The organism is uncultured Maribacter sp. (assembly GCF_947500985.1).
GTDB lineage: Bacteria > Bacteroidota > Bacteroidia > Flavobacteriales > Flavobacteriaceae > Maribacter.
Genome location: NZ_CANMTX010000007.1, coordinates 57672 through 143986 on the forward strand (window position 1 = coordinate 57672; position 86315 = coordinate 143986).

An 86315-nucleotide genomic window follows, 5' to 3' on the forward strand; every position below is an offset into this window, starting at 1 on the left:
CTACTTAATTTTTCTTTTCCGCCATCTATTTCTCTAACAGCAGTAACATTGGTTCCGTCAATTTCAAGACTAATACAAGAATTGATGAAATTCATATTTGTTAAAGAAGCCAGAATACCTGGTACCATACCACCATTATAATCAATAGATTCTCTACCGCCGATTACTAAGTCATAACCTCCATTCTTAACAACTTCTGCAAGTTGTTGAGCAACAGAAAATCCGTCAGTAGGTTCTGTGTTAATTCTAAAAGCTTCATCTGCGCCAATGGCAAGTGCCTTACGCATTGTAGGTTCAACTGTAGGACCGCCAACAGTAGCAATATGCACTGTAGCACCTTGTTTTTCTTTGAACCACATAGCTCTTGTTAAACCGAATTCGTCATTCGGATTAATTACAAACTGTACACCGTTGGTGTCAAATTTGGTATCGCCATCTGTGAAATTTATCTTAGACGTAGTGTCTGGAACATTACTTATGCAAACTAGTATCTTCATGTTTAAAAAACTTTATATCAATGAAGACGAAGATAGCTATTTAAATCCTATTTTACTATGCATGCATAGTAAATTTTATAACTTTTTTTAAATCTGGCATTCTATTTTTTGATATTATATTTCATATTTTTGCTTGCTTTCTAGCATATAACAAAGAATAATATTTACCATACATGAAAACACTACAATTTAGGCAAGCAATAGCCGAGGCCATGTCCGAAGAAATGAGGAAGGATGAATCTATCTATTTGATGGGTGAAGAGGTAGCGGAATATAATGGCGCTTATAAAGCTTCCAAGGGTATGTTGGATGAGTTTGGCCCAAAGAGGGTTATTGATACTCCAATATCAGAACTTGGTTTTGCGGGTATAGGCGTTGGTTCTACTATGACCGGTAATAGACCTATTATAGAGTTCATGACCTTCAACTTTGCGTTGGTAGGTATTGATCAAATTATAAATAACGCTGCTAAGATCAGACAAATGTCTGGCGGACAATTTCCTTGTCCTATAGTATTTAGAGGTCCTACAGGTTCTGCAGGTCAATTGGCGGCGACGCACTCACAGGCTTTTGAGAGTTGGTATGCCAACTGTCCGGGTTTAAAAGTAGTTGTACCATCTAACCCGGCAGATGCAAAAGGATTGTTGAAAGCTGCAATTCGCGATAATGACCCTGTAATATTTATGGAGTCTGAGCAGATGTATGGTGATAAAGGTGAAGTGCCAGAAGGTGATTACACTATTCCATTAGGTGTTGCGGATATTCGTAGAGAAGGTAAAGATGTAACTATCGTTTCTTTTGGTAAGATTATTAAGGAAGCTGATAAAGCTGCCGATGAATTAGAAAAAGAAGGTATTAGTTGTGAGATTATAGATTTACGTACTGTAAAGCCTTTAGATTACGAAGCTATTTTGAAATCTGTTAAAAAGACAAACCGTTTGGTGATTTTAGAAGAAGCTTGGCCATTTGGTAATGTAGCAACAGAAATTACATATCATATACAAGCACATGCATTTGATTATTTAGATGCACCAGTTGTTAAAATTAACACCGCAGATACGCCAGCACCATATTCTCCAGTATTATTGGCAGAGTGGTTACCTAATCATAAAGATGTAGTTGAAGCTGTTAAAAGAGTTTTATACAAATAAAAGATTTACTTTTGTAAAGTACTTTAGCTTCTCCGACCAAGTCTGGAGAAGCTTTTTTTATTAGTATGTTATTTGCAACAAAATTTTTTATTGAACGACGAATTTTAATGAGAGGGATAATTTTCACATTCTTAAGTCTATGCGTTTTCATAGCTCAAGGTCAGACCAAAATTGGTGGTATTGTCATTGATGAGCAGGGTGAGCCTGTATCCTTCGCTAATGTATTCTTTAAAAATTCGACTGAAGGTACCATTACAAACGATGATGGTAGGTTTTATTTAGAGTCTGAAAATGAATATCCTACAGTAATTATATCTTTTATCGGTTATACAGATTACGAACTTCAGTTAGATTCTAAAGTTGCCTATGATTTAAAAATAACCATGATAGAAGCTGCAGAGCAGTTGAACGAAGTGGTGTTGATAGCGGGCAAGCAATCTAAAAAGAATAATCCTGCGGTAGATATTCTTCGAAAAATCTGGTCGAAAAAGCGTCAGAACGGTGTTAGGCAGTTTGATCAATATGCTTTTGATAAGTATGAAAAGGTAGAGTTCGATTTAAATACAATAGATAGTGCACTTATAAAAAGTAAGGTTTTTAAGGGGCTCGAGTTTGTTTTTCAAGATTTAGATACTTCTCGTATAACAGGTAAAACATACTTACCGATTTTTTTAAACGAGACTTTTTCTAAAGTTTACGGTGATAATAAAATCAAAGAGGAAAAAGAGGAAGTTTTAGGTAATAAGAATTCCGGATTCGAAAATAATCAAGCAATCATAGCTTTCGTACAAGACTTATATCAAGAGTACGATGTCTATAATAATTACCTGAAATTTTTCGATAAAAGTTTCACTAGCCCGCTATCAAAAACCGGGGTAGATGTGTATAATTATGCGCTTAGAGATAGTGCTTTTATTGATAATAAGTGGTGTTATAATATTGTATACTATCCACGCCGTAAAAATGAATTGACCTTTAAAGGAGATTTTTGGGTAAATGATTCTACTTGGGCGGTGAAAAATATTAATCTTCAAGTAACCAAAAGTGCCAATATTAACTGGGTAAAAGAAATCTACATAGAGCAAGATTTTGAAGTAATGAATGATTCAGTGTTTCTTTTGAAACGCGATTATATGTTGAGTGATTTCAGTTTCAACAAAAAAGAAGAATCAAAAGGATTGTATGGTAAGCGAACAAGTGTTTATGATAATTACGAGTTCAATAAGGTTAAACCAAAAGAGGTTTATAAAAAAGATAGAAACCCTTTAGATGTTACGCAGATTATTAAAGACGATGCCTTTTGGGAACAGAACAGATTAGAAAGTCTAAATAAAGATGAGCAGGGTATTTATAAGTTGCTAGACACCCTTAAAACCGTTCCCAAATTTAAGACCTATTATAATTTTGTAAGTATTTTAGGATCTGGTTATGTCGAGGTCGATAAATGGAATTTAGATTTAGGCTCTGTTTATGATTTCTTTGGATACAATACTGCAGAAGGCGCGAGAGTGCGACTTGGAGCAAGAACATACTATGGTCAAAATGATCTTTGGCGAGTAGAAGGATACACGGCATACGGATTCAAAGATCATAAATTTAAACACGGCTTGGCGGGTAAAATGCTATTAGATAAAAATATCAGATTAATCGTTTCTGGTGGTAACCGTAGAGACATAGAGCAACTTGGTGTTAGTCTAACGGCAACTAATGACGTTTTGGGTCGAAGTATTGCATCTTCCTCATTATTAACGGTAGGTGCCAATAATAGATTAACGAATATTAATTTAAGTGCGCTTAATTTTGAAATTGAACCGCTAACCAATTTAAAATTATCTGTAGGTGGTACGTTTAGAACCTTGAGTTCTGCTTTACCCGGTGATTTTAGTTTAGATTATGTAAATCCAGAATCTCCAACAGGGGTTTCATCAGAAATACGTCAATTCGATTTTAATGCATTGGTACTGTATACTCCGGGTAAGAAAACGATAGGTTTCGGTGTTGAACGCAGAGATGTCAATGATACTTATAGTACTATATTATTGAATTATACAAAGGGAACAAAAGGAGTAATGAATAGTGATTTTGATTATAGCAAGCTTCAATTTTCATATAGTCAACCATGGCAATTAGGTGGTTTTGGTAGATTATTGAGTACGGTAGAGCTTGGAAAAACATTTGGTGAGGTTCCTTTAGGATTGTTGAGCGTAGTGCCTGGTAACCAAACCTTTTTCTCTAATTATGGTACGTTTCCAAATTTAGATTTTTACGAATTTGTTACAGATACTTATGCCGCTGTTCATTTACAACATAACTTTAATGGTCGGTTTTTCTCTAGAATTCCGTTCTTAAGAAAATATAATTTAAGAGAAATAGTAGCTCTGCGTGGAGTATGGGGAGATTTGTCTGATGAAAATATAGCCCTAAGTGCACCCGCAACAGTAAATACGCCGTTACGTGCGCCATCAGAAAAAATTTATTATGAGTATTCTTTCGGAATTGGTAATATCTTTAAGGTATTTAGATTAGATTTCAATTTTAGAGGAAATTATTTAGAAAATCCCGATGCAAGAAAGTTCGGTGTAACCGGTACGTTTGGATTTGTCTTTTAATTCGATTAATTTTTACAATTATAACAACTTAGTAACGTTTCATAAGAAACTATAAATTAAACAATTTTTAATATGGCAGCAGCAAAAGGCTTAACCTTTGATGTTTTAATAGAGATTCCGAAAGGAAGCAGAAACAAATACGAATACGATTTTGATTTACATAAAATTCGTTTTGACCGTATGTTGTTTTCTTCAATGATGTATCCTGGTGATTATGGATTCATACCTGAAACTTTAGCGTTAGATAAAGATCCATTAGACGTTTTAGTAATGGGAACAGAACCTACATATCCAATGACGGTGATGGAAGTAAAACCTATAGGTGTATTTCACATGACAGATGAGAAAGGTCCAGATGAGAAAATTATCTGTGTACCAGTTTCAGATCCAATCTGGAGCAATAACAATGATATTAGTGATTTGAATCCGCATAGATTAAAAGAAATCGAACATTTCTTTCAAGTATATAAAGATTTAGAAGAGAAAAAAGTTGATACAGGCGGGTGGAGCGATGCTGCTAAAGCAATCGAAATATACCACGAATGTGTTAAGAGATATGATGATAGTGAGCACAAAGCAAAGCGCACTTTTGTGATATAAATAATATTTTACATCATTTGAGCCACTTTTTTTAATAAAAAGTGGCTTTTTTTATTCTATTCTAATTTACTACATTAGTCGAACTAACAACTAACAAATAGATTAAATGGAGTCAATGATGATTTACATGCCAATTCTTATGGCAGTATTAGGCCTAATTTACATGGGCATTAAAAGATCTTGGGTGATGAAACAACACGCCGGAGATGGAAAAATGAAAGAAATATCAGATCACATTTATGAAGGCGCCCTAGCCTTTTTAAGTGCGGAATATAGACTTCTGGCTATATTCGTGGTCGTTGTAAGTATTCTGCTTGCAATCGTTTCTTTCGTAGTGCCAACAACACATTGGCTAATTGTAATAGCATTTATTTTTGGTGCTGTATTTTCTGCCTACGCAGGTAATATAGGTATGAAAATAGCAACTAAGACCAATGTAAGAACTACACAGGCAGCACGTACAAGTTTGCCTAATGCATTAAAAATATCTTTTGGTGGTGGTACTGTTATGGGACTTGGTGTTGCTGGTTTAGCAGTATTAGGACTTACGATATTCTTTATAGTATTCTTTCAGTTTTTTATGGGCGGTGTTTGGACATCGACTATGGATATGACAATAGTTTTAGAAACCCTTGCAGGTTTCTCTTTAGGTGCAGAGTCTATTGCGTTATTTGCTCGTGTAGGTGGCGGTATTTATACCAAAGCAGCCGATGTAGGTGCAGATTTAGTAGGTAAGGTAGAAGCTGGTATACCAGAAGATGATCCTCGAAACCCAGCTACAATTGCCGATAATGTTGGTGATAACGTAGGTGACGTTGCTGGTATGGGTGCAGATTTATTTGGGTCATATGTAGCAACTGTTTTGGCAGCTATGGTTTTGGGTAACTATGTAATTAAAGATATGGGTGGTAATATTACCGATGCCTTTGGTGGTATCGGACCGATATTATTGCCAATGGCAATTGCAGGTGCAGGTATTATTATATCTATCATCGGTACCATGTTGGTAAAAATAAAAAGCAACGATGCCAAAGAAGCTGAGGTAATGGGTGCTTTGAATATTGGTAACTGGACATCAATTGTTCTGGTTGCAATCTCATGTTTTGGTTTGGTTACTTGGATGTTGCCTGAAACCATGAAAATGGAATTCTTTGGTGAAGGACTTTTAGAAATATCTTCAATGCGTGTATTCTATGCCACTTTGGTAGGTTTAGTAGTAGGTGCAGTGATTTCTTCAGTAACAGAATATTATACAGGATTAGGGAAGTCTCCTATCCTAAAAATTGTACAGCAATCTTCAACAGGTGCGGGTACGAATATTATCGCAGGTTTGGCAACGGGTATGATTTCTACATTCCCATCAGTTTTATTGTTTGCAGGTGCTATTTGGGCATCTTATGCATTTGCAGGTTTTTACGGTGTTGCTTTGGCCGCCTCTGCAATGATGGCAACTACAGCTATGCAATTGGCGATTGATGCCTTCGGGCCAATTTCTGATAACGCAGGTGGTATTGCCGAAATGAGTGAGCAAGAACCTATCGTAAGAGAAAGAACGGATATATTAGATTCTGTAGGTAATACAACTGCGGCTACAGGTAAAGGTTTCGCTATTGCTTCTGCAGCATTAACATCTTTGGCATTATTTGCAGCCTATGTGACTTTCACGGGTATTGATGGTATCAACATATTTAAAGCTCCGGTGTTGGCAATGTTATTTGTTGGTGGTATGGTGCCGGTAGTATTCTCTGCATTGGCAATGAATGCTGTTGGTAAAGCGGCGATGGAAATGGTACAAGAAGTTAGACGTCAGTTTAAAGATATACCTGGTATTATGGAAGGTACAGGTAAGCCTGAATATGATAAATGTGTGGCTATCTCTACAAAAGCTTCTTTGAAAGAAATGATGTTACCTGGTTTATTAACTATCGGTTTTCCGTTGGTCATTGCATTCGTTCCTATGTTATTCGGAATGAACAAATTGGCGATTGCAGAAATGTTAGGTGGTTATATGGCTGGTGTTACCGTATCTGGTGTATTATGGGCAATCTTTCAAAACAATGCCGGTGGTGCTTGGGATAATGCCAAGAAATCATTTGAAGCAGGGGTTGAGATCAATGGTGAAATGACGTATAAAGGTTCAGAAGCGCATAAAGCAGCTGTAACTGGTGATACTGTTGGTGATCCTTTTAAAGATACTTCAGGTCCTTCAATGAACATATTAATTAAATTGACTTGCTTAATAGGGTTGGTAATTGCACCAATATTAGGTGGTCATGCAGAAGAAGGTGTTGCATCGCTAAGTGATACAAAAGAGGTTGCTATAGAAATGAATGTAGAAAGTGCAGATTTGGCAGAAGCTATTGTTACCTATTCTACTACGGTAAATGGTGAGTCAATTACTGAAGAGGTAGTTTATAACGGTACCAAAGCTGAGGTTGAGGCACAATTGCAAGCATTTGAAAATGCAACAATTAAAAAGAAAGGAACCGCTACAGAAATTACTATAGAAAAAGTGGAGATTAATAAACAGTAATTTCATATTTAGAATATAAAAAACCATCAGCATTGCTGATGGTTTTTTGTTTTTCTAGTTCTGTAGTTTGAATGTGATTGGAATAGCAAAAGAAACTTTTACAGCAGAACCTCTTTGTTTACCCGGAGTCATTTTTGGTAATTTAGATAAAATTCTTACGGCTTCTTTTTCTAGTATATCATGCGGACCTCTTTTTCGAATAGCTCCAATAGTACCATCATTGTTAATCATAAATGTAGTATTTACTCTACCTTGAATGTTCATTTCTTGAGCCATTTCTGGGTAACGAAAGTTTTTACGAATATGCTTTTGCATCATGTCATTAAAGCAAGCTCTTTTGTCTTTTTCATTTTCACAACCTGGGAAAACAGGAACTTCTTCAATGGTAATCCAATTTACTTTTACTTCTTCCTCTTCTTCTATAACCTCGAAATCTGATGCGTCTACAACCTCGGTTTCAGTGTTTACTTCAATAGAAATAACTTTAGTTTCTTCAATAGGGTCATCATCCTCGACGATTTCTATTTCAGTTGGTAAAGCTGGTGGTTTAGGTGGTGGGGTAGCTTCTAGTTCGAAAACCGGAATTTCTTCATCTATCGATTCGTCAGTTATGTTAAAAGCTACTTCGTATTCTTTAAGTGGGTCAAATGATTTCCATTCTAAGGCGGTGTATACCATACCTAATACTAATAGTAGTCCGATTACAAAGAACATTCCGCTCTTTTTGTTCAGGTCTTTCTGTGGATTCTTTTTTGGTCTCATAATGTTTGAATTTTAGACTTGCATAAACAAGTAGAGTTATTATTTATTTACTTACTTGTCTAAAACTATAGTAAACCTAAAGGCTGTGAAACGAGTAATGAGTTAACGCTGCTTTTGGGTGAGTGAAAGAGACATTCATTTGAAACAGACGCACAGAATAATTGCTTGTAGGTGGTAAAATCAATAATTCTTGAAATAAAAATTTTAAAGGTTGTTGAAAGACCGTAATTTTAACGTCATGGGTATTTTTAAAAAAGATAAACTTCAAATCATTAATTTTCAGTCCTACGGTAGTGCTAATCGTTTGTATGTAAGGGGTAGGGCAATTGAAGATGAAAATATCGATTTAGATCAAAAAGGTTTTTTCAATTTGATTAAAAATACATGGAAGCGTTTTGAAACCGATGAAATTAAAAATGCTCCTTTAAAAATTACATTTTCTAACGGTGAAACAGTAGAAGGTACTACTGATGGTGATGGTTATTATCTAATTGATGAGAATATAGAGGGGCTTCAAGATTTGGCAAATGATGAAGGTTGGGTAAAATTTGAGCTATCGTTTGGCAATACAAATTTAAAAAGGGAGATACTTCTGCAAAATCGTTTTCCCGGTGAAATGCTAATACCATGTAAGCAAGCCAAATTTGGGGTTATCAGTGATATTGATGATACAATTTTACATACGGGAGTAGTGTCTTCTTTAAAATGGAAGGTCATTATAAACACAATGTTTAAAAGAGCTACTAAGCGGGCTCAGTTAGAAGGAGCATCGGATTTTTATACAAAACTACATCAGGGTAAAACAGGAAACGACGCAAATCCTATTTTTTATGTGAGTCATAGTCCTTGGAATTTGTATAGATATCTTGAACTTTTCTTGAAGACTAATAATTTTCCTAAAGGTCCGGTTTTGTTGCGTAGTATGGCAAGTTTCAAAAGAAGAAAAAAGAGTGATGAAAAGCCGCAGAAGCAAAAAGAAATCAGTAATTTATTAAAATCCTATCCAGAATTACCTTTTATATTAATTGGTGATAGCGGTGAAAAAGATGGTGATATTTATCAAGAGATATCTATGCTTTTTCCGGGTAGAATAAAAGCTATTTATTTACGTAGTGTCAACCACAGCAAACGTATGGCACGTATTGAAAATCTATTTGCAGACTTTAAAGACATACCCTTTCTAATGGTCAATAAAACAGCTGAAGCTATTGATCACGCAAAGAAAAACGGTTTTATATGATTTTATCCCTTACTAATATTTGTAATAGGTACCCATCTGGTTTTATCAAAATCATTTAGGGCATTGATCAATTGAAAGCTTTCAAAATTTTGTAGGTCATCTACAGAAATTCTTTTTTCCGTAATCTTATTTTCATTCAATAATCTGGCTCTACACGTGCCTTCAAGTAGTGGAGTTGATGGAGTTACAATCTGTTTACTATCCTTAAGTAGAATGTTGGCATAAGAAGTGTCTGTAACAAGTCCGTTTTTAATAATTAAAACATCATCAAAGTCTCCTTTTTGCTTATAGAGGTTGTTCAATTTTTTACGGTTGTTCCTTTTTACGTTGTAAGATATGGTGTCATCGCTTACTAGTTTGAGCGAGGAAGGTATGCTGTTTTCATATTTAGAAAAGGAAAATCGCGTACCATGTTGTTTGTAGCCAATTCGCAATTTGTATTTTAAAGTAGGGTCTAAATTGGTCAAATGTATGCCATCGAACAAAGAATAGGTAGGGTGGGTTTTATACTGCTGCATATAAGACCTATTGAATCTAGCCTCATGGTATGCTGCATTCTTGATTTGGCTATTCTCAATACAAACAGATTCAAATAATGGGTACATATATTTTTTCTAAAAGTTCTTGGTATTCCTCTTCCATCTCGCTCAAGTGAGTAATGCCACCGCCACTTTTGTAAAAAAGCTTTTTATTAATTTTTTCAATAAATCGAATGCTAACTGCACTGTCAATTTGGTGTCCGTCAAATACGCCAAAGATTCCGGTATAGAAACCACGTGGTTCAATTTCCGCTTTAGAAATAATTTCTAAAGTTTTCTTTTTTGGCGCTCCGCTTATCGATCCTGCCGGTAATGTTTTTAATAATAAAGAGGCGAAGTTATCTTTCCAGTTCTCAGGTAATTCTCCTTGAATTTCGGTACTGGTCTGTAATAGTTCTTGATCTCCTTTTTTAATTTTATCTACGAATCTAAATTTATTGACCCTTACTTTTTTGGCAATCATAGAAAGATCGTTTCGTATAAGGTCAACGATAGTATTATGCTCGTAAAGTTCTTTTTTATTCGACAATAATAGTTCTTCAGCATTTGGCACATCACTGTTGATAGTACCTTTCATTGGGTACGAGAAAATACTTCCGTTCTTTATTTTGAGATAGCATTCTGGTGAGAAAACAACGAATTTCTCTTTGTAAAGAAGCCTATATGGGGCATGGGCTTTTTGATAAATCTCATTTAAATCTACCGCTGTATTGAGGGCAGTAGGGAACGTAAGATTTAGCAAAAAGCTATTGCCATTATTCAATTCTTGTTTGACGGTGTTGAAAGCTCTTTCGTAAATTTCTTTAGAAACCAATTTTGGTTTTAAATCAAAATCTACACCATCAAGATTAGTTTTAGCAAGATTTTTATCATTACCATTGCCTTTGATGTTGAAGAAGATATTTTCTTTTGCAGCTTCTTCAAAAGTAAAAACCTGTTTTATTGAATTTTCAAAATCAATAATGAATAAAAACGGAATTCTATCTTGAAGAAAGCGAGTAGCTTTTTTTTCAAAATTTTCCATTGGTTTCGAGCTTTGCGAAAGTGAACTTAAAATAGACCGTTAATTTGAGCGTCAATTTTGTTAAGTATGCTACCTAAATCTTCAGGGTTGTCAACAAAATCTAAATCGTCTACATCGATAATCAATAAGTTTCCTTTTTCATATCCATGAATCCAAGCTTCGTAACGTTCGTTCAATCGACTTAAATAGTCAATTGAAATTGTGTTTTCATATTCTCTACCTCTCTTATGAATTTGCTTCACCAAGTTAGGGATTGAACTACGCAGGTAAATTAAAAGATCTGGCGGGTCCACTAAGGTCTCCATCAAATCAAATAAACTAGAATAGTTCTGAAAATCTCTATTAGTCATTAGACCCATAGCATGTAGGTTGGGTGCAAAAATATGTGCATCCTCATAAATAGTTCTATCCTGAATTATTTCTTTACCACTTTCTTTAATTTGAAGAATTTGGCGGTACCTACTGTTTAAAAAGTATATCTGAAGATTAAAACTCCAGCGTTCCATCTGATTGTAAAAATCATCTAAATACGGGTTCTCAACAACATCTTCATAATGAGCTTCCCATTTATAATGTTTTGAAAGTAATCTAGTTAGGGTTGTTTTTCCGGCACCGATATTTCCGGCAACTGCTATGTGCATAGAATTAAATTAATTAATGGTTGTGTTCTTATTTTCAAACAATGTTCGATGGTACAAGATACAAGATAACTACAGGAAGTAAAAACATATTTGTTGTATGGCATAAAAATAATTACCTCAATTCATTTATTAACAGAAAATGATTAAACCAAAACCAAAAAATGGTGTCATACTACGGAATTTAATTTTGGAACATGATAAAATATAAGTGGTTAATAGGTTTTATAATGGTTTTTATGGGCGTTACCATTCAAGCGCAAGATTTTCAAGGTAAAGCGGTATATCAGAGTAAAACACAGGTAAATTTCGATTTTGGGAACAGAAATATTCCTGAGGATAGAAAAAAAGAAATGATGGAGCGTATTAAAAAGGCAAATGAAAAAACCTTTGTACTCAATTTCAATCAAACAGCATCAATTTACGAAGAAGAAGAAAAATTAGAACAACCAGGTGAAAGAGGTGGAGGTCGAGGTCCAAGATTTGGTGCAATGGCAGGTACTGATGGAGATTTATATAAAAATATAAAAGATCAGCGGTACTTGATAAAGAATGAGCTTCTAGGTAAAATTTTCTTGATTGATGATGAATTAGAGGCGCTAGAGTGGAAAATGGGTACCGAATCTAAGAAGATAGGTAATTATACTGCGTCTAAAGCTACTGCTACAAAAACGATAAAGCGACCGAATATGAGTGCGATTTTCAGAAGACCAGGTAGGGAAGACGAAAATAAGGATGAGGCGAAAAAAGAAGATGAATTTACTATAAAAGAGGTAGAGATTGTAGCGTGGTATACGCCTGAAGTTCCAATAAATCAAGGTCCGGGATTATACTGGGGATTACCTGGTTTAATATTAGCGGTAAACGATGATATCACAACGATTGTATGTTCTGAGATTACCATGAATCCTTCTGAGAAAATTGAAATAAAAGCACCAAGTAAAGGTAAAAAGGTAACTCAATCTGAGTATGATGAAATCTCTCAAGAAAAGATGAAAGAGATGCGTGAGAATTTTAGAAACCGTGGCGGTCGTGGTGGCGGTAGACCAAACTAAATAAGTACTTCATAATTCATTCTTTTTTATAGCTTTCACATGAAAAATAAAGTGCTTTTTATACTATTACTACTAGTGGCAACAATTGGTTCATCTCAAGAAATATCGTTGTCAGGTTCCGTAAAAGATAGCTTGGGAGTTGGTGTAGATATGGCAAATGTAATTGCTATAAATACAGCGACACAAGGATTGGAATCTTACGGAATTACCAACCATGCGGGACTCTTTAAATTGAAATTGAAAACAGGGGAACAGTATACGGTAAAAGTGACTTACTTAGGCTTTAAACCAGAATCGTTCACATTTACTGCTGGTGAGCAAGATGCTGTCAAAGATATTGTAATGCAAGAGCAAGCGGCACAATTAGATGAGGTAGATGTTACTTATGAGATGCCGGTTTCGGTTAAGGGGGATACCATTGTGTATGATACAGATGCCTTTGTTTCCGGTACAGAAAAGAAGTTGAAAGATGTTTTAGAAAACCTTCCGGGAATTGAAATAAACGATGATGGCCAAATAGAGGTAGAAGGTAAGACCGTGAGTAAGATCATGGTAGAAGGTAAAGATTTTTTCGATGGTGATACGAAGTTGGCGGTAGAGAATATTCCGGCGAATGCTTTAAGTAAAGTAGAGGTATTGCGAAATTTTAATGAAGTTTCCCAAATGAAAGGGCTTACCAATGATGACGATAATGTGGCTTTAAATATAAAGTTGAAAGAGGGGAAAAAGAATTTTTGGTTCGGAGAAATAACGGCAGGCTATGGACCTGATGATCGATATTTAGCATATCCTAAGTTATTCTACTACAGTCCTAAATACAGCATAAATATCATAACAGATTTAAACAATATAGGTGAAGTGCCATTTACCCGTAACGATTATCGAAATTTTACAGGCGGATTCAGAAATTTGAATTCAAGAGGAGGAAGTTCCATTTCTACCGGTGCGGATGCATTAGGACTTTCTTCAGCACAGAACAATAGAGCTAATGATATTGATACCAAATTTGCAGCAGCTAATTTTAGTTATGCGCCAATGGATGGTTTGGATTTAAGCGGATTTGGAATATACTCGTACACTGGTACACTCATGAAATCTGAAGGAACTACTTCTTATATTGCCAGTAACGATATTGAAAGTACAACTACGAATACAGACCAGACCATACATTTAGGTTTGGCAAAGTTGAGCGCTAAATACAAACCTAATGAAGATTTTCAGTTAGATTATGATGCATTGCTAAAACAGTCAGACGATACAGAGGAAGTCAATGTACTTTCCATTTCCTCTATTACCGATGAAATTGACGAAGTAAAAAAGCAAAAACCCTTATCTGTAAATCAGAATTTAAATATCTACTACACTTTAAACGAAAAAAATATATTTGCGATAGAGGCGCAATATTTATATGCCGATGAAGATCCTTTTTATGAAGCAATACGAAACGAATTTGCCTTTGTTGATATTTTTCCGGTAGATGAAACGCAAGACTTATATAATATCAATCAAGCAAAAACCGTAGTAACCAATAAGGTCGATGCCAAGGTAGATTATTATAGGGTTCTAGGTACAAAGAGTAACATCAATCTAACATTAGGTACTACACAAAGCAATCAGAACTTTAATTCTAACATTTTTCAGATATTAGATAATGAAGATGTGTTAAATATGAGCGGAGATGAATTTGTTAATAAAGTAGCGTTTCATGTTTCTGATATTTATGCGGGTCTACATTATAAAGTTATTTCGGGCATATTTACTTTTAATCCCGGTATAACCTTGCATCAGTTCAATGTTAAGAATGAACAATTAGGTACTGTGGTAGAAGATAATTTAACGTCTTTGTTGCCTGATTTGTATATTAATGCGCAACTGAAGAAATCAGAAAACCTTCGCTTTAATTATCGTGTAACCCGTTCGTTTACAGATGTCAGTAATTTTGCACAAGGTTATGTGCTCAACAATTACAATTCGTTGTATAGCGGTAATCGAGATTTAGAAAGTGCGTTGAACCATAATGTATCGCTTAATTTTTTTAGCTTTAATATGTTCAATTTCACTAATATTTTTGCTAACGTAGCATATACCAAAAGAATAGATGCCTTAAAAAGTGGAGTGAATATTATAGGTATTAATAGGGTGAGTAGTACTATTAATTCAAATTTTGACGATGAGTCTTTAACCGCAAGCGGAAAGTATGAACGTATCTTTGGTAAAATAAAAGCATCTGTTCAAGGTAATTTGGGTTGGTCAACTACTAATAATCTGGTTGATGATACGCAACGTACCTCAAACTCATTGACGCAGAATTATAATGCAGCTCTTTCTACTAATTTTAAAGACGCTCCTAATTTAGAATTAGGCTATAGGTACACTGTAAATAATTATGAGAATGGAGATTTAGAAACCACATTTTATACGAGCAGACCCTATGCTCGTTTTGATGCCAGTTTTTTAAAGAACTTCATATTTACGGTAGATTATGATTATTATAATTATACCGATGACGCAGATACTATTTCTAATACCTATAGTTTTTTAGAATCTGACTTAACATACCAGAAAAAAGATAGCCGCTGGGAATACGGAATAAAAGGCACTAATTTATTAAACACTACTACATTAAATAGAGATAGTACCAACGAATTATTCTTTAGTACACAAGCCTATTTTGTACAACCTAGATATCTATTAATGTCTGTGAAGTATGATCTTTAATTCTAGCAGATTTATACTTAGAATTATCAATTCATTTAATTGAGTCAATAAATAACATCATATTAAGAATTGAACAGAACATTTTTTCTATTTTTGCATCTGAATTAAAAAAGTGAGGAGGGATTTGACTGATTGCAACCTCTGTTTTAGCCTTAGGGTATAAAGCGAAAAAAATGCTAAAGCAGTTGATGTTGATATCACTTCACATCATACTTCTTTTCGGCATTCATTCAAATCCTTTGAAAAAAAAAGATTGTTATGCCATATTTATTTACATCAGAATCTGTTAGTGAAGGACATCCGGACAAAGTTGCGGATCAAATTAGTGACGCGTTATTAGATAATTTTCTTGCCTTTGATCCAGAAAGTAAAGTTGCTTGCGAGACATTAGTAACAACTGGTCAAGTAGTATTAGCGGGAGAAGTGAAAAGTGATACCTATTTAGATGTACAGAACATTGCCCGTGAAGTCATCAATAAAATAGGATATACAAAAGGAGAATACCAATTTAGCGGCGATTCTTGCGGAGTGATATCGTTGATACATGAGCAGTCTCAAGACATTAACCAAGGTGTAGACCGTGGTTCAAAAGAAGAGCAAGGTGCCGGTGATCAAGGTATGATGTTTGGTTATGCAACTAGCGAGACCGAGAACTACATGCCATTAGCTTTGGATATTTCGCACAAAATTCTACATACTTTGGCAGAAATGCGTCGCGAGAATAAAGAGATTTCTTATCTAAGGCCAGATGCAAAAGCACAGGTTACTATAGAATATTCAGATGCCAATGAGCCAATACGTATAGATACTATTGTAGTTTCTACCCAGCACGATGCTTTTGATGCAGATGATGAAAAAATGTTAGCGAAAATTAAGTCTGACATTATTTCAATTTTAATACCTAGAGTAAAAGCACAATTACCTGTAGATACTCAGAAATTGTTTGATGATCAGATCAAATATCATATAAACCCAACAGGTAAGTTCGTTATTGGTGGTCCACATGGCGATACCGGTTTAACAGGTCGTAAGATCATTGTTGATACATACGGTGGTAAAGGAGCTCACGGTGGTGGTGCTTTTAGTGGCAAAGACCCAAGTAAAGTAGACCGTAGTGCAGCTTATGCAGCACGTCATGCAGCGAAGAATTTGGTAGCTGCAGGTGTAGCAACTGAGATTTTGGTACAAGTTAGTTATGCTATTGGTGTTGTAGAACCTACATCTATTTATGTGGATACCTACGGGACATCTAAAGTTGGGTTGAGTGATGGAGACATTGCCAAGAAAGTAGCGCAGTTGTTTGACATGAGACCCTTTGCTATTGAAGATCGATTAAAACTTAGAAACCCAATTTACCTAGAAACCGCAGCATACGGGCACATGGGTAAACAGCCAACAACTGTTACAAAGGTTTTTGAATCGCCATATAATGGTCGTATCGAAAAAGAAGTGGAATTATTCACTTGGGAAAAATTAGATAAAGTAGCAGAGATAAAGTCGGCATTTAATTTATAGATTTTACTGCGAGTGCAGCGAATCTATTTATTTGTAATGGAGATGAATACTTTGTTGTTGTTTACATTTTGATTTTCAAATTATTAAAGGGTGAAGTCAAGTTAATATGTTTTCTCAAATAAAATTAAGTATTTAAAAATGCCTCGTGTTTCACGGGGCATTTTTTTGTCTCAAAATTACCTCACAAGCCAATTAACACCCATTCACAACAAGTTGGCATACTTTGACCACATAATCTATTTTGTAAGAAAAGGATTACATATATTTGAAATGTAATAATTAGAGAATCCCAAATCTCGCCACCTACAAAGATGAAATATATACTAGTTGTACAAACAAAAAACGGACAGAAACAAGTTTAGTTGAAGCCCCAAAAGTCAGCTTAATTTTAAATCTGTTTAAGGTATTGAATCTTTGAAAACCTATTAAAGTAATAACTTAACCTACGAATGCCATGTCATTACCCCACAGAATCTCTCTTGCAATTTTAGCTTGCATCATATTACAATCTTGCTCAAAAGAAACCGACCTAATTTCTGAGTATGTTGTTTTAGATGCAGACAAAACCGAATATCGTTCGGTGAAAATTTATTCGGATTTTGAAATTCAAAAATCTGAAAAAACAGTTGCATTAATTCCTTTTTCTGATTAAATTCCAACACACTAAACATTAACCAAATGAAAAAACAACTACTCCAAGAAACTACTGTTCAAGAATATAAAAGCGATTTTTTTACGGGCATACTTATGCTTGTTAGAAAGTTGTTCATGGTATAATCTTGTTTACAATTGTTTCATAAATGCTATCGTCTGATAGTATTTATGAAACAATTTTTCCTTCTAAATAACACTGCTTGTTTTTTAAATTATATTGAGTCTGCCTAGTAATCGGTATTATGTAGTTGATAGACTATGACGTAATTTGGTATACTTCAACTTAGGTATTCAGATAAGTCAAAATTTTCCTGCGTCTACCTGTCCATAAATCTTCAAAAATCGAGTAAACTTTCTTAGCTTTAAGAATTCAAATTCTTAAGACATGCCGAAGATTACCATCAAACACTTTTTTACCTTTATTTTACTAGCTACAGTGCTTGTTTCCTGTAGAAAAACAGCACCTAAAGTAGCAGACACAGAAGTATCTGATACCTACGTTGCAGACAATTACACTAAAAAGGAAGTCGATATCACCATGCGTGACGGCATTAAACTGCACACTACGGTGTATTCGCCAAAAGATACTTCAAAAGAATACCCGATTATCATGCAACGAACTCCCTATAGTTCACAACCATACGGAGAAGGTGAATTCAAGACAAAAATTGCTCCGAATATTCACATGATGCAAGATGGCTATATTGTCGTTTACCAAGATGTTCGTGGGCGATGGTTAAGCGAAGGTCATTATGAAAACATGCGTGCTTTTAATCCGAATAAAAAATCAGAAAAAGATATTGATGAAAGCTCTGATACCTATGATACGATAGACTGGCTGGTAAACAATGTAGAAAATAATAATGGTAATGTGGGTATATGGGGAATTTCATATCCTGGTTACTATTCTACGTATGCCGTTGTAGATGCACACCCGGCATTAAAAGCAGCGTCTCCACAGGCAAGTATTGCAGATTTCTTTTTCGATGATTTTCACCATAACGGAGCATATTTGTTGAGTTATTTTAGGGCAACATCATTATTCGGTACTCCTAGACCAGATGGCGATAAGCCTATTGATACGGCATGGTATACACTACCAGATTTACCGACCGAAGATCAGTACCAATTCTTTTTAGATGAAGGTCCGTTGAAAAATTTAGATCGCTTTTTTGAATATGAAACTACAGATACGCCACGTATGGCAAAAGAAGGTGTAACCGACGATTATTTCTGGAACGAGCTAAAGCAACATCCTAATTATGATGATATGTGGCAGAGTAAGGGCTTAATTCAGCATTTAAAGAATGTAAAACCAACGGTAGCGACTATGGTTGTTGCGGGGGAGTTTGATGCCGAAGATTTATACGGACCGTTAGAGACCTACAAGAATATTGAAAAGTACAATGTCGATAATTACAACACTTTAGTTTTCGGACCATGGGATCATGGGGCTTGGGCACGAAGAAAAGGGCAGAATATTGTAGGTAATTATTACTTCGGTGATGGTATTTCAGAGTTTTTTCAAGAGAATATAGAAGCCAAATTCTTTGACCATTTTTTAAAAGGAAGCGGAGATAAAAATAGCGGATTACCGGAAGCCTACGTTTTCGATACAGGAAGAAAAGATTGGAAAACTTACGATACCTGGCCACCAGCAGATGTAGTCAAAAAAGATATGTATTTATCTCCAAATCAAGAACTGGCCTTTGAGCCAAAAGCAGTTGAAGAAGTGAAGTTTATAAGTGATATTAAAAAACCAGTGCCTTATTCAGAAGATATTAAAACGGTATTTACCCCAAGAAAATACATGACAGACGATCAGCGTTTTGCGGCTCGCCGTGGCGATGTATTGGTTTTTGAAACGGAAGTGATGGAAAATGATTTGACTTTGGCAGGCGATATTCTTGCGAAGCTAAAAGTGGCCACCACAGGTACTGCAGCAGATTGGATTGTAAAAATCATTGACGTACACCCAGCCGATGAGCCAGCGTATGAAGGAATGCAAGACCACTTAAAAATGAGTAACTATCATTTAATGGTTCGTAGCGAAGTATTGCGTGGGCGTTTTAGAAATAGCTTTGCGGACCCAGAGCCATTTGTAGCCAACCAAAAGACAGATGTTACTATTAAGTTGCAAGATGTATTCCATACCATCAAAAAAGGGCATAAGCTACAAGTGCAAGTACAAAGCACCTGGTTTCCGTTGATAGATTTAAATCCGCAGACCTATGTAGATAATATTTTCAACGCAGATGAGTCAGATTTTAAAACTCAAACACATACGGTTTTTACAGATTCTAGTATTGAGTTTTCTGTGTTGGAGTAGGGTGTAATATATAATAAAAGCATATCGATTTTAATAGTTTAGATTATTTGCTCAAATGGCGTATCTAAATATTCTTCTAAATCGGGATTGTCATCTATTATAAGTTTGCATTCTTTTGATAACTTTCTAGAGAATGATCTAATTGCAGTATTAGGGGACTCGTCTCCTTTTACAGCTGGATTTTTATAAATTAAATCGGAATGTGATGGGTTCCCTTTTGAGTCTACGTTGACCTCGATGTAAGGGGCAAGATATAAGTTGTTTTCGTCAAGAGGAGTTGAGAATAATTTAGCTTCGAATTCACTCCTGTCATTTAATACATAATTTTTTTTTACTTTTTCGAAAGTAGATTTTCTGAAAATGACAAAACCAATATAAGCTCTATTTATAGCTACTTTTTTAGCAAATGATTTACATGTTTTTTCATTGCAATATAAACTTCGCTGAAGTGAAACGCCACCTTGGTTTGGTAAGAATATATCCTTCGAAATCAATTTATGTTCATTAGCTATTTTATTTTTAAAATTACGGTCAAAAATAAAATGGACTAAGATTTCATCGTCATCAATGTTTTTTGGTATTAATATTGGCATTTAAGCAGATAAAAAACTTGATAAATCTTTCAATAATTCATTTTTTGATTCTTGGAAATTTAAGGAATCAACTTGCTTGTTATCAGTTCCATTTACTTCAATAAAGTAACCCAATTCTTTAGCGCCAATTTCTAATGAAAATGCATTGTCAACATCTTTTTCCCAATCAAAAACAACCGTGCCATATGGAGTGCTATAGACGTTGTCAAAATCTAATTGTTCTATAACGCTTGGGTAAAGATTATCAATGAATAAATAGCATTGAGAAAGAACATCAGAAGATATTCTTGTTGTTTTGTCAGGGGAATTGAATAAATGAAATATTTGAATCTTTAATAAATCTGATTTATCATTTTTTTCTATTCCTGTAAAATGATAAGTACTTTTTAAATCTATTAATTCTTCTTCGTAAAGCAAGGTTTCAACTTTAATACTGTTTTTATTTAGAGAACTGTATTTTTCTATTTCTGGATTTAAAGCAAGTAGACTAGTTAATAATGCCATAATTATTTTAATTTAATTAAATCCTGACAATCTTTGGTCAAAATATCTCTAAGGATTTTTTTGTTTTCTTGATGTGCCAAATCAAATAAGCTACTGAATTTATTATTTAATTTTAAATCACTAAACAATTTAATATCTCCAAATAAACTAGCATATTGATGATCTACAATAATTCTTTTAATATCATTATTAAAAGATATTTCAGTTTTTTCTTCGTAAGGTATACCATTTAGGTCGTTACCTTGTGAAATTAAAACTAACGTTCCATTTTTTGAAGCTAAAAATTTTTTATTTAAAAGTTCGGAATCAATATTGAAAATAACATCAACAGGAATTTTTTCATTTCGGTTAGTCCAAATAAACTCGTCTCTATAGTTAAGACTTATAGCTTCAACATAAAAGTCATTTGTAGTTGAGAATGCATCTAAATCCGAATCTAATGTATTTTTAAACGACTCCCAATTGATATATTTTCTATTCTCTAAAGAAATTATGGATTGGTTTTCTTTATTGTTTTCTAGTTTAAAAATATTATTAATTGAACCTATATCATCATAATTTTCAAAAACAAATCCTTTAATTTGTTCATTTGTAATGCCAAGACTATTATTATTTATATTAATAGTTGTAGCTTTCATTAACCCTTTTTTTGGATAATTTTCAAAACCTTTATTAATTTTTGTTTTTTCAAAAATATCTTGAGGTTTCAAAAATGCTTGAGGGATAAAAACAGATGCTACAGCTTTACTGATTGCATGGTTTTCAGAAATAGGTTTTAAAAACTCTATCATTAATTTGGAATAAAATTGAGTGCGAATTTAACTATTTATTTAAAATTAAATAAAATTGATTAATTTTTTAAGATGAGAATAAAATTTTAAGGTATTTAACATGTTTTGATAACTTGTTTTTTTAAAGATAAGTAATAATCAAATTCCATTAATAACAATAACGAAAGTTTAGTGATTTAATTTTTTTAATTAGAGATTTTGGGAATTTCCCAGTAATTTTTTATTAGAATACTATTTGACTTCTGTGTTGATGAAATTTATAGATACAAACAATTTAAGCATTTTTAATACCATTCAATCTCACCAAACAACAACCAAAATGAATAAACTAATCTTAATCATAGCAGGTGTACTTTTCCTGTTGCCAATTAGTAGCGAAGCTCAAAAAAACAAAAAGAAAAAGCCCAATATCATTTTCATTATGTCGGATGATCATGCGTATCAGGCAATTAGCGCGTATGATGATAAACTGTTGAACACACCCAATATTGATCGTTTAGCAAAAGAAGGTATGTTGTTTACGAATGCGAGTGTTACCAACTCCATTTGTGCACCATCACGAGCAACAATATTAACAGGTAAGCATACGCATATTAATGGAAAAGTAGATAATTACTTTCCGTTCGATACCACGCAAGTCACCTTTCCGCAAATATTTAAAGAGAATGGGTACAAGACAGCTATGTTCGGCAAACTTCACTTTGGGAACAATCCGAAAGGGGTAGATGAATTCATGATCCTGCCAGGGCAGGGACATTATATTAATCCCGATTTTATTGTAACCAATGGCGATACCATTACCAAGCAAGGGTATGTAACCGATATTATTACAGATGTATCTTTAGATTGGTTAAAGAAAGAAGCGTCTAACGACGAACCGTTTATGATGATGTATTTGCATAAAGCACCGCATCGCCCTTGGTGGCCAAGACCAGATAAGTTTAAGGAATTCACTAAGAAAACATTCCCCGAGCCAGAAACACTTTTTGATGATTATAGCAATAGAGGTTCTGCTGCAAAAACAGCAGAAATGAATTTGTTGACTCACATGATGTATAGTCATGATAGTAAAATAAGACCGGAGACTTTAGCTAAAATGGAAGGCAAGGTTTTTCCTGTGGTAGAAGAATATCCGAATAGTTTTTATGGTCCGTATGACCGTGCTACGGCTGAGCAAAAAGCATTGTATGATCCAATCTTAGATTCTATCAATGACTTTTTCTATGAGAATTGGCCGAAAATGAACGATACCGAGAAAATGAAATGGAAGTACCAGAGATATATGCAAGATTACCTAGGTAGCATTTCTTCGGTAGATGATAACGTAGGTCGATTGTTAGATTATTTAGATGAAACTGGATTGGCAGAAAATACTATTGTTATCTACACATCTGACCAAGGTTTTTACTTAGGCGAGCATGGTTGGTTCGATAAGCGATTTATTTATGACGAATCTTTTAAGACTCCGTTATTGGTGCGTTGGCCAAATGTGGTGAAGCCAGGATCTGTAGAAAATGAAATGGTACAGAATTTAGACTTTGCACAAACCATGTTAGAAGCAGTGGGTATTAAACCTCCAAGTGATATGCAGGGGGAAAGTTTAATTCCGTTATTAAAAGGTAAGAAAGACAAGTGGACACGTGATGCTGTGTATTATCAGTATTATGAATATCCGTCTGTACATATGGTAAAACGTCATTACGGATTGGTTAACAAAGAATTTAAGCTTGTGCATTTCTACTATGATGTTGACGAATGGGAATTGTACGATAGGTTAAATGATCCCAATGAAATGAACAATGTCTACCATGATCCTGCATACGCAGCTACCGTTAAAAAGTTGACAGCAGATTTAATAGAAATGAGAAAGTACTATAAAGATTCTCCTGAGCAAGATCAGAAATACATAGATATGTACAAGAGTGCTGGGATGATTGAATAGTTGTTGGTTGTTAGTTGTCGGTTGTTGGAAAAAATGTCAGTTCGAGTGCTTTTGACCTAATTTTTCATTAGGACAAAAGTGTATCGAGAACCAGGTAGTTGATAAGTTTGCTAGTTGCCTTGAAGCCCACAGAAAACTAACAACAAAACCTCAAATTATATATTTTTCATAAAATACTAGGTTTTTAAAATCTTCTGCCCTTATATTTGCTAATTCAAAGTTCAAACACTTATTGAATAGTTATCAAGAAAGGTGGAGGGATTAGACCCTTTGAAACCTTAGCAACCCTTTGTTCGCACAAAGAAGGTGCTACATTCTACCCTTAGGGGATGGATAACAGTAATCGAATTTTCTTCGATATTACTTTCTTATAACTTTTTGATTTTACCTACCCGCAATTTTTGCAGGTCGAGGTTGAGCTTTTTAATTATTTAAACAATTTTTAAAAACAACAAAATCATGAGTAATTACAAATTAGCAACAAACGCATTACACGCAGGTCACGACACAACTACCAATGGTGGTACAAGAGCGGTGCCTATTTATCAGACATCATCGTATGTATTTAATAATACAGACCATGCATCAAACTTATTTTCTTTAAAAGAACTTGGTTTCATATACACACGTTTAAACAACCCAACCAATCAAATTTTACAAGATAGATTAGCTGCTGTAGAAGGTGGTATTGGTGCGGTAGTATTTGCATCGGGTACAGCTGCAATTTCTACAGGATTATTAACTTTATTGAAAGCTGGTGATCACATTGTAGCATCTAGCAGTTTATATGGTGGTACGTTTAACTTATTGAACGTAACCTTACCAAGATTCGGAATCACAACAACATTCGTTGATGCATCAGATTCTGAAAATTTTGGAAAAGCTGTACAGGACAATACAAGAGCATTCTTTGTGGAGTCTTTAGGGAATCCGAAGTTAGATGTGTTGGATCTGAAAGGAATTTCAAAAGAATCAAAAGCAGCAGGTGTTCCATTTATAGTAGATAATACTGTGGCTACTCCGTCATTATTGAATCCTATTGAACACGGAGCTAACCTAGTAATACATTCACTGACAAAATATATCGGCGGACAAGGAACTTCGTTAGGTGGAGCAATTATTGATGCTGGTACTTTTGACTGGACCAACGGAAAATTCCCAGAGTTTACTGAGCCATCTGCCGGGTATCATGGTTTGGTATATAGCAAAGCATTAGGTGCAGCAGCATTTACCTTTAAATTAATATTAGAAGGCTTACGCGATTTTGGTGGAGCATTGAGTCCGTTTAACGCATTCCAAATTATTCAAGGTTTAGAAACATTACCGGTACGTATCAAGCAGCATAGTGCAAATGCATTAGAACTTGCTACATGGTTAGAAGGTAGGTCAGAAGTGGAATGGGTGAATTACCCAGGACTTAAAAGCAATGAATACAACGAGTTGGCAAAAGAATACTTGCCAAAAGGACAGAGTGGATTAGTTACCTTTGGCGTTAAAGGCGGATTTGAAGCTGCTAAAAAAGTGACCGATGCGACTAAGATATTTTCGTTGTTAGCGAATATTGGTGATACCAAATCATTAATAATTCACCCAGCAAGTACCACACACCAACAATTAACTGCAGAGCAGCAAGAAAGCGCTGGTGTAGGTCAAGATTTAATTCGTTTGTCTGTTGGTCTAGAAGATATTGAAGATTTAAAAGCCGATTTAGAACAGGCATTTGCAAGTCTTTAATCTCGGTTGCCGATATAAAGCAAAATTGAAATAATTGGTCATTGAGCTAAAACTAAGTGACCGGTTATTTAAAATAGGAAAATAGTACTGGCTGAGTGAAGTTGAAGCCATAAATTGATTTTGAAATAGATGCTACATCAATTACAGATTAAAAAATACAAGACCTTAAGTGGTGCCTCTCAAGATATTCAATTGTCTTATCAGGTGTTTGGTAAAGAGCTACATACAGCGCCTATTATTTTGGTGAACCATGCTTTGACCGGAAACTCTAATGTTACTGGAGAAGATGGCTGGTGGTCGGCACTTATCGGTGATGAAAAATGTATCGATACCCAAAAGTATACCATTCTGGCATTCAATATTCCGGGTAACGGACATGATAAATTCGTGATTGAAAACTATAAGGATTTTGTAGCTGGCGATGTAGCTAGAATGTTTTTATTGGGTTTGCAGCAGTTGAAAGTAAACCGTTTATTTGCTTTGATCGGCGGTTCTTTAGGTGGTGGTATTGCTTGGGAAATGGCAGCATTGCAACCAGATTTAACCGAGCATTTAATACCTGTAGCATCCGACTGGAAATCGACCGACTGGTTAATTGCCAATTGTCAAATTCAAGAGCAGTTTTTGGTGAATTCTAAGCAACCTGTTCACGATGCACGTATGCATGCAATGTTGTGTTATAGAACTCCGGCTTCCTTTAAAGAGCGCTTCAAAAGAAGTACAAATGAAGAGCTAAAGGTTTTTAATGTAGAAAGTTGGTTAATGCATCATGGCGATAAGTTGCAAGAGCGTTTTCAATTATCTGCCTATAAATTGATGAATCAGTTATTGAAAACGATTGATGTCACTAGAGGTGGAGATGAGAATTTCATCAGACTGCAAAATAGTGATACCAATATTCATATTATAGGTGTAGATTCTGATATGTTCTTTACCGCTCAAGAAAATAAAGATACGTTTAAGCAGTTGGCGCAAGCGAAGAGTAATGTTACTTATGGTGAAGTACAGTCGCTACATGGGCATGATGCCTTTTTGATCGAGTTTGATCAAATGGAGAAATTGCTTGATGGTATTTTTAATACCAACGGTAATATCAAGAAAATAAAGATTCTGAAGTTTGGTGGTAAGTCCCTGAGCAATGGAGAAGGACTAGAGCGTGTTTTAGATATCGTTGCTAATAAGGTAAAGAACGATGAGAACATTGCTATTGTTTTATCCGCTAGGGAAAGAGCTACGGATCAGCTAGATGAGATGCTGGAGAAAGCCGCAAAAGGTAAAGACTATAAATCTCAGTTTGAGGCTTTAGAAAAATATCAAAAGCATACCTATAAGAATATCAATTTATCCGCGGAGTTTAAAGGCTTGGCAAAGTTGTACGAAGGTGTTTCTTTGTTGGGAGATTATAGTGCTAAAATTAAAGATGAGGTACTGGCTTATGGTGAATTAATTTCTGCCAAGTTGGTTACCAAATTATTGATAGGTAAAGGCATCAATGCAGCGCTAGTGGATACGCGAAAGGTGATAAAGACCGATAATACATTTGGTGATGCCAAAGTATTAGAGGCAGTGTCAAAAGAGCAGGTATTACTAAAGTTTGCAGATATACCCAAAGATACTGTCGCTGTAGTTACCGGTTTTATTTCATCGACTCTAGATGGAGAAACAACAACATTGGGTAGAAACGGCAGTAATTATTCCGCAGCGCTTTTAGCCAACTTTTTAGATGCTGAAGAATTGCAGAATTATACACATGTGGACGGAATATATACTGCAAACCCTGATTATGTACCGGAAGCTAAAAAGCTAGAGAATCTCTCGTATGAAGAGGCAAATGAGTTGGCTAATTTCGGAGCAACAATTTTACATGCGAAAACGATAATACCATTAATTGAAAAGAACATTCCGCTGCGTATTTTAAATACGTATAATGATGATAGTGAAGGAACATTGATCAGTGCAAAATCAAGTGAAGAAGGAATAAAATCACTTTCTGTTATTGAAGATGTAGCGATGATTAATATTGAAGGTCGCGGTTTGTTAGGTAAAGTAGGTGTAGATGCACGAATATTTAAGGCTTTAGAAGCAAGTAATATTAGTGTTAGTATAATATCTCAAGGTTCTTCAGAGAGAGGTATTGGTCTTGTAGTGAAGAAAGACAAGGCTAAAAGAGCAAAATTGGCTTTAGAGAATGAATTTAGTAATGATTTTGAATCTAAAGATGTGAATATGATTACAGTGATAGATGATGTTTCGATCATATCTATTGTAGGTCAAGATTTAAGCACATTCCATAATCCCTTTAACGCACTGATCAAAAACCAGATTGTACCACTATTATTCAATAATACGGTGTCGGGTAAGAATGTGAGTTTGGTGGTGAAGAAAGCAGATTTACACAAGGCGGTAAACGTCATGCACGGACAAGTATTTGGTATCAGTAAAAGAATAAATATTTTTGTCTTCGGACACGGGAATGTAGGAGGAACGCTGATCGATCAAATTCTAAAATCTGCCAAAACAATTAAGGATCGTAAGAAATTAGATTTGCGAGTATTTGGTATCGCGAATTCTAAGAAGATTTTGTTGAATGAAAAGGGAATTACTAAAAGCTGGAAAACGAATTTAAAACAAAAAGGCAAGGCGTATAAAGTAGAAGATGTTTTTGATTTTGCAAAACGTCATCATTTAGAGAACCTAATTGTTATTGATAATACGGCAAGTAAAGACTTTGTAGCAAACTATTTTGAATTCGTAGAACATGGTTTCGATATTGTGTCTTCAAATAAAATAGCCAATACATTACGTTACGATTTTTATCAGTTGCTACGAGAAGAGCTACAAAAGAATCAAAAGCAATATTTGTATGAAACCAATGTAGGTGCGGGATTACCATTAATAGATACAATTAAGTTATTGCATTTATCCGGTGAGAATATAACCAGAATTAAAGGAGTGTTCTCTGGTTCATTAAGTTATATTTTCAATACTTTTTCAGAAAGCGATGTACCATTCTCATCTATTTTAAAAGATGCGATGCAACAAGGGTTTACAGAACCAGATCCTCGTGAAGATTTATCAGGAAATGATGTAGGTAGAAAGTTGTTGATTTTAGCACGTGAACTAGATTTGCATAATGAGTTTGCAGATATAAATATTGATAACCTTATCCCGAAGAAATTACAAGACGGAGAAGTGGCTTTCTTTTTAGAGAATTTAGATGTATTGGATGCTAAATTCAGTGAAATTAAAAAGAATCAGAAGCCAAATCATGTATTGCGATATGTTGGTGATTTACATGGAAACCTTCAAAAGGAAAAAGGAGTATTAGATGTGAAGTTGATATCCGTTCCAAAAGAAAGTGCCTTGGGACAGGTAAAGGGGTCAGATTCTATCATAGAAATATACACAGAATCTTACGGGGAAAATCCGTTAGTAATTCAAGGTGCAGGTGCTGGCGCAGCAGTTACGGCAAGAGGTGTTTTTGGAGATATATTGAGGATTGCGGAGAAAGGATAATGCTAGGTACAAGGGTAAAAGTACAAGGTAATAGAAAAGTGAATTTAGAATTGATTTAAAAAATGAACGAGAACAACAATAAATTTGAAACGAACGCGATTCGTACGCAACTAAAAAGAAGTGAAAACTTGGAGCATTCGGTACCGTTGTACTTGACTTCAAGTTTTGTGTTTGAAGATGCAGAAGATATGCGTGCATCGTTTGCGGAGGAGAAAGAGCGGAATATATATTCTAGATATTCGAACCCAAATTCATCTGAGTTTATAGATAAAGTATGCCAGATGGAAGGCGCAGAGAGTGGCTTTGCATTTGCATCGGGTATGGCGGCAGTCTTTTCTACTTTAGCGGCATTATTAGATAGTGGTGATCATGTACTTTCGGCAAGAAGCATATTTGGTTCAACGCATTCGTTGTTTACGAACTTCTTCCCGAAGTGGAATATTGACCATACCTATTTCAAGATAGATGCATTAGAAGAAATAGAAAGTTTGATCACTCCGAAAACAAAAATTATTTATGCAGAGACTCCGACGAATCCTGGTGTTGATGTATTAGATTTAGAGGAGTTGGGTAAGATTGCGAAAAAGAATAATTTGATCCTTGTAATCGATAATTGTTTTGCATCGCCTTATTTACAGCAACCAATAAAGTTTGGTGCAGATTTGGTAATTCATTCAGGTACGAAACTGATGGATGGTCAAGGTAGAGTATTAGCAGGTATTACAGTGGGTAGTGCGGAGTTGATGGATAAGGTATATCGTTTTTCAAGAATTACAGGTCCCGCTTTATCACCATTTAATGCATGGGTGTTGTCTAAAAGTTTAGAGACATTGGCAATACGAGTAGATAGGCATTGTGAAAACGCATTGAAATTAGCGGAGTATCTAGAGGGGAACGATAAAGTGAATTGGGTGAAGTATCCGTTCTTAAAATCGCATCCAAAATATGAGATAGCCATTAAGCAAATGAAAGCGGGTGGCTGTGTAGTAGCTTTTGAAGTTAAAGGAGGATTAGATGCAGGTAGAGAGTTTTTCGATTCCATTAAGCTGTTGTCTCTTTCTGCCAATTTAGGAGATTCAAGAACTATAGTTACGCACCCAGCATCTACAACGCATAGTAAGTTGAGTGTAGAAGAACGTGCTGCAGTAGGTATCTCTGATGGCACAGTTCGTATTTCTGTAGGGTTAGAACATATAGATGATATTATCGCAGATATTGCTCAGGCATTAGGATAGTCGAATAATAGTAGAAACAAAAAAAGCCCGGTATGTACCGGGCTTTTTTTTTATACGATAAATTAAAGTGTTTATTTACTTAAAGTCATATTGTAGGTCGCGCTAACACTAGTTTCAAACCCTAAAAAATCTACAGTTTCATCTAACTCATATCGTAATGACATTTGAGAATCTGTTAATTCTGTAATCGTAAAACCAATTTCTTCTTCGCCAGAGCCAAAATAAAGGATGCTTCCATCCAATCTCCATTCATTACTTTCGAAAAAGTCTTCGCCGGTTTCTTCTTCTGTTGAGGTTTCACCCATAACTGTAGTGGTTACCACGGTTGTATATGATCCTTCACTCGTTACTATTTGTGGGTCTTCAGAAAAAATAACAATAGTATCAAAATCTTCACCAACAGCCGTAAACGTAGTGGGTATTGATGTTCCGTCAAAATTAGTGTCAGACTTTCCATCTCTTGTTTCAAGAGCGGTAAGGTTCCATGTACCGATAATTTGTGATTCACTTGCGTTGGAAACGCCGACGCTGTCGTCATCTGAACAAGAGATAAAAACTAGCGTAAATACGCTAATAAGCGAAAATAAAAATACTTTTTTCATAAATAGGTAGAATTGATTTGGAACCCTATAACGTAAAAAAGGTCTATTCAAGTATTTTGCTTATATTTTTATTATTTGGCTATCTTAGCAACATGCTCTCGAAAAAGACAAAATACGGTTTAAAAGCGCTAGCCTACTTGGCGGCACAACCCGATAAAAAACCTGTTCAAATATCAGAAATAGCTGAAAAGGAGAACATCTCCCAAAAATTCTTGGAGAGTATACTTCTTAGTTTAAGAAAAACAGGATTCTTAGGTTCTAAAAAAGGTAAAGGTGGCGGTTACTATTTGTTAAGAACACCTGAAGAGATTTCGATGACCGATGTTATGAGAGTTTTAGAAGGTCCAATTGCCATGGTGCCTTGTGTAAGTCTAAATTTTTATGAAACCTGTGATGATTGTCCCGATGAAAACACCTGTTCTGTTCATAAGCTAATGCTGCAAGTGCGTGATAGTGCGTTAGATGTATACCGTAATAATACACTGAAGGATATCATTTCGTAAATCCCTTTATTTTAACAAATCTTCATTTTGCAGTAATCCACTACATTGCGAAATATTAATTTTTCACGCCCTTTTGTTAATAATCTACTAAATCTATAGGGTAAATGAAATTTATCTGAAATTAGGGCGACTACTTTGGAAAATAATACTATTTTTGAAAACTCTATTAAATTAGTAGGGTAATAAAAATTGAGTAAAAGATGATTGCAGATCAACTTATTTTAAATAAAAAAGAGTCTAAAACGACCTATAAAGAAGATAAAACTTCTGAAAAGCCAATGCGTAGTATTGCAAAAGCTTTTAGCTGGAGGGTAATAGGTACGTTAGATACTTTAATTATTTCATACTTACTTACAGGCAAAATATCACTTGCTGCCTCAATTGCATCTATAGATTTTGTAACGAAGATGGTGTTGTACTTTTTTCACGAAAGAATCTGGAATTTAGTAAAGTGGGGTAAATAATAAAGAATAGGATTATGGCATTGACAGAAGCACAAGTTCAGAAGTTAAACATACAATTTAAAGGTATACCGCCAGAAGAAATTATTTCTTGGGCTGTAAAGCATGCAGTAACTCCAGTAGTAACTACAAACTTCAGACCATATGAAGTAGCTATTTTACATGCGGTATCTGGGGTAAGAAAAGATATTCCTGTGGTTTGGTGCGATACGGGTTATAACACCCCGAAAACATACAAACATGCAGATGAAATAATCAGCAAGTTGAATTTGAACGTAAAGTTATTTGTGCCAAAGCAGACTACTGCGCATAGAGATGCTGTAATGGGTATTCCACAAATCGATGATCCAAGACATGCATTATTTACCGAGCAAGTAAAGTTGGAGCCTTTTAAAAGGGCAATGGCAGAATTTAAACCAGATGTTTGGTTTACGAACCTAAGAAAAGGGCAGACTGCACACCGCGATAGTCTAGATATTTTAAGTCTAAGCAAAGACGGTGTTTTAAAGGTGAGTCCGTTTTACCACTGGAACGACACACAGCTAGACACGTATTTAAAGAAATATAATCTGCCTAATGAGCATAACTATTTCGACCCAACTAAGGTATTAGAAAATAGAGAATGCGGGTTACATAGTTAATCTAAGAGCGTAGAAAAGAATAAGATAATTTATCTAAGAAAATATAGAATGAGTAATAGCAGTACGGAATTGGAAGTAACCCCATCCATAGAACTTTTAAAAGATACCTCTCACATAAATGCACTTGAAAATGAGGCAATTTATATCATTAGAGAAGTAGCAGCTCAGTTCGAGAAGCCAGTTCTTTTATTCTCAGGAGGAAAAGATTCGATTACATTGGTTCGTTTGGCTCAAAAAGCATTTTGGCCATCGAAAATTCCTTTCCCTTTAATGCATATTGATACAGGGCATAACTTCCCAGAGACTATCGAATTTAGAGATAGGTTGGTAGAAGAATTAGGTTTAGAGTTGATTGTGCGTAATGTGCAAGATTCAATCGATCAAGGTAAAGTAAAAGAAGAGTCAGGTAGATATTCTAGTAGAAATAGCTTGCAGACAACAACATTGTTAGATGCAATCGAAGAATTTAAGTTTGATGCCTGTATAGGTGGAGCGCGAAGAGATGAAGAAAAGGCTCGTGCTAAAGAACGTATTTTCTCAGTTCGTGATGATTTTGGACAGTGGGATGAGCGTAACCAACGCCCAGAGTTGTTTGATATGTTAAACGGACAAATAGAATTGGGTCAGAATGTAAGAGTTTTTCCTATTTCTAACTGGACAGAATTAGATGTGTGGTCTTATATCAAAGAAGAGCAAATTGAAATTCCGTCAATATACTTCGCACACAAACGTAAGACATTCTTAAGAGATGGTATGATATGGTCTGCAGAAGACGGTATCGTGTTTAGAGAAGAAGATGAGGTGGTAGAAGAAAGATTAGTTCGTTTTCGTACAGTAGGCGATATGTCTTGTACGGCAGCAGTACTTTCAGATGCAGAGTCAATTGATAAAGTAGTAGAAGAAATTAGAGATTCATCTATTTCAGAGCGTGGTGCGCGTATAGATGATAAGCGTTCAGAAGCAGCGATGGAGAAAAGAAAACAACAAGGATATTTTTAGAATTTTCTTTTGAAAATTCTGCCTTTAGCTTTTGGCTATCGGCAACAAGCAATAACAATAATATTAAAAGCCAATAGCGAATAGCGAAGGGCTAATAGCTTTAAAATGGAAGTACTAAAAATAGCAACGGCAGGTAGTGTAGATGATGGTAAAAGTACCTTGATAGGGAGAATGCTTTACGATACAAAATCTTTGACCAGCGATAAGTTAGAAGCGATTGAAAAGACCAGTAAGCAAAAGGGATACGATTATTTAGATTTCTCTTTGGCAACAGATGGTTTGGTAGCAGAACGCGAGCAGGGTATAACTATAGATGTTGCCCATATCTATTTCTCTACGGCAAAGAAAAGTTACATTATTGCAGATACTCCCGGTCACGTAGAATATACCCGTAACATGGTTACCGGAGCATCTACTTCACAAGCAGCGATTATATTGATCGATGCACGTAAGGGTGTAATCGAACAAACGAACAGACATTTTTTTATTAATAATTTACTACGCATTAAAGATGTTGTAGTAGCCATTAATAAAATGGATTTGGTAGATTATTCTGAGGAAACTTACAATGCTATCAAAGCAGACTTTGAAGAGTTGATGGCGAAAAGAGACTACCAAGATCAGAAAATAACTTTTATTCCTGTTAGCGCTTTGAAAGGAGATAACGTGGTAAATAAAACAGATAAGACACCTTGGTATACCGGTCCTACTTTGTTAGAACATTTTGAAGCCTTAGATAGAAAAGATATTTTCAATGCAGGTACACCACGTTTCCCGGTACAGTATGTTATTCGTCCAAAAACAGATGAACACCATGATTTTAGAGGATTTGCTGGTAAGGTTTACGGTGGTGAGCTAAGTGTTGGTGATGAGGTTGTAGCGCTTCCATCGCAAACACGTTCAAAAATAAAAGAAATTTATTTCCACGATAAAAAGTACAAAACAGCATCAAGACGTTCTTCGGTAACGATTACGTTAGACGATGAAATAAACTTGAGTCGTGGCGACATGTTAGTTAGAGCTAATGATTTACCAACAGTTGATAAGCAATTTACTGCTACAATCTCTTGGATGGATTCATTACCGTTGGCTGCAGGAAACAAATATATAGTACAACACGGTGTCAATAAAGTATTGGCAAAAGTGGAGCAGGTACATCATAAAATTGCTCCTGATTATTCGGGTATCGATACAGAAACAGATTCGTTGGGTATGAATGATATTGCCCAGGTAAGTTTACGTTTAAATAAACCAATTTTCTACGATCAATTTAAAGATCATAGAACTAACGGTTCATTTATCTTAATAGACACCAAATCTAATAGTACCGTAGGAGCGGGATTCATTAGTTAAATAGAAAAAGTCAATTTTAATATTGGCTGTTTTAATTAAGTCTATAAAATCTATAGGCAAAATAGAGTAAAAGTTAATTTTAGTACTGAATATTTAATACCGAACGATGCAGAGTTTTAGAACAGAAATAGAGAATCAAGTAGTTGCGAATGATATTTTAGAATTGGAACGCAAGATTCATGAGTTCCATGGCGGCAATTTAGATGAAGAGAAATTTAGAAGCCTTCGTTTGGCTCGTGGCGTATACGGTCAGCGTCAAGAAGGCGTTCAAATGATCCGTATAAAATTGCCGTATGGTAAGGTGACTTCTCAGCAATTGCTGCGTATTTGCGATGTGTCTGACGAGTATTCTACTGGTAGATTGCACATAACTACACGTCAAGATATTCAGATTCACTATGTAGATTTGAACAGGACTCCTGAGTTATGGTCAGAACTTGAGAAAGACGATATCACATTAAGAGAAGCTTGTGGTAACACGGTACGTAATGTTACCGCTAGTGAAACAGCGGGTGTTGATATAGATGAACCTTTTGATGTTTCGCCTTATGCACATGCATTATTTCAGTATTTCCTTAGAAATCCTGTGAGTCAAGAAATGGGGCGTAAATTCAAAGTTTCTTTCTCGGCAAGTGATGCAGATACTGGTTTATCATACATGCACGATTTAGGTTTTATCGCCAAAATAGAAAATGGAGAAGTAGGTTTTAAAGTGATGTTGGGTGGTGGTTTAGGTTCTCAACCAAGACATGCAGATGAGTTATATAGCTTTTTGCCAGCGGACCAGATTATTCCTTTAATGGAAACAGTTATACGTGTTTTTGACCGTTACGGTGAGCGTAAAAGTAGAGCTAAAGCTAGAATGAAATTCTTGTTGAAAGATTTAGGTCTTGATGGATTCAAAGAGTTATTGGCTGCTGAGAAAACGGCTGTGCCTTTTGATACTTTTCCTATTGATCCAGAAGACTATCCGAAAACCAAAGTATCAGATTTAAAAGTTCCTGCAGTTGAAATAGCAGATTCAAAGGAATTTGAAAAGTGGAAAGTAACGAACGTTGTTCCTCAGAAACAACCTGGTTATGTTGCTTTGGGTATTAAAGTATTGTTAGGCGATTTCTATACCGACAAGGCACGTTTATTAGCCAACTTGGTGCAGAAGTATGCAGCAGGTGAGCTTCGTTTATCACTTCGTCAAAACATTTTGATTCCGTTTGTAAAAGAAGAAAGCATTGAATTTTTCTATACGGAATTGAAAAAATTAGGATTTGCCGAAGCAGGATATAATAAAGCATTAGATATTACAGCTTGCCCAGGTACAGATACTTGTAATTTAGGTATTGCAAGTAGTACAGGTATTGCAGAAGAATTAGAAAGAGTTATAAAAACAGAATATCCTGATTATATCAATAACGAAGATGTTGTAATAAAAATCAGTGGTTGTATGAACGCATGTGGTCAACACAATATGGCAAATATTGGTTTCCAGGGCATGTCTGTTCGTACAAAAGATAAATTGGTAGCACCTGCATTACAAGTATTATTAGGTGGTAGCACAGATGGTAACGGTCAAGGTCGTTTTGCAGATAAAGTGGTAAAAGTTCCAAGTAAAAGAGGTCCTGAAGCATTACGCTTAATCTTAAATGATTACGATGCTAATGGTGGGGATTTATCATTTCCGGATTACTATGCTGAAAAAGGGCAAATGTATTTCTATGATTTTCTAACGCCATTATCATCTGTAGATGATTTAACGCCAGAAGATTTCATTGACTGGGGAAATACAGAACGTTATGAAAAAGCAATTGGTGTAGGTGAGTGTGCAGGTGTGGTTATCGACTTAATTGCTACGCTTCTTTTCGAGAGTGAAGAGAAGATACAGAATGCACAAAATATGTTCGATGCAGAGAAATGGTCTGCAAGTATCTATCACGCATATTCTTCAATGGTGAATTCAGCGAAAGCGATGTTAACCTCAGAGAATACGAAAGTAAATACACATGTAAGTATCATTAAAGATTTTGATGAGAAGTTTGTTGCCGATGGAAGAATTGCTGTTGCAGGCGGATTCGAAAAATTGGTACTTCAATTGAATCAGAATGAACCAACAAAAGAATTTGCCGAGTCTTATATAAAGGATGCTAAAGTATTCTTAGAGACGGTTGCAAAGTTTAGAGAACAAGAATTAGCAGAAGCATAACATGCATACTAATAATCTATCCAATCAAAAAACAATCAATTCAATAGTTGATACTCCCTCGCAGAGTCAAGGGAGGTTGACTGTTGTTGGTGCAGGCCCTGGCGATATAGGGCTCATCACTTTAAAAGCAATTAAAACTCTTGAAAATGCCGATGTGGTTTTGTATGATGCTTTGGTTAACGAAGAGTTGCTGAAGTATGCCAATAATGCAGAGTTGATTTTTGTGGGTAAGCGCAAAGGATGCTATGCATATCAGCAGGAACAAATAAATGAGTTGATTGTTAGCAGGGCAAAATCTGACGGACACGTGGTAAGATTAAAAGGCGGAGATCCTTTTGTATTTGGTCGTGGTTCAGAAGAGATGGAATATGCAGCGTCACATGGTTTAGAAGTGGCCATGGTGCCAGGTATTTCTTCAAGTTTAAGTGTGCCGGCTTATCAGAATATTCCAGTAACAAAAAGAGGGGCATCAGAAAGTTTTTGGGTAATAACAGGCACTACCAAAGAACATAGGCTATCAACAGATATTGCTTTAGCGGCAAAGAGTAGTGCAACAGTGGTGATATTAATGGGAATGTCCAAATTACCCCAAATAGTAGAGCTGTTTAAAGGTGAGGGCAAAGCAGAAATGCCAATAGCTATTATTCAAAACGGAACTCGTAAAAATGAAAAAGTAGGTATAGCGACTATTGAAACTATAGCTGAGGTTGTAGAAAAAGAAGAATTATCGAACCCTGCAATCATTATTATAGGTGAAGTGATAAAACATCGCGAAGCATTAGTAGCAGCGAAAAATCAGTATTCAAAAGAGAATGTTAGTTTGAGCGAAGTCAAAACCTCATAATAATAAGTATATAGTACATAAACTAAGTGAAATAAAAGAAGCTAAAAAGTAGTGTGTAGTATGATGTCAACTTTGTACTAATTACTTTTTACTAAAAAGAAGATTATGATTAAAACAGATATGCTCATTATAGGAGCGGGACCAACCGGTTTATTTACGGTGTTTGAAGCAGGATTATTAAAGTTAAAAACGCATTTAATAGATGCATTGCCACAACCAGGTGGTCAGTGTTCAGAGATATATCCTAAGAAGCCTATCTACGATATTCCTGCATTTCCAGAAATTTTGGCGGGTACTTTGGTAGATAATTTAATGGAGCAGATCAAACCTTTTGAACCCGGGTTTACATTGGGTGAAAGAGCTGAAACCTTAGATAAGTTAGAAGATGGTTCTTTTGTAGTAACTACAAATAAAGGAACTCAGCACAATGCGCCAGTTGTTGTTATAGCAGGCGGGTTAGGTTCTTTTGAACCAAGAAAACCACCTATCTCAAATATTGTAAATTTTGAAGATACCGGTGTTTCTTATATGATTAAGGATCCAGAAGTATATCGAAATAAAAAAGTGGTGATTGCCGGTGGTGGAGATTCAGCTTTAGACTGGGCTATATTTTTAACCGATGTAGCTTCAGAAGTAACTTTGGTGCATAGAAGAGATGAATTTAGAGGAGCTTTAGATTCTGTTGAAAAAGCTGCTGAGTTAGCCAAGTTGGGTAAAATCAAATTGATTACGAAAGCTGAGGTTAAAGAATTGCATGGCAAAGATCATCTTGAGGCTGTTGTTATCAAACATACAGATAAAGAGAAAGATGATACCTATTTAGAAGTTGATAATTTTATTCCGTTGTTTGGTTTATCACCTAAATTAGGTCCGATAGGTGATTGGGGCTTAGATATTCATAAAAATGCGATTAAGGTAAACAATGCAAAAGATTATCAAACAAACATACCTGGTGTATATGCAATTGGCGATGTAAATACATACGAAGGTAAATTGAAATTGATATTATCAGGTTTTCATGAAGCTGCGGTAATGTGTCAGTTTGCATACCAACAAATTAATCCAGGTAAGCGATATGTAATGAAGTATACTACTGTTGGTGGTGTCGAAGGATTTGATGGTTCTAAGAAAGAAGCTAAGAAAGAAGTAGTACAGAGTATAGCATAAAATACTTAAGTAATATGGCAGAAACCTCTGGTTCTTTAATGATTCAGAGGTTTTTTTATGACAATTCCCCAGAATTTCGTTAACTAAATAACCTATTGAAGTTTTGGATAAGAGCATACTGTGCCGTTACTTTGCAATTAGTTCATAAATATATTGAAACGTTATCAAGAAAGGTGGAGGGACTAGACCCATTGAAACCTTGGCAACCCTTTCCAATATGGAAAAGAAGGTGCTACATTCTATCTTTATTCTGCCTACTTCTGCAGAATGTGTTATTCTAAATAACATTTCCAAAGACAGATAACTTAAGAAAAGGCATCTAGCCTAACTTTCCTTACTTGATTTCGAATTAATTTTTTATTGGACGTAGAATCTTTTTACAACGTAAAATGAAGGATATAAAAGAAATTTTAAAAGAGCGAATTCTCATATTAGATGGTGCCATGGGTACGATGCTACAACGCTATAAATTTACTGAGGAAGATTTTAGGGGAGAACGTTTTAAAGAATGGGAACACCCTTTACAAGGCAATAATGATTTATTGTCTCTAACTCAGCCTGAAGCAATTGCTGAGGTTCATCGTAAATATTTCGCTGCAGGTGCCGATATCGTAGAGACCAATACATTTTCAGGTACTACTATTGCTATGGCAGATTATTACATGGAAGACCTGGTGTACGAGCTAAATTATGAGTCTGCACGTATCGCTAAAATGGTAGCAGATGAATTCACAGCTAAAGAACCGCATAAGCCAAGATTCGTAGCCGGTAGTATAGGACCTACGAACAAAACGGCAAGTATGTCTCCTGATGTAAACGATCCGGGATATAGAGCAGTTTCTTTTGATGAGTTACGTGTAGCATATAAACAACAAGTGGAAGCCTTGTTAGATGGTGGTTCAGATTTACTTTTGGTAGAAACTATTTTTGACACGTTAAATGCAAAAGCGGCATTGTTCGCTATTGAAGAGGTCAAGGAAGAAAGAAATATAGATGTGCCAATCATGGTGAGTGGCACCATTACCGATGCGTCAGGTAGAACGTTATCTGGTCAAACGGCAGAAGCATTTCTAATATCGATATCTCATATTCCGATTTTATCAGTCGGGTTTAATTGTGCTTTAGGTGCGAATCAATTGGTTCCGCATCTAGAGGTACTGTCAACCAAAAGTGAGCATGCGGTTTCGGCACACCCCAATGCAGGACTACCAAATGCATTCGGAGAGTACGATGAGACTCCTGATCAAATGGCAGAACAAATTAAAGAATACGCAGAAAAAGGATTAGTTAATATAGTAGGTGGTTGTTGTGGAACAACCCCTGAGCATATTACGGCGATAGCGAAGATTGTGGAAAATTTTGCTCCGCGTCAATTTTAGTTGTTGGTTGTCGGTTGTTAGTTGTTGGATAAAAAAATAGTAATACTATGAAAGTCTATACAGAATTGGATGTTTGGAAGGAGTCAAGAATTCTTGTGAAGGATATTTATACTTTGACCAAGTCGTTTCCAAAAGAAGAGACTTATGGACTTACTAATCAACTTAGACGATGTGCTGTATCTATTCCTTCTAACATAGCAGAAGGATGCGGAAGAAGGACAGCTGCTGACACGATACAGTTTTTACATATTTCAAGAGGTTCATTGTATGAGTTGGAAACTCAAATTTATATAGCCCTTGATTTGAATTATATTGAGAATGATGATTTTGAAGCTATTAATAAGAGAATTATTAGCTGTAAGAAATTGGTAAATGGATTTATCAATTATTTTAAAAAGTGATATAGATTAAATGAGCAATAGGTCTGAAATACTAACAACCAACAATCAACAACCAACAACCAGATATCTACGGTTGAGCGGATTAGAACCCCTGATAGTCACTCCCGAAACTAACTTTATCAACGTTGGTGAACGGACAAACGTTGCTGGTTCAAAAAAGTTTCTACGTCTTGTAAAAGAAGAGAAGTTTGAAGAGGCATTAGCTGTTGCTAGAGAGCAGGTAGAGAATGGAGCCCAAGTTATTGATATTAATATGGATGATGGTTTGATCGATGGTAAGGAAGCCATGGTCAAATTTTTGAATCTTGTTATTGCCGAGCCAGATATTTCTCGTGTTCCCATTATGATTGATAGCTCTAAATGGGAAATTATTGAGGCGGGTTTACAAGTAGTTCAGGGTAAGTGTGTGGTAAACTCTATCAGTTTAAAAGAAGGAGAAGAACAGTTTTTACACCATGCCAAATTGATAAAGCGATATGGTGCGGCGGTTATTGTCATGGCGTTCGATGAGGTAGGTCAAGCAGATAATTATGACCGACGTATTGAGATAGCCAAGCGTTCGTATGATGTTTTAGTGAACAAAGTAAATTTTGCGCCAGAAGATATTATTTTCGATTTAAATATTTTCCCTGTTGCTACAGGTATGGATGAGCATAAACTGAATGCCATCGATTTTATTGAAGCAACAAGATGGGTGCGTGAAAACTTGCCACATGCCAGTGTTAGTGGTGGTGTAAGTAATGTTTCTTTCTCTTTTAGGGGTAACAACCCGGTTCGTGAGGCAATGCACTCGGTATTTTTATATCATGCTATAAAAGCAGGTATGAACATGGGTATCGTAAATCCTAGTATGCTTGAGGTTTATGATGATATTCCTAAAGATTTATTAGAACGTGTTGAAGATGTTATTCTGAATAGAAGAGACGATGCAACAGAGCGTTTGCTTGATTTTGCAGAATCTGTAGTTGGGAAAACTAAGGAAAGTAAGGTAGACTTATCATGGAGAGAAGAACCATTACAAAATAGAATAACACGAGCCTTGGTAAAAGGTATAGATCAATATATAATTGAAGATATAGAAGAAGCTAGGCTTGCCGCAAGTAAGCCAATTGAGGTTATTGAAGGTAATTTAATGACCGGTATGAATGTAGTGGGTGATTTATTCGGTAGCGGAAAAATGTTCTTGCCACAGGTGGTAAAATCTGCCCGTGTAATGAAAAAAGCGGTAGCCTATTTATTACCATATATTGAAGAAGAGAAATTGCTTAATCCACAGGAAGGTGATGATAAGGGTGCAGGTAAAATTTTAATGGCAACCGTAAAGGGCGACGTTCATGATATTGGTAAAAATATTGTAAGTGTAGTGCTTGCGTGTAATAATTATGAGATTGTTGATTTAGGGGTAATGGTACCGCCTGAAAAAATAATTGCAGCTGCTATTGAGCATAATGTAGATATAATAGGACTTAGCGGATTGATTACGCCATCTCTAGATGAAATGGTTCATTTAGCAAAAGAAATGGAGCGTAAGAAATTTAAATTTCCACTGTTAATTGGTGGTGCTACAACAAGTAAAGCGCATACAGCCGTAAAGATAGATACCCAGTACAGTGAAGCGGTAGTTCATGTAAACGATGCCTCTAGGGCGGTAACCGTTGTGGGAGATTTACTTAAAGAAGAAACATCACAAGGTTACAAAAAGAGTATTAAAGATGATTATGATGTATTTAGGGAGAAGTTCTTAAATCGTTCATCAAGCAAAACATATAAGCCTATTTCTGCGGCACGTAGAAACAAGTTTAAAATAGATTGGAAAACGTCTGAGATAGTTAAACCGAATACCTTAGGTATTCAAGTAATTGATGATTTAGATTTAAATCTTTTGCTGCCTTTTATAGATTGGACTCCATTTTTTAGAAGTTGGGAATTACATGGTAAATACCCCGCAATATTAACTGATGATGTTGTAGGTGTTCAAGCAACTGAGTTATTTGCAGATGCTCAAGAAATGCTAAATACCATTATTTCTGAGAAGAAATTAAAGGCAAAAGGTATTTTTGGACTCTTTCCTGCAAACTCCGTCAACGATGACGATATTGATGTCACCTTGAACGCAGTCCAAGGGCGAGATAAAGAGCAGTATACTTTTAGAACCTTACGCCAACAATTAGAGCGTAGAGAAGGTGTAGCAGATTATGCTCTAGCAGATTTTATAGCACCGAAAGAATCAGGGAAACAAGATTATATGGGTTGCTTCTGTGTGTCTACAGGTTTTGGTACTGCAGAATTAGCGGCGAAATATGAAGCGGATTTAGACGATTATAATTCCATTATGGTAAAAGCTCTTGCAGATAGGTTGGCAGAAGCTTTTGCAGAATATTTACATAAGGAAGTCCGGCTGAAACACTGGGGCTATGCTTCAAATGAGGAGTTGAGTAATGAAGATTTAATTAAGGAATCTTACAAGGGAATTCGTCCTGCACCAGGATATCCTGCTTGTCCTGATCACTTAGAGAAATTGACTATTTGGGATATTTTAAATGTGAAAGAGACTATTGGTGTTGAACTGACGGATAGTTTGGCTATGTGGCCAGCAGCATCTGTAAGTGGGTATTATTTTGGAAATCCGCAGGCACGTTATTTCGGATTAGGAAAAATAAAAGATGATCAGGTTAAAGATTTTGCCGAACGTAAGGGAATACCTTTAGAGAAAGCCGAAAGATGGTTGGCACCGAATATAGTTGACTAGTGCGTTAGGGATTGAAGCGGCATCTTTTTCTATTTAAACTGATGTTCACCAAGATGAATGAAATATAAATAGAAAAAATAGAGCTGAAAGCTCGCTCGAACGCCAAAATAATTAAATTATAACTAATAATGCCTCATTGAGGTCTGCTCACAAAAAGAGTAATAGTATAGCATATGAAAGTAACAGACCATATCATTAATGCAAACGGAAAGACACTTTTTTCATTTGAAATAGTGCCTCCGGTAAAGGGTAAAAATATTCAAGAATTGTATAATAATATTGACCCATTAATGGAATTTAAACCTCCGTTTATTGATGTGACCACATCTCGTGAAGAAACTATTTATATTAAAAAAGAAGGGCTTTTAGATAAGAAGACTACACGTATGAGGCCAGGTACGGTGGGTATTTGTGCCTCTATACAGCATAAATATGACGTTGATACGGTACCTCACGTAATTTGTGGTGGTTTTACAAAAGAAGAGACCGAGTACATGTTGGTAGATTGTCATTATTTAGGTATACAAAATGTAATGGCTTTACGTGGTGATGCCCGTAGCGAGCAAAAATATTTTGAACCTACCGATGGCGGACACCCTTTTGCGATTGACTTGGTAAAACAAATTCAAGAATTAAATTGTGGTAAGTATCTGCATGAAACCATAGAAAGCGAACACTGTAGCGATTTTTGTATAGGTGTAGCGGGCTACCCAGAAAAGCACTTAGAATCACCTTCATTACAATCAGATTTGAAACGATTGAAAGAGAAAGTAGATGCAGGTGCCGATTATGTGGTAACACAAATGTTCTTCGATAATAAAAAGTATTTTGAGTTTGTAGAAGCTGCAAAAAGTATGGGAATTACCGTACCAATTATTCCGGGTATAAAACCAATTGCAGTTAAAAGACATATGCAATTATTACCACAGGTATTTAGAATTGATATGCCACAAGATTTAATAGAAGCGGTAGATGGTTGTGCAACCAATAGAGATGTGCGTAAAGTAGGTATTGAATGGGCAATTCAGCAATCTAAAGAGCTGAAAGCTGCTGGTGTGCCTGTGTTGCATTACTACTCTATGGGAAAATCTGATAATATTAAGTCGATAGCGGAGGCACTGTTTTAGTTTCCGTGAAGCTAGTTTGTAAGTTCTAGTGTTTTAATATCGTAGAGTAACGGAGATGTAAAAATGTTTCGAGAACCTTTGGAACATGACAGCTTCTCGATAAAAATTTATTCGTACCTCATAAATTCACTCGAAGTGACATTGTTGCTTTTGAAATTACATAATTTGTAAGAAAGAACTTTGTATTTTGTACATGGTACTTCGTACTTAGTACTTATTTTTGCCTTCAATGAATTTTAAGTTTCTATCCATTTTACTGATTTCAGTAAGTTGTTGTTTCGCACAAGAATCTGGTGAGCAAAAAAAGTATACCCTTGATGCTAGTCAGTTTTACGGGTCTATAATTTTACATAATCCAGATATTTCACATTTAATCACATCTCACCCTGCGGGCGTAATTTTGAGTTACAATAGAAAAACCTATGGCTTAAATGCATGGGAGGAGTTATATAACTATCCTGATTTTGGATATTCTTTCATATATCAGAATTCTAATAATAGTACATTAGGTGATAATTACGGACTTTACGCTCATTACAATTTTTATCTTTTTAAGCGTAACGTGCAGCTTCGCGTTGGGCAAGGGGTCTCTTATGCTACTAACCCGTATGATAAAGTAACAAATTTTAGAAATAACGCATACGGATCAGATGTATTAAGTTCTACGTATTTAATGTTCAATTATCATAAGGAGAATATTATTAAAGGACTAGGATTCAAAGCTGGTATCTCTTTAATACATTATTCAAATGCTAATTTTAGGGCTCCAAATACCTCGACCAATACCTTGGCTTTTAATGCTGGTGTTGTCTATGATTTAGATGGTGGCAAAGAAATAGAATATATACATAGAGATAAGGAAAAGGTAACAGAGCCGTTGCGTTACAATTTTGCTTTAAGAACAGGCATAAATGAAAGTGATGTTATTGATTCTGGTCAGTATGGTTTTGTTGTACTTTCTGCCTATGCTGATAAAAGGATAGGAAGAAAAAGCGCATTACAATTTGGGGTAGACGCTTATTTTTCGAATTTTTTAAAGGAGTTGATTCGCTATCAAAGTATTGCTTTTCCAGAAAATGGAGTCGCTGCAGATGACGATTATAAAAGAGTAGGTGTGTTTGCTGGGCATGAGTTGTTTATCAATAAAGTATCGATGATTTCTCAATTCGGTTATTACGTATATTATCCGTTTGATTTTGAAGGGCGTACATATCTGCGTGTAGGACTAAAACGTTATTTTGGCGATAAGATATATGGTGCAGTTACCTTAAAATCTCACGGTGCAAAAGCAGAAGCGGTAGAATTCGGAATAGGAATAAGATTGTAGAAATATGATGTTAGAAAATAGAAATCAGAAAATAGACTTTAAAGGAAGAGGTGTTAGTAGAAACCTTTTTGCCGTGTCGGCTATTCTAGTTTTGATACTATCCTTTATTTCTTGCGATTCGGAAAATGCATCTGATTGTTTTCAAAGTGCTGGTGAGATTACGAGACAAGAAGTTTCGGTTGCCGAGTTCTCTTCAATAACAGTTTTTGAGAATGTAGCTCTAGTTATTAAACAAGGAGATACACAAAAGGTAGAAATTGAAACCGGTGAAAATTTGCGTAATGAAGTAGCTGCAGTTGTGGAAGATGGGCGATTGCTGCTTACAGATACAAATGACTGTAATTATGTACGTGATTATGGTACCACGGTAGTTTATGTGACCACTCCAAATTTAACCAGTATTCGTAGTAGTACCGGTTTTCCTATTCAAAGTGACGGAGTTCTGGCTTTTGAAAGTTTAAGCTTGCTATCAGAAAGTTTTACAGATCCAGAAGCAGAAACTACAGATGGGGAATTTAATTTAGAATTAGAGGTTTCTAGTTTAAGTATGACAAGCAACGGAATATCATATTTCAAGTTAAAGGGCAGAGCAGAAAGCTTCAATATTAGCATTGCAGCAGGCGATTCTAGGGTAGAGGCAGAAGAATTGATAACCCAGCGGGTAAATTTTAACCATAGGGGTTCAAATGATATTTTAGTAAATCCGCAAGAAAGTTTAACCGGAGTTTTAAGAGGTACGGGAGACTTGCAGAGTTATAACCGACCGGCAACAGTGGATGTTGAAGAATTGTATAACGGACGCTTGATCTTTGTGGAATGAACCCTATACTCAAATATCTAAAAAAAGTATTTGCTGCTAAACGTATTTTGGTGGATGATACAGAATTAACAGGATTGGTAAAAGCAGATTACCTACTTCAGCAATTTATAAAACAAGATAAAGTACCCGGAATTGCAATTACCGTATTAAAAGACGGGAAAACCATCTTTCAAAAAGGATATGGTTATGCTAATGTTGAGCGTAAACAGTTTGTACATCCTAAAAAATCTATTTTTAGAATAGCCAGTGTCTCAAAGCCTATTGCAGCAACAGCGTTAGCACATATGGTACAAGATGGGATGATTGATTTAGAGGAGTCTTTCTATACTTATCTTCCAGATTACCCTAAGAAAGAATGGGATTTCACTATTAGACAATTAGCGAGCCATACCGCAGGTATACGAGTTTATAAAGGCAAGGAATATGGATTGAATAAACCTTTGTCCATCAAAGAAGGATTAGAGGTATTCAAGAATGATTCTTTAGTTTATGAACCAGGTACCGAATATTTGTACAATAGTTTTGATTGGGCAATGATTTCTGCTGCAATGCAAGAAGCAAGCGGAATTCCGTTTGAAGAATATGTACAAGAGAAGGTGCTGAATACGCTAGGGATGAATTCTACTTTTTGTCCCGAATGTCATTATGAGTCAGACTCACAGAGCAGTAGTAAAAATCCTGATGCTCTTGAGGTAAATGATATTTCTACATCCAAAGAACAAAACAACGTTGCTACATTTTACACAAAGAGTATGTCAGGATTTAGAAAAGCAATTCCTGTAGATAATTTTTACAAATTAGCAGGTGGAGGTTATTTATCTACGTCAGAGAATATCGCAAAATTCGGACAAGCATTCTTAGACAAGAAAGTTAAAGTCAAAGAGGCTATTCTAGATCAATTTTTAACAGCTCAGCAAGTAGATGGTAATTCAACGTACTACGGTTTAGGTTGGCAGGTAAGCGAAGATGCAAAAGGTAGAAAGTTCTTTGGACATGTTGGTAACGGAGTAGGAGGGTATGCTAATTTCTTTGTCTACCCCAAAGAGCAGCTTGTTTTTTCAATTCTTATTAATTGTACCGACCCTAAAATACAGGAAGATTTGGATGCAATCATTGATTGTTTTTTTTTTTTTTAAGGATGGTAACGCTTAATGGTCTAAACATTTTTTAAGTTTTAAAGAAAGGGTATATTAGACTCGACAACCATTGAGATTATAATAAACAATGAGCTTACCACCAGAAACAACTCCCGTTTTAGAAAATAAAAAGAATATAAAATGGCTTCAACGACTAAAAGAAGAAAGTTGGGAAGCAGAATTGCTAGTTTCTGCAATTGCTATTTTTGGTACATTTCAACTTTTCGGGTTGATTGAATGGGTCACCAATAAATACATAGATTTATTACCTATTGAGCAATATTTTTACGGATATATGATTGTTTTTTTAGGCTTGCTGGCTATTAGTATTCTGGTATCGATGTTTGTCATCCACTTTATTTTACGAGCTTATTGGATTGGTTTGGTAGGCTTGAACTCGGTCTTTCCTGATTATAGTGTTGAAGATAAGGTATACTCTAAAATTTATACAGAAAAGATTTTATCGATACTGCCAAAGCAAGAAAATACTATTCATAAGGTAGATGAATTATGTAGTGTAATTTTTTCTTCGGCATTTACTATACTATTGATTTACTCCTACATGTCTTTGTTTTAAGTATTTATATGCTGATTTATAATTTGTTATTAGATTATGTCCCGAGTTACATACTGTTAATACCTTTATTTATAATTTCAGGTCTTCTTGTGTTACAAATGATTTTTAGTGTCATTGGAAATTTAAAAAAGTATAAGGCGAATGTATGGGTACAAACTTGGATGTTTAAATTAGTTAAATTAACATCAATGGTCACCTATGGCCCTTTATACCGTAATTTACTTCAAGTGTCCATGGTTTTTGGATCAAACTTTAAAAAGAAAAAATCTTTAGTATATCTCGTGCTATCGTTTTTTGCATCAGGAATATTTTTGTCCTTGATGAAAATTCAAGACACAAATATTCCTCATTTGGTTTTTCCAAAAGATTATGATGTTAATCTGATGTACTTAAGTTATTACGGTGACCAAAACCCTGATGAATCATTTTTACTGACTCCACAAATACAGTCCGATATTATTGAGGGTGAAACAGTCAAATTATTTATTCCCGTATTTCATCATGAACGTAATTACCAAGATGCTATATGTGGAGATTATCAGGAAGATGATAGTTGGTCAAATCAAGAAGAAAGAACTAAATCAAGGAAGTTTTATCTCGATTGCTATAATAAATATCATAAGGTTACTTTAAACGGTCAATTACTGAATGTTGGTTTTCTAAAGAAGGACCATGCAGTGTCTGAGCAATTTGGTATTGTCGGTTTTATAGATAGAGAGTTCTTAAAGAAAGGAGAGAATACTTTAGTGGTAACAAAAACGCTAGGCGATGTAAAAGAGTTTAAGTGGACTATTCCCTTTTATTATCAGCCCAATACACAATTAAAATAACTTTTAAACGCTATTAAGATTATCAAATTTAAAGTAATTGTTATGAGGGTAAAATGTTGTTTAATTATACTGTTGATAATGGCTGTAAATGTTTCAGCACAAGAGATTACTACTTTTACGGGCATATGGGGTATGGAGTATTATCAAGACGATAAGGAAATTACCAAGAAGGAAGTAAAAGATCTATTTTCTAAAAATGATCACATTTATAGCGACTGGAAGAAAGCTGATGCAAAAAAGACTATTGCGACTATTGCTGTGGTCGGAGAAATTGTTGGAGTAGCTTGGGGGTCGGCAGAATTATTTAATAATGACCCTTTTGTAAGTGATCGAGATAAAGGTAGAAAGGCAATTGGTCCTTTGTTAGGTGGTATTGGCTCTGGTATAATTGCAATTATATTTTTAAATGGCTCTTATAAGGCAAGAAAACAAGCTATACTTGCTTACAACAAGCAATTTGATGAAAAAACGGTTTTTAAACTAAAGCCGGTAGCTAATGAGAATGGACTAGGTATAGCACTTAGATGGTAAGAAGTTTAAAAATTTAACACAAAACCTTCGCTTTTTGAGATAGAAATTGAATTTTTTAAAAAAATAAAACGGAAAACGACCATTTTTAAATTTAATTACTATTTTAGCCAAAGTTTACAAACACAATGACAAAACAATATTTCTGGAACGGTTTTTATTTTTACTTCTTTTTTAAGAGAGGTACGGGACTGTTGTAGTATATTTTAAATATAAAATAGAATCTAAGTTCCGATATATATCGGAACTTTTTTTTTGTTCAAAAATTGAAATCACCTAAACGTAGTAGAAGGATTTTGCAGTAAGTTGAAATGTGAATTATGAGTTTAAAAATAGCCATACAGGGAATTAAAGGAAGCAACCATCATCAGGTAGCAAAAGATTGTTTTGGTGATGATATCGAGTTGGTAGAATGCCTTTCTTTCGATGCTTTGGTAGACAAGTTAATATCTAATGAAGCGGATCAAGGTGTTATGGCTATAGAGAATAGCATCGCAGGTTCAATAATACCGAATTATGCATTGGTCAATCATAATGACTTGCACATTATAGGTGAGTATTACTTAAATATTCATCATAATTTAATGATGTTGAAGGGGCAGAAAATTGAAGATATAACTGAGGTCAGTTCTCACCCGATGGCTTTGTTGCAGTGTAAAGAATATTTTAGACAATATCCACATATAAAACTGGTAGAAGATGTTGATACAGCAGAGACGGCTAAACGTATTCAAGAGAAGAAATTAAAGCATGTAGCCGCTATTGCACCTCAAGTCGCGGCAGAATTATATGGGTTGGACATCGTAGCGAACGACATACAGACCATTAAAAATAATGCCACTCGTTTTATCATTGTAAAAACAAAAAATAATGTGTTGCCAGAAGCTGAAATTACAAAGGCTTCATTACGGTTCATAACCGACCATAAACGGGGAAGTTTAGCTGCTGTGCTTAATGTCATGAGTGATTGTAGATTGAATTTGACAAAGATTCAGTCATTACCGGTAATAGAAACTCCGTGGAAATATGCCTTTTTTGTTGATGTTACTTTTACTGAATATAAAGACTTTGTGAAAGCAAAAAGTCTATTGGACATCATGGCAGAAGACTTTAAAGTTTTAGGTGAATATAAAAATGTAAGACAATGATACGTACCGCTGAAAGGTTAAATACCATACAGGAATATTACTTCTCGAAAAAGTTGAGAGAGGTGCGTGGCTTAATGGCGCAAGGTAAACCAATCATAAATATGGGTATTGGTAGTCCGGATCTGACTCCGTCTCAAGAAGTATTGAATGCAATACAGAACGCGGTATTAGAAAATGGTGCACATCAATATCAAAGTTACCAAGGGCTACCTCAGTTAAGAGGTGCAATTGCTAATTTTTATAAGAAGAGGTTTAATGTTGACGCCAATCCTGAGTCTGAGATTTTACCATTAATGGGCTCAAAAGAAGGTATAATGCATATTAGCCTTTCTTTTTTGAACGAAGGAGATGAGGTTTTAATTCCTAATCCGGGATACCCAACGTACACTTCAGTTACTAATTTGGTAGGCGCAGTGCCTACGTACTATGACTTGACTGAAGATAATGGCTGGTTTCCAGATTTAGAAGCATTGGCGAAGCAAGATTTGTCTAAGGTAAAGATCATGTGGTTGAGTTACCCGCATATGCCAACAGGTGCTTCGGCAACTAAAGAGCAGTTTGTGAAAATAGTAGACTTTGCGAAGCAGCATGATATTCTGTTAGTAAACGACAATCCGTATAGTTTTGTCTTAAATGACGAACCTGCTAGTATATTGAGTATACCGAATGCAAAAGAGGTGTGTTTAGAATTGAATTCATTGAGCAAAACCTTTAATATGGCCGGTTGGCGTGTAGGTTTTGTATTAGGTAGCGAAGAGCATATCAAAGCTATTTTAAAGGTAAAGAGTAATATGGACTCTGGTATGTTTTACGGAATTCAGAAAGGAGCCATAGCAGCATTAGAAAGTACCGATGAATGGTTCGAGAACTTGAATGCCGTATATAGTGAGCGTAGAGAGTTGATTTTTGAATTGGCAGACACGCTTAAATGTACTTATGATAGAAATGCCGTTGGCTTGTTCGTATGGGCAAAATTACCAGAAGGCAGTGTGTCATCAGAAGAATTTATAGATAATGTATTGTATACAAAAGATTTGTTCATAACTCCAGGAACCATATTTGGTAGTAATGGCGAAGGTTATATTCGCTTTTCTCTTTGTATCACAAAAGACAAAATAAAAGAAGCAATTAAAAGATTTGATTAGTTAAAAGAAAAATAACTAAAGCGTAGCTTTAATAATGAATGTATTTGTAATAGGTATCGGTTTAATAGGAGGTTCTTTAGCGAAAGACATAAAGTCGGCAGTCGACAATGTTACCGTTTATGGCATAGAATCTAATGAAGCAAATTTAGCTGAGGCATTGTCTTTGGGTATAATCGATAAGACGGCAACCTATCAAGATTTACAATTAGCAGATATGGTCATTGTAAGTATACCTGTTGATGTTATGGTTAGCGAGCTTCCGGTAATATTAGATGCTGTTCATGAAGACTGCGTCGTTTTTGATGTGGGGTCGACCAAATCTTTAATCTGTAAGGTTTTAGAGAATCATCCTAAGAGAAGAAACTTTTTGGCATGCCATCCCATTGCAGGAACAGAATTTTCTGGTCCGTCTGCAGCAATAAATAATTTATTCAAAGACAAAACTAATATTATTTGCGAGGTAGAATTAACAGCATTTAAGCTTCAAGAAAGAGCTTTGAAAGTTTTTCAGGCAGTTGGTATGCGAATCAGGTATATGAATCCTATTGCTCATGATAAGCACATTGCTTACGTTTCTCATTTATCGCACATAAGTTCATTTATGTTAGGTAAAACAGTGATTGAAAAAGAGAAGAACGAGCGCGATATTTTTGATATGGCGGGTAGTGGATTTGAAAGTACGGTACGTTTAGCAAAGAGTTCGCCAGCCATGTGGACTCCAATTTTTAAACAGAATAAAGAGAATGTAGTTGAGACATTAGAAGAGTACATTCAAAATCTTACGGCATTTAAAGAAATGTTGCAGAAAGATGATTACGAGGGCATTTATAATGAAATGAATAATACGAATAAGATTAAAGGAATATTAAAAAGAAATACCGTTAAACAAGAAATAGAATAAGTAAAAATGGAAAATTCAAAACAAATGAGAACATGGTTGGATGATTTACACCTAGACCATCCACTAGTAATAGCAGGGCCATGTAGTGCGGAAACAGAGGAACAAGTGTTAGGTATAGCACATTCTTTAAAAGATACCGATGTAAATTATTACAGAGCAGGTATTTGGAAACCTCGTACTCGCCCAGGAAATTTTGAAGGTGTAGGCGCTTTGGGTCTTAAATGGCTTCAAAAGGTAAAGGCTGAAACAGGTATGAAAACTGCGACAGAGGTTGCAAACCGTGCGCATGTTGAGTTAGCATTAGAGCATGATATTGATTTATTATGGATTGGTGCAAGATCAACTGTTAGTCCGTTTATCATGCAAGAATTAGCAGATGCTTTAAAAGGTACTGATAAGATCGTATTGGTGAAGAATCCAGTGAATCCAGATTTAGCTTTATGGTTAGGTGGTATCGAAAGATTGCATACTGCAGGTATAAAGAAATTAGGCGCAATACACAGAGGGTTCTCAACGTATGAGAAAACAAAGTATAGAAATATACCAGAGTGGCAAATGGCGATTGATTTCAAAAACAAATTTCCAGATTTACCATTAATCAACGATCCATCGCATATTACAGGTAAGCGTGATATGATTTTTGATGTATCTCAAACAGCTTTAGATTTGAATTTTGACGGATTGATGATTGAAACTCACCATGATCCAGATAACGCATGGAGTGATGCTGCACAGCAGGTTACACCAGAGAAATTGATTCAAATCATGAGAGATCTTAAAATTAGAAAAGAAAGTGATCCAGAAGCAGAATACAATTCAGAATTAAGTAACCTAAGAGCTCAGATTGATGTTATTGACAATCAAATAATAGAGACATTAGGTAAAAGAATGAAAGTATCTGATGGTATTGGAGCACTTAAAAAGCAAAAAAACGTTGCGGTTCTTCAGTCTAATAGATGGAATCAAATTCTAGGTGCTATGATTTTAGAAGGGGAAAGCAAAGGACTAAGTGAAGAGTTTGTTCTTCGTATGTTCAAAGCTATTCACCAAGAGTCTATTAATCACCAAGAGAAGATAGTAAACGCTTAAGATTCGCTTAACATTATAAAAACAAAACATCCGTATTATGCGGATGTTTTTTTATGTCAAATTTTTAAACAGTAAGAAAAGTATTACTTTTTTACAATATCCTTAATTGTGTGTCGTTAGGCATGTGTAGAACCAATTTAACCAAACCTAGTGTATGAAGAAAGTAGTATTATTTGCCATTATGTTCGTAGCTTCACTATCAGTAAAAGCACAATCTTATATTGGCTATTTAACCGATAATTATAGTGGGGTAAATGGGGTAATTTCTAACCCAGCGAATATTGCTGATTCCCGTTTTAAAACAGATATCAATTTAGTTGGTATAAGTGGTTTTCTTGCCAATGACTATGTTGGTGTAGGGTATTCAGATTTAATATCTAGTGATTTTGAGTATGATGATGACGCTATATTATCGCTTTCAGACAATAACAATTTTTCGGGTAATGTAGATATATTAGGTCCTTCATTTATGTTCAACGTAGGTAGAACATCATCGATAGCGGTATTTACCAGAGCACGAAGTTTTGTTACCGGTAATGAATTTAATGGCGAAAGTATTGATAATCTAGATGATAGTATTGATGAAAGTCAAGATTTTATAGTAAATGAAGGAGATTTCTTTGCGGCTGGTCACGGCTGGGCAGAAGTAGGTATTACTTACGCTCAAGAATTAATGAATAAAGACGAGCACTTTTTAAAAGGTGGTCTTTCGTTAAAATATTTAAAAGGATTTGGTAATGCGTATGTTACCGGTAGAAATGTAACTATTGATTATGATGCAGATGGTGCAACATTGCCAAATAGCTCTACTATTGGAACATTAGAATCTACTGGCGACTTAATTTATGGTCGTGCAGATGATTATGATAATGACAACTATGACTATGAGGTGCCAGATGCAAACGGATTTGGGTTTGATTTAGGTTTCGTTTATGAGTGGAGACCAGACTATAAAGATTATGAGGTAACTGGTGCTGACGGTGAGAAAACAGTAATGAAAGATAAGAATAAGTACAAGCTTAAATTTGGCTTGTCACTGACAGATATTGGGTCGGTAAATTACAAAGGTAGTTTGGTAGATACGTACAATATTAATAATACCATTACCCAAGATGATTATGATAATATTGAAGATTCTGATGATTTGCAAAATCTATATACGTTTACTCAAGCTTCTGAAGATTTAAAAGCTGGTTTGCCAACTGCACTACATTTTAATGCAGATTGGAATATCAAGAATCATTTTTATTTAAACTTCAATACCGATTTATCTATGCGTTCTGCAGGCGAGAATAACCTTAGAACTGCAAATGTATTTTCTTTGACCCCTCGTTTTGAAAGCAAGTGGTTTAGCTTCTATTTACCGGTAAGTAGCTATCAGTATAGCGGTCTACAAGTAGGTGCAGGTTTACGAGCGGGTCCACTTTATATAGGTTCAGGTTCATTGATTTCTACATTTACAAAAAATGAAATTCAAGGTGCAGATGTATATGCAGGTTTAAAAGTGCCGGTATATTACGGTCAGCCTAAAGATTCTGATGGTGATGGAATACCAAATAAAGAAGATGGTTGTCCTAAAAAAGCAGGTCCAATAGAAAACAACGGTTGCCCTTGGGGAGATACTGATGGAGATACTGTTTTAGATAATGAAGATCAATGTCCAGATGAAGCAGGACCAGCAGAAAACAACGGATGTCCATGGATGGATACCGACGGAGATACTTTAATGGATAATGAAGATCAATGTCCAGACGAAGCAGGGCCGGTAGAAAACAGCGGTTGCCCTTGGGCAGATTCAGATGGTGATTCAGTTATAGATAAAGATGATGAATGCCCTAATGAAATGGGAACTGTGGCAAATAAGGGTTGTCCTGAGCCAGTAGTTACCGCTGAGGTTCAAAAGTCATTGAACGAGTATGCCAAAACAATTTTATTTACGACAGGTAAATCGACTCTTAAAGATGAATCTACACCTGTTTTAGTTGATATTATTAGTATTTTGAATGAATACCCAAATGCTAATTTTACCATAGAAGGTCATACTGATAGTGTAGGTTCTGAAGCTACGAATCAAAAATTATCAGAGAAAAGAGCGAAAGCTGTTTTGCAATTCTTAGTAGATGGCGGTATCTCGGCAGCTAGATTAACATCTGTAGGATATGGAGAAAGCAAGCCTATTGCTACGAACATGTATAAAGACGGAAGACAGAAAAACAGACGCGTTGAGATTAACTTAGCGCAATAGTTTTACAAATATAAATTAGAAAGCCTGGTGAATACCAGGCTTTTTTTTATGCTATTTTTTATCTTTTAAATATGTATCGGGTAATGAAAATACCTTGTCCGTCAGTGTTTCCAGCATCTGCTTCAACACCACTGGTGACAAAAACAAGTTCCCATCCATTCGTAGCCATATCACTTAGTTTAGAGGAGATAAGTGCATCATTGGCTGCAATATTCTGAAAACGAATACCAGCAATATTATAAAAGTTCAATAATTTGGTTTCTTCAAAATCCTTAACTCTAATATCGCCACGTTTAGATTTGTTTCGGGTATTATCTTCCTCGGTTTGCTCAGATGTAAATTCCTTAAAATCTCTATCAGCATTTGCATCTATAATTCGAGATCGACCTAGTCCACTAGGTACAATAGATTCTACACTCGTAATAACTTTATATTCTTGTGCGGTCAATGAAGTTATACTTATGCTAGATAAAAAGCAGAATAAAATAATATTTTTCATGATAATGGTTTTTTAAAATGATTGAATTTTGTGCTGTGAAAGTAGCAGGTAAAGCATAAGTAGCAAAGCAATACCCTTTATGTCATTGTAAAATGATACTTAACCATTACAAAAATCTAGTAGAAAACCAGTAGCCAAAAAAAAGACCCGACGCTAAAAGCATCGGGTCTAATTATATTATATGTTTTTGTTTTCTATTGAACAGAAAAATCAAATACAGATTGGTTCTCTCTACCTTGAGGTACTTGACCTTGATAAATAAAGCAATATTCACCTGGCTCTAAAGAATCTGGAGTTACTTTAAATTTGTGACCTTCAATCTCCTCAATAGCAAAGTTAAGTGCATATTTAGGGTCAATACCTGTACTGCTAGTAATCCAGCTACTTTTTCCTGTAATAACTTCTCTAAGATTCTTTTTCTCTTTTACGGTAAGTTTTACCAAAACAAACTCATTTGGGTTACTTGCCATTCTAAACCACCAGTTAAAGATACCTGTATCGCCACCTTGGTTGTTTTGCATGTTATCAACTTGAGTTACACTAGGGTCAAAGATGAAAGTGAATTCAGGCTGACTTTGACGAATAACGTTGTTAGATTGTGTTTTTGGTAATTGTGCTTTTTTCTTCGCATTGATTAAACCAGAAACTAATTTCTGTGCAACTTGGTTAGAATTAGAACCAGAGAATACACTTGGTTGTACTAATTTATCTTCACCATTAGCATCGGTATAATAAATACCAGTTTTAGACATGGTGTTTTGTTTAGACTTGTCCATGATTAAAGACAATACTTCAGAAGAAACACCGGCATTTTTCATTTGCCCAAGAGCTGTAATAGAGGCATCAAACTTAACATCAGAAGTATTTATTTTATCGATGATCATGTAGTCGTCAAAACCAAGTTCGACCATTTGTACTACAGATTCGTTAGTGATAGTTTCTTGGGCAGCCCCAAAAGTAAATACTGATAATGTTAGCATCAGCAATGATTTTTTAATGAATTTCATTTTCTTGTATTTGGTTATTATTTAATGCTATAGTTCTAATTTCAAATTTATGTTAATTTTTATATTTAAAGCAGTTACTTTGTATAAAAGGAAGGTATTTTGGATAAATGGTAGGAATTGTTTATAAATCTACGGGAAGTTGGTACACTGTCAAGGCAGAAAATGGTGATTTCTATGAATGTAGAATAAAAGGGAAGTTTAGAATAAAGGGAATAAAAAGTACGAATCCCGTTGCTGTTGGCGATAGCGTTCACTTTGAAGTGGAGACAATTGGCGATGATACCATCGGTATTATCAATGAAATTGAAACACGCAAGAACTATATTATTCGTAAGTCTGTAAACTTATCAAAACAGACACATATCATAGCTGCAAATTTAGACCAGGTATTTTTATTGGTTACATTAAATAATCCGCCTACGTACCCAGTTTTTATAGATCGCTTTTTGATAACGGCAGAAGCATACGAAATACCTGCGGTTTTACTTTTTAATAAGGTAGATACTTACTCCCCAGAAGAGCTAGATGAAATTAAATTCTTGGCTGCATTATATCGTAATATCGGTTATACCTGTTTAGGTATTTCGGCAGCCACAGGTAAAAATGTAGATAAGGTCAAAGAAATGATGGTAGGTAAGACCTCTATGTTTTCTGGTCATTCTGGGGTAGGTAAATCGACACTGGTAAATGCCATAGAGCCTAATTTAGATATTAAAACAAAACAAATTTCTCAGCAGCATGCACAAGGTCAGCATACCACTACGTTTGCAGAAATGTTCGATTTAAGTTTTAATGCTAGAATAATAGATACACCCGGCATAAAAGGATTTGGAATTGTAGATATGGAAAAGGAGGAAATAGGGAACTATTTTCCAGAGTTCTTTAAGCTGAAACAACATTGTAAATTTAATAACTGTATTCATGTAGACGAACCAAAATGTGCTGTAAAAGATGCTTTAGAAACTGGCGATATTGCATGGAGTAGGTATAATAGTTATTTGCAGATGATAAAAGGCGAGGATGAGCATTATAGGGTAGATATACATGACGAGAAAAAATGAGAGCAGTAATACAGCGCGTTTCCAAAGCTAGTGTAACGGTTAATGGAAAACAGATTAGCTCCATCGAACAAGGTGTTTTAATACTCATCGGCATTGAAAATGAAGATACACAAGACGATATAGATTGGCTTACAAACAAAATAGTCAACCTTCGTATTTTTAATGACGACGAAGGAGTAATGAATATGTCACTTTTAGCTACAAAAGGCGATGCAATTGTGGTTAGTCAATTTACGCTACACGCAAGTACTAAAAAAGGAAATCGCCCATCTTATATAAAAGCTGCACGACCAGAAGTAGCTATTCCACTATACGAAGCTTTTATTGCTACTATGGAATCTAAAATGGATAAGAAAGTTGGTACAGGTATCTTTGGGGCAGATATGAAGGTAGAATTGTTGAATGATGGACCTGTGACTATACTTATTGATACAAAAAATAAAGATTAATGAATATCGAAAACGCACAACTAGAAGTAGATAACTGGATCAAAGAGCATGGCGTTCGTTACTTTAATGAGCTGACCAATATGGCGCAGTTGACAGAAGAAGTAGGCGAGGTCGCTAGAATTATTGCTAGACGGTATGGTGAGCAAAGCGAAAAGGAATCTGATAAGAACAAAGATCTGGGCGAAGAATTGGCAGATGTAATGTTTGTGGTATTATGTTTGGCAAATCAGACAGGTATCGATTTACAACAAGCTTTTGATAAAAAGTTAGATTTAAAAACAAAGCGTGATCATGACCGTCATCACAACAATAAAAAGTTGAAATAGGCGTATATTTGGCGTTCTATTTTTAAAACCATACGCTTTGAAACTTCACTTAACTGGTCCGTCAAATCACAAATTAAAAGATACTATAACTATTACAGGTTCTAAAAGTGAATCTAACCGTAGTTTATTATTGGCGGCATTATATCCAGATATTAAAATTGAAAATATTTCAAATTCTGATGATGCCCAGGTAATGGCAAAAGGTTTGAAAATTTCAGAGGGTACGGTAGATATTCATCATGCTGGTACGGCAATGCGTTTCTTAACAGGGTATTTCTCTTCTCAAGAAGGTAAAGATGTAATTCTTACCGGATCTAAAAGAATGACCGAAAGACCTATTAAAATTCTTGTGGAAGCTTTAAGGACATTAGGGGCAGAAATCTCTTATGTACAAGATGAAGGGTATCCGCCTATAAAAATTAAAGGTCAACGAATTGTAAAAGATAAAGTAAGTCTGCCTGCTAATGTGAGCAGTCAGTACATTTCTTCTTTGTTATTAATTGCACCAAGTTTAGAAAACGGACTAGAATTAGAACTGGTCGGTAAAATTACTTCGGTACCATATATTAAAATGACTTTAGCATTGCTTGAAGAAATTGGTGTAGAAACCTCTTTTGAAGGTAATATGATTAAAGTTTCACCGAAAGCAAAAGTAGTACCTACAACTTTGGTGGTAGAATCTGACTGGAGTTCGGCATCTTACTTCTATGGTATTTGTGCACTTGCAGCATCAGGTACTGAAATTACCTTATCTGCATATAAAAAGAAAAGTTTACAAGGTGATAGCGTGCTTGCAGATATTTATACTGCATTTGGTGTAGAAACTACCTTTGGTGAGAATAAAGTCACCTTAAAAAAGACCGATAAAAAAGTATTGGCAGCAAATGAATTCGATTTAGCCAATGCTCCGGATATTGCACAAACTATTGCAGTTACTTGTTTCGGATTAGGAGTTGGTTGTCATTTAATTGGTCTACACACTCTAAAAATCAAAGAAACTGATCGATTGGAAGCATTACATACAGAGCTTTCTAAATTAGGTGCGAATATTTCGGTAACTGATAAAACACTTACTATAGAGCCAACGACTGAAATTAACGCAGATGTAGCTATAGATACCTATAACGATCATAGAATGGCAATGGCTTTTGCACCGTTGGCAATGAAAACTACTCTTTTTGTGAATGATGCAGAAGTGGTTTCTAAGTCATATCCTGATTTTTGGAATGACCTAAAGCAACTAGATTTCAGTATAAAAGAATTATAATTAACGTTTTACTTGACAAGGCCTATCTGCAGATTGTATATTTGCAGCCGCAATTTGCTACAATAAATATAACAGCTACATGAAATTATCAAATTTTAGTTTTGAGCTTCCAGACGAATTATTGGCGGAGCATCCATCTGAAAATAGAGATGAGTCTAAATTAATGGTTATCCACAGAGAGACCGGAAAAATTGAGCACAAGATGTTCAAAGACATGATCGACTATTTTGATGAAGGTGATGTTATGGTTCTTAATAACACTAAAGTTTTTCCTGCTCGTTTATACGGTAACAAGGAAAAAACTGGTGCGCGTATAGAGGTTTTTCTTTTACGTGAGTTGAACGAAGAGCAACGTCTATGGGATGTTCTTGTAGATCCTGCACGTAAAATACGTATTGGTAACAAGCTATATTTTGGTGATGATGAAACATTGGTAGCTGAGGTTATTGATAACACTACTTCTAGAGGTAGAACATTACGTTTCTTATATGATGGTGCTTACGTAGATTTCAGAAGAAAACTAAGAGAGCTAGGGGAAACTCCGTTACCTAAGTATATTAAAAGAGATGTTGAGCCAGAAGATGAAGGTCGTTACCAAACTATTTATGCAAAGCATGAAGGTGCGGTTGCTGCTCCTACAGCTGGTCTTCACTTCTCTAAACACTTATTAAAGCGTTTAGAAATTAAAGGTGTTGATTTTGCTGAATTAACTTTACATGTTGGTTTAGGTACATTTAACCCAGTAGAAGTTGAAGATCTTTCTAAGCATAAAATGGATAGCGAAGAGCTATTTATTGATGAGAAAGCTACAGATATTGTTAATAATGCTAAGAGAGAAAAGCGTCGTATTTGTGCTGTAGGTACAACTGCAATGAGAGGTTTAGAAAGTGCGGTTTCATCGAAGCATACTTTGAATACTTATGAAGGTTGGACAAATAAGTTCATTTTCCCTCCATATGATTTTAGTATCGCTAATGCAATGATTACTAATTTCCACTTACCAAAATCTACATTATTGATGATGGTATCTGCATTTATGGGTCATGATTTAATGAACAAAGCATATAAAGAAGCAATACTGGAAAACTATAAGTTCTATTCTTATGGTGATGCCATGTTGATTATATAAGTTCAAAATATATCCTTTTTAAAAAGGACAAAATAATAAAATCCCGCTTTATCACATATTGAGAAAGCGGGATTTTTATCACTAGTAATACCTACCTTTAAAAAGATGGAAGAAATAAAGAAAAAAGATATTCGGGCACTAACGCGAGAGCAGCTTAGAGAATTCTTTGTTTCTAACGGTGACAAAGCTTTTCGTGGTAACCAGGTTTATGAATGGTTATGGCAGAAAGCAGCTTATTCTTTTGATGTGATGACTAATCTATCAAAGGAAACTAGAGAAATGCTAGAGGCTAATTTTGTAATCAACCATATTAAGGTAGATTTAATGCAGCGTAGTAGTGATGGTACCATTAAAAATGCCGTTCGTTTACATGACGATTTAATTGTAGAGTCGGTCTTGATTCCTACGAAGTCAAGAACCACTGCCTGTGTATCTAGTCAGGTAGGTTGTAGTTTAGACTGTAGGTTCTGTGCAACGTCTCGTTTAAAACGTATGCGAAATCTGAATCCTGATGAGATTTATGATCAAGTTGTTGCTATAGACAATGAAAGTCGCTTGTATTTTGAAAGACCATTGAGCAACATTGTTTTTATGGGGATGGGAGAGCCTTTAATGAACTATAACAATGTCTTGAAGGCAATTGATAAGATTACTTCTCCTGACGGATTGGGGATGTCTCCAAAACGAATTACGGTTTCAACTTCTGGTGTGCCTAAGTTAATTAAGAAAATGGCAGATGATGAGGTGAAATTCAAATTGGCTGTTTCATTACATTCCGCGATCGATGAAATTAGAACATCTATTATGCCGTTTAATGCCAAGTTTACATTGAGTGACTTGCGAGAGTCTTTAGTGTATTGGTATGAGAAAACAAGAAGTAGAATTACTTACGAATATGTAGTTTGGGACGGAATCAACGACGCCCAAAAAGATGTTGATGCATTGGTAGAATTCTGCCGTTTCGCACCATCTAAAGTAAATCTAATAGAATATAACCCTATTGATGATGGCGAGTTTAAACAAGCTTCTAACGCGGCCATAGACCGCTATGTTAATACATTAGAAAAGAATAATATAGTTGTAACCGTTCGTCGTTCTAGAGGAAAGGATATTGATGCCGCATGCGGACAGTTAGCGAATAAAAGTTAGAAGTACAAAGTATTAAGTGCGTGGTACGAAGTGGAAAGTACAAAGTAAAGAGTACAAAGTATTAAGTAGGAAGTCTGAAGTTAGAAAAGAGAAAATAGAGTTTAGAAAATAGACTTGTTGCGAGGTGTTGTATTTGGTAAAGCTAAATGTTGTTGCTATAAGCAAAAACCAGACTTAAGAAATACGAAATGCTATGTAAATAATACCAAGGTGAAATTGAGAAATAGAGTATTTAGAAAAATGAACTATTAGGGAAATTGCTTACATAATATCTTATTACTTAATACTAAAAAATGCGAAGCGTTAAAGCCAAAAGCCAAAAGCCAAAAGCCAAAAGCATTTTTGAACTTGAACTTGAACTTGAACTTGAACTTGAATTTTGAACTTGAACTTATTTTTTTCCAGCAACCAACAACCAACAACCAACAACCAACAACCAATCCCTTTAAACCATTATCTCCTCTCGTAGTACTGTTAACTGCTTGCTTTTGACTAATTTTGCCGTTCTAATAAAGAGCAACTGAAAATAGTAGCACAAATAAAGGAACCTGTTTATCAGGAAATGGAGCTGTTTGAATCTAAGTTTAGAGATTCAATGACCTCTAAGGTTGCGCTACTCAATAGAATCACCCATTACATCGTAAATCGCAAAGGGAAGCAAATGCGCCCTATGTTCGTTTTTCTAACAGCAAAACTGTTGAATGACGGAGAGGTGAACGAGCGTACCTACCGTGGTGCTTCGGTTATAGAATTGATACATACCGCAACATTGGTTCATGATGATGTGGTCGATGAAAGCAATAAACGCAGGGGATTCTTCTCAATAAATGCCCTTTGGAAAAATAAGATTGCCGTTTTGGTTGGCGATTATTTATTGTCTAAAGGTCTATTATTATCCATAGATAATGAAGATTTTGATTTGCTCAAAATTATCTCTGTTGCCGTTCGCGAAATGAGCGAGGGCGAATTATTGCAGATAGAGAAAGCAAGGCGTCTAGATATCACCGAAGATGTCTATTACGATATTATCAGACAAAAAACTGCAACATTGATAGCAGCATGCTGTTCTCTCGGTGCTTGTTCAGTAAAGCCCGAAAGCGAAGATGTAGAAACTTTCAGGAAATTCGGAGAACTCTGCGGTATGGCATTTCAGATCAAAGATGATCTTTTTGATTATGGAACCAAACAAATAGGAAAGCCAACCGGTATTGATATTAAAGAGCAAAAAATGACTTTGCCATTAATATATGCGCTAAACCACTGTACCAAAAAAGAGAAAAGCTGGGTCATCAATTCTATCAAAAACCATAACCAGGATAAAAAGCGCGTTAAAGAAGTTATCGCTTTTGTAAAGGATAAAGGCGGATTGGATTATGCGGTAACTAAAATGCTGCAGTATAGAGATGAGGCGTTAAATCTGCTAAGCACGTATCCTGATTCTGAGTATAAAAGTGCTTTAGAGTTGATGGTGAATTACGTGGTGGATCGTAAAAAGTAAATCCGTCAAAAAATATTTCTCTTTTTATTATTTCTAAATAACTGTATGTCAGTATTTTAGAAATTAATTTTATTTTTTGTTTATCTTCAGGCAACTATAGCTACTTCTTCTGCGTCTATGCTAATAGAAGACCAAACCAATATTTTGAAAATTATACCTTTTTATAAAAACGAGAAGCAGCTCATTAAAAAAGCAACATCGGGTAACCGTGATGCGCAAGAGCGTTTGTATAAAAAACATGCTCCAAAAATGTTGAGTGTCTGCCGTCAGTATATAAAGGATATTCATTTTGCGGAGGATGTCATGGTACAAGGTTTTCTGAAAATGTTCAACAAGCTAAATTCATTTAAGTTCGAAGGTAGTTTTGAAGGATGGTTAAGGCGTATAATGATTCGAGAAAGTATCTCTTATTTACGAAAGCAGCAGTTTGTGGTGTATGATGATGAGGTGTACGAAAAAAATCAATCTGAAAAAATATCGCAAAGTACCGATTTAGATACCGAGCATATTCAACAATTGATAGATGCTTTACCACAAGGCTATAAAATGGTGTTTGTATTATATACCGTAGAAGGGTATAAGCATAAAGAAATCGCAGAAATGCTTTCCATAACCGAAAGCACTTCAAAAACACAGTTATTAAAAGCCCGAAAATTGCTTCAAGAACAATTAAGGAAACAAAATATTATAGGGTATGGAAACCGATAAATTTGAAAAACATATTAAATCCAAGTTGCAAGAGCGAGAGATTAATCCCTCAGAAAATGCTTGGTCAAAAATATCATCAAAGTTAAATAATGATGATACAAAAAAGAAACCAGTGTATTTGTGGTTGGGCGTTGCGGCTAGTATTGTAGTGTTGTTAGGTGTTGCTTTATTTTATTTTAATAGTGCTAATGAGTTAAACGAATCACCAATAGAATTGGTAGATGTAGAAGACAAAAATAAGGTTGAAGATGTAATCACTAAAGACCCAGCTCAGCTTGAAGAAGAACACGTAGTTGTTCTGCAAACAGAAACAAAACCGAAGAGTATAGCTTTAGAAGAGGTAGAAATTGAAGTACCTAAGGCAAAAGAGAATATCATTTTAGATGATGCTATTGAAGTAGCAGTTGTAGAGAAAGTATCTGTAGACGAATTTAATTTTAGATTAAAAGTATCAGATGAAATCATTAATTCTAAAATAGCGGATATTGTGGCACAAGTAGATATATTAGAGCAAAGTAGCGCAGTTACTGATGCCGAAGTAGATTCGTTGTTGAAACGCGCACAAGATGAAATTTTAAGAGAACGAATATTTAGTACAGATAATACTGTCGATGCAATGGCTTTGTTGACAGAGGTTGAAGAAGAACTTGATCAATCTTTCCGAGACCAAATTTTTAATTCTTTAAAAGCCGGTTTTATAAAAGTGCGAACTGCAGTGGCAGACCGCAATAATTAATCGAACACAAATAGTTTTATTCTACACCTCTATAAAATGCTATAGGGACAGGGAGCGGAGTTTTATTCATCAAAAAATCAAAATCGAAATGAGAACAATTACAATGTATTTAATAGTGGTGTTGACACTTTTTATGGTGCAATATTCAGCAGCACAAGAAGATTATCAAAAGAAAATTGAAACTTTAAAAGAACAAAAAGCTAAAATTACCCAGCAAGAAAAGGAAGCTTTAAAATACGAAGTTGAAAACATTAATGAACGACTCCAAAACGGAAGTATAACGGTTGACGAAGCAAATTCAAAAAAACAAGAGGCGGCTGAAAAAAGGGCTTTGAATATTGAAAATAGAATTTCAATCATAGAGAATCAAATTAATCTTTTAGAACGTAATGAAGGTAAAACACTAGTTTTAATTGAGTTTGATACGATTTCAGATAAAGGTCTTCGTTTGGGTGTAGATATTAACGGAAAACCTGCGGTATTTTTCAAATCTAAGAATTGGAAAAGTGAAATACGATATGACAGAAGAACGTATTCGGATTTTGTAATGGCCGTAGGTCTTAATAACGCAATTGTAGAAGGTCAATCTCTTAACGATTCACCTTACAAGATAGGTGGTAGTAGATTTTTTGAAATGGGATGGCAATGGCGAACTAGGGTGTTTAAAAACACCAATTTTCTTAGATTTAATTACGGATTTTCATTTCAGTTTAACGGATTAAAACCTAAGGATAATCAGTATTTAGTTTCGCTAGAGAATGGACAGTCTGAACTTCAAGAGTTTGAATATGAGTTAAATAAATCTAAGTTTAGAATGGATAACCTGGTTTTTCCTATTCATTTTGAATTTGGACCTTCCAAGCTAAAAACCACAGAGAAGACAATTCGCTACTCATTAAAAGATCAATTTAGGTTGGGTCTTGGAGGGTACGGTGGGTTTAATTTGGGTACACGTCAAAAATTAAAATATAGTCTTGATGGTGATAATGTAAAAGATAAGTTGAAGCGAAGCTATAATACGAATGACCTCATTTATGGTTTAAGTGCTTATGCAGGTGTAGATGGTGTTTTACTGTATGTGAAATATGATTTAAACCCAATATTTAAAGATGCCGTTGTAGAGCAGCACAACATTTCACTAGGTCTCCGTTTCGACCTTTAATAAAATATTCATCAATCAAATTAGCTGTGGTGCCGTGTGTTAAAACCGGTTACTACAGCTAATTATTTGTTTAAGAAAGTTCTCGATTCATCTCTTCGGTAAACTCATTCTCATAATAACCACGTTTACATTGACTACATTCTATCGCAGTAGTACTAGAGATTTTAAATAGCTTTATCCAAAAGATATGAAAATAGTTCTTTTGGGTAATAGCACTTAAAGTTCCGCGTTGCTGGCAATACGAACATGTACTGTTAAAAAGTTTTTTAGTTTCTGGCTTTCCTGATCTAGTGCCAAAGAATAGAATCATTATTACTATTTTTGATAGTTCTAATTTACCAAAATTATTTATCTCCTTCAGAGGGATTAAGGTCGAAATATGATTTCAAAAATTACCATCGATAAAGTATATGAATCTGCTCGACTAGAAGAGGTTATTGGTGATTTTGTACAGCTAAAAAAATCAGGGTCTAACTTTAAAGGACTTAGCCCTTTTTCTGATGAGAGGTCGCCAAGTTTTATGGTATCGCCGGTAAAACAGATTTGGAAAGATTTTAGTAGTGGTAAAGGCGGTAATGTGGTAGCTTTTTTAATGGAGCATGAGCATTTTACCTATCCTGAGGCTATTAAATACTTAGCAAAGAAATATAATATTGAAGTAGAGGAGACTGAGCAATCTAACGAACAAAAAGAACAGGCCAGTGAGCGCGAAAGCATGTACTTGGTGTCTGAATTTGCCCAAACGCATTTTAAAGAAATGTTGTGGGAATCTGAGTTGGGTAAGGCAATAGGACTTAGCTATTTTAAAGAACGTGGTTTTACAGATGAAACCATCAAGAAATTTGAGTTAGGGTATTGCCTAGATCAATGGGACGGATTTACAACTGCAGCACTAGATAAAGGGTATAAACTAGAATACCTTTCAAAAACGGGATTGACCATAGTAAAGGAAGATCCAAATAACCCGAATGGATCACGAAAGTTCGACCGATTTAAAGGTAGGGTGATGTTTCCTATCCATTCTTTAAGTGGTCGTGTACTTGGTTTTGGCGGTCGTATTTTAACGAACGATAAAAAGGCAGCCAAGTACCTAAACTCCCCTGAAAGTGACATCTACCATAAGAGTAAGGTGTTGTATGGTATTTACCATGCTAAGCAATCTATCGCTAAAGAAGACAATTGTTATTTGGTAGAAGGGTATACCGATGTTATTCAATTTGTACAACGCGGTATTGATAACGTAGTATCATCTAGTGGTACTGCCTTGACACCAGAGCAGATTAGGCTTATTAATAGATTGACCAAAAATATTACGGTATTATTTGATGGTGATGCGGCAGGTTTACGAGCGTCGCTACGTGGTATAGATCTTATTTTGGAGCAAGGTATGAATGTGCGTGTTTGTACATTTCCAGAAGGAGAAGATCCAGACAGTTTTGCTAAGAATAATGAGTTAGAAGATGTCATGACCTATCTTAATGACAACTCTAAAGATTTTATTCAGTTCAAGGCGTCGCTTCTGGTAAAAGAAGCAGATAACGATCCAATAAAGAGAGCAGATACAGTAAGGGATATAGTGAATAGTATAGCTAAGATTCCCGATCGCATTCAAAAAGAGATTTATATTCAAGAGTGTGCCCAGATCATGAATATATCTGAAGCGGTATTATTTAATACCCTGGCGCAGATAGAAAAGAAAGAAGATAAGGATGTAAAGAATCAACCTAAAGAAGAGCAGAAAGCTTTTGATGTAGTTCGTGGTAAAGATGTAGATGAGCAAAAGCAAGAGAAAGTTGATGTACAATATGTTTTAGAGCGAAAAATTATAGAATCGCTTATGCTTTATGGTAATCTTAAAGAGCAGTTTGAAGATTTGGTATTAAAGGAAAATGATGCCGGAGATTTGGTATTAGAGCCAGAATTATCAGAGATTAAGGTATACGAGAAAATTTATTTAGATCTACAAGAGGATGAAATAGAATTAGCCAATGAAGATTTTCGTAAAATGTATGCTAGATTGATTGAAGCTTTAAATGAAAAAGAAGAATTTTCAATTACCACTTTCGTTAATGGTCTAGAGCAAGAAATGGCAAATCAGATTTCTTCTATTTTAATGGAAGAAGAGCGTTATATGTTGCATGATTGGGAGCGTAAAGAGATTTTTCCGAAGAGTAAAGAAATAGGTGTTGCACAATTGGTAAGCGAAACTATTCTTACGCTACGTTGTTTTTTAATTAAAAAGAGAATGAATACCCTGCAAAATACAACGCAAGATTCTACTACAGATCATAGAGAAGTTCTTGAAGAAATTATGAATTACATTCAGTTGAATAAATTACTGAATAAGAAATTAAATAGGGTATTGTCTTGATGTTCAGAAAGTATCATAAATAAAAAAGACCCGCTAAAAGCAGGTCTTTTTATATTTTATTCAGTTGTAAGAATTTAGTACAATTCTAAGGCTTTTGCCTGTTGTAATAAATCTACCATATTATCTACATTTAATTTTTTCATTAAACGAGCTTTATAGGTACTAACTGTTTTTTCATTTAGGTTCAAGCCTAATGCAACTTCTTTGTTGCGTTTACCACTAGCTAAAAGTTTTAATACTTCTATTTCTCTAGTTGATAGTTTTCTAAAGAACCTTCTTGGTTTTTTAGTTCCTTCATCGAAAGCAAGACGTTGTGCAAGTTCGTTTGTAATGAACATGCTACCTTCACTTACTTTAGTTACTGCTGCAGTTATGTATTCTACACCAGAAGATTTTGATAAATAACCGAAAGCTCCTGCTCTAATGGCACTAAGGGCATATACATCTTCAGATTGACCGCTGTACATAAGTACTTTTACGTCTGCATAATCTTTCTTGATCTTGCGTAATGCTGCTATTCCATTTATATCTGGAATATCCATTTCTAACATGACCACATCGGGGGTTGTGTTTTTGAGTTTTTCAAACAGTTCTTCGGTAGTAGCTACCTCATCGATCAGTTCAAATCCCTCAGCGGCTTCTAAAACCTTTCTTACTCCCATTCTTATGATAGGGTGGTTGTCCGCTATTAAAACTTTGATCATTAATTAATTTTTTATATAGATTTTAGAACCTATTTTGTCTGAAAAGACTACATGCAATGTAAGGCTTAAAATTCTAAATTAGAAGTCAAAGTTGCATTATTTTATTAGGAACGTATAATTTTGGACTTTATTTTCGATTTAATACCTTGATTCTTAGTTGAGTTGTTATTTTAACTCTTTTGGGATCTCACAAACGGGTATTGGCAACATTTTGTGTTGGTTCATGGTATTCAATCTTGTAAAGATAGTAAAAACTTCCTTTTTCCTTCCTTCAAAATCATCAACTGTTTTGCCTTCGTCCTTCATATCCATTGCCCATTCTAGCTCAGGGTAAGAAGCACCTATTTGGTCTGCATCTGTTCTATCGTCGCCCCACAAACCGTCAGTTGGTGCAGCACCGATTATCTCTTCATTGATTCCTAAAACCTTCGCAATGGCATATACTTCAGTTTTCATTAAATCTGCTATCGGACTCAAATCTACTCCGCCATCACCGTATTTGGTGTAAAATCCAACTCCGAAATCCTCTACTTTATTTCCTGTTCCTGCTACCAGGTAACGTTCAAGTGCGGCAAAGTAATACAGACTGGTCATACGTAATCTAGCTCTTGTATTGGCCAAAGACATAAAACGCTCTTCTTCATTTTCTACAGATGGTAAAGAAGCTACCAAGCTATCGAATACTGGTGTAAGATTCACAGGTAGCCTTTTTACATTAGGGAAATTAGCTATCAACCAGTCAATATGTCTAGATGCACGGTCACTTTGATTCTCGGCTTGGTGAATCGGCATTTCTAAACAAAGAAGTTCTAAACCTGTCTTTGCGCATAGGGTAGAAGTGACAGCAGAATCAATTCCGCCAGATATACCAATGACAAAACCTTTCTGTTTTGCGTTCGTGGCATAATCCTTTAACCAATTAACAATGTGCTCAATTACCTTTTCCGTTTGCATACCGCTCTAATTATTTAGTAAAATCAATTAACTTTGCCATAAAAATAAGTTGAACACTGTGAATAATAAAATGTATTGTAAAATACTTACCAAGGTCAAACCTATTTTTATACTATTATCAGTTTTTTTCATTCTTTCTAGCTGTAATGATAGTGATAAGGTAGCTGAAGAGATTTCTGCCATACCGATGGACCTAAAGATTTCGCGATTTGATCGTGAGTTTGCCGCTTCCGGTGAAAAAGGTTTACCGGCATTGCGTAAAATGTACCCGTATTTGTTTCCGGCACCAGATAGCGTTTGGATCGCCAAGATGCAAGATTCGCTTCAAATAGAACTGTTTCAAGAAGTGGGTAATGCCTTTCGTAGTTTTGAAGATGAAGAAGAAGGGTTAGTGCAATTGTTCAAACACATCAAATATTATTTTCCGCAGTATAAAGTTCCAAAGGTACTTACGGTTACCAATGATGTAGATTATAATAACAGAATCATTTTAACCGATAGTTTATTATTTATTAGCCTTGATAATTATTTAGGTTCTGAGCATAAGTATTATGGCGGATTTCAGCGATACATAGCACAATCTTTAAATCGCAATTATTTAGTGAGTGATGTAGCAAGTGCATTTGCCAAGCAAGTAGTGCCAAGACCTAGAGACCGTACATATCTTGCTCGAATGATTTATTTCGGTAAAGAATTATACTTGAAAGATAAATTAATGCCAGAGGCTACCGATGGTAAAAAGATAGGCTATTCTGAAGCTGAAATGGATTGGGCAATAGCAAATGAAGAGCCTATGTGGAGAAATTTTATAGAGAACGAATATCTATATAGTACCGATAACAAATTAAATCAACGATTTTTAGAACCTGCTCCGTTTTCTAAATTCGGATTAGAGTTGGATAATGAATCGCCGGGGAGACTAGGTCGTTATATAGGGTGGCAAATAGTACGTGCCTTTATGGAGAACAATGACGTAAGCATGATGCAATTAATGCCAATGCCTGCGGAAGAAATATTTAAGAAATCAAATTACAAACCGAGAAATTAGATGGCAGATTTACATACTTCAGAAATTACACTGCGCGTAGGATTAGATGAGAATAGAATTCCGGAAACATTAAACTGGTCTGCACAAGACGGTGGAATAGAAAATGAAGCGGCCAAGGCAATGTTATTATCCGTTTGGGATAGTAAGAACCAAGAGTCGTTAAAAATTGACTTGTGGACAAAAGATATGCCTGTTGATGAAATGAAAACATTCTTTCATCAGACTTTAGTTTCTTTGACCGACACTTTCTTAAAGGCGACACAAGACGATAAAATGACTGCTACGATGAAAGATTTCTGTGATTACTTTGCAGAAAACCTAAATCTTAAAGAAAAAGATTAAGCTGTTTTTAACTTCTTTTTTCCTTTAGTTTTTTTAATCCAGTAGATAATATAGGCAGTCCCAAAAACGGATGGAGTAATCCATGCCCAATGGGTATCTTGGTGCATACCTGCAACTATAAATGCGGTAACCGAGGCTATAAGAGCACCTAACATTCTACTAAGGTGATTTATGAGCCAAAGCTTCCTGTTTTCTAAAGTGGTCTTAAATAGTTTATAATCTCCGTAAGGTAGAAATAGACCAATTATTCCGAAGAACACAAAAAGAATACTTTGCGAATAGCCATTAATGAGTCCGCTGATACCAAAACCAATCATTATCAGAGCCGAGAACGCCATTGTACCCGAAACCAATTGATCGGTCAAATTTGCCTTTGTTTTTTTGACAGATTTAAATGTAAGTGCTCTGTTACCCGCTAGCACCATATAAATTGTAAAAATACCGATCAAGAATAAAAAAATATTAATGTGGTTGGGCATTCTCGCAATCATCAAAGAAATCGCAGAACTAATAATCATAGACCATGAAAACCATTTGCCCAATCGCTTATGGTTTAACCTTCCTTTTTTAACAATGATACTTGCGATACCGGTAATAAGCCCCACACCACCAAAAAAGGCATGTATGTAAATAAAGATTTCAATGATATTTTCCATGGTCGGTTGGTTTTATATTACTCAAAGATGGAGTAATCACAATCATGAAACTAAACAATATAACCGAATTGTAGGTTTTGGATGCTGAGTTGTATTGGGAGGTTTTAAGTACAAGGTACAAGGTACAAGGTACAAGGTAAGAAGTACAAAGTCTTAAGTAAAAAGTTTATGTCATATAGAAGAGTTTTTCCCGACGTGGCAATCTGAGGAATTGACAGATGTTGTTGAATTTATCAATGTCAGTTCGAGTGGTTTTATGATGTAGCATAGCGGAAGCATAAAATTGTATCGAGAACAGGTTTGGAACATGCAAAGGTTCTCGATACAACTTTTCTCATACTTCGAAAATTAACTCGAACTGACAATACGTTTTGTAATAGTAAAGAGTACTAAGTATGAAGTCTTAAGTAAAAAAGTATATGTCATTGCGAGGAGAATTTCGCGACATTGAAATCTGGTTGCTAGAAGAACAAAACTATTCTAACAGAAATTTCATTTTTCATTTTTCATTTTTCATTTTTTAACTTTTGCTAATTGCTAATTGCTAATTGCTAATTGCTAATTGCTAATTGCTAATTGCTAATTGCTAATTGCTAATTGCTAATTCATTTCCTATTCTTCTTAGGCTTGCACGTCATACAAAAATCAGATAGCGAATTAATTTCGTTGATGACTCTACCGTGTTCTTTTTGAAGTAATTCGGCATCTTTCCCAAAATCGGTTGCTTTAAAGACTTGGGCACTTACGGTGTTCATTTCCTCTTGTAGCTCATTGAAAATAGGTTGAAATAAACTAGCGTCGCTAAAAGCACCTTTTTCTTCGTAGATTTTCTTGCGTATTTTTCTAGAATACAGCTCTACCAAATCAAAATCATAGCGTCCAAATTGTAGCAGCTGATTTGCGGTTAACGAATCTGGAGCAACCAAAACAGCTACGTTCTTTTGAAAAATAGCTTTTACTTTGTTGTTAAAATTTTTGGTGAACATGAAAGAAACCGAGTTCATATTAAAACTGAAATCTATTTTAGAGCCTGAATAGATGGAATAAGAGGTAAGCGTAGAGTCGATTTCCGATTCGGGAGATTGGTAGTCACTCAGTTGTAATTCGTAATCTGGCGTCCATTGCATTGGTTCTTGGGAAAAGACCAATGAAGATGAGAATGCTATAAATAAAGTAAAAATGAATTTTTTCAAGGGAATTGTATTTTCCATCGAATGTACTATAAAAAATAATCTGTAAAGTAGATTGGCGAAGTTTTGAATATTAAAGTTTGTTAAAACCTACAGTTGAAACTCCGTCTGGTTGGTTCCGGTATCAAAAATATTGGGGTAATGCTCGCGTGCATTCCGTTCCATAAATTCCATAGGTACATCTTCAAAATGACCGTAGTCTTCTAGATACTCCATAAATTGTGTTCCGTCTGTGCTGAACTCTTGTAAAACAGCATCATTTTCACCGTCAAAATCTAAAGGAGCCACATTAAGCATTTCACATAACGATGCATTGAATGTAGGGGAGAGCTTCAGCCATTTATCATTTATAAAAGCATCTACCATGCCATGGGGCGTAAGTTCGTTGGACCCGAATTTCTCTATTAATCGTTCTACGCCAATATGGTTTTTAACTTTCGCCAAATGAATTCTAGCGGGTATACCTAGGGCACGAAGTCCTGCGATTAAGATAATAGACTTATCGATACAATGGCCTTTTGGGCGTTTTGCTATTTCACTGGCTCGGTATTTTTCTTTGTTGAAGCTTAAGCTATATGGGTCATATCGCCATGTATCGCGTACTTTGTTGTAAAGTGCGATAGTAATTTCTTTTTCGGAAAGTGAAGTGTTTTTAAATTCAGAAACCAAATCTTGAATCTCGTCACTTTCATAATCAAAAAAATAGGTAGGGGATAGGTAGTCCATAGTAGTAATAATTAGAAAATTATTTCATGTTCAATTTACGAAATAGATTTGGCATATTTGCTTCGTCAATGGTAGAGGGTTAAATTAAGTATTAAGTAAAGAGTACAAAGTATGAAGTACGTATTGTAAGTTAGAAGTTAGAAGTTAGAAAATAGAGTATAGATGTTAGACTTATTTTTAATTTGTATTTAGCTAAGCTAAATTGTTTACATAGCCAATAGCCAATAGCTAGAACTAGCTAAACACTAACCCACTGTCAACTGAACACTGAACACTGAACACTGATACTGCCAACTGATACTGCCAACTGATACTGAACACTGCCTACTAAATTCAAAAACCTAGTTCCTAAATTCTTCCGGTCTACTCTGCCAAATGTGAATATACTGCCCTGTAGACATTCTACGAGCCATGTCTTTAGCTCTCGTGGCCAATTCACCCTCGTAAAGTACGTCAATCGTTTCGAACCAAAGTTGTAGCCATTGTGCGAAATGGTCTTGTGATATGGAATGATGAAGATTTTTATCGACCTTGACATGAGCCTTAGACGGACTTCCCCTAAACGTGCGGACACCAAAAAGATTAGACTCCCAGAAATCGGTGAGTTTGCTTAAATGTGTAGGCCATTGCTCATCCGTAATATGTCCGTTGAAAATGGGTCCTAGCATTTCGTTTTGCCGTATTTTATCGTAAAAGGTATGTACCAATACACGCACATCTTCTCTATTGGTAATTTGGGTCATAGTTTCTTTTTATGAATCGGCAACAACTTTTTCAACTCGTTCAGCGGCATCTTGTTTAGAAAGGGTAAGACGCACAATACTGTCGGATTTTGCTAAAAGGTCATGCGGAACATTGGCAGCTAAGGTAATGATATCTCCTTGTTTTAGCATATGAACTTTGCCTTCAACACCAAAGTCAATACTCCCTTCAACCATATGTATGATAATGGAAAAAGGAGCCTTGTGCTCTTTCATAAGTTGCCCTTTCTTTAAAAGAATTCTAATCTCTTTTGAGAAAGAAGTTTCTAAAAGAACTTTGGTGACAATTTTATCATCGTTGAAATCTAAATTTTCAGTGAAAGATACCTTTTGCATGTTCGTGTTTTTACAATAGTATAAAATATTGGTATGCTAAACTATGACACTCCTCAGGTAATTATAAACTCTCGGCATCAATACCTAAGGCAATCATTTCATTGAACACGGCATCTTCGGCATAGCATAAAGTGGCTTTTTTTAGATTGGGAAATTGTTTTGCATCTACAGCACTTTTAATATCCCAGTAATCTTCAGTACCACTTCCAAATCGTAGTAGGTTCATATAAACTTCATTTCCGCCATCTTGGTAAATTTCGGTCAAAAGAGGTGCCATATTTTTCGGTATTTTAATATCTCTAAAGAACTGGGTTACTTCTGCAATAGGTTCATAGCCCTCTTTTTCAATATCTATTTCTCGTTCGGTATACCATTCCATAAATTCGTACAATTCAAATTTAGGCTGAAGTATCTCTTGGGTGTACATCAATTCTTCAATAACCGCTAATTTAAACCCGAAGTCCGTGAATTCAATATGCTCATCTTCTAGCGGTCGTAGTATATATTTATCTTTCGGTATTTCTTTTTTGTCTTCTAAATTGGCACCTAACGAAAGCGCATATGGTTCTTCTTGACCTTTATAGATGAGTTTACTGACTATATAGTTGGAGTGCTTGATTTTTGAAAAATCATTGAACTGCACTTCTTTATTATTTATGATGATAGTTCCTGAAAATTTATTTTTAGGAGGCAGATCAAGTTCATGTTTCTTAGAAAGTATAAGGCTAAAACTAAATATGTTGCCATAACTACCACATGAGCAGTATACACCTTCATTATCCCAACAAATTACAGGACTTTTAGAAAGTTTAGTTTTTCCGGTACGTGAAGGTTCCCCAAAAGCCGAAACTAACGTCTCGTAGTTTGTTGGGAAAGTTACGGCAATGTCATTTATAAGGAGTTGCTCATCAGTACCTAAAATATGTATAGGTTTCGGTTTTTTCTTTAAGAAAGAGAACATAAGCTATTTAAATATAAGTCCGTTTTCAGCATCAAATTGTGCTTGTTCTTCAGGGGATAATCCGTCGCGGATGGCACGAATGGTAAATCCGCCAACTACTTTGCCTTCTTCATAATACATCCAATCACTAATATTAGCACGGTTTACGGTAATAGTATCACCTAATTGAACTTGGTTGGTGTACATGGGTTCATTGGCAATGATACCCATAAAGTCATCATCTATTAATTGAATGTCACCTACCCAAATATGTTCCGCACCACCATCCGCATCAAATTTCTGTTTAATGGTAAAAAATGAATGATCAGGATTCTCGCTGGCTAATGCCTCTTTAAATTCATCAATAGAATTTTTAGCATCTATAATGGCTTGGTTCATTTTGGCATCGTCATCTTCCACATTGTACACATCAGGTTCGCCAGAGCGTTCTGTTTTATCAGCTGAGCCTTCTTTACAAGAAGTTAGCATAAAAAGTAGTGATGCGATAAAAATTAGCGATTTCTTCATAGGATAAGTTTCTGTATTATTTAATGTGAATTGTGGTACTATCAAGCACAACGGAATATTCTTTCTATTGTTTCACTTAATCAACAAGAATTCCATTAGTTCTAAACCAAGTGAGGTTACTTCGGGTTTTTGCCGTTCCGTGGGTCTTGCTTAAGCACCTTGGCGGTGGTACGGTAAAAGGTGGGCGAATAAGAATAAAACTCATGAGGTTGCTCAAAAAAGGTCTCTAATGCAATGGCAAAAAGCTCCATTAAATTAGTGCCACCATAGTCTCTGAAAATGGTGTATTTACCTTCACGTATAAGCGGTATTTTTTTAGTCGCTAGTTCTTTCCAAGCGTTGAGGTCCGCATCTTTAAATGCTTTCGAAAAATAGAATCCTTTAGCATTCTCAATAATTAAACAATGACTGAATTCATGTATGGCAATATTTAATCCGTCATCTGTAATAACGAATCCTTTTTCTACAGCAGGCCATGATAAGTTTACACGCTTGGTCACCGTATTTACATCACCATCATAAAGCACATCTCTACCAGTGTATGCATATGAAGTGGGAGTGACAAATATGGTTTTGAAGACACTCAGCACATCTTGTTTCAATCCAAAGGTAATCTGAACGAATGCACTAGAAATAACCAATTTCATCTCGGTAGTAAGTTCAAAACCTTCTGTAGCATCAAAATCTGTAGTATTTAAAAACAGCAAAGTTCTCACCACAAAAGACTGTTGATGCTTCTCTGATAATGCAGCGTAATAGGAGTTCCATTTGCTAAGTACCTCGTGGCATTCTTGCTTGCTACGGGTCTTAAGAAATAAATTGACAAAAGTATGTTTGGCGTTCAAGTAATTGGTTTGGTTGAAAGTGAGGTTCAGTAAATAATTATCACAAAAAAATGCGGAGGGTAAAATTAGTGTTATTCGGTGATAACAACACTACCAATAAGTTCATTTTCGGTAGGTTTTTCAAACCAAGTTTCCATAAAGTCAAAATTCTCTTTACTGACCTCAAACTCAAAAGTTGCTCCTTTTTCATTGTTGCGCTGTTGTACACGTTGCCATCTGGTTTCTTTAGAAATATCTAAAAAGTGAATTTGAATTGTATAACCATGAGATGCGGCAAAATTTCTGAATTTTTCTCGGTGTTTAAATTTCGATAAACCCAGGTCTAAAATAGCATCTGTATGAGACTCTTCTAATTGTGCAACCACATTTAAAATTATACTTTCTGCTCTTTCTATACGCTCTAAAAACCATTCTAAACCATCGGTTTCTTTCTTGTCGGGTAGAAACAACGTATTGTTCCAAGTGTCAATAGAAAAGAGTACTCCTTTGTTTTTCTTTTTCAGTTCGTTTGAGTAGGTAGTTTTACCTGATCCTGTATTACCGACGATGAGGTGTAGCATAATTATAGTTCTAAAATTTATAAATATGTAATAATTTATTCAACCTTAAAACCCTTCTCAATCAAATCAAAACCAGGTTTATTAGTCATATTATCTTCCGTAGCTTCTTGTATTAGAATTGCAAAAGTTTTATCGCCTTTATAAAAGAAGTGGATATTACCTTCATGATCTAAGCCTAGAATACTTGCGGTAAACCTTATGGAAGAAGTATCAATGTCGTTATAGGTATCGTCAACGGCATCTTCAAATTGAATATTAGAATTTCTATAGATAATATTATTGACCAATTCTTCTTGAAAAAGATACGCCCATTCACCAAGGTCAATTTCGCCATTGATCCATGTCATAGTTACAATGCCACTAGAATCAAAACCATCTTTTTCAATAGAAAGGTAATACCCTTGGTCATCAATATTTTCTTGATCCGTAATTTCCCAACCTGTTGGGCTGGTCATTGAAACCCCGTCTCTTTCAAATTTAATAGGTTTACTCTCGCTACAAGAAGTTAAGAATAGAAATATTGATGCAATTAATAATAGTGGTTTTTTCATGAGGTTTTAGTCAGTTTTATTATAGAAGATTTAATAATGAAAACTATTTCATAGGTGCTGGAGGCGGGGGCGGTAGGGATTCTTGATAATTTGTTGTTTGTAAAATAGCACCATTTTCCAAAAAAGAAATAAGCTCCGTTGCTTTGCTTACTACCTTTTCAATACTACCATTTTTATTGACGACTATATGGGTAGGATAGGCATTTACAAAAAGTTTATTTTCAATAAAATCTTCTTGGTTAGGCACAGTATTGTATTTAAAAATTTTCTTAGTGAAGAATCTATCTAATTCTGCCTTATCGTCTAATGCCAAACTTATAAATTCAACATCTTCTCTTTTTGAATATTCGTCGGCGAACTCATTGAGCTCAGGAAATTCAGCTACGCAAGGTTTACAATTAATAAACCAACATTTAAAAATTAGAGTTTTTCCTTTGGTGTTATCATTAGTGTAAACCTTTCCGTTTAAATCGGTAAAATTGAAATCAGGAAATGGAGTTCCTTCCATTTTAAATTTAGTGTAGATACCCTCTGAAGTGTTTTTAATAATATTTCCAATTTGTTTGTCTGCAGAGTTAGGTAATTTGTAGAGTTGGTATTGCTTTACATTATCTGGAGAAACAAGTTTTACGGCTATATAATCTCCAGTAGTCAAAGATTTTAGAAAATCATCTTTACTAATGGTTTCAGACTTATCGTTTATAGCAATAAATTCTGAAGATAAAATGATGTTATTTTCATGATAATCCCACCACTTTTCCCAGTCTGATTCTAAAACATTTATGTCAACATCGACATCTAATTTGAGTGCTTCATTTTCAATACTTCTTTTTTGTGAAGTTTTGTTTTCCTTGCAAGATGTAAAACCGATAACTAGTAATAGAATGAGTAGATTTTTCATAGATATATAGTGGTTTAAAAAGAAGCTTAATTGGTTTTGGTACAATTAAAATGAAATTAATACTCGCTTAATTTAAGTTAATTATATCAAATTTGTAAATAAAATCTTACCAATTAGCTTTGTCCAATACTATCTATAAAATTTAAGTATGACACTTTGTATTCGTTAACAGTTTAGAGAACTTATTCCATTTGTCAATTTCAAGTTTTCTAATGCTTGATTCTTGAGTGATTAAAAGCTTTATATCAAATTTAGATTGGCTTTTTTTTAATCATTAAACTAATAGGTTTGGCAATAAAAAAGGTCGGTTTATATTTACCCATTCGCCTCTTTAGCCTGCTCTTCTAAATCAGCAATATTTTCAAATTTTTGAAGCGGTAGTTCTTTATTGGTCGCTTTTATTTCAGCAACTAAGGCAAGAATTAAATCTAGGGGTTTGGCTTCATAGCCAAACATATTTTGGTCGAATTCAATACCAGCTAGTATTCCGTCATTTTCCATACCTACACCCCAATTTTCTATAAAATCTACTAATGCTATTTCGGTAATCTGGTAGTTGTTCCAATGGTTTATGGTGCAAGATTTAGCTCTGGCACCTTCTGCCCAAAAACAAAGTACACCAACAGGTCTGTCATTTTCATCATCATACTGCACAGAAGCTGAGGTAGCAAAACCTTCATGATTTTGAAGCGCATATACAATGTATGTTTCGCAAACCGTTTTTATAAATTTCTTGTATCTATTTTTAATTAAATCTGAGCCTTGTTGTTCCATGTTTTGTGTTTTGAAAAAGATGTTTTTTATTTATCGAATTGAAAGTAAAGTATTGTAGACCAATTATCAATACCTAACAGAGCTCTTTTTTCTATTCTTTTATGTTGTATTGCTTTTTCAATTTCTACTTTTTCTTTCTCAGTCAAAAGAGGTGCTGATTTCTTGAACCAAGATTTCTTTGTCATTTGGTCTTTTTGAGCTTCAAGACTCAATATTTCCTTATTTAAAGAAGCCACATCTTTTATAAAGTTTTCAATAGTGTTTTCTATTTGATTTACTTCATTGAAAACTTCAAGATTTTGTTTTTCAAAGGGTTCATTTACCATTTCATACAATTCACCACATTCAAGAAAGAAGTATTTTAAATCGAATTTGTTGTCGTTGAAAAACTGTTTTGTTTTTTCAATTTCAGATTTAAGATACTCGGGTTCAAATAAATTTAAGGTTTGCAATCTGTCCAAGAATTTAAATAGATTGTCCTTCCCTTTATTGGCATCTCCGCTTATGGTTATGGGGTGTTCGTAATCCCAAAGAACAGATTTGCTATTTAGTGTATTGTTGCTTAATAGTATCTTGTAAGACAACGGAATCTCATAAGCATATTCAGAAACACTTAACACAGAATCTTCTGGAGTCTTGGGTCTGTCTAGTCTATTGAAATCAAGATTATATAAATAACTTCTATTTGCCATTTTTTTATACTTTTTTGAATTATAGCTAACGTAATTGCAATTGATTAGTTGTCTTGTGAAAAAAATGAAATATGAATATACTTGAAATTAAAAGTTCAAAGTCAACACTTAGTTTAGGTTTATCGGCTAAAGTTGGCTTACCGTATTAATTGCAAAGACTTCTGGCAACGTAACTTTTATTACCGTTTGAATTTATATAATAACAACCTCCTCTTGAACCTCGATAATAATTTCTAGAACTTTTATATCTCTTTGGTTTATAAGAAGAGCTACCTGAATTTGTATTTTTGGTTGAAGAGCTATAGGATGAGGATTTATAGGATGATGTGCTAACCTCTAAACTGTTATAAAGTTTTTTTTCTGTTTCAATTGATTTAATGAATTCAGAAATTGAGTCATTACTTTTAATCCAAATTTCGCTAATATAACCACAAAGTGAGCCTTGGCAGACTTCAAAGTAACTGTCGTGATATTCTAGAATAATAACTTCCTTGTTTTCTTTAAAAGTTGAAATAATGTCAGCATATAAACTAGGTCTGTTTTTTAGTTTAGCTCCTTTTCTCGCAATAGCAATAAGTGAAGAGTCTTTTATTTTGTCCAAGAATTTTTGGGACCTTATTTGTGCTATTTTTAAATCAATACTTCTTATTGAGTCGGTTAAGTTTTCAATCTCTAGTTCAATATTTTTCTTTTGATTTTCTAATTCATTTAATTTTTTATCTGTTTGTGAGAAAGAATATAAGGATAATAGAAGAGCTAAAAATGTTATGTAGTAATTCTTCATTATAATAATTGTTAGCGTTAATGGTTTGAAGTGTTTTTTTATTATTAGATAAATAAAATTGTAGATATTGTATGGTCATTTAATCTTTTCTGCTTCCATAAATTTTCCGGAATCATCATACAAACCTAAGTTTCCATTCTTTTCAATTAGGTAGTATTCTCCGTGATTATTTTTGTAATCGAACCTTGTTGTCCCGTTTTTTAATTTATTTATAAAAACCTCTTCTTTCATTTCTCCACCATCTCCGACTAACTTGCTTTTTGCATAAATCGATTTCATATATAGTTTGTCATTTTCTTTGACCAAGTACTTTTTGTTTGGAAGCATTGGGTCATTTTCAAACCAAGAATGTAATATTTCGCCCGTAACTTTAGATGTATTCATTTTGACCGAGGCTTCTTTAGTTGCTCCGAGAATTTTTACATTTAGTTCTGGTTTAAAATGCGTAGTTGCCCAAGCTCCATTTCCAGGTTCTTGATTAGGTAGAAAATAAAAAATCCAAATTTTATCAAAATCATCTCTACTGTCTTTTATTTCTAGAGCAATATTTTTTAAGTCTACTTCGCTTATCTCTTCTTTTAATTGGATTTCAATTCTCGTTTTATTAAACGCTCTGTCAGTATCTTCGTTGATTATTGTGTAATTATAGTTTGACTTGTTACTGCAAGAAATTAATAAAGTCAAAAAGAGAATTTGGATTATTTTTTTCATCTGTTTTCTTATGGTATTGTGTGTTCTTAATTTGCGTACAACATTTTGTTCATGACTAGTGTTTCGTATGGTATATACTATACATTTGGTTATGTAATAAAACTAATTTATGCTAATCCATTTCATTATTTGTGAGGTCTGGGCTTTTTAGCGTCCAAGCGCATTAAGCTGCTTGGCAAAGGTAAGCTAGTCGGTTATGTGGTGTTCTCATTTGGCTTCTTCTGTTTCGTAGGTTTTCAATAGCAACTTCCCAAATACAACTAAGTCATCGTAAGTAATAATTTTTATTGATTGTAGATTAGAGTTTAACATTCTTAAACAGTCCCTTTGGTCATGATTAAAATCAATGTTCCTGCCTACAATAATCTTAATTCTTGGCATAATTATTTTGAGCCCGTATTCAGCTTCTAGGTTCAATTTATATTCTGAAAGTTTCTGAAGGTAGAAAAGAGATTGCCCTATAACCTGCGATAGATTAGGATGGGGATAATAGCAACTATGACTATCATCATATTTTAAAATCGAATGAGTTGGACGCTTAAGCTCTATTAAATCTAAATACCCATCAACTGATTCCATTAAAATATCTCCTTCACTAAATAATGCAATTTTCCTTACATCATGTTTGGTAATATACTCAATTCCAAAAACCCACAAATTTGCTTCAATCCAATTCTGGAAAATCTTTTCAGGTTGACCTGCAGAATATTTAAGAAGTTCTTCATGATTCCTAATGGTTTTTGTTATACTACCTCCAATTTCCAAGGTAATTAGCTTTTCAAGATTTTCTATTTCAGTGGAAATAAGCTTATGATGATATGCGCCATGTAAATTTTCAATCTCCAAGCTAGATAAAGAATCTAGGAGGCCTTTTATTTTTTCTTGGGATTCAAATTTTTCTAATAGACTTAGAATTGTTTGTAAATCACTTTCTTTTAATTGATTCAGTATCAAATCTATTTCATCTGATGTTTCTATGAATTTAGCAGATTGACTGGTTTCATCCTTAATTACAGAAATTGCATTTAAGTGCCTATACAAATTCCTGATTTCATCAATTGCCAAAGTTTCTGTGAAAATTGGTAAACCATTGGAATCGGTTGCATAAAAGTGCATCGTCATGGTTTCATCCGCAACATCATCTTTGATGTTTGATAAGTTGACGAATAGTCTAACTTTACCGCTGTTAAACAGCTCTTTATGATAAGGAACACTCATTATACTTTTGCTATTACGTCTTTATAACCTTCCCAACTTGGGTTGTATTTTTCACTATTTGCTTTAAACGTTGTATCCAATAAGATAATATTAGAAAGCTCTTGAATATTGAACATTCTAAAATCAGGAAATGGGCTAATGTCTTTACTGTCTGAAACCCCTGCCGTTTGTACAAGATGTACTTTTGTACTTTGAGCTCCTGATTTTGCAGTTAAAATAAATATAGCATATGGGTTGCCTATTCTTTGTCCTGGAGTTTTACCTGGTTTGTTGTACTCAAAAGAAATTTGTCTTTTTTCTCTAATTGCTTGTGTTAATAAATCTAAATTATTCATATTCTATTTATTTTAGTTTCAACTGAGTTGCACATAAACGTTTAACTGTAACAGAATTCGTTTATTTCCTGTTTTAGTGAATAAAGCTTACCTATAATATATACCACTAAAGAATAAACCTACAATTTACATTTCACACTCCATTACGGGAAACCATAACTGGTTAAAAATTATGTATGGTTTGGGTATTTTTACGACAAAAAAAGCATGTCAAAGAAAATTCTATTTATCTATAATGCCAATAGCGATGCTGGTAGTAAAATGCTAGATTTTGCCCATAAAATTATCAACCCAGCTACCTATAACTGCAATCTCTGCAGTTTAACCTATGGCAGTTTTACCGAGAACAAACAGTGGAAAGGGTTTAGGGAAAGTTTGTTAGCCAAAGGCTACGAGCTAGAATTCTTTCATAAAGACGAATTCCAAGAAAATTATAAAAGTAAGTTTGGGCATAAGTATACCTATCCTATTATATTGGTTGAAACAGACCATGATTTAGAGGTGTTGGTATCTGCCGAGAAGTTGAACGCTATGGAAACGGTGGAAGATCTTATTGGTGAAGTAGGCAGTTTTCAGTAGGCAGTAAGCAGTTTCAGTTTTCAGTTGTTTTCGTTAGTGAGTACCACTGTCAGTTCGAGTGAATTTCGAGGTACGAGAAAATTTGTATCGAGAACAGGTTCGGTAAACGAGAGGGTTCTCGATACAAATTTTTCACTTCCGCTATGCTTCAGTAAAAAATCCACTCGAACTGACATTTCGTTTTTAAAGAGTAAAAACTACAGCGTAATAAGTACAAAGTACAAAGTAAGAGGTACAAAGTATTAAGTAAAGAGAATCAAGTAGGAGGTACAACGTATTAAGTCGTAGATAGCGAAAAGTAAAAAGTAAGAATTACCAAGAACTAACACGAACAGCTTAGTATTTTGTACTTAATACAAATAACGCGCAGCGTTAAAAAAACTGCCAACTGTTACTGCCAACTGTTACTGCCAACTGTTACTGCCAACTGTTACTGCCAACTGTTACTGCCAACTGTTACTGCCAACTGT

General features: G+C 35.0%; 82 protein-coding genes and 2 riboswitches (1 of these 84 only partly in view). Of the genes, 51 read left to right on the plus strand and 31 right to left on the minus strand.

Annotated elements, in window-relative coordinates:
• Positions 1–497: the 5' portion of an electron transfer flavoprotein subunit beta/FixA family protein gene (locus Q0871_RS15105; protein WP_299325258.1), read on the minus strand. The gene continues 244 nt to the left of window position 1, outside the view; 497 of the gene's 741 nt are visible here — the first part of the coding sequence; the start codon lies at positions 495–497; its stop codon lies beyond the left edge, outside the window.
• A 173-nt stretch (positions 498–670) separates the two neighbouring features.
• Here Q0871_RS15105 and Q0871_RS15110 point away from each other — a divergent pair, with 173 nt between their 5' ends.
• The 4 genes from Q0871_RS15110 (at position 671) to Q0871_RS15125 (ending at position 7390) form a co-directional block, all read left to right on the plus strand.
• Complete coding sequence (locus Q0871_RS15110) at positions 671–1648, plus strand: pyruvate dehydrogenase complex E1 component subunit beta (protein WP_073247098.1); 978 nt, start codon at positions 671–673, stop codon at positions 1646–1648.
• 107 nt (positions 1649–1755) lie between these two features.
• A complete protein-coding gene (locus Q0871_RS15115; protein WP_299325259.1) occupies positions 1756–4257 on the plus strand; it encodes a DUF5686 family protein in 2502 nt (833 codons plus the stop codon).
• Between the two features lie 72 nt (positions 4258–4329).
• Positions 4330–4857 (plus strand): inorganic diphosphatase, encoded by a 528-nt coding sequence (locus Q0871_RS15120; RefSeq protein ID WP_299325260.1) that lies wholly within the window; start codon positions 4330–4332, stop codon positions 4855–4857.
• 106 nt (positions 4858–4963) lie between these two features.
• Positions 4964–7390 carry a sodium-translocating pyrophosphatase gene (locus Q0871_RS15125; RefSeq protein ID WP_299325261.1) on the plus strand — a complete coding sequence of 809 codons (2427 nt, stop codon included), beginning with the start codon at positions 4964–4966 and terminating at the stop codon, positions 7388–7390.
• A 54-nt stretch (positions 7391–7444) separates the two neighbouring features.
• Here the strand turns inward: Q0871_RS15125 and Q0871_RS15130 are convergent, their stop codons facing one another.
• Positions 7445–8152: an energy transducer TonB gene (locus tag Q0871_RS15130; RefSeq protein ID WP_299325262.1), complete on the minus strand. Its 708-nt coding sequence runs from the start codon at positions 8150–8152 to the stop codon at positions 7445–7447.
• A 238-nt stretch (positions 8153–8390) separates the two neighbouring features.
• On the opposite strand from Q0871_RS15130, the gene Q0871_RS15135 reads away from it, so the two are divergent.
• Positions 8391–9392 (plus strand): App1 family protein, encoded by a 1002-nt coding sequence (locus Q0871_RS15135; RefSeq protein WP_299325263.1) that lies wholly within the window; start codon positions 8391–8393, stop codon positions 9390–9392.
• Positions 9393–9394: 2 nt separating this feature from the next.
• Here Q0871_RS15135 and Q0871_RS15140 read toward each other — a convergent pair whose 3' ends face one another.
• The 3 genes from Q0871_RS15140 to Q0871_RS15150 are packed head-to-tail and all read right to left on the minus strand — an operon-like array spanning position 9395 to position 11596.
• The gene (locus Q0871_RS15140) at positions 9395–9997 is read right to left on the minus strand and encodes an aminotransferase class IV (protein ID WP_299325264.1); all 603 of its coding nucleotides are present in this window, start codon (positions 9995–9997) and stop codon (positions 9395–9397) included.
• The gene (locus Q0871_RS15145; protein ID WP_299325265.1) at positions 9981–10955 is read right to left on the minus strand and encodes an aminodeoxychorismate synthase component I; all 975 of its coding nucleotides are present in this window, start codon (positions 10953–10955) and stop codon (positions 9981–9983) included. Before Q0871_RS15145 ends, Q0871_RS15140 begins: the two co-directional genes overlap by 17 nt.
• A 26-nt stretch (positions 10956–10981) precedes the next feature.
• Positions 10982–11596 carry a deoxynucleoside kinase gene (locus tag Q0871_RS15150; RefSeq protein ID WP_073247082.1) on the minus strand — a complete coding sequence of 205 codons (615 nt, stop codon included), beginning with the start codon at positions 11594–11596 and terminating at the stop codon, positions 10982–10984.
• 194 nt (positions 11597–11790) lie between these two features.
• Between Q0871_RS15150 and Q0871_RS15155 the strand changes: the two genes are divergently transcribed.
• The 5 genes from Q0871_RS15155 to Q0871_RS15175 all read left to right on the plus strand — a co-directional run bounded on the left by Q0871_RS15155 (position 11791) and on the right by Q0871_RS15175 (position 19864).
• A complete protein-coding gene (locus Q0871_RS15155) occupies positions 11791–12648 on the plus strand; it encodes a GLPGLI family protein (protein ID WP_299325266.1) in 858 nt (285 codons plus the stop codon).
• A gap of 39 nt (positions 12649–12687) precedes the next feature.
• Positions 12688–15366 carry a TonB-dependent receptor gene (locus Q0871_RS15160; RefSeq protein ID WP_299325267.1) on the plus strand — a complete coding sequence of 893 codons (2679 nt, stop codon included), beginning with the start codon at positions 12688–12690 and terminating at the stop codon, positions 15364–15366.
• 258 nt (positions 15367–15624) lie between these two features.
• Complete coding sequence (metK, locus tag Q0871_RS15165; RefSeq protein WP_299325268.1) at positions 15625–16881, plus strand: methionine adenosyltransferase; 1257 nt, start codon at positions 15625–15627, stop codon at positions 16879–16881.
• 454 nt (positions 16882–17335) lie between these two features.
• Positions 17336–17533, plus strand: coding sequence for a hypothetical protein (locus tag Q0871_RS15170; RefSeq protein ID WP_299325269.1), 198 nt, complete (start codon positions 17336–17338; stop codon positions 17531–17533).
• Between the two features lie 387 nt (positions 17534–17920).
• Complete coding sequence (locus tag Q0871_RS15175; RefSeq protein ID WP_299325270.1) at positions 17921–19864, plus strand: CocE/NonD family hydrolase; 1944 nt, start codon at positions 17921–17923, stop codon at positions 19862–19864.
• 38 nt (positions 19865–19902) lie between these two features.
• On the opposite strand, the gene Q0871_RS15180 is transcribed toward Q0871_RS15175, so the two are convergent.
• The 3 genes from Q0871_RS15180 to Q0871_RS15190 are packed head-to-tail and all read right to left on the minus strand — an operon-like array spanning position 19903 to position 21752.
• Positions 19903–20457, minus strand: coding sequence for a hypothetical protein (locus Q0871_RS15180; RefSeq protein WP_299325271.1), 555 nt, complete (start codon positions 20455–20457; stop codon positions 19903–19905).
• Positions 20458–20961 (minus strand): hypothetical protein, encoded by a 504-nt coding sequence (locus Q0871_RS15185; protein WP_299325272.1) that lies wholly within the window; start codon positions 20959–20961, stop codon positions 20458–20460.
• A gap of 2 nt (positions 20962–20963) precedes the next feature.
• Positions 20964–21752, minus strand: a complete 789-nt coding sequence (locus Q0871_RS15190) for a TIGR04255 family protein (RefSeq protein WP_299325273.1) — start codon at positions 21750–21752, stop codon at positions 20964–20966.
• A gap of 319 nt (positions 21753–22071) precedes the next feature.
• On the opposite strand from Q0871_RS15190, the gene Q0871_RS15195 reads away from it, so the two are divergent.
• The 4 genes from Q0871_RS15195 (at position 22072) to Q0871_RS15210 (ending at position 30179) form a co-directional block, all read left to right on the plus strand.
• A complete protein-coding gene (locus tag Q0871_RS15195) occupies positions 22072–23694 on the plus strand; it encodes a sulfatase (RefSeq protein ID WP_299325274.1) in 1623 nt (540 codons plus the stop codon).
• Positions 23695–23931: 237 nt separating this feature from the next.
• Positions 23932–24034: riboswitch (SAM riboswitch) on the plus strand.
• 119 nt (positions 24035–24153) lie between these two features.
• Positions 24154–25428, plus strand: a complete 1275-nt coding sequence (locus tag Q0871_RS15200) for an O-acetylhomoserine aminocarboxypropyltransferase/cysteine synthase family protein (protein WP_299325275.1) — start codon at positions 24154–24156, stop codon at positions 25426–25428.
• 129 nt (positions 25429–25557) lie between these two features.
• A complete protein-coding gene (gene thrA / locus Q0871_RS15205) occupies positions 25558–28944 on the plus strand; it encodes a bifunctional aspartate kinase/homoserine dehydrogenase I (protein WP_299325276.1) in 3387 nt (1128 codons plus the stop codon).
• 62 nt (positions 28945–29006) lie between these two features.
• Positions 29007–30179 carry an aminotransferase class I/II-fold pyridoxal phosphate-dependent enzyme gene (locus tag Q0871_RS15210; protein ID WP_299325277.1) on the plus strand — a complete coding sequence of 391 codons (1173 nt, stop codon included), beginning with the start codon at positions 29007–29009 and terminating at the stop codon, positions 30177–30179.
• A 71-nt stretch (positions 30180–30250) separates the two neighbouring features.
• Here Q0871_RS15210 and Q0871_RS15215 read toward each other — a convergent pair whose 3' ends face one another.
• Entirely contained in the window at positions 30251–30781 is a 531-nt protein-coding gene (locus Q0871_RS15215; protein WP_299325278.1) for a hypothetical protein, read from the minus strand.
• Positions 30782–30873: 92 nt separating this feature from the next.
• Between Q0871_RS15215 and Q0871_RS15220 the strand changes: the two genes are divergently transcribed.
• The 23 genes from Q0871_RS15220 (at position 30874) to Q0871_RS15330 (ending at position 56348) form a co-directional block, all read left to right on the plus strand.
• Positions 30874–31284 (plus strand): Rrf2 family transcriptional regulator, encoded by a 411-nt coding sequence (locus tag Q0871_RS15220; RefSeq protein WP_036156292.1) that lies wholly within the window; start codon positions 30874–30876, stop codon positions 31282–31284.
• A gap of 200 nt (positions 31285–31484) precedes the next feature.
• Positions 31485–31748: a DUF2061 domain-containing protein gene (locus tag Q0871_RS15225; protein WP_291793982.1), complete on the plus strand. Its 264-nt coding sequence runs from the start codon at positions 31485–31487 to the stop codon at positions 31746–31748.
• Between the two features lie 14 nt (positions 31749–31762).
• Positions 31763–32386 (plus strand): phosphoadenosine phosphosulfate reductase family protein, encoded by a 624-nt coding sequence (locus tag Q0871_RS15230; RefSeq protein ID WP_299325279.1) that lies wholly within the window; start codon positions 31763–31765, stop codon positions 32384–32386.
• Positions 32387–32434: 48 nt separating this feature from the next.
• On the plus strand, positions 32435–33385 hold the full coding sequence (cysD, locus tag Q0871_RS15235; RefSeq protein WP_299325280.1) for a sulfate adenylyltransferase subunit CysD: 951 nt from the start codon (positions 32435–32437) through the stop codon (positions 33383–33385).
• Between the two features lie 105 nt (positions 33386–33490).
• Complete coding sequence (locus Q0871_RS15240) at positions 33491–34738, plus strand: GTP-binding protein (protein WP_299325281.1); 1248 nt, start codon at positions 33491–33493, stop codon at positions 34736–34738.
• Positions 34739–34844: 106 nt separating this feature from the next.
• A complete protein-coding gene (locus Q0871_RS15245) occupies positions 34845–36935 on the plus strand; it encodes a HEPN domain-containing protein (protein WP_299325282.1) in 2091 nt (696 codons plus the stop codon).
• A gap of 1 nt (position 36936) precedes the next feature.
• On the plus strand, positions 36937–37779 hold the full coding sequence (cobA, locus tag Q0871_RS15250) for a uroporphyrinogen-III C-methyltransferase (RefSeq protein WP_299325283.1): 843 nt from the start codon (positions 36937–36939) through the stop codon (positions 37777–37779).
• 105 nt (positions 37780–37884) lie between these two features.
• A complete protein-coding gene (locus Q0871_RS15255; protein ID WP_299325284.1) occupies positions 37885–38946 on the plus strand; it encodes an NAD(P)/FAD-dependent oxidoreductase in 1062 nt (353 codons plus the stop codon).
• Between the two features lie 158 nt (positions 38947–39104).
• Positions 39105–39234: riboswitch (SAM riboswitch) on the plus strand.
• A 101-nt stretch (positions 39235–39335) separates the two neighbouring features.
• Positions 39336–40325, plus strand: a complete 990-nt coding sequence (locus Q0871_RS15260) for a homocysteine S-methyltransferase family protein (RefSeq protein ID WP_299325285.1) — start codon at positions 39336–39338, stop codon at positions 40323–40325.
• Positions 40326–40372: 47 nt separating this feature from the next.
• A complete protein-coding gene (locus Q0871_RS15265) occupies positions 40373–40726 on the plus strand; it encodes a four helix bundle protein (protein ID WP_299325286.1) in 354 nt (117 codons plus the stop codon).
• A 10-nt stretch (positions 40727–40736) separates the two neighbouring features.
• Entirely contained in the window at positions 40737–43475 is a 2739-nt protein-coding gene (gene metH, locus Q0871_RS15270; RefSeq protein WP_299325287.1) for a methionine synthase, read from the plus strand.
• A 173-nt stretch (positions 43476–43648) separates the two neighbouring features.
• Positions 43649–44602: a methylenetetrahydrofolate reductase [NAD(P)H] gene (gene metF, locus Q0871_RS15275; protein ID WP_299325288.1), complete on the plus strand. Its 954-nt coding sequence runs from the start codon at positions 43649–43651 to the stop codon at positions 44600–44602.
• 229 nt (positions 44603–44831) lie between these two features.
• Positions 44832–45929 carry an acyloxyacyl hydrolase gene (locus Q0871_RS15280; RefSeq protein WP_299325289.1) on the plus strand — a complete coding sequence of 366 codons (1098 nt, stop codon included), beginning with the start codon at positions 44832–44834 and terminating at the stop codon, positions 45927–45929.
• A 4-nt stretch (positions 45930–45933) separates the two neighbouring features.
• Positions 45934–46749: a head GIN domain-containing protein gene (locus Q0871_RS15285; RefSeq protein WP_299325290.1), complete on the plus strand. Its 816-nt coding sequence runs from the start codon at positions 45934–45936 to the stop codon at positions 46747–46749.
• Positions 46746–47885 (plus strand): serine hydrolase, encoded by a 1140-nt coding sequence (locus tag Q0871_RS15290; protein WP_299325291.1) that lies wholly within the window; start codon positions 46746–46748, stop codon positions 47883–47885. Before Q0871_RS15285 ends, Q0871_RS15290 begins: the two co-directional genes overlap by 4 nt.
• 88 nt (positions 47886–47973) lie before the next feature.
• The gene (locus tag Q0871_RS15295) at positions 47974–48462 is read left to right on the plus strand and encodes a hypothetical protein (RefSeq protein WP_299325292.1); all 489 of its coding nucleotides are present in this window, start codon (positions 47974–47976) and stop codon (positions 48460–48462) included.
• Positions 48463–48782: 320 nt separating this feature from the next.
• On the plus strand, positions 48783–49292 hold the full coding sequence (locus tag Q0871_RS15300; protein ID WP_299325293.1) for a hypothetical protein: 510 nt from the start codon (positions 48783–48785) through the stop codon (positions 49290–49292).
• Positions 49293–49370: 78 nt separating this feature from the next.
• A complete protein-coding gene (locus tag Q0871_RS15305) occupies positions 49371–49823 on the plus strand; it encodes a hypothetical protein (protein WP_299325294.1) in 453 nt (150 codons plus the stop codon).
• 317 nt (positions 49824–50140) lie between these two features.
• Positions 50141–50968, plus strand: a complete 828-nt coding sequence (locus Q0871_RS15310; protein ID WP_299325295.1) for a prephenate dehydratase — start codon at positions 50141–50143, stop codon at positions 50966–50968.
• On the plus strand, positions 50965–52113 hold the full coding sequence (locus Q0871_RS15315) for an aminotransferase class I/II-fold pyridoxal phosphate-dependent enzyme (RefSeq protein ID WP_299325296.1): 1149 nt from the start codon (positions 50965–50967) through the stop codon (positions 52111–52113). Before Q0871_RS15310 ends, Q0871_RS15315 begins: the two co-directional genes overlap by 4 nt.
• Before the next feature lie 34 nt (positions 52114–52147).
• On the plus strand, positions 52148–53014 hold the full coding sequence (locus tag Q0871_RS15320) for a prephenate dehydrogenase (protein WP_299325297.1): 867 nt from the start codon (positions 52148–52150) through the stop codon (positions 53012–53014).
• Positions 53015–53020: 6 nt separating this feature from the next.
• Positions 53021–54103, plus strand: a complete 1083-nt coding sequence (locus Q0871_RS15325) for a bifunctional 3-deoxy-7-phosphoheptulonate synthase/chorismate mutase type II (RefSeq protein ID WP_299325298.1) — start codon at positions 53021–53023, stop codon at positions 54101–54103.
• Between the two features lie 154 nt (positions 54104–54257).
• On the plus strand, positions 54258–56348 hold the full coding sequence (locus Q0871_RS15330) for an OmpA family protein (RefSeq protein WP_299325299.1): 2091 nt from the start codon (positions 54258–54260) through the stop codon (positions 56346–56348).
• Between the two features lie 58 nt (positions 56349–56406).
• On the opposite strand, the gene Q0871_RS15335 is transcribed toward Q0871_RS15330, so the two are convergent.
• Both Q0871_RS15335 and Q0871_RS15340 read right to left on the minus strand, forming a co-directional pair.
• A complete protein-coding gene (locus Q0871_RS15335) occupies positions 56407–56847 on the minus strand; it encodes a hypothetical protein (protein ID WP_299325300.1) in 441 nt (146 codons plus the stop codon).
• Between the two features lie 194 nt (positions 56848–57041).
• Positions 57042–57854: a hypothetical protein gene (locus Q0871_RS15340; protein WP_299325301.1), complete on the minus strand. Its 813-nt coding sequence runs from the start codon at positions 57852–57854 to the stop codon at positions 57042–57044.
• A 107-nt stretch (positions 57855–57961) separates the two neighbouring features.
• Here Q0871_RS15340 and rsgA point away from each other — a divergent pair, with 107 nt between their 5' ends.
• From rsgA to Q0871_RS15390, 10 genes are all read left to right on the plus strand, one after another.
• A complete protein-coding gene (rsgA, locus tag Q0871_RS15345; RefSeq protein WP_299325302.1) occupies positions 57962–58915 on the plus strand; it encodes a ribosome small subunit-dependent GTPase A in 954 nt (317 codons plus the stop codon).
• Positions 58912–59364, plus strand: a complete 453-nt coding sequence (dtd, locus tag Q0871_RS15350) for a D-aminoacyl-tRNA deacylase (protein WP_299325303.1) — start codon at positions 58912–58914, stop codon at positions 59362–59364. The genes rsgA and dtd overlap by 4 nt, the downstream gene beginning before the upstream one ends.
• The gene (locus Q0871_RS15355) at positions 59364–59690 is read left to right on the plus strand and encodes a nucleotide pyrophosphohydrolase (RefSeq protein WP_073247028.1); all 327 of its coding nucleotides are present in this window, start codon (positions 59364–59366) and stop codon (positions 59688–59690) included. Before dtd ends, Q0871_RS15355 begins: the two co-directional genes overlap by 1 nt.
• Positions 59691–59727: 37 nt before the next feature.
• Positions 59728–60957 carry a 3-phosphoshikimate 1-carboxyvinyltransferase gene (gene aroA, locus Q0871_RS15360; RefSeq protein WP_299325304.1) on the plus strand — a complete coding sequence of 410 codons (1230 nt, stop codon included), beginning with the start codon at positions 59728–59730 and terminating at the stop codon, positions 60955–60957.
• Between the two features lie 79 nt (positions 60958–61036).
• Positions 61037–62086, plus strand: a complete 1050-nt coding sequence (gene queA / locus Q0871_RS15365; RefSeq protein ID WP_299325305.1) for a tRNA preQ1(34) S-adenosylmethionine ribosyltransferase-isomerase QueA — start codon at positions 61037–61039, stop codon at positions 62084–62086.
• A 105-nt stretch (positions 62087–62191) separates the two neighbouring features.
• Positions 62192–63235 carry a 23S rRNA (adenine(2503)-C(2))-methyltransferase RlmN gene (gene rlmN / locus Q0871_RS15370; protein WP_073247022.1) on the plus strand — a complete coding sequence of 348 codons (1044 nt, stop codon included), beginning with the start codon at positions 62192–62194 and terminating at the stop codon, positions 63233–63235.
• Positions 63236–63755: 520 nt separating this feature from the next.
• Positions 63756–64733, plus strand: coding sequence for a polyprenyl synthetase family protein (locus tag Q0871_RS15375; protein ID WP_299325334.1), 978 nt, complete (start codon positions 63756–63758; stop codon positions 64731–64733).
• 144 nt (positions 64734–64877) lie between these two features.
• The gene (locus Q0871_RS15380; RefSeq protein WP_299325335.1) at positions 64878–65441 is read left to right on the plus strand and encodes an RNA polymerase sigma factor; all 564 of its coding nucleotides are present in this window, start codon (positions 64878–64880) and stop codon (positions 65439–65441) included.
• The gene (locus Q0871_RS15385) at positions 65428–66177 is read left to right on the plus strand and encodes a hypothetical protein (RefSeq protein WP_299325306.1); all 750 of its coding nucleotides are present in this window, start codon (positions 65428–65430) and stop codon (positions 66175–66177) included. The genes Q0871_RS15380 and Q0871_RS15385 overlap by 14 nt, the downstream gene beginning before the upstream one ends.
• Before the next feature lie 88 nt (positions 66178–66265).
• Complete coding sequence (locus Q0871_RS15390; protein ID WP_299325307.1) at positions 66266–67339, plus strand: hypothetical protein; 1074 nt, start codon at positions 66266–66268, stop codon at positions 67337–67339.
• Between the two features lie 70 nt (positions 67340–67409).
• Here Q0871_RS15390 and Q0871_RS15395 read toward each other — a convergent pair whose 3' ends face one another.
• On the minus strand, positions 67410–67649 hold the full coding sequence (locus Q0871_RS15395) for a zinc-ribbon domain-containing protein (protein WP_299325308.1): 240 nt from the start codon (positions 67647–67649) through the stop codon (positions 67410–67412).
• 69 nt (positions 67650–67718) lie between these two features.
• On the opposite strand from Q0871_RS15395, the gene dnaG reads away from it, so the two are divergent.
• Positions 67719–69710 (plus strand): DNA primase, encoded by a 1992-nt coding sequence (gene dnaG, locus Q0871_RS15400; RefSeq protein ID WP_299325309.1) that lies wholly within the window; start codon positions 67719–67721, stop codon positions 69708–69710.
• A gap of 74 nt (positions 69711–69784) precedes the next feature.
• On the opposite strand, the gene Q0871_RS15405 is transcribed toward dnaG, so the two are convergent.
• Together Q0871_RS15405 and nadE are read right to left on the minus strand one after the other, a co-directional pair.
• Positions 69785–70414, minus strand: a complete 630-nt coding sequence (locus Q0871_RS15405; RefSeq protein WP_299325310.1) for a response regulator transcription factor — start codon at positions 70412–70414, stop codon at positions 69785–69787.
• Between the two features lie 165 nt (positions 70415–70579).
• Positions 70580–71368 carry an NAD(+) synthase gene (gene nadE / locus Q0871_RS15410; RefSeq protein WP_299325311.1) on the minus strand — a complete coding sequence of 263 codons (789 nt, stop codon included), beginning with the start codon at positions 71366–71368 and terminating at the stop codon, positions 70580–70582.
• 70 nt (positions 71369–71438) lie between these two features.
• On the opposite strand from nadE, the gene gldB reads away from it, so the two are divergent.
• Together gldB and gldC are read left to right on the plus strand one after the other, a co-directional pair.
• Complete coding sequence (gene gldB / locus Q0871_RS15415) at positions 71439–72416, plus strand: gliding motility lipoprotein GldB (protein WP_299325312.1); 978 nt, start codon at positions 71439–71441, stop codon at positions 72414–72416.
• The gene (gldC, locus tag Q0871_RS15420) at positions 72417–72758 is read left to right on the plus strand and encodes a gliding motility protein GldC (RefSeq protein WP_299325313.1); all 342 of its coding nucleotides are present in this window, start codon (positions 72417–72419) and stop codon (positions 72756–72758) included.
• Here the strand turns inward: gldC and Q0871_RS15425 are convergent.
• The 17 genes from Q0871_RS15425 to Q0871_RS15505 all read right to left on the minus strand — a co-directional run bounded on the left by Q0871_RS15425 (position 72755) and on the right by Q0871_RS15505 (position 85266).
• Entirely contained in the window at positions 72755–73414 is a 660-nt protein-coding gene (locus Q0871_RS15425; RefSeq protein ID WP_299325314.1) for a hypothetical protein, read from the minus strand. The two genes, gldC and Q0871_RS15425, sit on opposite strands and share 4 nt — an antisense overlap.
• Positions 73415–74019: 605 nt before the next feature.
• A complete protein-coding gene (locus Q0871_RS15430; RefSeq protein ID WP_299325315.1) occupies positions 74020–74625 on the minus strand; it encodes a hypothetical protein in 606 nt (201 codons plus the stop codon).
• Positions 74626–74694: 69 nt separating this feature from the next.
• On the minus strand, positions 74695–75330 hold the full coding sequence (locus tag Q0871_RS15435; RefSeq protein WP_299325316.1) for a transglutaminase family protein: 636 nt from the start codon (positions 75328–75330) through the stop codon (positions 74695–74697).
• Between the two features lie 341 nt (positions 75331–75671).
• Positions 75672–76073: a group III truncated hemoglobin gene (locus Q0871_RS15440; protein WP_299325317.1), complete on the minus strand. Its 402-nt coding sequence runs from the start codon at positions 76071–76073 to the stop codon at positions 75672–75674.
• A gap of 9 nt (positions 76074–76082) precedes the next feature.
• A complete protein-coding gene (locus Q0871_RS15445) occupies positions 76083–76427 on the minus strand; it encodes a cupin domain-containing protein (protein ID WP_299325318.1) in 345 nt (114 codons plus the stop codon).
• Positions 76428–76488: 61 nt separating this feature from the next.
• Positions 76489–77388, minus strand: coding sequence for a hypothetical protein (locus Q0871_RS15450; protein WP_299325319.1), 900 nt, complete (start codon positions 77386–77388; stop codon positions 76489–76491).
• Between the two features lie 3 nt (positions 77389–77391).
• Positions 77392–77895, minus strand: a complete 504-nt coding sequence (locus Q0871_RS15455) for a DUF2314 domain-containing protein (protein ID WP_299325320.1) — start codon at positions 77893–77895, stop codon at positions 77392–77394.
• A gap of 116 nt (positions 77896–78011) precedes the next feature.
• The gene (locus Q0871_RS15460; protein WP_299325321.1) at positions 78012–78740 is read right to left on the minus strand and encodes a zinc-dependent peptidase; all 729 of its coding nucleotides are present in this window, start codon (positions 78738–78740) and stop codon (positions 78012–78014) included.
• A gap of 71 nt (positions 78741–78811) precedes the next feature.
• Positions 78812–79300, minus strand: coding sequence for an ATP-binding protein (locus Q0871_RS15465; RefSeq protein ID WP_299325322.1), 489 nt, complete (start codon positions 79298–79300; stop codon positions 78812–78814).
• A 35-nt stretch (positions 79301–79335) separates the two neighbouring features.
• Positions 79336–79851 carry a hypothetical protein gene (locus tag Q0871_RS15470; RefSeq protein ID WP_299325323.1) on the minus strand — a complete coding sequence of 172 codons (516 nt, stop codon included), beginning with the start codon at positions 79849–79851 and terminating at the stop codon, positions 79336–79338.
• Between the two features lie 43 nt (positions 79852–79894).
• Positions 79895–80752: a TlpA disulfide reductase family protein gene (locus Q0871_RS15475; protein ID WP_299325324.1), complete on the minus strand. Its 858-nt coding sequence runs from the start codon at positions 80750–80752 to the stop codon at positions 79895–79897.
• A gap of 315 nt (positions 80753–81067) precedes the next feature.
• The gene (locus Q0871_RS15480) at positions 81068–81526 is read right to left on the minus strand and encodes a DUF2750 domain-containing protein (protein ID WP_299325325.1); all 459 of its coding nucleotides are present in this window, start codon (positions 81524–81526) and stop codon (positions 81068–81070) included.
• A 26-nt stretch (positions 81527–81552) separates the two neighbouring features.
• On the minus strand, positions 81553–82218 hold the full coding sequence (locus tag Q0871_RS15485; protein WP_299325326.1) for a hypothetical protein: 666 nt from the start codon (positions 82216–82218) through the stop codon (positions 81553–81555).
• A gap of 145 nt (positions 82219–82363) precedes the next feature.
• The gene (locus Q0871_RS15490; RefSeq protein ID WP_299325327.1) at positions 82364–83002 is read right to left on the minus strand and encodes a hypothetical protein; all 639 of its coding nucleotides are present in this window, start codon (positions 83000–83002) and stop codon (positions 82364–82366) included.
• Between the two features lie 75 nt (positions 83003–83077).
• A complete protein-coding gene (locus Q0871_RS15495; protein ID WP_299325328.1) occupies positions 83078–83713 on the minus strand; it encodes a hypothetical protein in 636 nt (211 codons plus the stop codon).
• A 207-nt stretch (positions 83714–83920) separates the two neighbouring features.
• Complete coding sequence (locus Q0871_RS15500; protein ID WP_299325329.1) at positions 83921–84931, minus strand: Shedu anti-phage system protein SduA domain-containing protein; 1011 nt, start codon at positions 84929–84931, stop codon at positions 83921–83923.
• Positions 84931–85266: a WYL domain-containing protein gene (locus Q0871_RS15505; protein ID WP_299325330.1), complete on the minus strand. Its 336-nt coding sequence runs from the start codon at positions 85264–85266 to the stop codon at positions 84931–84933. The genes Q0871_RS15500 and Q0871_RS15505 overlap by 1 nt, the downstream gene beginning before the upstream one ends.
• A gap of 207 nt (positions 85267–85473) precedes the next feature.
• Between Q0871_RS15505 and Q0871_RS15510 the strand changes: the two genes are divergently transcribed.
• A complete protein-coding gene (locus Q0871_RS15510; RefSeq protein ID WP_299325331.1) occupies positions 85474–85845 on the plus strand; it encodes a GTPase in 372 nt (123 codons plus the stop codon).
• The last annotated feature ends 470 nt before the right edge of the window (positions 85846–86315 follow it).

Coding starts and splice junctions, on each gene's coding strand:
- Q0871_RS15500 (WP_299325329.1), bottom strand. CDS start 84,931: ATGAGTGTTCCTTATCATAAAGAGCTGTTTAACAGCGGTAAAGTTAGA.
- Q0871_RS15210 (WP_299325277.1), top strand. CDS start 29,007: ATGAACGAGAACAACAATAAATTTGAAACGAACGCGATTCGTACGCAA.
- Q0871_RS15195 (WP_299325274.1), top strand. CDS start 22,072: ATGAATAAACTAATCTTAATCATAGCAGGTGTACTTTTCCTGTTGCCA.
- Q0871_RS15495 (WP_299325328.1), bottom strand. CDS start 83,713: ATGAAAAAAATAATCCAAATTCTCTTTTTGACTTTATTAATTTCTTGC.
- Q0871_RS15290 (WP_299325291.1), top strand. CDS start 46,746: ATGAACCCTATACTCAAATATCTAAAAAAAGTATTTGCTGCTAAACGT.
- gldB (WP_299325312.1), top strand. CDS start 71,439: ATGTATTGTAAAATACTTACCAAGGTCAAACCTATTTTTATACTATTA.
- metK (WP_299325268.1), top strand. CDS start 15,625: ATGCCATATTTATTTACATCAGAATCTGTTAGTGAAGGACATCCGGAC.
- rlmN (WP_073247022.1), top strand. CDS start 62,192: ATGGAAGAAATAAAGAAAAAAGATATTCGGGCACTAACGCGAGAGCAG.
- dnaG (WP_299325309.1), top strand. CDS start 67,719: ATGATTTCAAAAATTACCATCGATAAAGTATATGAATCTGCTCGACTA.
- Q0871_RS15405 (WP_299325310.1), bottom strand. CDS start 70,414: ATGATCAAAGTTTTAATAGCGGACAACCACCCTATCATAAGAATGGGA.
- Q0871_RS15150 (WP_073247082.1), bottom strand. CDS start 11,596: ATGCACATAGCAGTTGCCGGAAATATCGGTGCCGGAAAAACAACCCTA.
- Q0871_RS15320 (WP_299325297.1), top strand. CDS start 52,148: ATGAATGTATTTGTAATAGGTATCGGTTTAATAGGAGGTTCTTTAGCG.
- Q0871_RS15505 (WP_299325330.1), bottom strand. CDS start 85,266: ATGAATAATTTAGATTTATTAACACAAGCAATTAGAGAAAAAAGACAA.
- Q0871_RS15255 (WP_299325284.1), top strand. CDS start 37,885: ATGATTAAAACAGATATGCTCATTATAGGAGCGGGACCAACCGGTTTA.
- Q0871_RS15200 (WP_299325275.1), top strand. CDS start 24,154: ATGAGTAATTACAAATTAGCAACAAACGCATTACACGCAGGTCACGAC.
- Q0871_RS15425 (WP_299325314.1), bottom strand. CDS start 73,414: ATGGAAAATATCATTGAAATCTTTATTTACATACATGCCTTTTTTGGT.
- Q0871_RS15130 (WP_299325262.1), bottom strand. CDS start 8,152: ATGAGACCAAAAAAGAATCCACAGAAAGACCTGAACAAAAAGAGCGGA.
- Q0871_RS15225 (WP_291793982.1), top strand. CDS start 31,485: ATGATTGCAGATCAACTTATTTTAAATAAAAAAGAGTCTAAAACGACC.
- Q0871_RS15390 (WP_299325307.1), top strand. CDS start 66,266: ATGAGAACAATTACAATGTATTTAATAGTGGTGTTGACACTTTTTATG.
- Q0871_RS15475 (WP_299325324.1), bottom strand. CDS start 80,752: ATGAAAAATCTACTCATTCTATTACTAGTTATCGGTTTTACATCTTGC.
- rsgA (WP_299325302.1), top strand. CDS start 57,962: ATGGTAGGAATTGTTTATAAATCTACGGGAAGTTGGTACACTGTCAAG.
- Q0871_RS15385 (WP_299325306.1), top strand. CDS start 65,428: ATGGAAACCGATAAATTTGAAAAACATATTAAATCCAAGTTGCAAGAG.
- Q0871_RS15240 (WP_299325281.1), top strand. CDS start 33,491: ATGGAAGTACTAAAAATAGCAACGGCAGGTAGTGTAGATGATGGTAAA.
- Q0871_RS15190 (WP_299325273.1), bottom strand. CDS start 21,752: ATGATAGAGTTTTTAAAACCTATTTCTGAAAACCATGCAATCAGTAAA.
- Q0871_RS15230 (WP_299325279.1), top strand. CDS start 31,763: ATGGCATTGACAGAAGCACAAGTTCAGAAGTTAAACATACAATTTAAA.
- Q0871_RS15445 (WP_299325318.1), bottom strand. CDS start 76,427: ATGCAAAAGGTATCTTTCACTGAAAATTTAGATTTCAACGATGATAAA.
- Q0871_RS15430 (WP_299325315.1), bottom strand. CDS start 74,625: ATGGAAAATACAATTCCCTTGAAAAAATTCATTTTTACTTTATTTATA.
- Q0871_RS15470 (WP_299325323.1), bottom strand. CDS start 79,851: ATGAAAAAACCACTATTATTAATTGCATCAATATTTCTATTCTTAACT.
- Q0871_RS15340 (WP_299325301.1), bottom strand. CDS start 57,854: ATGAAATTCATTAAAAAATCATTGCTGATGCTAACATTATCAGTATTT.
- Q0871_RS15170 (WP_299325269.1), top strand. CDS start 17,336: ATGTCATTACCCCACAGAATCTCTCTTGCAATTTTAGCTTGCATCATA.
- Q0871_RS15330 (WP_299325299.1), top strand. CDS start 54,258: ATGAAGAAAGTAGTATTATTTGCCATTATGTTCGTAGCTTCACTATCA.
- Q0871_RS15435 (WP_299325316.1), bottom strand. CDS start 75,330: ATGGACTACCTATCCCCTACCTATTTTTTTGATTATGAAAGTGACGAG.
- Q0871_RS15185 (WP_299325272.1), bottom strand. CDS start 20,961: ATGGCATTATTAACTAGTCTACTTGCTTTAAATCCAGAAATAGAAAAA.
- Q0871_RS15155 (WP_299325266.1), top strand. CDS start 11,791: ATGATAAAATATAAGTGGTTAATAGGTTTTATAATGGTTTTTATGGGC.
- Q0871_RS15355 (WP_073247028.1), top strand. CDS start 59,364: ATGAATATCGAAAACGCACAACTAGAAGTAGATAACTGGATCAAAGAG.
- Q0871_RS15180 (WP_299325271.1), bottom strand. CDS start 20,457: ATGCCAATATTAATACCAAAAAACATTGATGACGATGAAATCTTAGTC.
- Q0871_RS15220 (WP_036156292.1), top strand. CDS start 30,874: ATGCTCTCGAAAAAGACAAAATACGGTTTAAAAGCGCTAGCCTACTTG.
- Q0871_RS15140 (WP_299325264.1), bottom strand. CDS start 9,997: ATGTACCCATTATTTGAATCTGTTTGTATTGAGAATAGCCAAATCAAG.
- Q0871_RS15115 (WP_299325259.1), top strand. CDS start 1,756: ATGAGAGGGATAATTTTCACATTCTTAAGTCTATGCGTTTTCATAGCT.
- nadE (WP_299325311.1), bottom strand. CDS start 71,368: ATGCAAACGGAAAAGGTAATTGAGCACATTGTTAATTGGTTAAAGGAT.
- cobA (WP_299325283.1), top strand. CDS start 36,937: ATGCATACTAATAATCTATCCAATCAAAAAACAATCAATTCAATAGTT.
- Q0871_RS15305 (WP_299325294.1), top strand. CDS start 49,371: ATGGCTGTAAATGTTTCAGCACAAGAGATTACTACTTTTACGGGCATA.
- Q0871_RS15455 (WP_299325320.1), bottom strand. CDS start 77,895: ATGAAGAAATCGCTAATTTTTATCGCATCACTACTTTTTATGCTAACT.
- Q0871_RS15215 (WP_299325278.1), bottom strand. CDS start 30,781: ATGAAAAAAGTATTTTTATTTTCGCTTATTAGCGTATTTACGCTAGTT.
- Q0871_RS15480 (WP_299325325.1), bottom strand. CDS start 81,526: ATGGAACAACAAGGCTCAGATTTAATTAAAAATAGATACAAGAAATTT.
- Q0871_RS15265 (WP_299325286.1), top strand. CDS start 40,373: ATGAAAGTCTATACAGAATTGGATGTTTGGAAGGAGTCAAGAATTCTT.
- Q0871_RS15120 (WP_299325260.1), top strand. CDS start 4,330: ATGGCAGCAGCAAAAGGCTTAACCTTTGATGTTTTAATAGAGATTCCG.
- Q0871_RS15325 (WP_299325298.1), top strand. CDS start 53,021: ATGGAAAATTCAAAACAAATGAGAACATGGTTGGATGATTTACACCTA.
- Q0871_RS15260 (WP_299325285.1), top strand. CDS start 39,336: ATGAAGGATATAAAAGAAATTTTAAAAGAGCGAATTCTCATATTAGAT.
- Q0871_RS15450 (WP_299325319.1), bottom strand. CDS start 77,388: ATGTTCTCTTTCTTAAAGAAAAAACCGAAACCTATACATATTTTAGGT.
- Q0871_RS15145 (WP_299325265.1), bottom strand. CDS start 10,955: ATGGAAAATTTTGAAAAAAAAGCTACTCGCTTTCTTCAAGATAGAATT.
- metH (WP_299325287.1), top strand. CDS start 40,737: ATGAGCAATAGGTCTGAAATACTAACAACCAACAATCAACAACCAACA.
- Q0871_RS15110 (WP_073247098.1), top strand. CDS start 671: ATGAAAACACTACAATTTAGGCAAGCAATAGCCGAGGCCATGTCCGAA.
- cysD (WP_299325280.1), top strand. CDS start 32,435: ATGAGTAATAGCAGTACGGAATTGGAAGTAACCCCATCCATAGAACTT.
- Q0871_RS15310 (WP_299325295.1), top strand. CDS start 50,141: ATGAGTTTAAAAATAGCCATACAGGGAATTAAAGGAAGCAACCATCAT.
- Q0871_RS15125 (WP_299325261.1), top strand. CDS start 4,964: ATGGAGTCAATGATGATTTACATGCCAATTCTTATGGCAGTATTAGGC.
- Q0871_RS15295 (WP_299325292.1), top strand. CDS start 47,974: ATGAGCTTACCACCAGAAACAACTCCCGTTTTAGAAAATAAAAAGAAT.
- Q0871_RS15485 (WP_299325326.1), bottom strand. CDS start 82,218: ATGGCAAATAGAAGTTATTTATATAATCTTGATTTCAATAGACTAGAC.
- gldC (WP_299325313.1), top strand. CDS start 72,417: ATGGCAGATTTACATACTTCAGAAATTACACTGCGCGTAGGATTAGAT.
- Q0871_RS15175 (WP_299325270.1), top strand. CDS start 17,921: ATGCCGAAGATTACCATCAAACACTTTTTTACCTTTATTTTACTAGCT.
- Q0871_RS15300 (WP_299325293.1), top strand. CDS start 48,783: ATGAAAATTCAAGACACAAATATTCCTCATTTGGTTTTTCCAAAAGAT.
- metF (WP_299325288.1), top strand. CDS start 43,649: ATGAAAGTAACAGACCATATCATTAATGCAAACGGAAAGACACTTTTT.
- Q0871_RS15395 (WP_299325308.1), bottom strand. CDS start 67,649: ATGATTCTATTCTTTGGCACTAGATCAGGAAAGCCAGAAACTAAAAAA.
- Q0871_RS15285 (WP_299325290.1), top strand. CDS start 45,934: ATGATGTTAGAAAATAGAAATCAGAAAATAGACTTTAAAGGAAGAGGT.
- queA (WP_299325305.1), top strand. CDS start 61,037: ATGAAATTATCAAATTTTAGTTTTGAGCTTCCAGACGAATTATTGGCG.
- Q0871_RS15160 (WP_299325267.1), top strand. CDS start 12,688: ATGAAAAATAAAGTGCTTTTTATACTATTACTACTAGTGGCAACAATT.
- Q0871_RS15315 (WP_299325296.1), top strand. CDS start 50,965: ATGATACGTACCGCTGAAAGGTTAAATACCATACAGGAATATTACTTC.
- Q0871_RS15440 (WP_299325317.1), bottom strand. CDS start 76,073: ATGACCCAAATTACCAATAGAGAAGATGTGCGTGTATTGGTACATACC.
- Q0871_RS15280 (WP_299325289.1), top strand. CDS start 44,832: ATGAATTTTAAGTTTCTATCCATTTTACTGATTTCAGTAAGTTGTTGT.
- Q0871_RS15335 (WP_299325300.1), bottom strand. CDS start 56,847: ATGAAAAATATTATTTTATTCTGCTTTTTATCTAGCATAAGTATAACT.
- Q0871_RS15490 (WP_299325327.1), bottom strand. CDS start 83,002: ATGAAGAATTACTACATAACATTTTTAGCTCTTCTATTATCCTTATAT.
- Q0871_RS15510 (WP_299325331.1), top strand. CDS start 85,474: ATGTCAAAGAAAATTCTATTTATCTATAATGCCAATAGCGATGCTGGT.
- dtd (WP_299325303.1), top strand. CDS start 58,912: ATGAGAGCAGTAATACAGCGCGTTTCCAAAGCTAGTGTAACGGTTAAT.
- Q0871_RS15245 (WP_299325282.1), top strand. CDS start 34,845: ATGCAGAGTTTTAGAACAGAAATAGAGAATCAAGTAGTTGCGAATGAT.
- Q0871_RS15465 (WP_299325322.1), bottom strand. CDS start 79,300: ATGCTACACCTCATCGTCGGTAATACAGGATCAGGTAAAACTACCTAC.
- thrA (WP_299325276.1), top strand. CDS start 25,558: ATGCTACATCAATTACAGATTAAAAAATACAAGACCTTAAGTGGTGCC.
- Q0871_RS15135 (WP_299325263.1), top strand. CDS start 8,391: ATGGGTATTTTTAAAAAAGATAAACTTCAAATCATTAATTTTCAGTCC.